This window comes from Brevibacillus fortis (assembly GCF_003013395.1).
Classification (GTDB): Bacteria; Bacillota; Bacilli; order Brevibacillales; family Brevibacillaceae; genus Brevibacillus; species Brevibacillus fortis.
The window spans coordinates 57,530-142,356 of the sequence record NZ_PXZM01000031.1; the positions used below are offsets into that span (position 1 = coordinate 57,530).

Sequence of the window (84,827 nt, forward strand, 5' to 3'; positions counted from 1 at the left end):
ACACGATAGAAAGAAAAACAGACATACGTAAAAGGATGGTGCAAAATGTTCAAGCGCGAGGAGACGAAACCGGTATTTGTAGGTGGAGTGCAAATCGGGGGCCAAAAAAGCGTTGTCATCCAGTCGATGACGACAGCAGACACGCGTGATGTAGAAAAAACTCTGGCCGAGATTCAGAGACTGCACGATGTCGGTTGCCAAATTGTTCGCTTGGCCGTCATCAATGAAGATGCAGCCCGTGCCATCAAAAAAATTAAAGAACGCTCCCCATTGCCGCTTGTTGCCGACATTCACTTCGACCACAAGCTCGCATTGATTGCGCTGGAGAGCGGGATTGATAAAATCCGGATTAATCCGGGAAACATCGGTTCGAAAGAAAAAACGCAACGCGTAGTGGAAGCGTGCCGTGAGCGTAATGTTCCAATCCGTATCGGAGTCAACTCAGGCTCAGTTGAGAGAAGACTTTTGGAAAAATACGGGTATCCTTCTCCGGAAGCGATCGTAGAAAGTGCGATGGACCACGTGCAAATTCTGGAAGACTTGAACTACGACAACATTGTCATTTCCTTGAAGTCTTCTGATGTACCGACGATGATCCAAACATATTCGTTGATGGCACAGAAGCGTAACTACCCGTTGCACGTTGGTGTGACAGAAGCAGGTACACAGTTTTCGGGCAGCATTAAGTCTTCAGTTGGAATCGGAACGGTATTGTCGATGGGAATCGGTGACACCATTCGAGTATCCCTGACGGCTGATCCTGTTGAAGAAATTAAAGTAGGGAAACAAATCCTTCGCAGCTTGGATATCGTGAACAACGATCCAGTTGTCATTGCATGCCCATCTTGCGGTCGATGCGCAATTGATCTGATCGGCCTGGCAACAAAAGTCGAGGAAGCCGTTTCCACGCTGAAAGTTCCGTTAAAAGTAGCGGTAATGGGTTGCGCAGTAAATGGCCCTGGTGAAGCTCGTGAAGCAGATGTAGGTGTTGCCGGCGGAAATGGCGAGGGCTTGATTTTCCGTAATGGTGAAATTGTTCGGAAAGTAAAAGAAACCGAGTTGTTTGAAGAGCTGATGAAAGAAATTAACGAAATAGTAAACGAGCAAAAACCTACAACTGTAGGGTAAAGCACGTTGATTGCTGATAAGGCATAAGGAGGACACGCACGTGTTGAAGCAAAGTCAAATGTTGATCCCTACCCTGCGGGAAGTGCCATCCGACGCGGAGATTGCCAGCCACAAGCTGCTGCTCCGCGCAGGTATGGCCCGCCAATTGGCTTCCGGTATTTATACGTACCTGCCCCTGGCGCTCCGTTCCTTGCACAAAATCCAAGCGATTGTGCGTGAAGAAATGAACAATGCTGGGGGACAAGAGCTGTTGATGCCAGCGATGCAACCAGCTGAGCTGTGGCATCAAACGGGTCGCTGGGATGTATATGGTCCCGAGCTCGTTCGCCTGCGTGATCGTCATGATCGTCCTTTTGCCTTGGGTCCAACCCACGAAGAAGTCATTACGAGTCTCGTGCGTGATGAAATTAACTCCTACAAGAAACTCCCGATCAACCTTTATCAAATTCAAACCAAGTTCCGTGATGAAGTTCGTCCACGCTTCGGTTTGATTCGTTGCCGCGAGTTTATTATGAAGGATGCTTACTCTTTTGATGCGTCACAGGAAGGTCTGGATCGCAACTTCCAGGCTATGTACGATGCGTATACAAACATCTTTACCCGAGTAGGCTTGAACTTCCGTGCAGTAGAAGCGGATGCAGGTGCAATCGGCGGAAAAGGCACATATGAATTCATGGCATTGTGCGACATTGGGGAAGACACGATTGCTTATTCTGAAGAAGGCGATTATGCGGCCAACTTGGAAAAGGCAGAAGTCGTGTACAAGCCATCTGCGAAGCCTGCAACCGAAGCGCCAGCTCGAGAAAAATTGCATACGCCTGGCACCAAAACGATCGACCAATTGGTACAAGCACTGCAAATAGAAGCGAAGCAAATCATCAAGAGCCTCATTTATCGCGTAGACGACAAGCTGGTTATGGTGCTGGTGCGCGGCGATCATGAGATCAATGAAGTGAAGCTGAAAAACTTGTATGATGCGACGATCGTAGGGTTGGCTTCTGAAGCGGATATCGTTTCGGTAACAGGGGCGCCTGCAGGTTTTGTTGGCCCAGTTGGTATTGATCCTGAAAAAGTGGAAATCATCGCGGACAATTTTGTTCAAGATGTTTATGATGGTGTCGTTGGTGCCAACGAAACAGACTATCATCTGACACACGTCGTTGCTGGCCGTGATTTCACGGTTTCCCAGTACGCTGACTTGCGCAACATTACTGAAGGCGACGAATGCCCTCGTACAGGCGGCGTGATCAAGTTTGCACGTGGTGTGGAAGTTGGTCACGTATTCAAGCTGGGTACAAAATACTCGACAGCGATGGGTGCTACGTACCTGGATGAGAACGGTCGCAGTCAACCGATGATCATGGGTTGCTACGGAATCGGTGTATCTCGTACAATTGCGGCAGTGATCGAGCAGAACAATGATGAGAATGGTATTATTTGGCCTGTATCTGTTGCACCTTTCCATGTGCATGTGATTCCGGTCAATGTTAAAGTAGAAGAGCAACGCCAAGTCAGTGAACAAATTACAGAAGCATTGCGTAAGGCGGGCGTAGAAGTTTTGTTTGACGATCGTCCAGAGCGTGCTGGTGTGAAGTTTAAAGATGCTGATTTGATTGGATTGCCTCTGCGTATTACGGTTTCCGATAAAGCGGCACAAGAAGGAACCATTGAAGTGCGTATCCGCAAAAACGGTGAAACACATGATGTGAAGCTGGATCAATTGGTCGATGAAGTGAAAGGTTTCTTATCTCGTGTTGACCAAACTGGAGCTGCGTTGTTCGGCAACTAGTTGCATGCAGGAATAAGAAGGATTTTGTCGAATTTTTACGGGGTACTCCCCTAGTTTAACGGGGAGTGCCTCTTTTTCTTGTTTGAACGCTCACTTATAGGGAAGGTGGGAAAACCGTGGACCGTTTACAAGAGCAAAAACATCGCTTCTCCCTATTGGTCAAGCAAATGGAGGTTCCTGACGAATGGGTGGAGCGATATTTTCTTGATGCTCAGATTGAAAAGCTAGAGCTGTATAAGCAAAACAAAGAATGGGTTTTTCACTTTGCCCTCCCGAGAATGATACCTGCAGATGTTTATGCAGCTTTTACCAAGCGATTGACGCATACATTTTCACATCTTGCCAAAGTAGATACCCGATTTCGCTATCACCAAAAGCCGTCTCTCGATCAAGTAGTCGAAGAGTATTGGGATGTCTTACTGGCGGGGCTGGAGCCAACGCTGAACTCCTTGGCAGTTACGATGCGTCAAGCACGGAAGCAAGTCGACCAACAAGAAGTCAAGGTGTACTTGCCAACGGAGATGTCTGTTGAAGTTGCTAAGCGTAAACGTGCGGATAATGAGCTTTTGGCTGCTTTCCAGAAAGCTACCGATTGCTCGATGCGCTTTACTTTCCATGGGGAAGAAAGCGACGACGCGTATAAGGCCTTTGAGGAGCAACGCAAAGAGGAAGAGCGTGCTCTCGTCGAAGTTGTGATGACGGCTGTTCAACAAGACAGCAAATCGTCTGATAAAGCTGAGGCTGTCACTACGCTCATGATGGGCTATGAAATCAAAGATGCGCCGGTTCCGATTTGCGAGATTCAAGATGAGGAACGCCGTATCGTCATCCAAGGAACAGTATTTAACGTAGAAGTCAAAGAGCTTCGCAGTGGACGCCATTTGCTCACGTTCAACGTGTCAGACTATACGGATTCTCTCACGGTGAAGATGTTTTCCCGCGATAAAGAAGACGTGAAAATGCTTGAATTGCTGAAAGATGGCATGTGGGTGAAAGTACGGGGAAGTGTACAGCATGACACATTTGTACGCGACCTTGTCATGAATGCCAATGATTTGAACCAGATTGAGCAGGTCATTCGTAAAGATCACGCGGAAGAAAAACGTGTCGAGCTTCACTGCCATACGCCGATGAGTGCGCTGGATGCCGTTGCATCCGTAAAATCACTGGTCTCGACAGCAGCAAAGTGGGGGCATAAAGCAATTGCCGTCACTGACCATGGTGTCGTGCAGGCTTTTCCAGAGGCGTATTCCATCGCGAAAAAGAACAACATCAAATGCATTCTCGGTATGGAAGCATACGTAGTCGAGGATGGTATCGATATCGTTTACAACTTGCAAGCAGACAATAATCTTTCCATTGATGAAAATACCGAATACGTCGTGTTTGATACGGAGACGACGGGGTTAAACGCCTCAGAGCATACAATCATCGAGATCGCTGCGGTCAAAATGAAGGGCGCAGAAATTGTTGATCAATGGACAGAGCTGATTGACCCACAATTGGAGATAGGACCGAAAACGACGGAGATCACGGGTATTACTAACGAGATGCTTCGTGGGCAAGAGACACTTGATGTAGTGCTGCGCAAATTCAAGGATTTTGCTGGCGATGCTATTCTTGTCGCGCACAACGCGGAGTTTGACAAAGCATTCATCAACGCATGTGCGAAACGAATTGGCATGGAGCCGTGGAACAATCCATTTTTAGATACGTTGCCATTAGCTCGGTTGATGTACAAAGGAATGCGCAATTATCGTTTGGGATCTTTAGCCAAAAAGTTTAACGTGGATCTAATTAATGCTCACCGTGCGTTGGACGATACCGTGGCACTTGCCCAGGTGTTCCAGCAGATGTTAAAGGATATAAAGGAAGCACAGATCCAATCGCTCGCGGAGCTAAATGAAAAAAGCAACGAAGAGGCGGACTACAAGAGCGGCCGTCCATTCCATGCGACGATTCTCGTGCAAAATAAAGAAGGCCTCAAAAATTTGTACAAGCTCGTAAGCCGCTCCCATGTGGAAACCTTCTTCCGTTGGCCTCGTATCCAGCGCAGCCAGTTGACCAAGTACCGGGAAGGCTTGGTAATCGGGACAGCATGCAAAGACGGCGAGCTGATGCAATCGATTTTGCGCGGTAAGTCACCTGAAGAGCTGAAAGAAGTTGCAGCTTTTTACGATTATATAGAATTACAACCCATTGCTCATTACTCACCTCTGTTGCGTAATGAAGAAATTCCATCGCTTGATACGATGAAGGGCTATCATCAAAAGATCGTAGAGATGGGAAAAGAACTCGGCAAGCTTGTCGTAGCGACAGGGGATGTGCATTTTCTGAATCCTCAGGACGAAATTTTCCGTGATGTTTTCTTATTGTCAAAAGGTGATCCGACTGCAGGCAACCAGCCACCGCTTTACCTCCATACAACGGAAGAGATGTTAGAGTCGTTCTCCTTTTTAGGGGAAGAGATCGCAAAAGAAATTGTCGTGACGAACACGAATGCAATCGCGGATATGATTGAGGATATTAGTCCAATTCCAGACAAGCTGTACACGCCGATCATTGAAGGAGCGGACGACGAGCTACGTCAAATGTGCTATGACAAAGCGCGGTTGTTGTACGGCGATCCTTTGCCTGAGCTGGTAGAGCATCGTCTGGAAAAAGAACTGAACAGTATCATCAAGCACGGTTTTGGTGTGATTTATTTAATTTCGCAACGCTTGGTAACAAAGTCGTTGAATGATGGTTATCTGGTAGGTTCACGTGGGTCCGTAGGTTCTTCTTTTGTCGCAACGATGTCTGAAATTACGGAGGTAAATCCATTACCGCCACACTATCGTTGCCCAAGCTGCAAGCACAGTGAATTCATCACAGACGGTTCTATCGCCTCCGGTTTTGACTTGGAGGACAAGGCATGCACCGAATGTGGTACCAGCTATGCCAAGGATGGACAAGATATTCCGTTCGAAACGTTCCTTGGGTTTAAAGGGGACAAGGTACCGGATATTGACTTGAACTTTTCCGGAGACTATCAGCCACGCGCTCACAAGTACACACAAGAGCTGTTCGGACCAGAATACGTTTATCGTGCCGGAACGATTGGTACTGTTGCGGAAAAAACAGCGTATGGATACGTGCGAAAATATGCCGATGAACGAGGCATGACCTTGCGTAATGCGGAGATCTCTCGGATCGTGAACGGGTGCACAGGTGTAAAAAGAACGACAGGACAGCATCCAGGCGGAATTATTGTAGTTCCAGATTACATGGAGATTGAGGATTTCTGTCCGATACAGTTCCCGGCGGACGACAATGAGTCAGAATGGCGTACGACACATTTCGACTTCCACTCCATTCACGATAACTTGCTGAAACTCGATATTCTGGGACACGATGATCCGACCGTCATTCGTATGCTGCAGGACTTGACGGGGATGGACCCTAAGACCATTCCACTCGACGATAAAAAGACCATGTCCATCTTCAGCACCACCGAAGCGTTGGGGGTCACACCGGAACAAATCGGTACAAACATGGGGACACTTGGCATTCCGGAGTTTGGTACCAAATTCGTTCGTCAGATGTTAGAAGACACGAAACCGACTACATTTGCCGAGCTCGTTCAGATTTCTGGACTATCACACGGTACGGACGTTTGGTTGAACAATGCGCAAGACTTAATCCGCAATGGAACTTGCAAGCTGCCAGACGTAATTGGTTGTCGTGACGATATCATGGTGTACTTGATTTACAAAGGGCTAGAACCTTCTCGTGCCTTTAAAATCATGGAGTCCGTGCGTAAGGGTAAAGGGGTTCCTGAGGACGATCAGGAAGAAATGCGCAATAACAATGTGCCAGAATGGTATATTCAGTCGTGCCAGCGAATCAAGTACATGTTCCCGAAGGCGCATGCGACCGCATACGTTATGATGGCTGTACGGATTGCATATTTCAAGGTTCATCGGCCACTTGAGTTTTACGCAACCTACTTCACTGTTCGCGCAGATGATTTTGACATCCCACTAATGGTCAAAGGCTCAGCAGCGATTAAACAAAAGATCGAAGAGATCGAGGGCAAGGGGCACGATGCACAGCCTAAGGAAAAAGCGTTGCTGACTGTATTGGAGATGGCGCTGGAGATGATAGAGCGTGGCTTCCGTTTTACCAACGTCGATTTGTATAAATCAGACGCCACTCGCTTCTTGATCGAGGGTGAATCCTTGATAGCTCCATTTAACGCCCTGCCTGGTTTAGGGACGAACGCAGCGATCAGTATCGTGCAAGCGAGAGAGCACGGAGAATTTTTGTCTAAGGAAGACCTCCTATCCCGTTCTCGCATCTCCAAGACCATATTGGAGTTCTTGGACGAGCAGGGTGCACTCAAAGGATTGCCGGAGTCTAATCAGCTATCCTTGTTCTAAGGCCTACAGTCAAGGCAGACAGTCATCCAAAGGTTGTCAGCGGAGGGCTGTTATGCTATAATTTTTTTGGAAATACTGGTTTTATACGCATGGCTGATCGAGAGTGGGGAAACCCACTCTTTCTTTCTGGCTACACCTCATGGTTCAAATGAGAAGGAGGTACTTGCTTGAGCAAGGTAACGAGCATCGTCACTGAACTCGTCACGCCCATTGTTGAAGAAGTGGGCCTGGAGCTGGTTGACATCGAGTACAAAAAGGAAGGCAGCAACTGGTTTCTGCGCGTGTTTATCGACAATGAAACTGGCAACATCGACATTGATGACTGCCGCCTTGTCAGCGAGAAGCTGAGCGAAAAACTAGACGAAGTAGATCCCATCCCTACTGCATACTTTTTAGAAGTATCTTCGCCGGGTGCTGAGCGCCCATTGCGCAAGGATAAGGATTTCACGAAAGCTGTCGGCAGAAATGTGCATATCACAACAAAAGAGCCAATAGAAGGTGCAACCACGTTCGAAGGCGAACTGATATCCTATGAGGATGGCAAGCTGACAGTAAAAGAAGCAAAGAAAACGTATGTAATTTCCCAAGAGCAAATTGACACGGCAAGAATGGCAATTATTTTTTAGTTGTCGCAGCCAGTGTTAGCCCGTGGTAAGTAAAGGAGGAGGCAACGAAAGTCATGAACGGCGATTTTATCGAGGCTTTAGAAGCCATTGAGAGAGAGAAAGGCATCACCAAAGACGTACTGATCGAGGCCATCGAAGCGGCTCTTATCTCTGGATACAAACGTAACTTCAACTCGGCCCAAAATGTGCGGGTGGATGTAAATCGTCATTCAGGTATGGTGCGTGTGTTTGCGCGGAAGAGCGTAGTCGAAGAGGTTTTGGACGTGCGGCTTGAGATCTCTCAAGAAGCAGCACAAGAAATCGATCCTAACTTCCGTCTGGAGGACATCGTAGAAATCGAGGTAACGCCTCGTGATTTCGGTCGTATTGCCGCTCAGACAGCGAAGCAAGTGGTTACACAGCGCATTCGTGAAGCGGAGCGCGGTTTGATCTACAGCGAGTTTATTGAGCGTGAAGACGATATCGTAACTGGCGTCGTTCAACGTATGGACGCTCGCAATTATTACATTGATCTGGGTAAGGCTGAAGCTGTTATGCCGATCACTGAAAAAATGCCATCCGAAGATTTTAAATCACAAGATCGGGTGAAGGCATACATCATCAAAGTAGAGAAAACCACTAAAGGACCGCAAATCGTCGTTTCCCGTACTCACCCGGGGCTCTTGAAGCGCCTCTTTGAATTAGAAGTGCCAGAAATATATGACGGTGTGGTTGAAATCAAGTCTGTAGCACGTGAAGCAGGTGATCGTTCGAAGATTGCTGTTCATTCGATCAATGCAGATGTAGATCCAGTTGGAGCATGTGTGGGTCCAAAGGGCATGCGTGTCCAAACGATCGTTACAGAGCTTAAAGGCGAGAAGATCGACATTGTTCGTTGGTCTGAAGATCCAGCCGAGTACGTAGCCAATGCACTTAGCCCTGCAAAGGTGCTGCATGTTGAGGTTAACGTTGCGGAGAAGGTTACACGTGTGATCGTTCCCGATTATCAATTGTCACTGGCGATTGGTAAGCGCGGCCAAAACGCACGTCTAGCAGCAAAGCTGACCGGCTGGAAGATCGATATCAAGAGCGAGTCCCAAGCCGACCAAGAAGGCATCGCTTATCCAAAAGAAGTAGAGAGCGATGAAGGGACGGACAACGAATAATCATGAAGCAAAAAAAGATCCCGTTGCGTAAGTGCATTGTTTGCCAAGGAATGTTTCCGAAAAAGGAATTAATCCGCGTCGTCCGGACGCCAGAAGAAGAGATCATTATCGATCTTACTGGAAGGGCGGCGGGACGCGGTACCTATGTGTGTCGGCAGGAAAGCTGTCTGAAGCCGGATGCGTTCGCATCGGGAAAATGGAAAAAAGTGCTGGAACGTGCCCTCAATATGTCCATCTCCCAAGAAAAGTATGATGCTTTCCGTGAGAAATGGCTGGAGATGATGGGAAAATGACCCCAAAAGCAGCACAATTACTCGGATTGGCGATGCGTGCGAGAAAGATCGTCACTGGGGAGGAACTGGTCATTACCGCTATTCGTAATGGGCAGGCCCGCCTGGTTTTGCTCGCATCAGATGCATCAGACAATACCGCCAAGAAAGTAAAGGATAAATGTTCCTATTACGGTGTCTCATGTGTAACCACTGGCGACCGACATTCATTGGGACACGCAATCGGAAAAGATGGGCGCGTTACCGTGGCGGTAACCGATGGGAAATTGGCCGAAAGCATTCAGCGTCTGCTCACCTAACTTAGAAAGGGTGAAGTATATTTGAAGACACGTGTGTATGAATATGCCAAACAGCACAACATGAGCAGCAAGGAAATCCTCAATTTGCTAAAGCGATTGAATATAGAAGTAGCAAATCATATGAGTATCATGGAAGAAGGGACGATTAAGCGGATCGAGGATCACATGGCCAAATTGCGTTCTGGTGCCAAACCGGAAACGCGTAGCACACCTAGTGATGCAAGACCCAAACAAACGGACGATCAACGACGCCCCAACGACTCCAGAGGACAACAGATCAAACCCCAGCAGCAAGCGGGGCAAGCTCAAACGGTTAGAAATGACAAACCAAATAACGATCGTGGAGGAAGTACCTCAAACACCAATCGTCCAGCTATCAACAGTGGAGGTAGCAATTCCGATCAAAATAGTCCTCAGCATGGAAAAAATCAGGGGAAGAATCAGGAGAGAAAACCAAACAATATGAGAAGTCAACCTGCAAAGCCGACTGACCGCAAGCCACAGAACAATCAGCAACGCTCTCAGAACCAACAAAGACCGCAAAACCAGCAACGCCCACAAAATCAACAAAGACCACAAAACCAACAGCGTCCTCAACAGCAATCCGCTGCGAATCAGACAGAGGGTCGCACTGGGGAAGAGTTTGAAGATAAAGTGAACCTTCCTTCAAACGTGGGTACGGAAAAACGTGAGAAAATCAAAAAGGCACCACAAACTCAAAAGACTTTTGAAGATAATAAAAAAAGTCAGCCGTTCCGTGGTGGTGGTAATAACCGCTACAACAACAACCGCCGTGGCAATAATTCGCGTGGTGGTCAAAAGGCACCGCGTCCTGTTTTTGACCCACCAACAAAGATCACATTTACAGAGTCTTTGACTGTAAACGAATTGGCTGTTAAGCTTCGCAAAGAACCTGCAGAAGTAATCAAAAAGTTGTTTAACTTGGGGATCATGGCAACGATTAACCAATACCTCGATCGCGATGCCATTGAACTCATTTGCACGGATTACGGTATTGAAGTCGAAGAAAAAATCATCATCGATGAGACTAACTTCGAGACGTTGGAAGAAGTTGATGCACCAGAAAGCCTTTTGGAACGCCCGGCTGTTGTTACGATCATGGGTCACGTTGACCACGGGAAGACAACTTTGCTCGATGCGATCCGCTCTACCAACGTGGTAGCAGGAGAAGCAGGCGGAATTACCCAGCACATTGGTGCCTACCAAGTCGAGATTAAAGGAAAGAAAATTACTTTCCTGGATACTCCAGGTCACGCGGCCTTCACAACCATGCGTGCTCGTGGTGCTCAAATTACAGACATTACCATTCTGGTAGTTGCAGCAGATGATGGTGTTATGCCGCAAACCGTAGAGGCAATCAGCCATGCAAAAGCGGCAAATGTTCCTATCATCGTAGCGGTAAACAAGATTGATAAACCAGAAGCCAATATGGATCGTATCAAGCAAGAGTTGACCGAGTATGAGCTGGTTGCCGAAGAGTGGGGCGGCGAGACGATTTTCTCCCCATTGTCCGCAAAGCAACGTACAGGTATTGAAGAACTGCTTGAGTACATCTTGCTCGTATCCGAAGTACAAGAACTGAAAGCAAACCCAGACAAGCGTGCTCGTGGTACTGTAGTGGAAGCAGAGCTTGACAAGGGACGCGGTCCAGTTGCAACCATCCTGGTTCAACAAGGTACTCTCCGCGTAGGTGATCCTATCGTTGTAGGTTCTGCCTTCGGTCGTGTACGTGCCATGGTTAACGATAAAGGACGCCGCCTGAAGGAAGCTGGTCCATCTACCCCAGTAGAAATTACTGGTCTGAATGATGTACCACAAGCAGGTGACCAATTCCGTGTCTTTGAAGACGAGAAAAAGGCTCGCGCAATCGGGGAAGCACGTGCATCCAAGCAGCGTGAATCCGAGCGTCGTGAGAGCTCCCGCGTATCTTTGGATGACTTGTTCCAACACATCCAAGAAGGCGACATCAAAGAGTTGAACCTGATTGTAAAAGGTGACGTACAAGGTTCTGTAGAAGCTCTGCGCGGTTCTTTGGAAAAAATCGATGTCAACGGCACGCGTGTGAAAATCATTCATACAGGTGCTGGGGCGATTACGGAATCCGATGTTACCTTGGCAAATGCTTCGAATGCCATCATCATTGGTTTCAACGTACGTCCTGAACCGAATGCACGCAGCATGGCTGAACAAGAGAAAATCGACATTCGCCTGCACCGTGTCATCTACACTGTAATCGAAGAGATCGAGTCTGCTCTCAAAGGTATGCTTGATCCAGTCTTCAAAGAAAATATTATCGGCCAAGCTGAGATTCGTGAAGTGTTCAAAGTATCCAAAGTCGGAAACATTGCAGGTTGCTATGTGACTGAAGGTAAATTGAGCCGCGATGCTGGTGCGCGTTTGATCCGTGAAGGCATTGTGATTTATGAAGGTAAGCTCGATACCCTCAAGCGCTTCAAAGATGATGCGAAAGACGTTGCAGCTGGCTATGAGTGCGGTCTGACTTTGGAACGCTTCAATGACCTCAAAATCGGCGACGTAATCGAAGCATTCGTCATGGTTGAAGTGAAACAATAATGATAGCAGGTGTGCAGATTGAACTGTTTCTGCCCGCTAGCCAAAACCTGAAAGAAAAACGGGCCATCGTCAAAAGTCTGATCGGCAAGCTGCGGAGCCGATTTCATGTCTCCGCGGCAGAGGTGGCTTATCTCGAGCAATGGCAGCGTACCGTGTTAGGTATCGCTGCCGTTGCTAATGAGATCTCTTTTTTACAACAAGAAATGCAGGCTGTCATTCGATTCGTGGAAAACCATCCAGAGGTAGAGTTGATTCGCGTGGATACGGAATACTACGATTAAAGAGCAGTCAGCGGAGGTGAAAATCGATGAACAAAACACGGATTAGCCGCGTAGGCGAAGAAATCAAAAAAGAATTGAGCCTCGTATTGCAGCGTGGACTCAAAGATCCTCGTGTCGGTTTCGTAACGGTAACAGATGTAGAGGTAAGCAGTGACCTGCAATTGGCAAAAGTATTTGTCAGCATTTTTGGCAGTGAGGAAGAGCGTAAAGCTTCTCTTGCCGGTTTGACAAAAGCAAAAGGTTACTTGCGTACGGAGATCGGGAAACGCGTAAAGCTACGTCACATTCCTGATTTTGTATTCAAGCTGGACGAGTCAATTGACTATGGCAGCAAAATTGAATCAATCCTGCGGGAAATCTCCACAGAGGGAGAGAAACAGGATGAATCCTAATCAAATGGTAGTACAGGAAGCGGCTCGGTTTATGCAGGAGCACGACCGCTTCCTGGTTCTCTCTCATGTAAGTCCTGACGGAGATGCGACAGGATCTGCTTTGGGAGTCGTGCTCATGCTAGAGCAATTGGGTAAAGAGTATGTGGTTGTAAACGAAGGAGAGACTCCGGTCAAGTTCAACTTCTTGCCGCGGTTTGACCGACTTTATAACCTGCGCAAACAACCGCTGAACGAGACGTTCGGGGCCGTTATCGCCGTAGACTGCGCGGATGAATCGCGGATGGGCGATGTACGGTCTTTATTTGCGTCTGGCGCTGCTTTGCTGAATATCGATCACCACCCGACCAACGATCATTTTGGAACGGTAAACCTGGTTCGTCCGGAGGCAGCCGCAACAGCAGAGATATTGTTTGATGTTGCAGAAGCAGCAGGGGTTTCTTTCAATGAAGAGCTTGCGCTGTGCATCTATACGGGCCTTCTGACGGATACAGGCGGTTTCCGCTATTCGAATACATCGCCGCGCGTCATGGAAATCGCAGCTCGATTGCTCGGATACGGTGTGAAGCCAGGAGACGTAGCAGAGCGTTGCCTGGAGGAAATCACTTTTGCCCATGTGAAGGTTTTGCGACGCGCTCTTCAAACCTTGCAACTGTCCCATCAAAATATGGTTGCCTCCATCACTGTTTCTACCGCAGATTTTGCCGAAGTGGGTGCGGAGCGAGAAGATGCTGGTGGATTGGTGAATTACTGTCGCAACATTGAAGGAGTCGAAGTCGGCGTTTCTTTTGTGGAAGCGGAATCGGGAGTGGTCAAGGTGAGCATGCGCGCTCGCGATCGGGTTGATGTAGCTGTCATTGCTAAACAGCTCGGTGGCGGTGGACATGCAAAAGCAGCGGGTTGCACGATCAAAGGACCACTTTCAGAAGTACAGCAAAAAGTATGGACTGTGCTGGACGATGCAGTAGGAGTGAAATTCGATGAATAACGTGAACGGCGTGCTGGTTATCGACAAACCAGCTGGTATGACTTCCCATGATTGTGTAGCACGTATTCGTCGATTATATGGCACGAAAAAAGTGGGGCATACAGGTACACTGGATCCAGATGTGACAGGTGTACTCCCCATTTGTGTGGGACACGCAACGAGGCTAGTTGAATATTTGCAAGAGCTGCCTAAGCGCTATGATGTAGTCATGCGCCTCGGTTCAACTACCACGACAGAAGACGCTTCTGGAGAAGTGGTGGAGCAAGGTACTGTAGATGTAGCATCGATTACGACGGAGCGTATTCAAGCGCTGTTGGAATCCTTTTTGGGTGAAATGGAGCAAGTGCCTCCCATGTTCTCTGCGGTAAAGGTAAACGGCAAGCGGCTGTATGACCTGGCTCGTGAAGGCACCGTGATCGAGCGGCAGGCACGAAAAGTGACGTTGTATGAGCTGACACTTCATAAGATTAGCGTGGATGGGGACACTGTCGATGTTGCATTCACGTGCACGTGCTCCAAAGGCACATACATGCGCACCTTATGTGTTGACCTCGGACGCGCTCTGGGTTATCCTGCCCATATGAAGCTGTTGCGGCGAATAAAAAGCGGCCCGTTCCTGGAGCAAGAGGCAATCCCTCTCCAGCAAATTGAGGAACAGGCAGCAAACGGGGAAGACATTTCCCGCTACTTGGTCTCCATCCCTCAGGCAATCTCATTCTTACCATCGTTTCAGGTCAAGCCAGACCGGACCAAAGCAGTGCGCAATGGACTTGCGACCGCGCTTCCAGGCGTCACTGCGGAGGAAGGAAGTTTGATTTGCTTGTTTGCAGGGGAAGAATTACTCGGCATCCATCGCGTATGCCGTGGAGACAAAGGACTTTTCGCCAAGCCAGAAAAAGTCTTTCCAGCCGAGGTGTAATCCGTGAAAACGATCTACCTGACATACCCGTTTCCGTCTGACCTGCAAGCGAATCCTTGTGCGATTGCACTGGGGTACTTTGATGGTGTACATATTGGGCATCGCCGTGTGATCCAAAAGGCGATTGATACAGCGAAAGCAAACGGATGGCAAAGTACGGTAGTGACCTTTGATCCGCATCCTCGAGAAGTATTGGGGCAAAGCGGTTATACCCGCTATTTGACACCACTTGAAGACAAGCTCGAGCAATTTGAAAAAATGGGCATAGACACCACTTATGTGATGAAGTTCGATATTGGCTTTGCGGCTATTTATCCAGAAGATTTCATCGCAGAGTGCATTCTCCCATTGGAATGCCGCCATATTGTCGTTGGCTTCGACTACACCTTTGGTTATCGCGGGATGGGGACTGCCCATACCTTGCAAGAAATGAGCAAAGGTCGTTATGGGCTCGACATAGTGGGGCCGGTAAATCGCTTGGGTGAAAAAGTTAGCAGTACCATCATCCGTGAGTATCTTCATCATGGAGATGTTGAGCAGGTACGCCATCTACTTGGCCGCTCCTACAAAGTGCGCGGGACAGTCGTGCATGGAGACAAACGCGGTCGTACCATTGGCTTTCCTACAGCTAACGTCCAAGTGAATCAGCCGTATTTGATCGGAAAGAATGGGGTCTACGGTGTTCGCTTTACCGTGGATGAACAAAGCTACTATGGTGTCATGAACGTAGGAATCAAGCCTACATTTGAACTGGAGAAAAAAGAAAAGTCACTAGAGGTGCACATTTTTGAGTTCTCCGGTGAAATCTATGACAAAGAAGTAGAAGTAGAGTTCCTCTTCTACATTCGGGAGGAACAGAAATTTGCTGGAGTCGATGCACTTATCGCGCAAATTGGACGAGATGTACAAACGGCGAAGCAAAAATTTGCAGAGGGAATCTCGTAAAGGATTCTCTTTGCTTTTCACAAAATGGTATGCTATAATTCAAAACGTTGTACAGATAACCGTAGCTTGGCTGTCCGATTCTCACCGACGGCAGACTCGGCGAACGGTATAAAAAATGAGGAGGTGAGTCATGATGGCATTGACTCAAGAACGTAAAACTCAACTGATTCAAGAGTTCCGTACTCATGAGAACGACACCGGTTCACCGGAAGTGCAAATCGCTATCTTGACCGAAAACATTAACAATCTGAACGGACACTTGCGTACGCACAAGAAAGATCACCACAGCCGTCGTGGTCTCTTGAAAATGGTTGGTCAACGTCGTAACCTGTTGACATACCTGCGTGAAGCAGATGTTCAACGCTATCGTTCGGTAGTAGACCGTCTGGGTCTGCGCCGCTAATCAGCGTTTTGTAAAAAGCGGGTTCTTCCCGCTTTTTCTATCGTGTAGGAGGGTTTGGCGTAGCAATGCGCTAAGCCCATCCGAAACGAGTAAAAAGCTAGAAACAATTTGCTTACTTGCATGAGCTTCACAAAAGAAGCTTTTTTTATTATCTAGAACGACTGCCAAAGGTACCCATTTAATTTTTATCACGGCAGGAAATAATACATATAGGTAGAAAACAAAGTGTGAAATGCACATTGTTGTGAAGGAGGACTGCTATCATCATGGAGCAACAATACCGTACATATGACTTCGAACTGGCAGGCCGAAAACTGACCCTGGAATTTGGCAAAATGGCTAAACAGGCGCATGGTTCGGTCTTGGTTCGTTACGGCGATACAGCAATCCTGTCTGCAGTTACAGTCTCGAAGGAACCAAAACCACTTGACTTCTTTCCACTGACTGTCAACTATGAGGAGCGTCTCTACGCGGTTGGGAAAATTCCTGGCGGCTTTATTAAAAGAGAAGGACGTCCAAGCGAAAAGGCGATTTTGGCTAGCCGCTTGATTGACCGCCCTGTTCGCCCTCTTTTTGCAGAAGGATTCCGTAACGATGTACAAATCGTAAATACTGTTCTGTCTGTGGATCAAGACTGCTCACCAGAAATCGCAGCGATGATCGGTACTTCCGCAGCGCTATGCGTTTCGGAGATTCCTTTTGAAGGTCCGATTGCAGGAGTGATCGTAGGACGAATTGACGGAGAGTTTGTCATTAACCCTACTGTAGCGCAAGCGGAGAAAAGCGATATTCACCTGACTGTCGCAGGTACGCACAAAGCGATTAACATGGTGGAAGCAGCTGCGAATCAAGTGCCGGAAGCAGTGATGCTCGAAGCGATCATGGCAGGCCATGACGTTATTAAGCAACTGGTAGAATTCCAGAACATGATCGTGTCCGAAATTGGCAAGCAAAAGATGGAAGTCATCTTGCATGAGGTTGATCCTGAAATCGATCAGGCTGTGCGTGCATTTGCGGAAGCTCGCTTGAAAGAAGCTGTTCGTATCGAAGAAAAACAAGCGCGCTACGATGCTATTGACGATATCAAGGCAGAAACCAAAGAGCATTTTGCAGCCAAGGACCCTGAGGCATATCCAGAGCAGGAAAAGATGATTAGCGAAGTACTTGGCAATATTGTCAAGGATGAGGTTCGCCGTCTGATTACTGACGATAAAGTTCGCCCTGATGGACGAGCTCTGAACGAAATCCGCCCGCTGTCCAGTGAGACAACCATTCTTTCCCGTACACATGGCTCTGCTATGTTTACCCGCGGTCAAACACAGGCGCTGAGCGTTTGCACATTGGGCGCGCTGGGAGATGTTCAAATTCTCGATGGACTCGGTCTGGAAGAATCGAAGCGTTTCATGCATCACTACAACTTCCCGCCGTATAGCGTGGGTGAAGCACGTCCGTTGCGTCCTCCAGGGCGTCGTGAAATCGGACACGGTGCGTTGGGTGAGCGTGCAATCGAGCCGATCATTCCATCTGAGGTAGAGTTCCCATACACGATTCGTCTCGTATCAGAAGTCATTGAATCCAATGGTTCCACATCGCAAGCGTCGATTTGCGCGAGCGTACTTGCTTTGATGGATGCAGGTGTACCGATCAAAGCACCAGTAGCAGGTATTGCGATGGGCTTGATCATGAGCAAAGATGAGAAATCTTTCTCGATCTTGTCTGATATTCAAGGTATGGAAGATCATTTGGGCGACATGGATTTCAAAGTAGCGGGTACTGAGACTGGCGTAACAGCTATCCAAATGGACATCAAAATTTCCGGCATCAACCGTGAGATTTTAGAGCTGTCCTTGGAGCAAGCGCGTGTAGGTCGTTTGCACATCCTGAACCATATGATGAGCACGATTTCCGAACCGCGTAAAGAACTGTCTCCTTATGCACCAAAAATCATGACCATGACGATCAATCCGGAGAAAATTCGCGATGTAATCGGTCCACAAGGTCGTGTCATCAATAAGATTATCGAAGAAACCGGCGTAAAAATCGACATCGAACAAGATGGACGAGTCTTCATCGCATCCATCAACCACGAAGCGAATCTGCGCGCGAAACAAATCATTGAAGATCTGGTTCGTGAAGTAGCTGTTGGTCAGGTGTATCTGGGAACAGTAAAACGCGTAGAGAAGTACGGTGCGTTCATCGAGTTGTTCGCAGGCAAGGAAGGCTTGTGCCACATCTCTCAACTGGCTGAAGAGCGTGTAGCCAAAACAGAAGATGTTGTCGCAGTTGGTGATAAAGTAGAAGTGAAAGTGACCGAGATCGACGACCAAGGTCGTGTAAATCTCTCTCGCAAAGCAGTTTTGAAAGAGCAAGCTGCAGAAACACCAACAAAAGCAGAATAAAGAAAAACAAAAGGCTTCGTCACTCGAAGAAATTCGTGTACGGAAGCTTTTTTTTTGTGCAAGATGCTCCCGTTTCGTATGTCTAAGTCGTTTCTTCCCCTCATACATTGGACAAGAGAGACTCGTACGAGCGATAGAGGAGGGCGACGCCCTAATGACGAATAGGACCAGGAGACTTTTGTTCATAGTTGTATATGGAGCAGTGCTGATCGTTCTCTTGAATTATCAGCCTATTCATCATTACATCAGTACGATTAAAAATGTCCAAGTAGTGAATGGCGACATCAACGAAAACGAAAAAGTGCGTTTACGGGCGCAGATTGAAAAGTGGAAAGAGGGCAGAGAAGAACAGCCGATAGATGCCGTCGTCGATCAGACGTGGAAGGCCATTCCCGGCTATAATGGCCGTATAGTCGATGTAGAAGCATCGCTCAATAAATTGCTGGCTGCGGGTGTGTCCAGTTCGGATTTGCTGGTATACAAGGAAGTACCTCCAGCTGTTTCGCTTGAGCAATTGGGAGCACATCCCATCTACCGAGGAAATCCAAATAAACCAGTAATTTCTTTCATGATCAACGTGGCTTGGGGTAATGAGTATCTCGATTCGATGCTCAATACACTCGATAAACACAAGGTAAAGACAACATTCTTTCTGGATGGCTCTTGGGTAAAACGTTACCCGGAAGAAGCAAAAAAGATTATGGCTCGTGGCCATGAGATTGGTAATCATGCGTATTCCCATCCCGATATGAACACACTGGGTACACAACGGATACATCAAGAGATAAGTCGTACGCAAGATGTTATTTTTAAAACACTGGAAGTGAAGTCTTCACTGTTTGCACCGCCATCGGGTGCTTTTAACCAACGCGTTGTACAAATCGCGCATTCGTCTTTTCAAATGAAGACGATTCTATGGACGGCAGATACGGTAGACTGGCAGAAACCTTCGCCTGCTTCTGTGATCAATAAAATAAGCCGCAAAATGGGGAATGGTGTCCTCATACTCATGCATCCTACTTCTACTTCAGAAGCCAGTTTAGATCAACTTCTGACGATCGCCAAAAAGAAGGGGCTACAGCCGACAACTGTTTCGGAGGTCATATCGAGTCGTAGACTCCCGTCACCGTAAATACATGTTCATTTATTGTGGAGACAAAGGAAGTTTGCTATAGTTAGACGTGTTTACAAGGAAATTCCCCGAGTTTGCGGATAGAGACAGATGAACAACCGAGGAGGATTTACGTGATACAACGTCATACGTGTGATAACGGTCTTCGAATCGTGACGGAACGGATTCCGTCCGTTCGTTCAGTTGCCTTAGGCATCTGGGTAGGGACTGGTTCGAAATATGAAAATGAGAAAAACAACGGGATCTCCCATTTTCTCGAGCATATGTTTTTTAAAGGGACGACAACTCGTTCTGCAAAGGAAATTGCGGAAACCTTTGATGAGATTGGCGGGAACGTGAACGCCTTTACCTCGAAGGAGTATACCTGCTATTACGCAAGGGTGCTCGACCAACACGCTCCGATCGCCCTCGATGTTCTTTCTGATATGTACTTCAACTCGGTATTTGATGAAAATGAGTTGGAAAAGGAAAAGAACGTCGTCATTGAAGAGATTAGCATGTATGAAGACACGCCAGATGATTTGGTGCATGATTTGATTGCACGCGCTTCGTACAGCACACACCCGCTGGGGTATTCGATTTTGGGTACGGAAGATGTCCTTCGCAGCTTGAAGCGTGACGATTTGCTCGCTTATATTGATCAGCATTACCTGCCAACGAATACAGTGATTACGGTAGCGGGTAATTTTGAAGAAAGTTTGATTGAAGACATTCAAAAGCGCTTTCAGGCTTTCTCGCGTCCGGGCAGTATGCCGACTTTGTCTACTCCAGACTTTGCTGGTAACGTTATCGCGCATCATAAGGCGACAGAGCAAGCGCATCTGTGCCTGTCTCTACCTGGGTTTAAGGTGGGGCATCCCGAAGTTTATTCCTTGATTTTGCTGAACAATGTGCTGGGTGGCAGCATGAGCTCGCGTCTATTCCAAGAAATTCGAGAAGAACGCGGTTTGGCATACTCCGTTTACTCCTATCATTCGTCCTATAAAGAAGCGGGTACGTTCCACGTGTATACAGGAACGGCACCAGAGCAAGTGGGACAGGTTTTTGACATCGTCTCGCACGTCCTACGCGATGTCGCTGATCACGGAATTACTGACAAAGAGCTGAACAAAGGTAAAGAGCAGCTGAAAGGCAGCCTGATGCTCAGCTTGGAGAGCACGAATAGCCGTATGAGTCGACTTGGAAAAAATGAGCTCTTGCTGGGCCGTCACCTTAGCCTAGATGAGATCATCGCCAAAATTGACCGTGTTTCACATGAATCTGTTCTGGCTGTGGCGCAGCAGCTGTTCCGTTCCAAGATGTCTATGGCGATGGTAAGTCCGCTCGACGGCTTCCCTGCAAACGTGAAAAACGATATTTTGTTGTAAGCAAAAATCCGGCATAGCCCGGATTTTTTTGCGTATATCAACAGTAAATGAAAGGACAAAGGGGGCTTCTCCATGCGCTTAAGCGAGTTGGGTGGGAAGGAGATTATCGGACTGGACAACGGAGAGAAAATGGGAGTCATCAGCGATTCCGATTTGGTAATCCATCCCGAAAACGGTACGATTCAATCCATCATCTTGCCAGGAGGCAGTTTCTTTGGATTCGGAAAGAAGCGAGAGGACCTCGTGATTCCATGGAGCTCCATCGTAAAAATTGGGCCAGATACGGTCATCATCCAGCTTCAAGCGCCTGAGGCACAAGCTTCTCAAAAGTAGGCGCTACTGTCACCGAAGTAGCAGGAGCGGAATAGGATGGGGGTAGACCGCATGGATTTCCGTCAACTTTTCCAAATGGAAAACCTTTGCGTTTCGATCATTTAATGCAGTAAAATGTGTGGAAAGGGGAACGCAGCATGCTAACGGGCATACATGTTGCCTTCATCGGCGGAGACGCTCGCCAGTTGGAAGTCATTAAGCGATGCATACAACTGGATGCTAGCGTCACGTTAGTTGGCTTCGACAACCTGGAAAGTAATTTTACAGGGGCAACGAAGAAACCATTAACATGCGATGTGTTGAAAGACGTGGACGCCCTCATCCTACCCATCGTAGGGACCGATGACCAAGGATACGTGGAAAGTATTTTCTGCTCCAAACAAATGCAGTTGCTAGACGAACATGTGGCAAGTCTGCCGAGTCATTGCGTGGTTTACACGGGAATGGCAAAGCCTTATCTGAAAAAGCTGTTGGCTTCTACACAGCTTCCCCTCGTGGAGCTCTTGGATCGTGATGATGTAGCTATCTACAACTCTATCCCTACTGTAGAGGGAGCGTTAATGATGGCGATTCAACATACGGATATTACGATTCATGGATCACAGTCAATTGTTTTAGGATTGGGCCGCACAGGTTTGTCCATGGCTCGCGCATTGCATGCGTTGGGAGCCCGCGTAAGAGTGGGGGCAAGGCGTCAGGAACACTTGGCACGCATTTATGAGATGGGATTGACTCCCTTCCATATAAGCGAAGTAAGGAAACAGGTTACGAATGCTGATTTCATTTTTAATACCATCCCGCAATTATTACTCACGGCAGAAGTGATTGCTCAAATGCCTCAATCGGCGTTTATTCTTGATCTTGCCTCCAAGCCAGGAGGAACAGATTTTCGTTACGCTGAAAGACGAGGTATCAAAGCTCTTCTTGCTCCCGGATTGCCTGGAATCGTTGCACCTAAAACCGCTGGACAAATTTTAGCCCAAACATTGTCTCGTCTTATTGCGGATCAAAGGAAAGCGCCAGGAGGGGATGCAACATGAGTAAGCTTCAGGGAAAGACCATTGGATTTGGTTTGTCTGGATCGCATTGCACGTTTGAGGAAACCATGCCGCAAATTAAACGATTTGTGGATGCTGGAGCAAGGGTGGTCCCTATCGTATCGAATACGATTATGACCACGGATACACGCTTCGGTACTTCTCAAAGCTGGCAGCAACAAATCAAGGAACTGACAGGGGAAGAGCTTATTTCGACGATTCCTCAGGCTGAGCCGTTGGGACCTTCCAAGTTGTTGGATGTCATGCTGATTGCGCCTTGCACTGGCAGTACAACGAGTCGACTGGCAAATGCCATTACGGATAGTGCCGTACTGATGGCGGCCAAAGCTACGATGCGTAATCTGCGACCTGTTGTGATTGCCATTTCCACCAATGATGGTCTGGGATTAAATGCAGCCAATATTGCCAAGCTGTTGGCTGCGAAAAATATGTATTTCGTACCGTTCGGGCAGGATGCCCCGGATAAAAAACCGAATTCGCTTGTAGCTCGGATGGATCTCCTATTGGAAACATGCGAAGCAGCTTTGGAAGGACGACAATTGCAACCCTTGCTCATCGAAAGATTTAACTACTAATAAGACTACAGAAAAAACAATAAACCTGCTTTTTCGCGATTAGGAGGAGAGTAAGAGATGGCAAACCAACTGACTTTCAATGTTGCTGTAGTCGGTGCGACTGGTGCAGTCGGACAGCAAATGATTCAACTATTAGAAAAGCGCAACTTCCCAATCAAACAGCTTAAGCTGCTTGCTTCTGGACGTTCTGCAGGAAAAACAGTCACGTTCAAGGGACAAGAAATTGTACTGGAAGAGGCGACTCCAGACAGTTTTGCAGGGGTTGATTTTGCCTTGTTTAGTGCTGGCGGATCGGTCAGCAAGGAACTGGCTCATCACGCGGTGCGTCATGGTGCCGTTGTCATTGACAATACCAGCGCATTCCGGATGGATCCAGATGTTCCTCTCGTTGTGCCAGAAGTAAACATGGATGCTGCGCTCGCCCATAATGGAATCATTGCGAATCCGAATTGCTCTACGATTCAGATGGTTGCCGCTCTAAAACCCCTGTATGATCGTTTTGGTATAGACCGCATTATCGTTTCTACTTACCAGGCAGTATCTGGTGCAGGTCAATCTGCGATCAATGAATTGCTCGACCAGAGTCGAGACATTTTGGATGGTAAAGAACCGCAGTGTAACGTCCTTCCCGTAGGCAAATTGCCTGTACATCATCAGATTGCTTACAACGCGATTCCGCAAATTGATGTGTTCACCGACAATGGTTTTACTTACGAAGAAATGAAAATGGTCAACGAGACCAAAAAAATCTTCGGTGATGACACTGTACTTGTTTCAGCTACTTGCGTACGTATTCCAGTGGTCTATGGCCATAGCGAATCGGTATATGTAGAGTTGAAACAGGATTACGATCTGGCAGAAGTAAAGGCACTGCTGGAAAACGCTCCTGGCATCGTGTTAGTAGATGTGCCGGGAGAACAGCAGTATCCACTCGCTACTGATGCAACAGGCAAACTGGAAGTATTCGTGGGCCGGGTGCGTCGTGATCTCCATCATCCTCGTGGACTGCATATGTGGATCGTTTCTGACAATCTTCTCAAAGGTGCCGCATGGAATACAGTACAAATCGCTGAAGAACTCATAAAAGCAAGAGTATAGGGGAGAGGTTAGTGAAGATTCTCGTCCAGAAGTTCGGTGGTTCTTCCTTGACGACGGAGGATTGCCGGATGCGGGCAATCTACCATATGGAAAAAGCAATTGATGAGGGCTATGCCCTCGTCGTTGTCGTATCGGCGATGGGTCGCAAGGGTGATCCATACGCAACCGATACACTATTGCAGTTGGTTCGTTCGAATGGGAACCAACTGCCAAGTCGAGAAATGGATATGCTGATGCATACCGGAGAAATCATCTCTGCTACAATCATGTGCAGCATGCTAAATGCACGAGGAATTAAAGCAACGATTTTGACAGGCGGTCAGGCAAATATTGTGACGAGCGAAGACTTTACGAACGCACAAATCATGTCGATCGATCCAAGTCGCATTTTGCAGGACTTGCAGGAAAGTCAAGTTGTAATCGTTCCAGGGTTTCAGGGACGTACAGCCGAGTGGGAAATTACGACACTGGGACGGGGCGGGAGCGATACCACTGCAACCGCTCTCGGTGTCGCCTTGAAGGCTGAAACGGTGGATATTTTCACCGACGTGGAAGGCATCATGACGGCGGACCCGCGTATCGTCGAAGAAGCACAGCGGCTCGGCATGGTGACCTACACGGAGATTTGCAACATGGCTCACCTGGGTGCAAAAGTCATTCATCCTAGAGCGGTGGAGATCGCGATGCACGCAAACGTGCCGATTCGTGTTCGCTCTACGTTTTCGGACGACCCCGGTACACTCGTTACGACCATGCTGGAGATCGGGAAAATGGGCTACACTGTAAACGACAGAGTCGTTATGGGAATTGCACATGTACCGAACATTACCCAGATCAAGGTAGCGAACAAAGAAGGGTCTTACGATACACAGCTGCAAGTCTTCAAAACGATGGCAACCAATAACATCAGCGTAGATTTCATCAATGTGAACCCAATGGGTGTTGCTTACACAGTGCATGATGAAATGGGAGAAAAAGCTGCTCGTCTGCTAACGGAAATGGGTTACGAGCCGCAGCTGTTGCCGCATTGCGCAAAAGTGTCCGTAATTGGTGCAGGGATGACGGGCGTGCCCGGCGTAATGGCGCGAATCGTGGAGGCACTTACGCAAGAAGACATTCAAATTCTTCAATCGGCAGACTCTCATACAACCATCTGGGTACTTGTGCATGAAATGGATATGGTGAAAGCGGTGCGCGCACTTCATCAGCAGTTCAACCTGCATGTTCAACATATGTAAGAGCATATCCTGACTTAAAATACCTACTGATCACGATAAGAGGAGTTGGAGAGGTAGTGGCACGTTTTGGCCGACTGGTTACCGCTATGGTAACGCCTTTTAATGAGCAGCTACAGGTCGATTACGATAAAACAGAGCGACTGATTGACCATTTAATTGCAAATGGCACAACTGGAATCGTACTGAGTGGTACCACGGGTGAATCACCGACTTTATCCCGCACGGAGAAGCTCGATCTTTTCCGTCATGTGGTTTCCTACGCAAAAGGAAGATGCCACATCATCGCAGGAACAGGCAGTAACGATACTGCATCAAGCATAGAGTTCACCCAAGCTGTACAATCCATTGGCGTAGACGCTGTAATGGTCGTTGCACCTTATTACAGCAAGCCATCACAGGAAGGACTTTACGCACACTTCAAGGCATTATCGGAAGCGACCGAGCTACCCGTGATGCTGTATAATGTGCCAGGAAGATCCGTTGTCAATATGACTGCCGAAACGACACTTCGATTGGCGGAACTGCCTAATGTGGTATGCATCAAGGAAGCCTCCGGTAATTTGTCGCAGATGGCGCAAATCATTGAGAATGCCCCGGAAGGCTTTGAGCTGTATAGTGGCGATGACGGCTTAACCTTGCCGATCCTGTCTATCGGTGGTGTGGGCATTGTCAGTGTGGCGAGTCACGTAGTTGGCCGTCCAATGACAGACATGATGGACGCCTATTTTGCCGGTAACAATACCGAGGCAGCAAGACTCCATCGCAAGCTGTTGCCGATTTTTGAAGGCCTGTTTGCCTACCCGAGTCCAGGACCAACAAAGGTCGCTTTAGAAAAGCTCGGGGTTCAAGTTGGGGGCGTTCGACTGCCTTTAGTCGAGCTGAACGAACAAGAAAAAGCATTCGTACATTCCCTGCTTGTTTAACTCCATAGAAGATCAAGAGCCATTCCTGCCCGGGATGGCTCTTTTTCCTTGTGTTCATGATTTCACTTCGGGTATAATAAGAACAAGTGATTTGGGGCGGTTTTTTTGAGTGGACATGACAACTAAATATAGGAGGTTACACGTTTTGGCAAAGTCGAATCACTCTGTTCTCGTTTTCGCCCTGGGCGGAGTCGGCGAAATTGGGAAGAATATGTACGTGGTACAAAGCGGTGATGACATCGTAGTGATTGATGCCGGATTGAAATTCCCGGAAGAGGAAATGCTGGGGATTGATATGGTTATTCCGGATATCACCTACTTGGAGGAACATCGCGACAAGGTTCGGGGTATTATTATTACGCATGGACACGAAGACCACATCGGCGGCCTCAGCTACGTGCTGAAGCATTTGAAAGTCCCGGTTTATGCGACAAAACTTACCCTTGGTTTAATTGATGCAAAGCTAAAAGAAGCGGGCATCCTAAACGAAACAAAACGCGTATTGATCAACAGCGACTCGGAAGTCGTTCTTGGAAAGATGAAGGCAACCTTTTTCCGCGTGAACCACAGCATCCCGGATTGTGTAGGGGTATGCTTGGATACGCCGGAAGGTTACATCGTTCATACAGGAGACTTCAAGTTCGATCAAACGCCTGTTAACAATCAGGTAGCTGATCTGGCAAAAATGGCGATGATCGGTGACAGAGGCGTTTTGTGCTTGCTCTCTGACAGTACGAATGCAGAACGGCCAGGATTTACCGGATCAGAACGCTCAGTGGGCAAAGCACTCATGGATGTGTTCAGCAAAGCATCTGGACGTATTGTTGTTTCTACGTTTGCATCAAATGTTCACCGCATTCAACAAGTAGTGGACGCTGCAGCACAGTTCAACCGCAAATTGACGGTTGTCGGCCGGAGCATGCAAAATGTCATTAATATCAGCAGAGACTTAGGGTACTTGTTGGTCCCTGAGGGCTTGATTGTTGAGATCGATGAAATCAACAAGCTAAATGCTGAACAGGTCGTTATTTTATCAACTGGAAGCCAAGGAGAGCCTATGTCCGCGCTCACTCGGATGGCCCGATCCGCCCATCGGAAAATTGACATCCTTCCAGGGGATACAGTTATTATTGCAGCCACTCCCATTCCAGGGAATGAAAAATACGTGGCGCGTACAATTGATCAATTATCACGCATTGGTGCAGATGTCATTTATGGTGGCCATGGACCTAACGGAACCGTCCACGTTTCCGGTCATGGTAGCCAAGAAGAATTGCGCTTGATGCTTAACTTGATGAAGCCTAAGTACTTTATTCCTGTGCACGGTGAATATCGCATGTTGAAAACGCATGCCTTACTTGCTGAGCAGGTGGGCATTCCTGAGGAAAACACGTTCTTGCTGGATAACGGCGATACAGTTGAATTCTCAGGAGGCAAGGCCCGTTACGGTGGAAAAGTCCATGCTGGCAATGTTTTGATTGACGGCTTGGGTGTTGGTGATGTAGGAAACATCGTACTTAGAGATCGTAAATTACTGTCACAAGATGGCATACTGGTAGTTGTCGTTACACTCAGCAAACAAAATGGCACGATTTTGTCAGGTCCAGACATCATTTCTCGTGGTTTCGTCTACGTGCGTGAATCCGAAGAGTTGCTGGATGAGGCAAATCGCATAGTGACCCAAACACTTGTCAAATGCATGGAAGAAAATGTGAATGAATGGTCTTCACTGAAAAATAACGTAAAAGAGTCATTAGGCCGTTATCTGTACGAGCAAACGCGCAGACGTCCGATGATCTTGCCGATTATTATGGAAGTGTAGGATCACATGATAAAGAGCTGGAAATCCTTTCAAAGAAGGGTTTCTGGCTTTTTTTGGCTTCGTGAGCGCATGATTTTTCCTCCCCTTATCCATACTACAGAGGAAAGTGAGGGAGGATCATCCATGTCGAATCAACAATTTAGCGATTTTTTAAATAGGGCGCCGTTTGCAAACACAGCGGTAAATAGTAAGGAATCCCAGCCACAATCACCTACCGATGATCAAGAGCCTGCTGCTTCGCCCCCAACAGAAGCACCTGCACAGGAAGATCCGAAGAAAAAACTGCTCGATTCCATCACGCAACTGGGTCAAACAAACGTCCCACAGCTCGAAAGCAATATTTATTGTATGACCATCATCGGACAAGTAGAAGGGCATATTCAGCTCCCTCCTCAAAATAAGACGACCAAATACGAGCATCTTATCCCTCAATTGGTTGCGGCAGAACAAAACAGCAAAATAGAGGGCGTACTCGTTATTTTGAATACGGTTGGTGGGGACGTGGAAGCGGGCTTGGCGATTGCGGAGATGGTAGCGTCCTTGTCTAAACCAGTAGTCACACTCGTACTCGGGGGCGGTCATAGTATCGGTGTACCGATTGCCGTAGCTGGTTCGTACTCGTTTATTGCAGAAACCGCTACGATGACGATTCACCCAATCCGTTTGACAGGTCTTGTGATAGGTGTACCTCAAACGTTTGAGTACTTGGATAAAATGCAAGATCGGGTAGTGAGCTTCATCGCACGTCATTCCAAGGTCTCAGAAGAAAAGTTCCGTGAGCTTATGACCAGAACGGGTGAGCTGACACGAGACATCGGAACCAATGTGATTGGCGTGGATGCGGTTAAATACGGACTGATTGATGAAGTCGGTGGCCTTGGAAGTGCGCTGAAAAAGCTAAACGAACTGATCAAAGCGCAAAAAGGTGAGGAGAGTGTACTCCAATGATTTTATACTCCATCATTCCGATGGAAACCGTTTTTGAGAATATGGAGCAAGTGGAAAAACAAGAGCTAAAAGAGATTTCGCTTGGTCATGCCACGATGCTGATTGAGCAGACTGGACCGTTTGAAGGAAAGATCGTCAGGCTGATTAGTCCAGATCCGCAAGACTACCTGAAGGAGCAGTTCGCCCCCGGACAAAAAATTCAGTTTCAACCCGAATGGCTAGCCTAAGAAGTCCTGTATTTCTATGAATTTCCTGTGTTATACTAGATATGTACGAACAGCAGCCGAACATGCGACGGCTGCCTTTTTTAACGAATAGGAATTTATAAAATAAATTCCGGAGCGCATGGAAACTTTCCGCTAAAACACGGTCGCTCTACGTTGAAAAGGCCTCGATAGAGGTTTTCTTACCATTATGGTACATAACGAGTGTAATAACGAGGAGGAGGCGTGCCATTGAGTAGGAGAAAAAAAGAGCGTTCACAAGCGGCATTGGCCTCAGTTGTCAAGATAGAGCTCCTAGGACTTCTCATCATCGTGCTATCGTTGATCGGGCTTTTGGAGAGTGGATGGCTGGGCAAAAATGTACTAGCACTTCTATTTCGGTTTATTGCGGGTTCTTGGGATTTCATCATTCCCGTACTGCTAATCGGTATGGCCATACATATGATGTTTACAAGAAAGTCACCGAAGCTAACTTACCGCGTGCTGGGAATCGCTTTAATAGGCGTGGCGATTTTAACATGGGATCACATGATTCTGTACAAACAAATTACCGCGGATGGCAAGTTTGCTGAGCAAAGCATCATTCGAGTCACTTGGGACAGGATCTGGCTGGATCATGGCCAAAGGGTTTCCACCACTGGAGTTGGCGGCGGGATGGTAGGAGCTCTATTTTTTGCACTGACAAATGGCCTTGTTGGTGCAATTGGAACAGGGCTCGTCATTGTATTCCTTTTCCTCGTTGGACTGATGTTTCTGTTCAATCTTTCTTATGTAAACATTTTGATGTTTGCCAAGGACAAGCTCGCTTTGTTTTACGGAAAGGCAAAGGATACAGTGAAGGACTCTGTACAGCTTTTGCAGGAAGAGAACGAGAAGAAAAAGAAAGAAGCAAAGGAAGCCCAAGAGGGACGCAAGCAAAAGCAATCGGAGTCAGAGAACGAGGCGATCGCGGTTACTGCGCTGAAAGAGCAAAAAACTCATCCACAATTGGCTATTCAGGAGGAAGAAGTCCAGCAATCGAACGCCCCGTTAATTCGTGATTTTACGGATCGCATTGCGCTGGATGAGGATGAGGAACCGATTGATCCCGTTCATCAAGCGAGAGCTTCCCAACCGAAAACGAATCAGGAAATTACGTTTGCGATTGAAGGAGAAGAAGAAATCTTCGGTACAATAGATGCCGGGGGAGAACAGAAAACGATACCGTATGAACTGCCAAATCTGCAAATGCTCGCAAGGCCCAAAGCGAGCTCAACAGGAAAAGACGTCGATCATACCTCAAATGCGGCGAAATTAGTGCAGACATTGAAGAGCTTTGGCGTCAATGCAACAGTCTCCGAAGTACATCGAGGACCGGCTGTTACACGGTATGAAGTTCAGCCTGCTACAGGGGTAAAAGTAAGCAGGATTGTCAGCTTGACGGATGACCTAGCTTTGGCGTTGGCGGCAAAAGATATCCGGATTGAGGCCCCGATCCCAGGAAAATCAGCCATTGGTATCGAGGTTCCGAACTCGGAGGTAGCGGTCGTATCACTACGAGAAGTGTTGGAAGCTCCCGAGTATCAAGATGCGCCAGGCAAGCTTACCGTTGCTCTTGGTCGTGATATTTCTGGAGAGCCGATCGTAGCGGATTTGACCAAAATGCCCCATTTGCTCGTAGCGGGTGCGACGGGAAGCGGAAAATCAGTATGCATTAACGGATTGATCATGAGTATTTTGTTCAAGGCCAAACCAGAAGAAGTCAAGCTGATGATGGTTGACCCAAAAATGGTGGAACTGAATGTGTACAACGGAATTCCACATTTGTTGGCTCCTGTTGTTACTGACCCGAGAAGGGCTTCTGTTGCATTGAAAAAGGTCGTGGTCGAGATGGAACGGCGATATAATTTATTTGCCAAAACAGGGAGTCGCAACATTGAAATGTACAATGCGCAAGTGGAAGGTACGCCACTTCCCTATATTGTCGTCATAGTCGATGAGCTTGCCGACCTGATGATGGTAGCTCCGGGAGAAGTGGAGGATGCGATTTGTCGACTCGCACAAATGGCTCGTGCTTCCGGGATTCATCTAATCATCGCGACACAACGTCCTTCCGTAGATGTCATTACGGGTGTGATTAAGGCAAATATCCCATCCCGTATTGCCTTTGGAGTGTCTTCGATGGCTGACTCCAGAACGATTCTCGATATGGGAGGAGCAGAAAAGCTTCTCGGAAGAGGGGATATGTTATCGCTGCCGATGGGCGCATCCAAGCCGACCCGAGTTCAAGGTGCCTTTGTATCCGACAAGGAAGTAGAAGAGGTCGTTCGTTTTGTAAAAGAACAGCAAGAGGTTCGCTACAATGAAGAGATGATCCCGGGTGACGTGCAGGAGGAGCAGCAGCCAGTCGTGGATGATGAACTGTACGATCAAGCCGTCCAAATCGTTTCAGAAGCCCAGACGGCATCGGCATCCTTGCTGCAGCGTCGCCTCCGTGTCGGTTATACACGAGCGGCACGATTGATTGATATGATGGAAGCTCAAGGAGTAGTTGGGCCCTATGAAGGAAGCAAGCCTCGTGAGGTTCGGCTTCCACGACCGTCCATAGAAAGTAATATCTCATAGAATGAGACCCCTGCCATGATTTGTATCGGCAGGGTCTTTTTTCCTAATCTAGGAGAAAAATCCCTGTCGAAATTAATCATTTTGCATTATTATTCATAAATATTTGGCTTGCATGATACTCGCCCCTCATGTAAACTTTTTAAGAGATTGACGGAAATTGTTGTTATTATGTCTCATACGAATCAGAGGTCTGACGTCCTACCTGTTGGGATGGCTTGCGGACAGCAGGAGTGAATGATGATGAGCATCAAAGGGAATGTTCGATCACTGTTTCTCTTGGTAATGGACAAGATCAAGAGTGATATCGAAACCGGACTTCTTCGGCCTGGTGAACGCCTTCCTTCTGAAGCTGAACTATCCAAACAGCTTGGTGTAAGCAGGGCGACGCTTCGCGAGGCACTCCGACTTCTTGAGGAAGAGAAGATTGTCATACGTAGACATGGAGTAGGTACCTTTATTAATTCAAAGCCTGTTTTTTCAGGCGGGATTGGGGAACTCTTTAGTGTGACGGATGCAATCGAGCGTCAAGGATATACGGCAGGAACCTTGATCCTGAAAACATCCTTTGGCGAATCTGCCGAAGAAGAGAGGAAGCGGCTGGCCTTAAATCCGGGTGAAGGCGTTCTCATAGTAGAACGAATTCGAACGGCTGACGGTGAGCCTGTGGTTTATTGTGTGGACCGCATTCCTGCACATCTGGTGCCTGAGGGCTATGCGGCAAGTGGAGAGTCTATCTTCAAATGGCTGGAGAGCGTAACAGGGGTAAGGATCGCATACGCAGTGGCCGATATTGAACCCATGGGCTACAATGAAAAGGTTTCCAACCTGCTGCACTGCGATAAATCTGCTCCCATGCTCTTGCTCAAACAGATTCATTACGACGAAAGTGAAAAGCCAGTGCTATACTCCCATAATTACTTCAGGGCTGACAAAATTCACTTTCATGTCGTACGGAGACGGTTGTAACTGTGGGGGCAACCTCACTCAACAATTTCATCAACTAAAAACAGGGGGTAATCTCAGATGAAGAAAGTTCTATCCGTGCTTTCTGTGGCAACACTCAGCCTGTCGCTCGTTCTCGCTGGGTGCGGAAGCAAACCAGAAGCACAGCCTCAAGGCCAAACTGGTAGCAATGGAGGCGCTCCAGCCGCTAAAGCTATCAAAGTAGGTATGGTTACAGACGTTGGCGGTGTAAACGACAACTCCTTTAACCAGAGTGCTTGGGAAGGGCTGCAAAAACTCCAAACCGATTTGAATCTCCCGAAAGAAAACGTAAACTATCTGCAATCAAAATCAGATGCTGACTATGTACCAAACCTGACTCAATTCGTAAAAGACGGTTGGGATCTGACTTGGGGTATCGGCTTCCTGATGGGTGACCACCTGAAAAAAGTAGCAGATGAAAACAAAAACGCAAAACTGGCGATCATCGACGCTGAAGTGGATGCTCCTAACGTAGCATCTGTACTCTTTAAAGAGCATGAAGGCTCCTTCCTCGCTGGGGTAGTTGCAGCGAAGATGACCAAAACGAAAAAAGTTGGCTTCGTGGGTGGCGTAGACATCCCGGTTATCAAACGCTTTGACCTCGGCTTCGAAGCGGGTGTAAAAGCTGTAGATCCAAGCATTCAAGTAATCAAAGTTTACACGGGTGCTTTTGACAAACCAGACATGGGTAAGTCTACGGCTTCCTCCATGTATGGTCAAGGTGTGGACATCATCTTCCACGCTTCCGGCGGTACAGGCGACGGTGTGTTCAACGAAGCAAAAGACCGTAAAGCTAAAGGCGAGAACGTATGGGTAATCGGTGTTGACAAAGACCAATCCCTGACTTTCGGCGATGAGATCACTTTGACTTCCATGGTAAAACGTGTTGACGAAGCGGTTATTCGCGTAGCGAAAGACTTGTCTGAAGGTAAATTCCAAGGTGGAGTACAATGGCTCGGACTGGCTGAAAACGGTGTAGGTCTGGCTGACACTTCCACGAAGAACGTTCCTGAAGACGTACTGAAGCTGGTTGAAGAATATAAGCAAAAAATCGTTAAAGGCGAAATCACAGTTCCTGACAAGTAAAAACTAAGGAAGCTGAAAATGGACAAGGCTGGTTCGAGCTACTGGCCTTGTCCTTTACCTTCACAATAGACCCGAAAAATGGGGTGAGCATGCATGAACTCGGTAAAAAAAGTGGTTGAAATGAGAGGGATCACGAAACGGTTCCCAGGCATAATTGCGAATGACAGTATTACACTGTCCGTAGGTAAAGGTGAAATTCATGCGCTGCTCGGCGAGAATGGCGCAGGCAAGTCCACACTCATGAATATCTTGTTCGGTCTATATCAGCCGGATGAAGGCGAAATTCTGATTAACGAGAAAGTTGTAGAGATCACCACTCCAAGGATTGCAAATGAACTTGGTATCGGAATGGTTCACCAACATTTTATGCTCGTAGAAACATTTACAGTTACGGAAAACATTGTGCTAGGAAATGAACCGAAAAACGGGTTGAAGATAGATATTCAAAGCGCTGAGAAAGCGGTAGAAAAACTGTCGAATCAATACGGGCTCAAAGTTGATCCGAGAGCAAAAATTCAGGATATCTCAGTAGGGATGCAGCAACGTGTAGAGATTTTGAAAACGCTTTATCGCGGTGCGGACATCTTGATTTTTGATGAGCCTACGGCTGTATTGACGCCGCAGGAAATCCATGAACTTATCGAGATCATGCATAACTTGGTAAAAGAAGGTAAGACGATTATCCTGATCACACACAAGCTGAAAGAAATTATGGCAGTATGTGACGCGGTTACGATCATTCGTCGCGGAAAAGTCATTGATTCCGTATTGGTAAAAGATACGAATCCAGACGACTTGGCTGCAAAAATGGTTGGTCGTGAAGTGAACTTCCGCGTGGATAAATCGGAAGCAAGACCAAAAGAGACGATTCTGGCCGTAGAGAAATTGACTGCGATGGGTAACCGCGGTGTGAATGCGCTGAACAACCTCAGCTTAGAGGTTCGCGCCGGTGAAATTCTTGGAATTGCTGGGGTCGACGGAAACGGTCAAAGTGAACTGATTGAAGTATTAACTGGCTTGCGTAAAGCAACAAATGGGCGTGTCCTTCTTAATGGCAAAGAAATTACAAACCAAAGCCCGCGAAACATTTCGGAATCGGGATTGTCTCACATTCCAGAAGACCGACATAAGCGTGGATTGGTTCTTGATTTCACCATGAGTGAAAATATGGTATTGGAAACGTATTTCCATCCAACGTTCTGCAAAAACGGTTTTCTTGATTATGGCGCCATTGACAAGCATGCGGCCAAGCTTATCGAAGAATTCGACGTGCGGACTCCGAGTATTTACACTCCAGCACGAGCGCTCTCGGGCGGAAACCAACAAAAGGCAATTATTGCCCGCGAAGTGGACAAGAACCCAGATTTGCTGATTGCGGCTCAACCTACTCGTGGATTGGACGTAGGGGCTATCGAATTCATTCATCGCAGACTGATTGATCAACGCGATCAAGGAAAAGCGGTTCTCTTGCTTTCCTTGGAGCTGGATGAGGTCATTAACGTCTCCGATCGGATTGCGGTTATTTATGAAGGAGTCATTGTGGGGATTGTCGATGCGAAATCAACAACGGAGCAAGAGCTCGGCTTGATGATGTCCGGTGGAAAAGTAATGCAAGGAGGGGGAAACGATGAATAGAGTTATTGCGGTCTTCACGAAAGAATCGTTTCTCGTTCCTGCTGTTGCGATCATTCTCGGTCTTTTGACCGGAGCAATCGCAATGCTGGCAGGTGGATTTAATCCAGTCGATGCCTATATGGCTTTGATTAAAAAAGTATTTGGAAGCGCGTATAACTTTGGTGAAACCATTCGCCAAATTACGCCTTTGATCTTTACAGGTTTAGCTGTGGCATTTGCATTCCGTACCGGTCTATTTAACATCGGGGCAGAAGGTCAATTTATCGTAGGGATGATTGCTTCTACTGTCGTGGGTGTTTCTTTTGACCTTCCAGCTATCATTCACGCTCCGCTTGCTATCCTTGCAGGTGCTGTAGCAGGTGGTTTGTGGGGTGCCATTGCCGGTTACTTGAAAGCAGCCCGTGGTGTCAACGAAGTTATTACCAGCATCATGTTGAACTGGGTAGCTCTTTACTTGGCTAACTGGGTTATGAATGCCTTCTTTATTCCAGCTGGCAAACAAACATCTGAAGAGGTTAAGGATTCTGCGATCATTACAATTGGATGGCTCGCTGAAATGTTTGACAATGCTCGTTTGCACTGGGGTACACTGATTGCCGTACTTGCAGCTATTTTCTTCTATATCCTCCTTTGGAAAACAAAATCTGGTTTTGAATTGCGTTCCGTTGGTTTGAACCCGCATGCTTCTGAGTATGCTGGTATGAACGTGAATCGTAATATCGTAAAGGCCATGTTCTTTGGTGGTATGTTTGCAGGGATTGGCGGAGCTACTGAGATATTAGGCGTATTCCACTATCAAGCGATTATGACGCAACATACTGGATATGGCTTTGATGGAATCGCGGTAGCGTTGATTGGCGGGAATACACCATTTGGGGTTATCCTTGCTGCCATTCTGTTTGGTGTCCTCACATTCGGTGCGAGCGGCATGCAGTTTAGTGCGGGTGTACCATTTGAGTTGATTCGTGTCGTGATTGCTTCTGTTATTTTCTTCGTTGCTGCACATGGCATCGTGAAAATTTTTGTTAAGCCGATCTTGAAGAAGAAAAAGGAAGGTGGAAACTGATGGATTGGGGATTAATTCTTAGCAACCTCGTTCATGATACCATCGTGTTTTCCACTGCCTTGATTTTTGCCTCATTGGGTGGATTGTACTCCGAGCGTTCTGGTGTCGTGAATATTGCGCTAGAAGGTATGATGATTATCGGTGCTTTTACCGGTGCCGTAATGACCTATGCTTTCCAAGATTCACTTGGTGCTTGGGCACCGTGGGTCGGATTTATTGCAGCAGGGATTGCCGGTTCTATTTTTGCACTTCCGCATGCCGTTGCTTCGGTAACGTTTAAAGCGGACCAGACTGTCAGCGGTGTGGCCCTGAACTTCTTGGCAGCTGGACTTTCCATCTACCTGACCAAAATTATTTTCGATGGAGCAGGTCAGACAACAACATTGTCCACTGTGTTTAACAAATTCAGTATTCCTGGATTGAGTGAAATTCCGTATATCGGACATGCCATTTTTGAGGCGTATCCTACGAGCTATCTAGCTTTCATTGCCGTTTTCGTTACATGGTATGTAGTATTTAAGACACCATTCGGATTGCGCTTGCGTTCAGTTGGTGAGCATCCACGTGCCGCTGATACAGTAGGGATCAATGTTAAGAGAATGCGCTACACGGCTGTTATGATCAGTGGTATGCTGGCTGCATTAGGCGGAGCAACCATCTCTTTGACGACAACTAGTAACTTTTCCCATAACACGGTTTCCGGACAAGGATTTATCGCGATTGCGGCCTTGATCTTTGGTAAATGGCATCCAGCGGGTGCGATGGGAGCAGCATTGTTCTTCGGTGTCGCTCAAGCGATCAAGTCTTTGGTGCAAATCTTTGGATTGACCAATTACATTCCAACTGAATTTATCTTCATGCTTCCGTACGTACTGACGATTCTCGTGATGGCTGGTCTGGTGGGACGATCCAGTGCTCCAGCGGCCCTCGGAAAACCTTACGATACGGGATCGCGTTAATCATTCGTTGACAAAATTTAGCGTCTAGAACCTGTCACTTCCCCTGTGCGATAATTTTTGTGACTGCTTGCGGTCAGCAAAAAACGGTCAAATCCGTTTTTGCAAATTGTCTGTGGGGAGGGAAAAAGATGAACCGCTGTCTACATAAGTACAGCAGTTATCGATGGAACAGGCTTCTAGGCGCTTTTGTTTTTTGCCTGATGATAGCATTATCCGGTGGAATGGCTTCTGCAAAAGAGCCGGGACCGGTCATTTCTGTCGTTGTGGATGGAAAGGGAGTCCAATCAGATGTATCGCCAATCCATCGAAATGGGCGTATGCTTGTTCCGATACGGGTAGTAGCGGAGGCAACAGGATCAGAAGTAAGCTACGATGCCGCCACTCAAAAAGTATTGCTCAACAAAAAAGGCAAGCACATAACCCTTACGATCGGCAGTCAAACAGCATACGTAGACGGAAAACGATTGAAGATGGATGTTTCTCCAATTATTGTGAATAAGCGGACGCTTGTTCCGATCAGATTTATCTCCGAGGCATTTGGCTATCAAGTTCAATGGGATGAGGAGTCGGCCGTTGCATACATACAATCCAAACCTGTGGAAGATAAGGCTGCGAGTGTGCAATACTCCCGGAATCCATATGTCGTTCAACAGGGAGATACCTTATCAAAAATTGCAGCTCGCCACGACACGAGCATGAGTGCCATTCAGAAAAATAATCATCTCTCTTCTAATGAATTACTGGTGGGCCAAATTTTATTTTTGCCAGAAGGTGCACAACGAGCCGAGCATCCCATTGCCACAAAAGTTGCAGATGACCGACTGATTGGCAGTCAATTTCGCTTTCCTTTCCACAATAATAGTTGGTATGAGCCGTATGGTGACAGCTTCGGGTCTGATCGAGAATGGACGGAGACGAATAGCGGCAGTGTACGCAGTCACGAGGGCATCGACATTATGGCACCGAAAGGAACACCGATTTACTCGGTATCCGATGGGACGATCAACAAAGTGGGCTGGAATACGTATGGCGGCTGGAGAGTGAACATTACGGATAAGAATGGTCAATATCGGATGTATTACGCACATTTGCAGGCGTATGCACCAGGATTGCATGTCGGGAAAACGATAAAAGCTGGACAGTTGATCGGTTTTGTTGGAGACACAGGCTATGGTGGAACGGGTACAGTGGGAATGTTTGAACCTCACCTGCATTTTGGCCTCTATCGTAACAGCACGGGTAAAGCGATCGATCCCTATGATTACTTGCGGATTTGGGAGCAAAATAAAGCGGAGAGTCCCCTCTAATATTGGGACAAACTACTACGGAGTACCTTCACGAATAAAAGGAGGCCCTTCGTATGTGGACTTGTCCGTACTGTGGGGGAAGCCACGGCTTACCCTTTCACGATGAGCAGTTGGATGGCATGCTCTGTCTCTCGTCTGATTGCGGTCGATTTGTTGAAGAGCATAGCACATCGGATGATCCTCGAGAGTGGGATGCAATGGATATGTAAGGAAAAGAGTGAAGGCCCTTGGTAAAAAGGTGCCGTTCACTCTTTTTTTAATTCAATGGAAGCGCTGTGATTTGCGTATTATGGGACTTGCGTGAGCGCATAGGATGAAAGCACTGGGATATATAATGGAAGATTCTGATGCTTGATGCCCTGACAATTGGTTACAATAGAGAAGAGTATGAGTAAGCTGATGGAGAAGGGAGATTGAACTATGACTGCTTCTACAACCGAAATTGCATTTCAAAGCTCCCAAATCAATGGGATGAACGTACATATCCTTCCAACAGAAAAGTTCAAGACAACGACGATCGTGACGATGATTGAACAGGCGCTATCGGAGGAGCATGTAACGAAAACAGCATTGCTTGCGATGGTCATGAAACGTGCCAGCGCTCGTTTTCCGGAAACGAAGCGATTGCGAGCACATTTGGACTTCCTGTATGGTGCCATTTTTGATGTCGATGTCATGAAAAAAGGCGAGCGGCAAATCCTGCAAATTTATATGGAAGTACCGAATGAAAAATATTTGTCAAATGAAGCTTCTCTTTTGGAGCAGGCAATCGAATTCGTTGGGGATATGCTCGTCAGACCGTATGTACAGGATAACGCTTTTTCCGAAAAGTACTTGGCACAGGAGAAAGAGACGCTCCGCAAACGGATGGAGAGTTTGATCGACGACAAAATGAAGTATGCGAACCAACGCGTGACAGAAGAAATGTGTAAAGGAGAACCATTCTCTCTCCTTGTCCAGGGGCGCGTGGCGGATTTGCCGAAGATCACGGGTCAGGAGCTGTATCAATATTTTAAAGAAGTAACGACGACGAATCCGATCAATATGTTCGTGGTGGGCGATGTTGAGCAGCAAGAAGTAAGCGAGGCCATTCGCAAGCATATTCCATTGGAGCGCTCCCAAGTAGGAGAACTGCAGATTGCATCGACAGCGAAGGAAGCATCTGCTGAGCGCGAAGTGATCGATCGGCTCGATGTCAACCAAGCAAAGCTCAACATTGGATGCCGCACGCAGATCACATATAAGGATGACGATTACCCGACGCTGTTGCTGTTCAACGGGATCTTAGGCGGTTTTCCTCATTCCAAGCTGTTTGTCAACGTCCGCGAAAAAGAGAGTCTTGCTTACTATGCCGTATCCAGACTAGAGAGCCACAAAGGGATTCTCATGATTATGTCCGGCATTGATGTTAGCAAATATCAGCGTGCGGTTGAGATTATTAAGCAGCAGCTTGATCTGATGAGGCAAGGAACCATATCGGATGAGGAAATGAGCCAGACGCGTGCGACTTTGTCTAACCAGTTCCGTGAGCTGTTGGACAGTGCTCGCGGCATGATTGAATTTACGTACAATGGCGTGGTTAGCGGACGACCCCGGAAAATCGAAGAGCTTTTGGCGGGGATCAACGAAGCGACAATTGAGGATATCAAGAAAGTAGCGAGCAAGGTGACGATCGACACGATTTATCTGCTGCGGGACAAGAAGGGAGAGGCATAAGATGCAGACCACTGTCTTTGATCAAGTAAATGAAACGGTATATCATGAAACTCTCCAAAATGGATTGCAAGTCTATCTGGTTCCCAAACAAGGCTTCAGCAAAACATACGCTGTGTTCACTACGCGTTATGGCTCCATTGATAGCCATTTCCGCACCCGAAGCGGAGAAGAAATCAATGTTCCCGACGGCATTGCGCATTTTCTTGAGCACAAAATGTTTGAGAAAAAAGATCGGGATGTCATGCACGAATTCAGCAAAAACGGAGCGAGCTGCAATGCGTTTACGAGCTTCAATCGTACGGCTTATTTGTTTTCGTGCACAGATAAGTTAGACGACAATTTGAATCTGCTGCTTGATTATGTGCAGGACCCGTATTTTACAGATGCCAGTGTAGAAAAGGAAAAAGGAATTATCGGCCAGGAAATCACCATGTACGATGACAATCCGGACTGGAAGGTGTACATGAACCTCCTGAAGGCCATGTACCAAAAGTATCCGATTAACATTGAGATTGCGGGTACGATTGAGACGATCTCTCATATTACAAAAGAATATTTGTATCAGTGCTATGAAACGTTTTATCATCCTGCAAATATGCTCCTATTGGTCGTAGGATCCTTCGAGCCAGAAGCGATGATGAAGCTCATTCGTGAAAACCAGGGAGCAAAGGAGTTTCCTCCTGCGCCACAAATCACGCGCGTTTTTCCAGAAGAGCCATCAGCTCCAGCGGAGGCGAAAGTAGAAGCTTTTCTCACAGTTGGGCTGCCTAAATGCATGATTGGAATTAAGGAAAAGGAAAACGGTCTAACCAAGGAAGCCTTGTTAAAACGCGAGTTGACTACTAAACTGGTATTGGACATCGCGTTCGGCACGAGCTCCGCTGTCTATGAGCGTTTGTATGATAGCGAGCTGATTACGGAAAGCTTTGATTTTGACTACAGCAGCGAGCAGGACTATGCGTATACGATCATCGGCGGAGATACACCTGATCCGGAGCGCTTGGTGGAAACGATCAAATCGGAAATGGAACAATTGAAGCAAAACGGTATAGCCCAGGATGATTTTGAGCGTGCGAAGCGTAAAAAAATCGGAAACTTCCTGCGTTCTCTAAACTCCGTGGAGTTTATCGCTAACCAGTTTACCAGCTTCAAATTTAACGGGAATGATCTGTTTTCCGTAGTGCCGACCTTGGAGTCGATCACACGCGAAGATGTGGAAAAACGTTTGAAGGAGCATTTTCTTACCGAGCAGATGGCTGTTTCCATCGTTCGTTCCGCTTCGCCACAGGAGTAATGTATTCATGTTCAAGCAAGAGACGCCATGGGCGTTAATTACGGGAGCTTCCGGTGAGATTGGGCAGGCGATCGGTGCCTACCTGATTGATGCGGGGGTTCCCCTTTATCTGCACTACAATCGAAACGTGGAAAAATTGGAGCCGTTGGTGCAAAAATGCCAGGAGCGGGGCGTTCCGTACGGCATCGTGCAGGCTGATCTACGGGATCCGCAGCAAATTGCTGCGATGTTTGCTCAAATGCAGGTTGCTCCACTTTTGATCGTAAATAATGCCTCTGTGGATGATGTTGGCTTATTTACGGATGTGACGGTCGAGAAATTCGATGAGCTAATCGCACTCAATGTTCGATCCGCTTTCTTGGTATGCCAAGCTGCTGTTCCTGCCATGCTACGCGAGAGGTATGGACGTATCGTCAACATTTCTTCTATTTGGGGACTTACGGGCGGTTCGTGTGAGGTGCTGTATTCTATGACCAAAGGCGCAATCAATACGTTCACCAAAGCACTAGCGAAGGAAATGGCACCAAACGGGATCACGGTAAATGCAGTCGCACCTGGAGCCATTGCTGGTGGGATGATGGAGCGCTTTGCTCCAGATGAAATGGAAATGATCGCGGAAGAAATACCAGCCAACCGTCTCGGACAACCCTATGAGGTGGCTGCAGTCGTGCGGTTTTTGCTGGCGGCGGATTCCAGTTATGTGACGGGACAAGTGATTAGTCCAAACGGTGGATGGTATACGTAGAAGGCCTTATGCATGAATAAAATCCGAGAAATGATGGAATTCTACCTTTTGTGTGGGCAGCAAATCTGTTCGCAACGTACAAAAGGAGGGAATTTCCCTATGTCGATTCTTGACAATTTTAGCGACTGGAAAGCGTTTCTCGGAGATCGTGTAGAACAAGCGAAACAAGCCGGGATGGAAAGTGATACGCTTCAAAATGTAGCTTATCAAATCGGTAGCTATCTGTCTGAGCAAGTAGATCCGAAAAACGATCAGGAGCGTCTGTTGAAACAGCTGTGGGACGCAGGTGATCAGCAGCAGCAACAATCTTTGGCATCACTCATGGTGAAGCTTGTTCAGAATCGCACTGACGCGAACGCTGGCAGTTAGCCATTCAAATCCCCTACTTTTGGGGATTTTTCTTTTCGCGATTGTCGAATGATGCGAACGTGATATACTACATAAGAAGAGAATTCTGGTTGGCGGAGAGGATTGCATATGGAAGCAAAGAAAGAATGGTACATGGAGTATGAGATTGCCCGTAACCGTCCCGGTCTCTTAGGGGACGTATCTTCTATTCTGGGGATGTTGAACATCAATATCGTGACGATCAATGGTGTGGATACCATGCGTCGAGGTATGCTGCTCTTGACCGATGATGATGAAAAAATGGAGGTTTTGCGCAACGTTGTGCAAAAAATGGACAACATAACCATAACGAGGTTACGTCCCCCGACAATGCTGGATCGCTTGGCTGTTCGCCATGGTCGCTATATTGAACGGGATAGCGAGGACAAAAAAACGTTTCGCTTTGTTCGTGAGGAGCTGGGCTTGCTGGTGGATTTCATGGCAGAAATCTTGAAGAAGGAAGGTCACCAGCTCATCGGAATTCGTGGAATGCCTCGTGTAGGGAAGACGGAATCCATGATTGCTGCCAGCGTATCCGCCAATAAACGTTGGACATTCATTTCCTCTACGTTGTTGCGCCAGACGGTGCGTAGCTCCTTAGCCATTGATGAAATGTCTACTGATCATGTATATTTGATAGATGGAATTGTCTCAACGCTGCGATCGACAGAAAAGCACTTTACCTTGCTTCGGGAGATTATGAACTTTCCTGCCGCAAAAATCATTGAGCATCCGGATATATTCGTAAGGGAATCAGAGTACCAACTTGATGATTTCCATTACATTATTGAGCTGCGTCATCATCCGGATGAAGAGATTACATATGAGCTTATCAACAATCGCGGCTTTGATAATTTCGAAATGAATTAAGGAGGGGCAGCTGTGTCTGAGCTAGGTCAAGTCCTGCAAAGGGCCCGCGAAGAAAAAGGAATCACGCTCGACGACATCCAACGTATCACCAAGATACAGCGGCGATATTTGGAAGCCATTGAAAGGGGCCATTTTCACGTGCTTCCTGGCCACTTTTACGCGCGTGCATTTATAAAGAGTTATGCGGAAGCTGTCGGTCTCGACCCAAACCACATCCTGAATCACTTTCAGTCCGATTTGCCGGCCCAGCCACCTACAGAGCAAGTAGAACGACTGCGTCGCAGACGAGTTGCTTCAGCGAACAATCCATTACAAGCAGGTCGATGGGTTACCAAGACCTTGCTGGTATTGTTTATTGCCCTGATTATCGGGGTGATTTATTTCGCTGTCGTCAACAACAACGGAGGTCAGTTGACTCAGCCCGTGCCGAGTGGAACAGTTAACCCTGGAGCGGAAATTGTCACACCTGGCAATGGTGGTGGGGCGTCAACATCTCCGATTGCACAACAACCGAAGCCTCCTTCTATTACCACACCGCCTCCTGAAACAGGAACGAGCACACCTGATTCCGCTACGGAAACTCCTCAGGCAACGATCACATTCGAATCCCAGCAAGGATCGATGTATAACTACTCCTTGCAAGGTGGAGAAAAAATCACAGTTCATCTGAAGGTGAAAGAAGGCACAAGCTGGTTTGGTATTTCGGAAGGAAAAGGCAAAAATTATGTTGACCAGGACACGCTCAAGAAGGATCAGGAAAAAACGATTGAGCTGGGGAAATCCGCTTATATTCGTTTGGGCAAACCGACTGCAGTGGAATTGAAGGTTAACGGGGTCTTGGTAGATACGTCCAAAATGAAGTCAATGCCGTCCAACATTACGATTAAAGTAAAAGAGGCGGTCACCCAGTAGGCAAGCATATGCTTGCCTTTCGTACTTTTGTCTTTTTTGACACTTCCTTTAGGCTTATATTATACTGGATAGGTGTAATATGGGTTGGTGTGACCAATTGGAGGAAAAAAGATGACAGAGAAGGTAGGCACGCGTGAAAAAGTAGCGATTGTTACGCTGGGCTGTGAAAAGAATCTCGTTGATTCGGACATGATGGCCCATCTGATAGATGAAAAAGGTTATGAACTGGTTGATAACCCAGAAGAAGCAACTGTGGTCATCGTCAATACCTGCGGTTTCATCGATGCAGCCAAGGAAGAATCTGTGAATAAGATTCTGGAAATGGGTGAATTGAAGGAATCCGGAAAACTGAAATCGCTTGTAGTGGCAGGCTGTCTCACACAACGTTACAAAGAGGATATCTTGAATGAGATTCCTGAGGTGGACGGCATTGTCGGAACAGGCGATTTTATGTCGATTACAGGTATTATCGAAGAATCTCTAGAGGGCAAGCGACCGATTTTTGTAGGAAATCCCATTTTTACGTACGAAGATGTAGTGAAGCGGAAAGTAAAACAAGGCACGTACACCGCATATATTAAAATTGCCGAGGGCTGCGACAACGCCTGTACGTTTTGCTCGATTCCATTGATGCGTGGGGGATTCCGCAGTCGTACAATCGAGTCCATCGTGGAAGAAGCGCGTCATTTGGCCGCACAAGGGATCGTAGAAGTAAGCTTGATCGCACAAGATTCTACGAACTACGGAACGGATATTTACGATGGAAAACTGATGCTTCCTGAACTATTAAATCGTCTGGCAGAAGTAGAGGGCATCGAGTGGATTCGTCTTCACTATGCATACCCTGGATTTTTCACGGATGAATTAATCCACACCTTTGCGACCAATCCAAAAGTTTGCAAATACGTAGATATGCCTTTGCAGCACTCGGAAGACCATATTCTGAAAAGAATGCGTCGCCCTGGAAGACAGACGGACATTCGTGCGCTGGTAGCAAAAATTCGCGCGCAGGTTCCAGATGTTGCACTGCGTACCTCTTTGATCGTAGGGTTCCCTGGGGAAACAGAGGAAGACTTCGAGCGCCTGAGCGAGTTTGTGAAGGATATTCGCTTTGATCGACTGGGTGTGTTTACGTACTCCAACGAGGATGACACACCAGCCTCCCGTTTGCCTGACCATGTAGACGAAGAGGTTAAGGAAAAGCGTGCGAACATGCTGATGGAAATTCAGCGTGAAGTAGCTGGAGATCGCAACGGACGCTTTGTTGGTCAAGTCTTGGATGTTTTGATTGAACGTTACGAGGGACGTAACGATATTTATGTAGGTCGAACACAGTATGACGCTCCGGAAATCGATGGTGAAGTATTCGTCACTGGTTTTAAAGGCGAACTCGGCACCATTGTTAAAGTAAAAATTACACACTCCTATGAATACGATTTAGCCGGGGAGGTAGTCTAGGTGAATCTCGCCAACCGCATCACCCTCGCCAGGATTTTTCTGGTGCCGGTAGTTATGTTTTTTCTGCTGGTGCGTTACAACATCGGGACATTTTCGATTGGCAGCCTGACGATGACGTATAACGAGCTGATTGCGGCTTTGGTGTTTATCCTAGCAGCCAGTACGGACGGACTCGACGGTTACATTGCACGGAAAAAGAAAATCGTGACGAACTTGGGGAAGTTTCTGGACCCGCTTGCTGATAAGCTGTTAATTTCTGCAGCTCTCATTTCACTCGTAGAGATGCAGCGTCTGGAAGCGTGGATTGCGATTGTCATTATCAGCCGAGAGTTCGCAGTAACGGGTCTACGGCTAGTTGCTGCGGCAGAAGGACAGGTAATTGCTGCGAGTGCATTGGGTAAACTGAAAACATGGGTGCAGATCGTAGCGATTACGGCTGTCATGATTCGCAACTTCCCATTTGAGTTCTTCGGCATTCCGTTCGACGAAGTAGCTACTTGGGCTATGGTGATCATCACGATTTACTCCGGGTACGACTACTTTGCGAAAAATCGTAACGTGATCCAATACTCGTAATGCGGGTATTGGTCTCTTTTTTCACAAGACTCTTCTCTTGAGCGTTTGCAAGTGATAAACTATTAGTTTAGAGGCTTTTCTACTCTCGAAGAGAATGGATGAGGAAGATGAGAGCGGAGATTATCGCGGTAGGTACCGAGCTGTTGCTAGGCCAGATCGCTAATACAAACGCACAGTTTCTTTCTCAGAAGCTGGCGGAAATTGGTGTTGGAGTATACTTTCATACGGTTGTGGGAGACAACACGGAGCGATTGCTACAAGTCATTCGATTGGCATCAGGGCGATCTGATCTCGTCATTTTCACGGGTGGGTTAGGGCCGACTCAAGATGATTTGACGAAAGAAACCTTGGCGGGGCATGTAGGCATTGGATTGGAAACGAATCCAGAGGCCATGGAGAGAATTGAAAAATTCTTTTCGCAACGTGGGATTGTCATGACGGAGAACAATCGTAAGCAGGCGCTGGTGCTTTCGGGCAGCCATGTATTCTCCAATGATTTCGGGATGGCACCGGGGATGGCTATCCGTCATGACAGTAGTGCGTTCGTGCTGTTGCCGGGACCACCAAGTGAGCTGTATCCAATGGTGGAAAATTACGTGATGCCTTACTTGACCGATTTGCTTCCTGAAAAACAAGTGTTTCATTCTCAGGTACTCCGGTTCTATGGAATAGGCGAATCCGCTTTGGAGGAAAAACTGCTCGATCTGATTGAAAAGCAGGACAATCCAACGATCGCGCCATACGCCAAAGAATTCGAGGTAACGCTGCGGATTACGGCAAGAGCTGCTACAGTCGAAGAAGGGGAAGACCTGATATTGCCTGTAGAAAAAGAAATTCTCAGCCGTGTTGGCCAGTATATGTACGGGATGGGCGAGAACTCGTCGTTGCATGATGTGCTGGTTTCTCGGCTGAAAAAGAGTAATGAGACGATTGCTTGTGCAGAAAGCTGCACAGGAGGAGCGATTGCCTCGTTGATTACCTCTGTACCAGGAAGCTCGCAAGTGTTTCGTGGCGGGGTAGTCTGCTACACCAATGAAGTGAAAAATCAGCTGCTTGAAGTACCTGATTCCATTTTGCAAACAGATGGGGCAGTCAGTGAGAAAACAGCTCAATTGCTGGCTGAACATGTGCGAGAAAAGCTGGGAGCTACCTACGGAATTTCTGTTACGGGAGTGGCTGGACCCGATCCTTCCGAGGGCAAGCCTGTTGGTCTTGTTTATGTAGGGATCGCGACAGAAGGAATGCCCACAGTTGTAAAAGAGTTGCGCCTTGCTGGAAGAAGGCAGGCAATCGTTGGGCGTGCCGCCAAATACGCGCTGTTTTATGCGCTGCAAATGCAAAAAGAAAGGTGATTTTTTTCATGACGATTTTTTCCGATTTTCCTTTACATAAATCTATTCTGCAAGCGATTCACGACATGGGCTTCGAGGAGCCATCACCGATTCAGGCAGCTTGCATTCCAAAAGTTCTGGATGGCGGAGACCTGATTGGTCAAGCACAGACAGGTACTGGTAAGACTGCTGCATTCGGGATTCCACTTGTAGAAAAGATCACACCTGCCAATCGAGTACAAGCGATCGTGCTGACCCCAACTCGTGAGCTGGCTATTCAGGTTGCGGGAGAGCTCTTGCGCATCTCGAAATACAACAAAGTTCGTACTTTGCCAATCTATGGCGGACAATCGATTGGCCATCAAATCCGTGCACTACGCCAAGGTGTACAAATCGTCGTAGGTACTCCTGGCCGTGTCATGGACCACTTGCGCCGCAAAACACTGAAGCTGGATCACGTACATACACTTGTTTTAGATGAAGCGGATGAAATGTTGGACATGGGCTTCATTGAAGATATCGAAACGATCATCACACATATGCCGGAAGAGCGTCAAACCTTGCTGTTCTCTGCGACGATGCCGCCGGAAATCAAGCGTTTGGCTACCCGTTACATGAAGCAGCCGCAAACGATCGCGGTTAGCCGTGAAGAAGTAACAGCGCCATTGATCGAACAGGTATACTACAAAGTATTTGATCGTAACAAAGTTGAGAGCCTCTGCCGGATTCTGGACAGTGAGGATGTCGAGCTGGGTATCATTTTCTGCCGCACCAAGCGCGGTGTAGATGAGCTGTCCGAAGTACTGCAATCCCGCGGATATCTTGCGGATGGCTTGCATGGCGACTTGTCGCAGGCACAACGTGACAAGGTCATGAATGCATTCCGTGAGGGCTCGATTGAATTCTTGATCGCGACGGATGTAGCAGCACGCGGTATCGACGTAGGAAACGTTTCTCACGTAATCAACTACGATATTCCGCAAGACTCTGAGAGCTACGTACACCGTATTGGCCGTACTGGTCGCGCAGGTCGCAAAGGAATTGCGATGACCTTGGTTACGCCACGTGAAGTAAGACAAATGATGTTTATCCAAAAGCAGACAAAAGCACAAGTGCTCTCTCGCAATGTACCTTCCCTGGAGGAAGTGGCTGAGCGCAAGCAAGAACAATTGCGCGAACAGTTGACGAGCCTTTTGGAAAGCGATGCAATCGCGGATATGTATCAAAAAGTAGCAGATTCTCTCGTAGGTCAATACCCGGCTGAAAAAGTAGCAGCTGCAGCATTGCACCTGGCGTTCCATACGGAAGCGGGACAAGGTCAAGAAGTAGAAGCGTATAACTTTGGCGAGACGGGTGCAGCAAAAGGCATGGTTCGCTTCTTCCTGAACGTAGGCCGCAATGCGAACATGAAGCCACAGGATTTGGTTCGTGAGATCTCTGAATCTGTTGGTATCCCTGGAAAATCAGTAGGTCGCATCGACATTTTCGAGAACTTCACGTTTGTTGAGGTTCCAGAAGAGGTTGCGGCATTCGTATATGAATCACTGCGTCAAACGCGTATCAATGGAAAACGAATCAATCTGGAGCCTGCAAAGCCTCGCGGAGCGAAGCGTTCCTAATTAGAGAGTATGACAAAGCAGTCATTTCACTGGAAATACCCAGGGAATGGCTGCTTTTTTGTGATGCGAATATTTGTTCGTAAAAAATACTTGGCAAACACTTCTGTCTCGATGTATGATGAAGACAAGCAAAACAGAAGCGAAAAGTTGAAAGGGTGTGTACCATTTGTCAGATCGTCGCGCAGCTTTAGAGAGTGCATTGCGTCAGATAGAAAAGCAGTTCGGAAAAGGTTCCATTATGAAGTTGGGGGAAGTATCCAACATCCAGATTTCTACGGCTTCTAGCGGTGCGCTCGCTCTTGATATCGCACTTGGTGTGGGAGGCTTCCCACGCGGACGGATTGTTGAAATTTACGGCCCAGAGTCTTCGGGTAAGACAACGGTAGCGCTTCATGCGATCGCAGAAGTGCAAAGACAGGGCGGTCAGGCCGCATTTATCGATGCAGAGCATGCCTTGGATCCGGTTTATGCTGCGAAGCTGGGTGTGAACATCGATGAATTGTTGCTGTCTCAGCCAGACACTGGTGAGCAAGCGTTGGAGATTGCAGAGGCGCTGGTGCGTTCTGGTGCGGTAGACATTATCGTAGTCGACTCTGTTGCGGCACTCGTGCCAAAAGCAGAGATCGAAGGCGAGATGGGAGATTCCCACGTAGGTTTGCAAGCACGCTTGATGTCCCAAGCACTCCGCAAGCTGTCCGGTGCCATCAACAAGTCCAAAACAATTGCAATCTTCATCAACCAGCTTCGTGAAAAAGTGGGAGTCATGTTCGGTAACCCAGAAACAACTCCAGGTGGACGCGCATTGAAGTTCTACGCGAGTGTTCGCTTGGACGTTCGTAAAGCGGAATCTATCAAAGTCGGCAACGACATTTTGGGAAGCAAGACGAAGATCAAAGTTGTCAAAAATAAAGTGGCTCCACCATTTAAGGTTGCAGAAGTGGACATCATGTACGGTGAAGGTATTTCCAGAGAAGGTAGCATTCTCGACATCGGTTCTGAGATCGATGTGGTTCAGAAGAGTGGTGCTTGGTATTCCTTCAATGAAGAGCGTCTCGGCCAAGGTAGAGAGAATTCGAAAGTGTTCCTGAAGGAGAATCCGCACATTGCGTTGCAGATCGAAACAAAGGTGCGCGAATACTTCAGCCTTAATCCTGGCTCTGTGCCAGAAGCTGAGGCAGTACATGACCCAGAGCAAGATGAAGAACCTACATTTGATCTGGAGTAATGAAGAGTAGAAGAGCAGCCTGTCGATGAGACAGGCTGTTATTTTAGCTTTGCAAAGGAGTGAATCATCATGAAGAGCGGCCTGATCACTGCCGTTCATCGAGATATCAAACAAAAGCAACGCTACCATATTGATGTAGAAGGCGAGTATGCGATTACCGTACACGAAGACATACTGGTAAAGTACAACCTATTTAAGGGAACAGAATTAGATGAAGCTTTTTGCCGAGAAGTCCTGGTAGCAGAAGAAAAGCATAAAGCGTATTTAGGTGCTTTGCGATACCTCGGCATACGCCCACGGACAAGCAACCAGCTGCATTCTTATTTGGTGGAGAAGGGATTTTCTACGCAGATTGCTGAAGAGATATGCCAGCGCTGCAGGGATCACGGCTACATCGATGATGAAGCATTTGCGAAGCAATGGGTAGACGAGCGATTGCGTTTGAAGCCGAGGAGCCCTTATATGCTGCGTATGGAGCTTACCCAGCGCGGAGTAGATAGAGCGATTGTAGAGGACGCTGTCCGTGGCGTGTCTAGGCAGGCTGAACTAGATGCTGCCCGCGCATTGATAGAGAAGAAGGCACGACGCATAGAGGGCGCACCGACCCCTGATGAAGAACGCAAGCTGCTGTCCATGCTGATGCGCAAGGGATTCTCTCATGCCATCATTCAACAAATGCGTGAAGAATTGCGTCATAGAAGCGATAGTTAGGGCTAACTCTATTTGCATGATCTTGACAATTCTTGTTCACAAATAATAAAATAGGTTTGTATTTACTTGGTGTATCATATCTTTTTGCGATTTGCTCACTCGTTGCCTATGGAACAACTGAAAAACCGTGCGAAAGCTGTACGGATTCAGCGGACCGAGTAAAATCGGTCTTGTTTTTTAGCCGAATGTTCAAATGTGAGAGCACTCCATGAAAAACAAATGCTTGGAAAGCGGGGAGATTTCTTACAATAAGGAGGTGAAACGAAAAAGCTTATGGATCCTATACTTACTGTTGTCATTGTGCTCGTTGCCCTGCTAATCGGCTTGGGTGCAGGCTACTTCACTCGTAAATCGATTGCGGAAGCGAAGATCTCCAGTGCAGAAGAAGCTGCACGACAGATCGTGGAGGAAGCCAAACGGGACGCCGAGGCCGTTAAGAAAGAGAAGGTGCTGGAGGCTAAGGATGAAGTGTTCAAGCTTCGATCCGAAGCGGAAACCGAATTGCGTGAGAGACGCAATGAGATCCAGCGTCAGGAACGACGAATTCTGCAAAAAGAAGAATCGTTGGACCGCAAGATGGAACAGTTAGAGCGCAAGGAAGAAGAATTGTCTGAGCGTGACCGTGCCATCGCAGAACTGCAAAGCAAGGTAGAGCACTTATATAAAGAACAAGTATCAGAGCTAGAACGTATCTCCGGCTTGACGCAGGATGAGGCGAAAACGATCATTCTCACGGATGTCGAGAATACCGTTCGTCATGAAATGGCTGTGATGATCAAGGAGATTGAGACTCAGGCCAAGGAAGAAGCGGACAAGCGTGCTCGTGAGATCATTACGACCTCCATTCAACGTTGCGCAGCAGACCACGTAGCAGAAACAACTGTTTCCGTGGTTACACTGCCAAATGATGAGATGAAGGGACGTATTATCGGACGCGAAGGACGTAACATTCGTGCCCTGGAGACGTTGACTGGTATCGATCTGATTATTGATGATACACCAGAAGCAGTCATCCTGTCTGGCTTCGACCCGGTTCGTCGGGAAATTGCCAAGACAGCGTTGGATAAACTGGTCGCAGACGGTCGCATTCACCCAGCTCGCATCGAGGAAATGGTGGAAAAAGCGCGTCGCGAAGTAGACGAGCGAATCCGTGAATACGGTGAGCAAGCGACGTTTGAAACAGGTGTTCACGGCTTGCATCCAGATCTGATCAAGATTCTTGGACGCTTGCGTTATCGTACAAGCTACGGTCAAAACGTACTGAAGCACTCTATGGAAGTGGCACATCTCGCCGGTTTAATGGCGGCAGAACTAAAAGAAGATGTGAAGCTGGCCAAACGTGCAGGTTTGCTGCATGATATCGGAAAAGCGATTGACCATGAAGTAGAAGGTTCACACGTTGAAATCGGTGTAGAACTGGCGAAGAAGTACAATGAGCATCACGTTGTAGTGAACAGTATTGCTTCTCATCACGGTGATACCGAACCAACTTCCGTCATTGCTATGCTCGTGGGAGCTGCCGACGCTCTGTCTGCTGCACGCCCAGGTGCACGCCGTGAGACATTGGAAACATATATCAGACGTTTGGAGAAACTGGAAGAAATCTCTGAGTCGTTCGATGGCGTAGAAAAGTCTTATGCGATTCAAGCAGGACGCGAAATTCGCGTGATGGTTCAACCTGATAAGATTGACGATGCGGAAGCTACCCGTCTGGCACGGGATATCACGAAACGAATTGAAAATGAACTTGACTACCCAGGTCATATCAAAGTAACGGTTATCCGTGAAACACGGGCAGTTGAGTATGCAAAGTAAAGTGGCTGCGTGCCACTTTACTTTTTTTATAGCGCAATGAAGGACTCACCAAATGCTTGACGAAGTCAAGTTTTCTAATGAGCAGAGGAATTGTGTATACTAGCAATGAGGTGATTTGGTAATGAAGTTGTTATTCATTGGAGATATTATGGGTTCGCCTGGCAGAGAAATCGTGAAAACATATTTGCCGTTGCTGAAACGAAAATACAGCCCTACCTTTATCGTAGCGAACGGAGAGAACGCTGCGCATGGTCGCGGGATTACGGAGAAAATCACCAAGGAACTTTTCGAGTGGGGCGTTCAAGCGATTACGCTCGGGAATCATACGTGGGATCAAAGAGAAATTTTCGATTTTATTGATGATGAGCCGCGGATGATTAGACCCGCGAACTTCCCAGCAGGGGCTCCTGGTAAAGGAATTACATATATCAAACAACCTGAAGGTGAACTAGCCGTCATTAATTTGATGGGGCGAACGTTCTTGCCACCGCTCGATTGTCCGTTCCAGATGGCTGACAAGCTAGTAGAGCAAGCACGGAAGCGCACGAAGCTCATTTTTGTAGACTTTCATGCGGAAGCCACATCGGAAAAGCAAGCAATGTCATGGTATCTCGATGGGAAGGTAACAGCGGTTGTGGGGACACATACCCATGTGCAAACCGCGGATGAACGTATTTTGCCTCAAGGTACTGGATTTTTGTGTGATGTAGGAATGTGTGGCCCGAGTAATGGCATTTTGGGGATGGAGCGCGAAGCTGTTATTAAGAAATTTTTGACGCAGCTCCCTGTTCGCTTTGAGGTAGCGCCAGATCCTGCGCAATTGAATGCGGTGCTGATTACCCTGGATAAAACGACTGGACATACGAAAAAAATGGAGCGAATCAGAATTGACTCTGACCATCCATTTATGGAATAATGGGATTAAGATTAGAATTTTTTGAATCTTTCAAGTGAGTTAGCAGGAATTTTTAGGGGTTATGCGAATATCATTCTAATGATGACAGGATTCCTATCAGACGGGAGGTTCAAAAAGGATGGAAGTATTAAAAGTTTCAGCAAAGTCTAACCCCAATTCCGTTGCTGGTGCCCTTGCCGGAGTTCTTCGTGAACGAGGCGCAGCTGAGATCCAAGCCATAGGCGCTGGGGCGCTTAATCAAGCTGTGAAGGCCGTAGCAATCGCACGAGGGTTCGTAGCGCCGAGTGGAGTTGACCTCATTTGTATTCCAGCCTTTACCGACATCGTGATTGATGGAGAAGAGCGAACTGCAATCAAATTAATCGTAGAACCCAGATGATACAACTGCAAATGCTTCACCTGCCTGTTTGTTCGAAGAATGAACAGGTTTTTTCGTTTGTCCAGAAGTATGATCGGCATGGTTATCGAAAAGAAGGAGCGTCTCCATCTGAAAATCCTTGATGCGCATAGCGATGTGTTATGCAAGTTATGGCAGAATCCCGAGTTGGACTTTTATTAAAGAAGACAAGCTCTTACAAACTGGTTTTGCCGCTCTTGAAAAAGGGAATGTAGACATACAAGTGCTAGCCTGTTTCGTCCCTTAACAGGTGCCGCTTGGACGTCGTTTTCATACTGTACTAGAAATGATCGATATATTTTATCAAAAGGTAGCGAGTGATCAATTCCGGCCCATTTACACAAAGGCAGATTTGGCTGAACGGGTATTAAAGGGAGAGAAAGGGGCTATTCTGTTTGTAGAAGGCGCGCACGCATTAGAAGAGAGTATGGTTCAGCTACGTACGTGGTTCCGGCTTGGTGTACGAGGCATGACTCTGACATGGAATCATGGCAATGCCCTAGCGAGTGGAAACGGAGAGCCGAATCCAGGTGGACTTACTTTATTTGGACGAGAAGTCATAGACGAAATGAATCGGCTGGGGATGATCATTGATGTTTCGCATTTGGCTCCGATTTTGATGGCATCATCAAGACATTTGGAGACATGACAGCCGCAGCAGGTTACGCCCAGTTACTAGAAGCTTTGCTAAAACGTTATAAAGAGGCGGAAGTATTGAAATTTGTGCAAGGAAATTGGTTGCGTGTTTTCGGAAACGTGCTACAATAAAGCATGAGGATATTAATGTACCAAGTTCAACATTAAAATTCAGGTCAAAAGTAAGTTGAGTAAAAGCACTTGCAATTTGACATGGACAGGACTACAATTGTTACTGTCTATGCACAGAAATGTCACATCTTATCAGTCTTTTCAAGGTGTGATAGGCAGCTTTTCTCACAGTCACTGAAAGGGTGGAATCTGAATGATTAGTCAACTTTCCTGGAAAGTTGGAGGACAGCAAGGGGAGGGCATCGAGAGTACTGGTGAGATTTTCTCGATGGCAATGAACCGGATGGGTTACCATCTGTATAGCTACCGTCACTTCTCTTCCCGTATTAAGGGTGGACACACGAACAATAAAATTCGCGTGAGCACAACGCCAATGCGTGCGATCTCTGACGATCTGGACATTCTCGTAGCGTTTGACCAAGAGACGATCGATTTCAATGCGCATGAGCTGCGTGAAGGCGGCATCATTATCGCGGATGCGAAATTTAATCCAAAGTTGCCGGACGGCTTGAAGCCAGTTCGCTTCTTCACTGTACCATTGACTGAGATCGCTGATGAGCTGGGAACTTCCCTGATGAAAAACATGGTGTCGATTGGTGCTTCCAGTGCCATCCTCGGCATTTCAGTGGAAAGCTTCCGTCCCATCGTTGAAGATATGTTCCTCCGCAAGGGCGAAAAAGTGGTTGAAAAGAACATGGATGCCATTCGCCGCGGATTTGACTTTGTAAATGAATTGACTGGTGGTCAACTGCCTGAGTTCCAAATGGATAAGGCTGATCCACAAAAACAACTGTTCCTCATCGGTAACGATGCGATCGCTCTGGGTGCTGTAGCAGCGGGCTGCCGTTTCATGCCAGCTTACCCGATCACACCTGCTTCCGAGGTAATGGAATACTTGATTAAAAAGCTGCCTAAATTGGGCGGTACTGTTATCCAAACAGAAGACGAGATCGCTGCTATCACGATGGCAATCGGTGCTAACTTCGCGGGTGCTCGTTCCTTGACTGCTTCTGCAGGTCCTGGTCTGTCCCTGATGATGGAAGCGATTGGTCTGGCTGGTATCACGGAAACACCAGTTGTAATCGTGAACACTCAGCGTGGTGGCCCATCTACCGGTATGCCTACCAAAATCGAGCAATCCGATGTGAATGCTATGATCTATGGTACGCATGGTGACATTCCAAAAGTAGTTATCGCGCCAAGCACAGTAGAAGAGTGCTTCTACGATGCAGTTGAAGCGTTTAACATTGCGGAAGAATACCAATTGCCTGTTATCCTGATGACAGACTTGACTCTGTCCTTGGGTAAACAAACCGTTGTTCCATTTGACTATAGCAAAGTAGAAATCCGCCGCGGAAAACTGCTTGCTGGACAAGAATTGCCAGAAAAAGAGCAAAACGACCTGTTCAAACGTTATGAAGTAACAGAAGACGGCGTTTCTCCTCGTGTTATTCCTGGTCAAAAATACGGTTTGCACCACGTAACTGGTGTTGAGCATGATCAAACTGGTCGTCCATCTGAGAATGCTGCAAACCGTATTCAACAAATGGATAAACGTATGCGCAAAATGGAAGGCGTACTGAAAAACTTCAAAGGCGCTGTAACAGCAGATGCTCCTCACGCTGATGCGGATGTTCTGGTTGTGGGTATCAACTCCACAATTGGTACCATTCAAGAAGCAAAAAGCCGTTTGGAACAAGAGGGAATGAAAGTAAACCATGCACAAATCCGTTTGCTGCATCCGTTCCCAACTGAAGAAATTAAAGCACTCGTAGATAAAGCGAAGAAAGTTGTTGTTGTTGAGCACAACGCTCAAGCGCAAGTAACAAGCTTGCTCAAACAACACGTTGGAAACGCTGAAAAAATCGAATCCGTGCTCAAATATGACGGTAACCCATTCCTGCCGAAGGAAATCTATGCTGAAGTGAAGGAGCTGGTAAAACATGGCGACTATGAAAGAGTTTCGAAATAACGTAAAGCCAAACTGGTGCCCAGGCTGTGGAGACTTCTCCATCCAAGCTGCTATTCAACGCGCTGCAGCGAGCGTTGGTCTGGAACCTGAAAATCTGGCGGTTATTTCCGGTATCGGTTGTTCTGGTCGTATTTCCGGTTACATCAACTGCTATGGTTTCCACACGATTCACGGGCGTTCCCTGCCAATCGCACAAGGTGTGAAAATGGCGAACCGCGAGCTGACAGTTATTGCAGCTGGTGGTGACGGGGATGGATTTGCGATCGGTATGGGTCATACTGTACATGCTATCCGTCGTAACATGAACGTAACTTACATCGTAATGGATAACCAAATTTACGGTCTGACAAAAGGTCAAACCTCCCCGCGTTCCGCGACAGGTTTCGTGACCAAGTCTACACCGGCAGGTTCCATCGAGTCCTCCATTTCTCCAGTTGAACTGGCGCTGTCTGTTGGTGCGACATTCGTTGCTCAATCCTTCTCCAGCGATCTGAAGGGCTTGACTGAACTGATCGAAAAAGGTATCCAACACGAAGGCTTCTCCTTGATCAACGTATTCAGCCCTTGTGTAACCTACAACAAGGTAAACACGTACGACTGGTTCAAAGAGAACATCGTACCAGTAGACACGATCGAAGGATACGATCCACATGACCGTATCAAAGCAATGTCTACTTCCATGCAACACAAAGGCCTGATTACGGGTCTGATCTACCAAAACACTGAGCAAAAACCTTATGAAGCACTCGTTAACGGCTTCAAAGAACAAGGTTTGGTTAACCAAGACATTCGCTTGTCTGAAGAAGACTTCGAAAAATTGGTTAAAGAATTTGCTTAAGTTTGATAGAGTGAAAAACCTCTCCTTTACGGGAGAGGTTTTTTTGTTATATTCGATCGCGCCACTGCCTGTACACGAGCATGACAAGGAAAAAGACGACCAATTGACCAAAGAGTGGATAGAGGAAGCGGAGGAGCGAGCTAAATCCGATAAAACTGATCATATAGCATATTAGTAAAATCCCGAGTAAAATAGTCGGACCTCGAAGGGGGGTAACTTGTCTAATTTGTTGGGCGAGACCAAAAACATTGGCCACAAGAGTCGAGAAAATTTCGGCATACACCAATAGAGAGAACAAAAAGGGAATGGTCGGCCCCAAGCCTTGCAGAACAGCAATCATAGGCATTTCCGCGTGATGGATTCCCGGCATTTTTACAGAAAGAGAAGCATAAGCGAGCAAGAGCAGAAGGCCTATTCCTACTCCTCCTATGACTCCCCCTAGGATAAGAGGTTTCTCACTCGTACTCTGTCTCCCCATCGGAATCAAAACCGCTTGTGTAAGCGTGACATTTAAGGCAACATAATAAAAGGGAGAACTAAGCCACGCCCAAGGTCGTAACGATTCAACGACGACATTCGTATCTAACCATGGCTTGGTATAAAGGAAGACAAGTATAGTAAAGCCAATGAGCATCGGAACAAAAATGCTGTTCACGTGATGGATGGCAAACAGCCCTTTTTTCGTTACGAAAAAAATCAAAATCATGCTAAGCCAAATGCCGATTTGGGGGGACAATTGAAAAGACTCCCAAAATATTGCACCGGTAGCAGCGAGCATGACGGAGGTAGTGCCTAACAATACGGTTAAAAGCAAGGTATTAAATACGGTTCCAAACGGATGTCCAAATAAATAGGTGCTGACTTCTTGATAGGAATCGGCCTGAATCCGATAGGCTATCAGCATGACGCGGATGCCGGCCCAAATAAACAGCATCGTCGCGAGAATAATTCCTACTAAGCCTTGTGTTCCATATTGAACAAAGAACTCTACAATTTCTTTGCCAGAGGCAAAACCAGCTCCTACGACTGTCCCAATATACGTAAAAGCGATCTGCCATGCGGCTCTCCATGTTCCTTGCATCTCAGACCTCCTGTCCCACCTTATTCCATCCTATGAAAGGGAGTGAACCGAATATGCGCGTTACCGTGTTAGGCTATCAATCTCCTTATCCTGGTCCAGGTGGTGCTACTCCGGGTTACCTGATTGAGACAGACCGTGTCAAAATTCTTCTCGACTGCGGCAGCGGTGTTCTTTCGCAGTTAGGCAAGTATTCGCCCATTTATGAGCTGGACGCTATGCTTTTGTCTCACTACCATCATGATCATGTTGCGGATGTAGGAGTGATGCAGTACGGTTTGATGGTTCATCAATTATTTGGCCAAAGACCTGCTGACAAGCCGCTTCCGATCTACGCTCCAGCGCTGCCAGTGGTCAATGCCCAGACATTGGTGTATCGAGATGCGACCACATTTACCCCCATCACCGAAGAAATGTCTGTTACCATTGGGGATGTAGCGATCACTTTTTTACGGACAGACCATGGTGACGGAGATCCATGCTACGCCATGCGCTTGGAAGCAAACGGACGTGTCCTCGTATACGGAGCTGATAGCGGACCAGGTACAGCCTGGGAGGGGTTTGCAAGTCACGTGGATTTGTTTATTTGCGAGGGGACCTATTTGGATTACAATTTACCAGCGAAGCCAAATGGTCACCTGTCTGTTCGCCAAGCGGCAGAACTGGCCCAATCCCTATCCTGCCGCTCTTTATTAGTCACGCATTTGTTTTACGGCTATGATGAGTTTCAAGTAATCGCGGAGGCCAATGCCTTTGGTGCAGGTCCAGTTTATGCGGCGCGCATCGGCCTGCAAATCGATTTATAACGTTGTTTGTGTACATAGAGAGGAGAGCTGACTGTGTTTCCAAATGTATTAGAAGTCGCACGCAAATTAATCCGTGAACGGGTACAAGTGGGAGAAACGGTTGTAGACGCCACGATGGGGAATGGAAATGACACCTTATTTCTTGCGCAATTGGTGCAAGAAGAAGGGAGAGTAATCGCCTTCGATATTCAGCCGCAGGCGATCGAGAAAACGCGAGAGAGACTCGAGAGAGAAGGTCTGGCGAAAAGGGTAGAAATGAAGCTCGCCAGTCATGAGGACATTGACCAACTGGAGATTAGTGCCGCGGCGATCATGTTTAATTTGGGCTATTTGCCGGGTGGAGACAAAGAAATCACAACACAAGCGAGCAGTACCATTCAGGCGATTCAATCAGGGCTGAGGGTCCTCAGACCTGGCGGAATCATGACGGTCATGATTTACTGGGGGCATCCGGCGGGAGAGACGGAAAAAGAGACAGTGGAAGCATTTTGCCATGAGCTGAGTCAATTGGATTATCTGGTTTTGAAATACCAATATATCAATCAGCAAAATCAAGCACCGTTTTTACTGGCCATCGAACGCAGGGGACAATAAAAAGAAGCCAAGGCGATACTTTCCCGGGCAAGCGCAGCATCCGACATCATTCCTTTGGAAAAGCAAACATTTTGTCAGGTAGCGGAAAGGTGTACAAAAATAGGCACGCTCTTGCCCTTTCTGGCACATACCCTATGTAGAGCAATGTGGTAAGGGGGATCTATGTGGACAGAATCGGGATAATGTTGGATTGGGCCCTTATGGAGAAAGGAATTCATGGCATCAAGTCATATGAGCGTCTGCCTTATTATGTCGAAATCGGTAAAGAGCTTGGATTGGAGCCTGTTTTTTTCCATCCGCGGCATGTGAAACCAGGAGATGAGAGGGTCAAAGGATATTTTTGGAACGGAAACCGACTCGTCTCACAACTGGTTTCAGTCCCGCGGGTCATCCACAATCGTGTTCTGACAGGTGACGCAATAGCACGCAATGTGATTCGAAGACTGAGCCAAAAGAAGACGGTGTTCAATGGCTTGGTTGTACGGGATAAGAGAAAAGTACACCAGATGCTCTGGAAAAACGAACAGATTCGCAGCTATCTGCCGCATACAGTGCCTTATTCCATGGAGCAGTTGCGTCTGTTCTTGGATAAATACCAGGTGGTGTACGTGAAGCCGTCGATTGGATCAGTCGGAATTGGGGTTGCAAGAATTGAACGACACGGAGGCAACTATCACTTCATTGCATCGAAAAAACGGCAGATTCTATCTCATTCGCAGATACTTTCCACTGTGCGACGTTGGGTCGGTAACAAAAGATTTTTGATCCAGCGAGGAATTCCTCTGGCGTACTATGGAGGCAAAACGTTTGATATTCGTGTTTCGGTGCAGAAAAACAAAGAGAAACAATGGACTGTGAGCGGGATGGTTGCCAAGGTCGCCAATAAGAAAAACAAGCTGAGCAATCTCTCTCGAGGTGGGACAGCGGTGCCGTTTTCGGAAGCTTTGGTACCAATCTTTCCTGAGATGAAACAACAACAAGCAGTTATCGAAAGAGTTGGCATAGCGGCGGTGGAAATTGCGAAGCAGTACGGTCGGCATTTTTCATCATTGGCAGACTTAGGCATGGATATGGGAATTGACGAGCGAGGCAATCCGTATTTAATTGAAGTCAATGTACGTGATCAGCGCTATTCTTTTTTCAAAGCTGGAGAGAAGGCGATGTTTAAACAAACGTACCGTCATCCACTGGAATATGCGCAGACATTACTCACTGAAAAAAAGAAACGGAAACATCAGCTTCTATCGCCAAGCCCTTTGCTCTAAAGCAGTAACGCAGAAGAATGCAAAAAAGACGGTGGCATTTATTGCCCCGTCTTTTCGTATGGTTGTGACCTTATGATTCTGCCGGCTGTTGTTGATCAGCCAAAGGAAAGGGTAGATTGCGAAAGTGACGATATACCAAAGCCAATATGGATTTTCGAGTCAAAATTCCTTGGAAATATTGCTCGTCGTCTTCAATGCAGACGAAAGGGTGATTAATGGACACTTCCAATGCTTTCAAATATTCATCGGTGTCACGTAATCGAGGGACCTTCGTATCCATCACATCATCTACAATATGTTCGGACATACGCTCGGTCTCAAAACGTTCCAAACCTAGAGTCTTATTCATGATCATATTCGTGCTGATTAACCCATGCAAACGATACTGATGATCCAATACTGGAACGGCTGAATAGCCGGACTTGATAAGGACTAGCAAGGCGTGCTCAAGCGAATTACCTAACTGCACATGTGCGACCTTTGTGGACGCGATTATGAGGTCTTTGATCGGAATATGTAACAATGGGATCTCCTGATTCATCCAGATCCACCACCTTTTCTTTCTATCGTCTATAGCAGTAAGAACTGCCTGTGGTCCTCTTCTATGATACCGTAAGCGAGGTACAAACGGTAGGTCTACATGAAGAAAACTTGGCGTCGCCAAGCCTTTTGCGGGGAATTGGACGAAAAAAGCCCGGCAGTTACGCCAGGCAAGTAATCGAGGTGTGGAACAATTGTCCCTAGTCCTAGTATGCAAGATCAAGCTGTTTATTACATTAGGAGTTTAGAGGAAACCAGTTTCCACTTTAGGCTTTATACATTTGATTTTTGAAAATGGGTTTTGCTCCCACACTCTTTTTACGATTGAGCCAAAAGGACAAGGTCGTCAGCTCGTAGAGGAAAATGCACAGTGGCGGTGTAATGACGAACATCCCGAATACCAATAACGGTGTCGACCAGCCTAGTCGATGAATGACGTAGCTTTGCAGTAAGAACAAGATCAACGGATGAACCAAATAGATAGCCATATTTTGTTTGGCCAACCGGGCAAGCCACGGACCGAGTTTAGGTAGTTTGCCGAGATAACTGGATGCAGGGTAAAAGCTGATAATCACACAGAGAGTGTAAACCAAGTAAAGCGGTTCGAAAATATTCATGCTCTCGTAATAGCTTTTAGAGCCGGAAAGATAGCTGTACGCCATCCAAACGGCTGCACTTGCCATCACAACGATAGAAGGTATCTGAAGGCGTCTCATCCACGTCCGCCATTTATCCACATTCATCCCAGCATAAGCACCGAGTGCAAAAGTAAATACGTACATGAAAACATAGTGCTGTCCGTAAACATAGCTGTGTTTCATGAGGGACAGGAATGGGTTTGCAGCCCAATCAATGGCCCATAACGGTCTAATGAACAAATAGTGGTAGAGAACGTACAGACCAGCCTGTCCAATAAACAGGGCGATTATCCAGCGGAAGTTCAAGTAGCGTTCCATCCACGGTTTGATCAGGCAAAACAACAAGCACAATTGCAAGTAAAGCGGAATGTAGTACAGGTGGTAGAATGAGCTACCTGTAAACAGACTATCGAAAAACGGTCCTACCAGCACGGCCGGATCAAAGGTTTGGTGCTTAAAATACGTGAAGATGGCTGTCCAGATTACGTAAGGCAAAACAACTGCGCGCCAGCGTTTTTTCCAGAAGGCACTCCAATCCAGTTGTCGGTTCTGATACCAGTAAAACAGCAGCATTCCGGTTGCAAATATAAACAAAGAGCGACCGAATTTTAACAAGATGATTAGAACGGCTTGCAAATCACTATTCCACGGATAAACCTTCTCGTTAGAGAGAAAAAAACTGAGGGTGTGGATCATCAAGACAGTAAGAGCCCCAAAAACAAAAAGGGCATTCAGATCCTGAAACGTCCCCTTTCGATTGCTATTCATAATTCCTCCAGAATTTTACCGGCAGCACCTGGAGAATCAAAAGCAGGTAAAATGCCCGTTATTCGGGTAAGTGCCAGTCAGGTGCGGCCAGTTCTTTTGCGGTATAAGAAAATAAGTGTAATCGTTGCGACAAATGGTGCCTCGAATCTGTCACTAACTCATTTTGCACATAAAAGGGGGTAGGTGATACAGCCCACTCCGAACGGATTGCCTCCAATAGACGTGTTTTTACATCATCCATGGTTGCCAATTTTCCAGTCAAACTCGCAATGCTGCCAACTGTTGAAGCATCGATGGAAGGAATTGGCTTATGGCTTTGCATTTCATCCAAACCGGCGAGATGGTAAAAGCGCTCCATCCATTCCCCTCTTGGCCGATCGTCGACGTTGATGCACAACTGCAAAATAGAGCCGTGTCGCGTGCGTCTTTGTGCCATACCTCCGATTTTTTTACCGTGAATGGAAAAATCGTATTCCCCTGCACAGTAGGAGCCTGTCACTTCTCCAAATTCCAGCTTCCCGTAATCACGCAGGCCCACATCAAGAAGCTGGGCTACAAACGAGAAGAAGGAGTCAATCGAAATCGAAGTGTCAGGCAATAAACAAGCCATATTGAGTACGCCAGCATCAAGCGGAACACAAGCTCCACCAGAAGAGCGAAGAACACAACCAAAGCCATCTTGACCGAACTTACGCAAGGCTTTCTGTAGATGAGGAAGCTTGGCGTCTCTGCGTCCGAGATACAGCGCCTGATCGTACACCCAGAGATGAATGACAGGGCTAGCTGATTCTGAATTCATACTGGCTGCCAACGCTTCATCCCGGATTAAAGGCTCAAGTGGACTATCCTGGTAAGTACCGGAGTCCATCCAGCGAAATGGCTGATTAACAGAAAATGACATAGAAAGACCCCTTCAACAGGACAAGAATAGCTACCATTATACATCTGAAATGCGTTTATTTCTACGTTTTCGCTATCTTTTTTCCATTTGGTAGAACATACATAACATGCAGAGTGAAAAAATACCCGACAGGCCATGATAGCTTGTCGGGTCAAAATATGGTTCTTTATTTGGTCTCCTTGAAGGAGAAATTGTCCAGATAGGTTGTTTTGCGAGGCGCGTTTTCAGTTGCCTCTTCTTGCAGATACAGACCAAGCTTTGTTCCTTCTTGTTTCACATACTGTTGACCGAACAAGTATTGATCGTTCAAGTAAATGGAAACAGTGTTCTCGTTAACTTCTACTTTTAAGCGATTGCTGGATTTCAGCTTGTAGGAGCTAGAAGTAATGATGTCAATATCGTCTTCTTCGACATCATTCACTTTTCCTAAAACAACGCGATCTTTTTGGACAAATACAACATTGGCTTTTCCGTCTTTACCGTTGAAGTAAAGGCCTCCTAAACCTTCGCTGCCTACGACATTGACATCGACGCTCAATTCGTATTTCTTAACTTTGTCAGACTCATTCCAATTCAATGGCAGGAAGTAGTGATCCAGATCATCGTCATCGGATTCAGCTGTCACTTGTTTGCTAGCGACCTCCCAGTTTCCTGTCGCTTTGTCTGTATTCCAGTTTTTCAATTTGGAATCAGAGAAGGAGTCGCTGATATTGATTCGCTCTGGTTCTGGCTGAGGTTGCGGTTTACCAGGGGTAGGGAAAACGATTTTGATCTCATCATCATCGTCACGATCCAAAATAGCGCGATAGAGCAAAGAAGCAGCTTCCGCACGGGTAATCGGATCTTGTGGACGGAAATTGCCATTGTACCCTTTCATCAGATCGGTTTGGATCGCAATCGCAAGATACGGACGCAGAGCTGACGAAATATCGTCGTAATCACGGAACTTTTTCAATTGATCCAAGTCGGCTTTGTACTTTTGATCGTAGCCCAACAGGCGTACCAATGCGACAGCAATGTCTTCACGTACTGCCGCTTGATCTGGCTTATACGTGTAGGTTGACCCGGATTTGTATCCAGTCAAATAAGGCTTGGCGTATTCTACATACAGAAATGCCCAGTGATGACGCGGTACATCTTTAAAGGTTTGGTCGACGTAGCGTTTGTTTATATCTACATCTGCTGCTGCGATCATAATTTTGGCAAATTCAGCGCGGGTAACCTCATTGTTCGGTCTAAATGTCCGATTGTCGTACCCTTTGATGATCCCTTTTGCCGCCATCTCCGTAATTTCCTTGTATGCCCAATGGCTACGTGGAACGTCTGAGAACGAAGGAGTGGAAGCGGCACCGACGACCGGGATAACCGTCAAGAACATTAACACCGACAAAAATAAGGCTAGTGCTCTTTTCATGTTGACCTCCTCAAAATAGCAATGTAGTTTTTGTTGACTGCTATTCAGACGGCGAGTGGGCTTGTATTGTTGCAGGAGAAAAAGAAAATAGGAAAAAAGACGGAGGAAGCTCATGCTTGTTTGATTGGAAGGGGTGTCCAAGCCAGAGTCGATCATATTTGAAAGAGCGTTGAAGCGGCTGCGAATGCTGCCATTCATCGGCAATATTTCCAGACTGGCTTTTGCAGTGCCCAATTAGCGGGGGAGATGACACTCTCCTACATTCAGCAGATAGTTGCTATTACACGTCGTACATATTTTGCCTCATTATGGTTATTAAGCATTAGCTTTTGTATCACCCAAAATGCTATAATTCTTTATTGGTTACTTATGTAGATGATTTTAGCTGAGGTGATACATGATGAAGGAAACAAAAGAGGCGACTGTGGACTTAAAATCCGTTAAGTCTCCAAAGAAAACGGAAGACTATGCGAAATACTTCCAGGCCCCCTCTCTGAAAGATGCGAAAAAGCGCGGTAAGGAAGAGATTTTAGTCCATTACGATTTTAATATCCCAGAAGACATGCAGAGCATCGGAAAAGGAAAGCGTTATCACGTTCGTACGTATGGCTGCCAAATGAACGAGCATGATTCGGAAACGATTTCTGGTATCTTGCAGGCAATGGGCTATACCTCCTCTGATTCTGTTGAAGATGCAGATGTCATCCTATTTAACACCTGTGCGATCCGCGAAAACGCAGAGGATAAAGTATTCGGAGAGCTCGGTCACATGAAGCGGCTTAAGAATAACAACCCGAATTTGATCCTCGGTGTTTGCGGCTGTATGTCCCAAGAAGAGAAAGTCGTCAAGAAAATCTTGAAAAGCTACCAGCAGGTCGACTTGATTTTTGGAACGCACAATATTCACCGTCTGCCAGAACTGTTGCGCGATGCGATGTTCAGCAAAGAAATGGTGATTGAGGTTTGGTCCAAAGAAGGCGATATCGTCGAAAATATGCCGAAGCTGCGCGAAGGAAACACCAAGGGCTGGGTTAATATCATGTACGGCTGTGACAAGTTCTGTACGTACTGTATCGTGCCGTATACGCGCGGAAAAGAGCGCAGCCGACGTCCAGAAGATGTTATCGCGGAAGTGCGTGATCTCGCTCGCCAAGGCTTTAAAGAAATCATGCTTCTTGGACAAAACGTCAATGCATACGGGAAAGATTTTGAGGACATCGAGTACGGTTTTGGTGACCTGATGGACGAGGTCCGCAAGATCGATATCCCGCGTGTGCGCTTCACGACAAGTCATCCGCGCGATTTTGACGACCACTTGATCGAGGTGCTGGCAAAAGGCGGCAACCTGGTGGAACAAATCCATTTGCCTGTCCAATCCGGTTCGACAGAAGTACTCAAGCGGATGGCGCGCAAATACACGCGTGAGCATTATCTGGAGCTCGTTCGCAAAATCAAGGACGCAATCCCGAATGTCTCGCTTTCTACCGATATTATTGTTGGCTTCCCAGGCGAAACTGATGAGCAGTTCGAAGATACCATTTCGATGGTGGAAGAGGTAAAGTACGATTTTGCGTACAGCTTCATTTACTCTCCGCGAGAAGGTACACCGGCTGCTGTCATGGAAGACAACGTTCCGATGGAAGTGAAAAAAGCCCGCTTGTATCGACTCAATGAAATCTTGGGTCGCATTAGTCTGGAGCAGAACAAAAAACTCCAGGATCAGGTTGTCGAGGTACTTGTGGAAGGCGAATCGAGGACGAATGCGGAAGTGCTTGCGGGTCGTACGCGTACGAACAAGTTGGTCCATTTCACCGGAGACAAATCCTTGATCGGACAGTATGTGCACATAAAAATTACAGATGCGAAAACGTGGACACTCCACGGAGAGCTCGTATCCAAAGTTGAGGTGTAAGTCATTATGGAACAAACAAACGCATATACACAGAAAGAAATTCTCGATAAAGCTCGCGAATTGGCAGCTATGATCGCGCGTACGAATGAAGTTGATTTCTTCAAACGTGCTGAACTGCAAATCAAGCACAATGAACGGGTGCAAGATTTGATTGATACATTGAAGCAGAAGCAAAAGCAAATGGTGATGTTTGAATCCATCAACAAGCCGGAACTGGTGAAAAAAGTGGAAGACGAGTACAACCAATTGCATGAGGAATTGGATGCCATTCCAATCGTGACGGAATTCAAGCAATCGCAGGTCGATGTGAACGATCTTTTGCAAATGGTTACGAATGTGATCACGAACACCGTTTCGGAGCGTATTATTTTGGATACAGGCGGAAACCCATTGACTGGAGAGACGGGTGGCGGTCCTGAGAAGAAAAAATCTGGCGGCTGCTGCTCCTAATTCTTGATAGAAAGTCTTCCTGGCGCTGTTTTGATGAATACCCAACAACTTTCCCAAATATAAGGTGGTTGTTTGCACGCTAGTCGAATGCCCTGCATACAAATGTACAGAAACGTTGTATGGAGGAGGTAACGAAATGTCGGGTATAGACAAAGATCTACAGTGCCGGGAACTTATCGCGAAAGCAGTCTGCGGCAAAGGCCATAAATTTTCTACTACAACCCACACCATCATACCGTCGCAAACTCCTTCGACGATCCTCGGATGCTGGATTATAAACACGAACTTCCAAGCAGAGAAAGTCGGAGATGCCGTTGAAGTATCTGGTACGTATGACGTCAACCTGTGGTTTTCGTTTGCTAATAACACGCAAACCGAAGTCAAGCGGGAAACTGTTAAGTTCTCCGTACTCGTACCGCTTACGTTCTTCGACAAGAACTGCAGAGGCGATCTGGAAATCGTTGCACGCGCCGTGGAGCAACCGAAGTGCATAAAAGCGGAGTTAAGTGGTGGTGGCACAATCACAGTCAGAGTTGAAAGCGAATATGCAGTAGAGGTCATTGGAGAAACAAAGGTGTGCGTTGTTGTCTGCAATAGTTGTGATGACAAAGAGTTCCATCTGGTTGACGACTTTGAAGATAACAGTGACGAGTTTGATGACTTTGATTCCGCTACGCTACTCGACGAGCTCGACTAAAGAGGAGAAATTATCTCCTCTTTTTTCTTTTTTTCGGATGCGTACACTTCACACTTTTTTCTGGGCGTAGTCATAAAATAACAAAAGAATAGCGGGGGAGTGTGGAAGGCATGATTCTACGCACAAAGGCGAGTCAGCGAGCGAACAAGCAGGAAACGCCAGCAACACAACCGATGACGGCCAACGCTAAAGAAGTCGTAGCGTATTTGCATCGTCCTGAAATCGGGCGCTGGTTGCTCCGGCAGGGGAGAATACCTGTAACGACAGGAAAAGCAGCGCGACCGGGCTGGCGAACATATAGGATCTGCCTTTACCAAGACCATGTACTTGATATCGCCCGGAGCGAGGAGCAATCGCAATGGCTGCTGCACCGCCTACAGGAGCCCGAGTGGCACTCCGTTTCCTTGCCTTCCACTGAAACAGAAATTCTGGTGGTGACAGGGCTGGCAGCGCGTAGTTTGTATGCCGCAGGAGCTGATGCGGGTCAAGTGACGGTCATGGCAGCTTCTCCCCATCGACTTAAGGTCGTCGAGGTGGAACCAAATTGGCCAGCCAAGCATGCTGACGAATATATGCAGCGGGCACGATATTGGTGGGAAGGTCGGATGGGCAAACAACCGCAAAAGCTGCAAAGCATGGGGGCTGATCCTGAGTTTGCTTTGCGCAAGCCCACTGGAGAGATGGCACTTGCTTCTGACTTCCTGAGCATCAATGGTACGGTTGGTTGTGATACGACACGCTATCGGGAAGAATTAGGTCTCCATCAGCACCCGGTTGCAGAGTTGAGACCTGCGCCATCGGAGGACCCCGATCAATTATTTATGCATATCTACGAGAATCTGACACTCGCCTACAAAAAAATAGGGAACTCGTCAATCGAATGGCTCGCTGGCGGAATGCCGTTTAAAGGTTACCCAATCGGCGGGCATATTCATTTTGGTGGGCTCACACCTACTTTTTCTCTTCGGCGAAAGTTGGATGCGTACTTGGCTCTTCCCCTTGTTCTGATCGAGGATGCAGGGTGTATGAGTCGCAGAGAGCGATATGGATTTTTAGGGGATGTAAGAGAGAAGGAATATGGATTCGAATATCGTACACTCCCCAGTTGGCTCGTTCATCCCCTTGTCGCTCGCGGTATTCTTCATTTGGCCCATTTGGTTGCAACCAATCACGAGAAGCTACAAGCGATGCCTCATCTAAAACTCCCGTTCATCAAAGCGTACTACCAGGGTGAGAAAAAAAAGCTCCTGCCGTACGTTGCTCAAGTCTGGCAAGAATTAAAAGAGTTGCCAGGCTATTCGCTGTCACGAATACATTTGGATCGGTACTTTTCTTTTTTAATCGAGAGCCAATCGTGGATAACGGATGAAGACCTGCGTAAGACATGGAAGCTACTATAAACGGATCTACCATTGGATGCAGGGTCAACATTACCGTACAATCATGATATAATAGCGACGACAATGAGTAGGCTAGGAGAAGAAAACAATGGCTGAATATACCCCGATGATTCAACAGTATCTGGCTATCAAAAAAGATTATCCGGATACTTTCTTATTTTTTCGCTTAGGCGATTTTTACGAACTGTTTTTTGATGACGCCATCCTTGCGTCCCGTGAGTTGGAAATTACACTGACGGGACGTGAGGGTGGTGGTTCTGAGCGCATACCAATGTGTGGTGTTCCACACCATGCGGCAGATGGCTATATTGCAGAGCTCTTGAAAAAAGGACATAAAGTAGCCGTTTGCGAGCAAGTCGAAGATCCAAAGGAAGCCAAAGGGGTCGTTCGCCGGGAAGTGACTCGCGTCATTACTCCGGGTACGATGATGGAAGGCAAATGGCTGACTGATAAGGAAAACAATTACATGGCAGCGTTGGCCCAGGTAGAAGGTCGGACGGGAATTGCTGCGTGTGATATGAGTACAGGCGAGCTTTACGTTACCTCTTTGGTGGGACAGGCAGATGCTGTTCTGGATGAAGCCTTGCAATATCGCCCGAAGGAGCTCGTCTTTTTTGGCCTGGCTGTTTTGCCAAAGACAGCACTGCCATCTACTATCGTGGACGCACACCAACTAGATGCATTTGCGGTGGATAGTCAATATGCGGAGCAGGCAAAAGGTTTGGATATGTCCATGCGAGCGGCGGTCAACGCTCTCTTGTTCTACATAGGGACGACGCAAAAACGCAGTCTTGCCCATATGCGCCTGTTGAAGCAGTACGATGCCAAGCAGTATTTGCAAATGGACGGCTTTTCCAGACGCAATTTGGAATTGACAGAGACCATTCGCGATAAGACGAAAAAAGGCTCTCTCTTGTGGCTGTTGGATCGGACACAAACGGCAATGGGTGGTCGCCTTTTGCGCAGATGGATTGAGCGGCCCTTGCTCAGTCGCGATCAGTTGGAGGCACGTCTGAGCGCTGTGGAGGCCTTGAAGGATGACATGCTGCTTCGCTCCGATTTGCGGACTTGCTTGGATCGTGTCTATGATTTGGAGCGTCTAGCGGGTCGTATTTCCTACGGGAATGCAAACGCTCGAGATCTCATTCAGCTGCGGATGTCTTTGGAAGCTGTTCCAGAGCTGAAGCAGTATATGATCCAAACAAATACCCCGGTATTGATGGAACTGGCGCATGGGATGGATGAGTGTACGGATATCGTCAACTATTTGGCTCATGCACTCGTGGATGATCCCCCGATATCGGTTCGTGAAGGCGGAATGATTCGGACGGGATACGATGAGTACCTGGACAAGCTCCATACAGCAAGCCGTGAAGGGAAGACGTGGATTGCCCAACTGGAGCAAGGAGAACGGGAAGCGACAGGGATTCGTTCACTCAAAGTTGGCTTCAATAAAGTGTTCGGCTATTACATCGAAATATCGAAGTCCAATATCGCAAACGTTCCGGCGGGTCGGTATGAGCGCAAGCAAACATTGGCCAATGCAGAGCGGTACATCACGCCAGAGTTGAAGGAACGCGAAGCCCTCATTCTGGAAGCGGAAGAAAAGATGATGGAGTTGGAATACCAACTGTTCGTAGCTGTAAGAAGTGAAGTCGCGAAGCATATACCAAGACTCCAGAACCTCGCTGAGCGAATTGCATCTGTCGATGTTCTCCAGGCGTTTGCTACGGTAAGTGACGAGCGCGGATTTATACGCCCTGAGCTTGTGGAAAGCGGCGAGTATGTCATTTCAGAAGGGCGTCATCCAGTAGTAGAAGCGGTTCTGGAGCGCGAAAAGTATGTGGCAAATGACGTGGTGATGGATCAGACCAATCGCCAAGTTTTGCTCATTACGGGTCCGAATATGGCGGGTAAAAGTACGTACATGAGACAAATCGCCTTGATCACGGTGATGGCACAGATCGGTTGCTTTGTCCCTGCTAAACAGGCCAAGCTGGCGATTGTCGATCAGATTTTTACTCGGATCGGGGCAGCCGACGACCTAGTAGGTGGGCACAGTACGTTTATGGTGGAAATGCTGGAGACCAGACACGCCCTGCAAAAAGCGACAGCGAAGAGCTTGATCCTGCTCGATGAAATTGGTCGCGGAACTTCGACGTACGATGGAATGGCGCTTGCACAAGCGGTCATTGAGTACATTTGCCAAAAAATTGGTGCCAAAACACTCTTCTCGACGCACTACCATGAGTTGACCGGGTTAGCAGAGACGTTGAGTGGTGTCGTGAATGTCAACGCTCGATGCGAAGAACGGGAAGGAAAGCTCTTGTTCCTCCACAAAATTGAAGAAGGTCGAGCAGATAAAAGTTATGGAATCCATGTGGCAGAGCTGGCTGAAATGCCGACCTGGGTTATTGAGCGGGCGCGCAGCATTTTAACCGGGCTTGAGGCGAATGGAAATGCAGGGAATGGAAATGCAGCGAGTGACTTGCAAATGTCGCTCGAATCGCTATGGACGGCACCAGTTGCGGCGGTGCGTGAAGAACCAATGCAGTTTGCGTCGGCGGAGGAAGAAGCGATTATGGCCGAACTGCGCGAGCTGGATTTGAATTCAACGACGCCAATGGACGCCATGATGAAGCTGTATGCATGGAAACAGCAATTGAAAAAGCGATAGGTTTCGTCCGGAGGGGAGGCACTCATGGGAAGCATTCAATTGTTAGATGAGCATCTCGCCAATATGATTGCTGCAGGGGAAGTAGTGGAAAGGCCAGCTTCGGTTGTCAAGGAGCTGGTCGAAAATGCCATTGATGCCAGTGCTACGACAATCGAGATCCATGTAGAAGAAGGCGGTCTGGAGATGATTCGGATCGTTGACAATGGCAAAGGGATGGATCGGGAAGATTGTCAGTTGGCTTTTGAACGTCATGCCACGAGTAAAATCAGCAACGCTCGTGATTTGTTCCGCATTCGTACACTGGGCTTTCGTGGCGAGGCACTGCCGAGTATTGCTGCAGTCTCGCGTATGGAGCTGACGAGCAGTACGTCCAGTAGTGAGGTAGGCACTCATCTCTTGATTGAAGGTGGGCAGCTCGGTACCATTTCCGATAAAGCCGCTGTAAAAGGGACGGAAGTATGTGTACGCAGCTTGTTTTTCAACACACCTGCGCGCTTGAAGTACATGAAGTCGATCGCCACGGAAGTCGGACATATTTCCGATTATGTGAACCGGCTGGCACTCACGCATCCGTCGATCTCCTTCCTGCTGACTCATAACGGCAAAACACTCTTGCAAACATCTGGTGACGGAAAGCTACTGCACGTCATGGCGGCTATCTACGGTGTGCAAGTAGCAAAGCTATTGCTTCCAATTGCAGGGGAGACCCTCGACTATAAGTGGTCTGGTTTTCTTTCGAAGACGGAAGTGACAAGGGCGAATCGCTCGTATCTTTCGACGCTGGTAAACGGTCGGTACGTGCGCAGCTATTCGATCAATAATGCGATTATGCGGGGTTATCATACATTGTTACCCATCGGCCGTTATCCGATTGTGGCTCTACAGATCGAGATGGATCCGTCACTGGTCGATGTGAATGTGCATCCTGCCAAGCTAGAGGCAAGATTCAGTAAAGAAGATGAATTGTGCAGTGCAATAGAACAGTCGGTAAAAGAGACTTTGCGACAAGGCTTAGGAATTGTCAGACCCATGGCTACACAACCAAAAGCTAAGGTCGTGACGCAGGTCGTACAACCGCAGTTCGACCTGCAAATCACCAAGCCTGACACGCCACAATCGCCTTTATTAGCAGCGAGTCCCCGGCTTCAGGAATGGATGGCCAAGCAGGAGACGACAAATAAGCAAGTGGATACTGTGACGCCTATCGCACCATCCATTGAGAACGGTACGGTGAGGGAGTCTTCTGCCAACTATGAAAAGCTGGAGTCTGCAAAAGTAGAGGTATTCCCGAATGAAATGGTGCAGGCGACTCTGTTGGATCAAAAGGACACGAGGGAATCTCTCCAACCTTACGAGACGAAGCTTCCGTCACAGTTGGACATTGCCCTGGCTCCATCTCCTGCTCAACATTCCATTATTGAAATCAGTAGCGAGGACAACCCAGTCGCAGCAAGTACCGATCCATCACCGCCACTCTTGGAAGCTACCACTGAAAATGAGACGGATTCGCCTGTTCCCGTTATGTACCCAGTTGGTCAAGTACATGGCACCTACATCGTCGCGCAAAATGACGAAGGGATGTATTTGATCGATCAACATGCCGCGCAGGAGCGGATCTTTTACGAGTATTTCATGGACAAGCTTGCAGAAGAGGTCATTTCCAGCCAGATCATGCTGTTTCCTCATACGGTGGAGTATACGGCTGCAGAGGCAAGCAAACTGGAGAAGCGACTATCGCTTTTGCAGTCGTTTGGTTTGGAGATCGAGGCGTTTGGTGGACGGACCTTTATCGTTCGCGCTCATCCGCATTGGTTTCCAGAAGGAGCGGAGCTGGAGGTCATTGAGGAGCTCATTCAGTTTGTACTGGAAACGGGAGAAAACGCCCAAGCCAATGTCGTGCTGATGCGCGAGAAAGCTGCCATCATGATGTCCTGCAAAGCATCGATTAAAGCGAACCGCTTCCTGACGCATGCAGAGATGGAAAGCTTGCTGAACCAACTGCGCAATACGAGCAGTCCATATACGTGCCCGCATGGCAGGCCGATTGTGATTCATTTTTCTGGTTATGACTTAGAAAAAATGTTTAAGCGTGTGATGTAATAGACACTCCCAGGGACACTTCCTTGGGGGTGTTTCTTCGTTGTGGTTTATTCAGAAAATTCGAAAATCAAGATTGATTTTAGACAAACACTGACTTATGATTACTTGCAAAAACGAGGTGAAACAAGATGAATTCATTACGCCAAACGGGGATGTTTATTTATCCGTGGGATATAGCTGAGGGTGGTATCGAAGCTGTGATGCAAACATTGCAAGCAGCCAAATGCAATACAGCAGTGGTCAATAGCAGCTACCATCAGGGGAGATTTTTTCACCCGCGAAGCAAAACGTTTCGCAGGCTGCCGTTTTCTGGAGTATCGTTTACGCCGGAATGGTCGAAGTACAACCGTTTGCGCCCAACCGTACATGAACAAATAGCGCAAGCAGGCATTCTTGCCAAAACGAAAGAAGGTTGTGAGCAGGCAGGAATCGGATTTCATACATGGTGGGTTGGCCTTCATAATTCTACGCTTGGTTTGGCTCATCCAGATCTCTGTGTGCAAAACATTTGGGGGGATACATACACATACGCGCTATGTCCATCGCAGCCTGAGGTTCAGCATTACGCCAAGGCACTTTTTACAGATACGCTGGAGCAGGTCAAGCCAGAGCGGATCTTGATCGAAGCGACCGCCTTTTTACCGATGAAGCATGGCGAGCATCATGAAGTATGCCTCCTACCGTTAGGAGAATCACTGCAATGGTTACTCTCGCTCTGTTTTTGTGGGGCATGTACGGAGCGTGCTGAATCGAAGCAAATCGATGTAGGAGCAGTCCGACTGCTTGTATCGAGGCTAGTCAGTCAGATGGTGGAAGCCGATTCTATCTCGCAAGTATCCGCAGAAGCGAGAGAGATTGCCTTTTTGCTGGTGGAATACCCGGAATTGTATCACTATCAGCAATCCTGTCTGGAAGTGGTAGACATGTTATGGAGGAGCTTGAAGGAAATCGCACAGAGTAAGGGGATTGCGCTGGATGGCTTTCCGTCCTCAACCCCGTTTTTTGTGAATCAGTCTTATTTGGAAGGGGTTTCGTTGCGAAAAGCTGCGGCTACACTCGATCGCCTTGTTCCGCTCGCCTATGGAGGAAGTGTCGATGAGGTGGCGTATACGTTTCATGCGATCAAGCTGGTAGCCCCAGAAGCAACGTTGGGGGCAGCCTTCTCCCTGCATCATAGCCAAATCCAGTCAGCAGTCGAGCTGGCAGCGAGGGTGAAAACTGCCGTGGACGCAGGTGCTCAATCGATTACCTATTACAATCTCGGTTTGTTAAATAACCGCAGGCTGGACTGGATCAGACAGGCGAACCTTACCATAGAGGAGTAAATCTGCTCTCAATAAACAAGACCCACGGAACTTCGCGGGTCTTGTTCACATGGATGGAATGGATGGACTGGAAAATCATACTACAGCCCGACGCGCTTTCATAAAAAATGGTATGATTGTCATAGCGAAGAGGAAAGCAGTTTGGTTCAGATTCTATTTGACCGGCAAATTAATCCTGCTTACAATAATATGATCATTACCGTTTATGTAAAAACCGTCGAGTCGTTTTTCTAGAACAGCAGTTCTTGTCAAAAGGGGCGAAGACGTAAGGAAGGGAACAAAGGCGTGATTGTTACAACAGGACTTGAGCCTGGTGAAGAAACCTTGCGTCATGCAGCTGAATTGGCTAGTACATTGGGGCTACAGGTTGTGAATCGGCGAGATTTTTCATTGGGTCAAATGCGCAAGCGATATGGGGTAGAAGAAGTATTGGTGGTGTCCGCTCTCGGAGCGCGTCTAGAAGTGCCGGGGAAAAAACCTTTCTTTTTTCATCCGAACACAGCCGCTTTTCGTATAAAGCGGCTCATGCGCGGCGATACTGATACTATGCTTGTTTCTTGCCAAATTCATCCAGGTGATGAAGTGCTGGACGCAACCTTGGGTTTGGGTGCTGACGCTATAGTCTTTTCTCATGCGACTGGCGCAAATGGGAAAGTCGTTGGCATCGAATCTGAGCGATTGCTAGCCATCTTGGTAGAAGATGGACTGCGGCACTGGTCATCCGATGCGGTAGAACTGGAGCAAGCCATGCGTCGTATTGAGGTGCGATGTGGCAACCATCTAGAAGTACTGAGAGGACTGCCTGCACGTTCCTTCGACGTGGTTTATTTCGATCCGATGTTCGAAGTAACGGTACAAAGCTCGTCGGGGATCGCCGGAGTCCGAGAGCTCGCCAATCCAGATGCTCTTTGCGAGGAGGCTGTCTTGGAAGCGCAGCGAGTTGCGAGAAAACGTGTGGTAATGAAAGAAGGAAAAGAAGGTAGGATGTACGAGCGCTTTGGTTTTACGCCGTTTCGCTCCCGCGGCCAGCAGGTCGTGTACAGCTACAAAGAGATAGGTGGAGGGGAGTGACCTTGCAACAGAGAGAAAGGCTAGTCGTGATTATTGGCCCAACAGCGGTCGGCAAGACCCAGCTTAGTCTGGAGCTGGCCGAACAGTTCGACGGTGAGATCATTTCCGGAGATTCCATGCAAGTATACCGTGGAATGGATATTGGCACCGCAAAAGCAGAATCTGAGGAGCTTGCGAGCATACCGCATCACCTCATTGATATTAAAAATCCAGACGAAGAATATTCTGTCGCGATGTTTCAGGAAAGTGCCGCATCGTTGATTACAGACATCAACCAACGTGGCAAACTTCCGTTTATCGCCGGCGGGACAGGTCTGTACATAGAATCGGTTACCCATCGATTTCAGTTTTCCACCACCTCTCAAGACCCTGAGCTGCGTGATCGACTGCAAAGATTGGCTGACAGCGAAGGCGTGGAAGCACTGCACGCCCGATTGGCCGATGTCGATCCGATTACAGCCGAACGCTTGCATCCCAATGATGTAAAGCGGGTGATTCGCGCACTGGAGATTTATGAAAGCAGCGGATACAAAATGTCCGACTTTCAGTTACGGGCGCAGCATTCACCCTATGACTTGGTGATGATCGGTCTCACGATGGACCGCGCAAAGCTGTATGAACGAATCAACCACCGGGTCGAACTCATGATCGAAGCGGGACTGGTTGAGGAAGTGAGGGGGCTCTTGGATGCTGGCTACGACGCGTCACTGGTTTCCATGCAAGGTTTGGGATACAAGGAACTCATCCCGTATCTGTATGGAGAAATCACGCTAGAAAAAGCAGTGAACGACATTCAGCAACGAACGCGTCATTTTGCCAAACGCCAGCTATCTTGGTTCCGTCGCATGGCAGAAATTCAATGGTTTGACATGACCGATCCGGCCGAGCAGAGGAATAACGTGGAAACTATCAAGCGAATATTGGCAGGAAAGTTTCAACAATTGCCGAATATATAACATACAAGTCCTTTTAGGGGGTAGTGTACATGAAACAGACGATCAACATTCAAGATACGTTCTTGAATCATTTGCGGAAAGAAAACATCGCGGTTACCATTTACCTTGTGAACGGATTTCAATTGCGCGGGTATATTAAAGCATTCGATAATTTCACGATTGTGATTGATAGCGAAGGCAAGCAACAATTAGTATACAAGCATGCGATCTCCACTTTCACTCCGCAACGCCCTGTATCACTCATGTCTCAGGAGAACAACCAACAGTAAGCGAAGCAACACCAACAGCCAGGATACATGTGATCCTGGTTCTTTTTATTTTTTGGTGCGAGCGAGGAAATACCATCAACGCAAAAAGAATCAATGAAAAAGCCCTGTCGCCGTTAAAGCGAACAGGGCTTTCCTATTACTCCATGCAATGGTTATCTGTGTAAATTTGGAATGTGATTCCGAACTTGTCCTTCACATTGCCATATGCTGGGCTGAAGAACGTTTCTTGTAGAGGCATAAGCACTTGACCGCCTTCTTGCAGGGCATCAAAAATCTTATGAGATTGCTCTTTATCATCGGTCGAGATGCAGATGGTCACTTGATCACCAAGCTGATGCGGTTGTCCTGGAAAGGTATCGGAAAACATCAGTTCCGTTTCACCGACGCGAATAGTAGCATGTCCGATACGATTTTTGGCTTCTTCAGGTAATGGAAACTCCGGATTTTCAGGCATTTCACCGAAGGTTTGCTTATACAGCACTTCAGCACCTAGAGCTTGCTCGTAAAAGCTAATTGCTTCACTTGCAGTACCATTCAAAACGATGTAAGGAATCAAACGCAATGCCATCAGTCAACATCTCCCTTGGTTTTTATATGACCAACTTGCCAAGTCCACTTACTATTATTACCCATAATGTGATTGTAATGCACAGAACGTATGTTTGCAAGAGGCAAAATGATCAGGATGTTGATGAACTCCGGCGAACCATGACCACGTAGCAGACAATGGCGCCGATCGTAGAAAGAGCAATGATGATCCCCATTGGTATTGCGGTATGTTCGCCGCTGATTCCCACAAGTGGGGCGACAATTCCACCGCTGATAAAGGAGAGTAGCCCCTGGAGAGCAGATGCGCTTCCTGCCGCCTTGCTTTGATTTTGCATGGCAAGGGAAAATCCTGTGGCGCCGACAATCCCTACACTGGATACGACAAAGAAGAGGGGAACGAGCACCGCAATAAGACCAGCTTGTAGGAGAATCATCGCCAGAAGAAGGATACCACCGACTCCTGCAATCGAAATACCAGCAATAAACATGGAAGTTTCTTTCACTTTGCCTGCAAGCTTTCCTGTGATTTGACTCGCAATAATAATGCCTACACCATTAATCGCGAAAATGAGACTAAACGTTTGTGGAGACACTTCAAATATTTTTTGAAACACAAAAGGTGAACCGGCGATGTACGCAAACATGGCAGCAATCACCAGTCCCTGCGCCATGGCGTAGCCCATGAAGACGCGATCCTTCAGCAAGGTACCAAAGGTCGTCAGTGTATTGCCGATTCCCGCCTTGGAGCGGCGTTCTTGTGGTAATGTTTCTGGAAGGGCTGTCAGCACGACGAGGAACATAATAGCGCCAATCAGACCCAGTACGACGAACACGCCATGCCAGGTAGTAAATTGAAGAATTTGTCCCCCTACGATAGGTGCCGCGATCGGAGCGATCCCGTTAATAAGCATCAAGAGGGCGAAAAACTTCGTCAGCTCTGTCCCCGAGTACAAATCGCGAACCGTAGCGCGGGCGATAACGATTCCAGCAGAACCGGCAAGACCTTGTACGAAGCGAAGCAAGACGAACGTAGTAATAGAGGGAGCTACCGCACACAAAAAGGAAGAGACCGCATACAAAATGAGTCCGATAATCAAAGGAATTCTTCGACCGCGTACGTCGCTGATCGGTCCCGCGAACAATTGGCCAATGGATAGGCCGAGCATGCACGCTGTCAAACTGAGTTGTGTCATGGAGGTGCTCGTCTGCAAATCATCGGCAAGCATAGGAAGCGCAGGTAAATACATATCTAAGGACAATGGGCCAAACGCAGAAAGCGATCCGAGAATCGCAGCCATCCACAGCCTGCGCGATTTATTGCCAGTCAGGGATGAGGGATCAAGTTCTTTTGCAACATTATTCACGGCAAGTTGTCAAACCTTTCTCATTATTTTTCTAGGAAAGAAGCTTTTTACAAGTCAGAAGTGGGTTGCGTATTTTGCAAGTAAAAGGCTTGGAGGTTGCTGTGCATGCGATCGAGCAAGCCCCGCAACACATCCTTTTCTTCATCTGAGAAGCCACTGAAGCAATTTTCCTCAATAACGCGTAATACTTCTTTGACATGCTTGGTAGCCTGCCGACCTTTGTCGGTAAGATATACGCGGGAGATACGTTGGTCCCGTTCATCTGCTCTGCGCTCGACAAGTCCCGATTTGGCCATGCGATTAATCATGACGGTTAGCGTAGCGGGCTTTACTCCGATTCTTCGGGCCAATTCTTTTTGAATCATTCCATCGTTTTCAGTCAGGCGCATCAAGAGAATGGGCTGACCGGGATAGACGTCGTATTTTTGAATCAGAAATTCTACATTTTGCCGATGCATTTTCATCACATGCGACGCAGAATGCGTTAATGCGGTTGAATAACTGAACTCCACCAAAGTACCCCCAATTAGTTAGTTTGCTAATGAATAATCTGTTTGAAGACGTCCGTAAGTTGATGCCTTGTCCTATTATACAAAAACGATTGGTCTTCGTCATGAAAATGATTTGCATTCACGAGCATTGGAAGGATACACTACATCCTTTGTAGAAGTAATGATGTCCTTCCAAAATTGAATGAACAGGTTAGGTGAGACTCAAGATGATCCTGAATGAAAAAATAAAAGCAGCAGTCGTACAATTAATGGGAGTAAACGGGGAAGATCTCGGAATTGTCTCCACAAAAGAAGCGCTTCAAATGGCAAAAGAACAGGGAGTGGATTTGGTATGTATGTCATTGGCTTCCAGTCCGCCACCTTGTCAGTTAGTGAATCGAACGAATTATAAGGAACAGGTCATCAAGGAAAACGCCAAAAACCGGAAAGCAGAAAAAGGCGTAAAAGTAAAAGAAATTCGTCTAAGTGCCTACATTGAAGACCATGATTACGATACGAAAAAAAGACAGGCAGAACGAATTCTTTCATCCGGGGACGCCGTGCAGCTGATTGTAAAACTGGAGAAAAAGGAAAGTCAGGAAGCCAAGCGATTAATTGAGCAGCTCATCAAAGAACTGACTCATTGTGGAAAACAAGACAAAGGGATTCAAGTAAGTGGCAAGCAGGTAGTTGCAAATCTATTGCCACTCTAATCATGATAAGGGAGTAAGCGTATGCCTTTTACTTTTGCTCATCCGGCTATTGTATTGCCATTACGCAAATGCAAGTGGTTTTCGTTCTCTGCCCTCGTTTTTGGCAGTATGGCACCCGATTTTGAGTATTTCTTCCGGATGCAGCCATTCAGCGTGTACAGTCACACTATGCTCGGATTGTGGCTGGTTGATTTGCCTATCGCGATCCTATTAGCGTTTTTGTACCAGTACGTGGTCAAAAAGCCGATGCTTGCGCGTTTGCCAGTGTGGATTGGACGAGGGCTGGACTACGTAGACAATGGTAGCAGAATGCCAGCGTGGCGAGCGGCAATTGTGTTTGTGTACTCAGCGTTACTAGGCAGTTTCAGTCATATCGCATGGGATGCCTTTACCCATGACGGTGGACGCATGGTTGACCACTTCTTGCTCCTACAACAATCCATCTCGGTCGCCCATTATAAGGTACCTGTTTACAAGCTGCTACAGCACGGAAGTACCCTTTTCGGCTTCTTGGCCATTATGTATGTCATTGCGCGAAATGCGCACAAAAATAGACAGATCGCTATGAGACAAGTACCTGTCTTGGAAAAATGGTTGTTCTGGTTCGGAGTGGGGGTGTTTGGTATCGTGACGGTCATATTTCACGCATTCCTGGTAAAAGGAATTTCACCCTTCGTCCATCCTTTGCAGCAGGTGGTTCCGTTTCTCTCGGGATCACTGCTTGGAATCGTAGTGCTCTGCTTCGCTTTGGACAGGCTCAGAATGGAAAAGCCCGGACAGCTTTAGACCAGCTTAAATATGAGATTGCATCGGAATTCGCTGTTACTCTTGGCGCAGATACTTCATCTCGCCAGAAAGGTTCTGTGGGTGGTGAGAAGACGAAGCGTCTAGTTCAATATGCAGAATCTCAATTGTTTCGGTAATATAATACAAAATCCCTCAATATGAGGGATTTTATTGTTTCTAAATTGAAAAATCCTCAGACTTCAAATTCATTAAATCATCACGGGTTGGGTCAGGAATTTTGAGCAATCTAACGGCTTGCACACGTATTGCCTTTTCAATATTGTTTCGTACATATCTTGCATTACTGAAATTTACATGAAATGGATCGCTCGTTACTGTTAGCAGTCTTCTTCTCAGTTTTTCACTTGCTTCGGCAGAGATTCTATACTCCTTGTTCTTTGCCATTACATTTGCAATATCCATCAACTCATCCACCTCATAATCAGCAAAGTTGATGTGGACGGGAAAGCGTGAAGGCAGTCCCGGATTTAACTCAAGGAATGTATCGATTTCATCATTGTACCCTGCAATTATACAGACGAAATCATTGCCAAAGTCCTCAAGGCATTTTGTAAGACAGTCTACAGCCTCTTTTCCAAAATCTTTTTCACCGCCACGAGCTAATGAGTAGGCCTCATCGATAAACAGGATTCCTCCCATAGCTTTCTTAACAAGCTCGCGGGTCTTTTGTGCCGTGTGCCCAATAAATTCACCAACGAGATCTGCACGTTCAACTTCGGTTAGATGGCCCTTAGTTAAAACACCCATTTCCTTAAAGATCTTTCCGAAAAGGCGTGCAATTGTTGTTTTCCCAGTACCGGGATTTCCTTTAAAAACCATATGGAAAACTTGCTTCTCAACTTTAAGCCCGTGTCGTTCCCTTGCTTTATTCATTTTGATGAGCGCATAAATTTCATAAATCGTCTTCTTGGCTTCATGTAAACCAATCAGGCTTTCTAATTCTTCAAAAACAGTTGTTAAATTCGAACTCGATGTGGTACGAACTATTTCAGGTAAAGTATTTAGCTGCTTAACACTTACTGGTCGATTGAATACAACTTGAATTCGATTATTACTACTTGAAGATTCGAGCACCTCCGTTTGAGGAATGGCTCCTGCTTGCTTCACATGTTTCACCTGCCTTGACCATCATACAAAAAGTATACTCAGGGACATCGGAAAACCTGCCAATTTTTACGCAAGAGATCGGATTGGACAAGTAATTACGTGGATTTTTGTGAAATTGATGTTATTCAAGCAGGCGAAATTGGCAAATAAAGAAAAAGTGGGTTTCAATTCGTCCTGGTGACGCTGATTCAGGCACCATTGGTAAAAATCAGGAAAGTCACTCAATGAACATAAAGAAGTGCTGAAAAGAAGAATTGTTGATCGAATTATTTTAAAATGATGTATTTATTAGAATAAGAAAGGCACCTGATAAACAAGTGCCTCGGGAAACTACTTGATTGCATCAAGAAGATCGTCTTCATTAATTGAAGGAAGTGCTTCTGATTCAGAAATGGAGTCTGTAAAATAT

The 84,827-nt window shown here is 47.2% G+C and carries 78 protein-coding genes; 69 read left to right on the forward strand and 9 right to left on the reverse strand.

Translation table 11 applies throughout. The features are described from left to right. The first annotated feature begins 45 nt into the window (after positions 1 to 45). The 53 genes from ispG to C7R93_RS19420 all read left to right on the forward strand — a co-directional run bounded on the left by ispG (position 46) and on the right by C7R93_RS19420 (position 58,526). Positions 46 to 1,128 (forward strand): flavodoxin-dependent (E)-4-hydroxy-3-methylbut-2-enyl-diphosphate synthase, encoded by a 1,083-nt coding sequence (ispG, locus tag C7R93_RS19170; protein WP_106840317.1) that lies wholly within the window; start codon positions 46 to 48, stop codon positions 1,126 to 1,128. 43 nt (positions 1,129 to 1,171) lie between these two features. Further along, complete coding sequence (locus C7R93_RS19175) at positions 1,172 to 2,917, forward strand: proline--tRNA ligase (protein ID WP_146142436.1); 1,746 nt, start codon at positions 1,172 to 1,174, stop codon at positions 2,915 to 2,917. A 116-nt stretch (positions 2,918 to 3,033) separates the two neighbouring features. Continuing rightward, the gene (locus C7R93_RS19180; RefSeq protein ID WP_106840319.1) at positions 3,034 to 7,338 is read left to right on the forward strand and encodes a PolC-type DNA polymerase III; all 4,305 of its coding nucleotides are present in this window, start codon (positions 3,034 to 3,036) and stop codon (positions 7,336 to 7,338) included. A gap of 167 nt (positions 7,339 to 7,505) precedes the next feature. Next, positions 7,506 to 7,964: a ribosome maturation factor RimP gene (rimP, locus tag C7R93_RS19185; protein ID WP_106653487.1), complete on the forward strand. Its 459-nt coding sequence runs from the start codon at positions 7,506 to 7,508 to the stop codon at positions 7,962 to 7,964. A 53-nt stretch (positions 7,965 to 8,017) separates the two neighbouring features. After that, complete coding sequence (nusA, locus tag C7R93_RS19190; protein WP_007719234.1) at positions 8,018 to 9,109, forward strand: transcription termination factor NusA; 1,092 nt, start codon at positions 8,018 to 8,020, stop codon at positions 9,107 to 9,109. A 2-nt stretch (positions 9,110 to 9,111) separates the two neighbouring features. After that, a complete protein-coding gene (gene rnpM, locus C7R93_RS19195) occupies positions 9,112 to 9,402 on the forward strand; it encodes an RNase P modulator RnpM (protein WP_106840320.1) in 291 nt (96 codons plus the stop codon). After that, positions 9,399 to 9,698 carry a YlxQ family RNA-binding protein gene (locus C7R93_RS19200; RefSeq protein ID WP_106840321.1) on the forward strand — a complete coding sequence of 100 codons (300 nt, stop codon included), beginning with the start codon at positions 9,399 to 9,401 and terminating at the stop codon, positions 9,696 to 9,698. Before rnpM ends, C7R93_RS19200 begins: the two co-directional genes overlap by 4 nt. 21 nt (positions 9,699 to 9,719) lie before the next feature. Beyond that, positions 9,720 to 12,293, forward strand: a complete 2,574-nt coding sequence (gene infB / locus C7R93_RS19205) for a translation initiation factor IF-2 (protein WP_106840322.1) — start codon at positions 9,720 to 9,722, stop codon at positions 12,291 to 12,293. After that, positions 12,293 to 12,574: a DUF503 domain-containing protein gene (locus C7R93_RS19210; protein ID WP_016743352.1), complete on the forward strand. Its 282-nt coding sequence runs from the start codon at positions 12,293 to 12,295 to the stop codon at positions 12,572 to 12,574. Before infB ends, C7R93_RS19210 begins: the two co-directional genes overlap by 1 nt. A 26-nt stretch (positions 12,575 to 12,600) precedes the next feature. Next, on the forward strand, positions 12,601 to 12,966 hold the full coding sequence (gene rbfA / locus C7R93_RS19215) for a 30S ribosome-binding factor RbfA (RefSeq protein WP_007719226.1): 366 nt from the start codon (positions 12,601 to 12,603) through the stop codon (positions 12,964 to 12,966). Then, positions 12,956 to 13,951 carry a DHH family phosphoesterase gene (locus tag C7R93_RS19220; RefSeq protein WP_106840323.1) on the forward strand — a complete coding sequence of 332 codons (996 nt, stop codon included), beginning with the start codon at positions 12,956 to 12,958 and terminating at the stop codon, positions 13,949 to 13,951. The genes rbfA and C7R93_RS19220 overlap by 11 nt, the downstream gene beginning before the upstream one ends. After that, positions 13,944 to 14,870, forward strand: coding sequence for a tRNA pseudouridine(55) synthase TruB (truB, locus tag C7R93_RS19225; protein WP_106840324.1), 927 nt, complete (start codon positions 13,944 to 13,946; stop codon positions 14,868 to 14,870). The genes C7R93_RS19220 and truB overlap by 8 nt, the downstream gene beginning before the upstream one ends. A gap of 3 nt (positions 14,871 to 14,873) precedes the next feature. Then, the gene (locus tag C7R93_RS19230; protein WP_106840325.1) at positions 14,874 to 15,815 is read left to right on the forward strand and encodes a bifunctional riboflavin kinase/FAD synthetase; all 942 of its coding nucleotides are present in this window, start codon (positions 14,874 to 14,876) and stop codon (positions 15,813 to 15,815) included. 133 nt (positions 15,816 to 15,948) lie between these two features. After that, a complete protein-coding gene (gene rpsO / locus C7R93_RS19235) occupies positions 15,949 to 16,218 on the forward strand; it encodes a 30S ribosomal protein S15 (protein ID WP_015891708.1) in 270 nt (89 codons plus the stop codon). 266 nt (positions 16,219 to 16,484) lie between these two features. After that, positions 16,485 to 18,617, forward strand: a complete 2,133-nt coding sequence (pnp, locus tag C7R93_RS19240) for a polyribonucleotide nucleotidyltransferase (protein ID WP_106840326.1) — start codon at positions 16,485 to 16,487, stop codon at positions 18,615 to 18,617. A 154-nt stretch (positions 18,618 to 18,771) separates the two neighbouring features. Further along, positions 18,772 to 19,749: a polysaccharide deacetylase family protein gene (locus tag C7R93_RS19245; RefSeq protein ID WP_106840327.1), complete on the forward strand. Its 978-nt coding sequence runs from the start codon at positions 18,772 to 18,774 to the stop codon at positions 19,747 to 19,749. A gap of 113 nt (positions 19,750 to 19,862) precedes the next feature. Continuing rightward, entirely contained in the window at positions 19,863 to 21,116 is a 1,254-nt protein-coding gene (locus C7R93_RS19250; protein WP_106840328.1) for a M16 family metallopeptidase, read from the forward strand. A 72-nt stretch (positions 21,117 to 21,188) separates the two neighbouring features. Beyond that, positions 21,189 to 21,449, forward strand: coding sequence for a YlmC/YmxH family sporulation protein (locus C7R93_RS19255; RefSeq protein WP_007719215.1), 261 nt, complete (start codon positions 21,189 to 21,191; stop codon positions 21,447 to 21,449). Positions 21,450 to 21,586: 137 nt separating this feature from the next. Next, positions 21,587 to 22,489 (forward strand): dipicolinate synthase subunit DpsA, encoded by a 903-nt coding sequence (gene dpsA, locus C7R93_RS19260; protein WP_106840329.1) that lies wholly within the window; start codon positions 21,587 to 21,589, stop codon positions 22,487 to 22,489. Beyond that, positions 22,486 to 23,082 carry a dipicolinate synthase subunit B gene (locus tag C7R93_RS19265; protein ID WP_106840330.1) on the forward strand — a complete coding sequence of 199 codons (597 nt, stop codon included), beginning with the start codon at positions 22,486 to 22,488 and terminating at the stop codon, positions 23,080 to 23,082. The genes dpsA and C7R93_RS19265 overlap by 4 nt, the downstream gene beginning before the upstream one ends. Positions 23,083 to 23,139: 57 nt before the next feature. Continuing rightward, positions 23,140 to 24,180: an aspartate-semialdehyde dehydrogenase gene (locus tag C7R93_RS19270; RefSeq protein ID WP_106840331.1), complete on the forward strand. Its 1,041-nt coding sequence runs from the start codon at positions 23,140 to 23,142 to the stop codon at positions 24,178 to 24,180. Between the two features lie 11 nt (positions 24,181 to 24,191). Continuing rightward, positions 24,192 to 25,418, forward strand: coding sequence for an aspartate kinase (gene dapG / locus C7R93_RS19275; RefSeq protein ID WP_106840332.1), 1,227 nt, complete (start codon positions 24,192 to 24,194; stop codon positions 25,416 to 25,418). A gap of 56 nt (positions 25,419 to 25,474) precedes the next feature. Continuing rightward, positions 25,475 to 26,341 (forward strand): 4-hydroxy-tetrahydrodipicolinate synthase, encoded by an 867-nt coding sequence (gene dapA, locus C7R93_RS19280; RefSeq protein ID WP_106840333.1) that lies wholly within the window; start codon positions 25,475 to 25,477, stop codon positions 26,339 to 26,341. Between the two features lie 115 nt (positions 26,342 to 26,456). After that, on the forward strand, positions 26,457 to 28,163 hold the full coding sequence (locus tag C7R93_RS19285) for a ribonuclease J (RefSeq protein ID WP_208636221.1): 1,707 nt from the start codon (positions 26,457 to 26,459) through the stop codon (positions 28,161 to 28,163). 123 nt (positions 28,164 to 28,286) lie between these two features. Beyond that, positions 28,287 to 29,111: a ClpP family protease gene (locus tag C7R93_RS19290; RefSeq protein ID WP_106840334.1), complete on the forward strand. Its 825-nt coding sequence runs from the start codon at positions 28,287 to 28,289 to the stop codon at positions 29,109 to 29,111. Next, positions 29,108 to 29,338, forward strand: coding sequence for a YlzJ-like family protein (locus tag C7R93_RS19295; protein WP_106840335.1), 231 nt, complete (start codon positions 29,108 to 29,110; stop codon positions 29,336 to 29,338). The genes C7R93_RS19290 and C7R93_RS19295 overlap by 4 nt, the downstream gene beginning before the upstream one ends. A gap of 222 nt (positions 29,339 to 29,560) precedes the next feature. Beyond that, complete coding sequence (locus C7R93_RS19300) at positions 29,561 to 31,939, forward strand: FtsK/SpoIIIE family DNA translocase (protein ID WP_106840336.1); 2,379 nt, start codon at positions 29,561 to 29,563, stop codon at positions 31,937 to 31,939. Between the two features lie 240 nt (positions 31,940 to 32,179). Continuing rightward, positions 32,180 to 32,905 (forward strand): GntR family transcriptional regulator, encoded by a 726-nt coding sequence (locus tag C7R93_RS19305; RefSeq protein ID WP_088908065.1) that lies wholly within the window; start codon positions 32,180 to 32,182, stop codon positions 32,903 to 32,905. Between the two features lie 57 nt (positions 32,906 to 32,962). Continuing rightward, positions 32,963 to 34,009, forward strand: a complete 1,047-nt coding sequence (locus C7R93_RS19310) for a BMP family lipoprotein (RefSeq protein WP_106840337.1) — start codon at positions 32,963 to 32,965, stop codon at positions 34,007 to 34,009. 93 nt (positions 34,010 to 34,102) lie between these two features. Then, positions 34,103 to 35,644: an ABC transporter ATP-binding protein gene (locus C7R93_RS19315; protein ID WP_106840338.1), complete on the forward strand. Its 1,542-nt coding sequence runs from the start codon at positions 34,103 to 34,105 to the stop codon at positions 35,642 to 35,644. Next, positions 35,637 to 36,710: an ABC transporter permease gene (locus C7R93_RS19320; protein WP_106840339.1), complete on the forward strand. Its 1,074-nt coding sequence runs from the start codon at positions 35,637 to 35,639 to the stop codon at positions 36,708 to 36,710. The genes C7R93_RS19315 and C7R93_RS19320 overlap by 8 nt, the downstream gene beginning before the upstream one ends. Then, entirely contained in the window at positions 36,710 to 37,669 is a 960-nt protein-coding gene (locus C7R93_RS19325; RefSeq protein WP_106840340.1) for an ABC transporter permease, read from the forward strand. The genes C7R93_RS19320 and C7R93_RS19325 overlap by 1 nt, the downstream gene beginning before the upstream one ends. 128 nt (positions 37,670 to 37,797) lie before the next feature. Next, positions 37,798 to 38,976, forward strand: a complete 1,179-nt coding sequence (locus C7R93_RS19330) for a stalk domain-containing protein (protein ID WP_106840341.1) — start codon at positions 37,798 to 37,800, stop codon at positions 38,974 to 38,976. Positions 38,977 to 39,029: 53 nt separating this feature from the next. After that, positions 39,030 to 39,185, forward strand: a complete 156-nt coding sequence (locus C7R93_RS30370) for a hypothetical protein (protein WP_164724468.1) — start codon at positions 39,030 to 39,032, stop codon at positions 39,183 to 39,185. Positions 39,186 to 39,396: 211 nt separating this feature from the next. Continuing rightward, complete coding sequence (yfmF, locus tag C7R93_RS19335) at positions 39,397 to 40,692, forward strand: EF-P 5-aminopentanol modification-associated protein YfmF (RefSeq protein WP_106840342.1); 1,296 nt, start codon at positions 39,397 to 39,399, stop codon at positions 40,690 to 40,692. A 1-nt stretch (position 40,693) separates the two neighbouring features. Continuing rightward, positions 40,694 to 41,986, forward strand: coding sequence for an EF-P 5-aminopentanol modification-associated protein YfmH (gene yfmH / locus C7R93_RS19340; RefSeq protein WP_106840343.1), 1,293 nt, complete (start codon positions 40,694 to 40,696; stop codon positions 41,984 to 41,986). Positions 41,987 to 41,993: 7 nt separating this feature from the next. Further along, on the forward strand, positions 41,994 to 42,731 hold the full coding sequence (gene ymfI, locus C7R93_RS19345) for an elongation factor P 5-aminopentanone reductase (protein WP_106840344.1): 738 nt from the start codon (positions 41,994 to 41,996) through the stop codon (positions 42,729 to 42,731). Between the two features lie 99 nt (positions 42,732 to 42,830). Then, positions 42,831 to 43,100 (forward strand): DUF3243 domain-containing protein, encoded by a 270-nt coding sequence (locus C7R93_RS19350; protein ID WP_106840345.1) that lies wholly within the window; start codon positions 42,831 to 42,833, stop codon positions 43,098 to 43,100. 108 nt (positions 43,101 to 43,208) lie between these two features. After that, positions 43,209 to 43,988 (forward strand): YmfK family protein, encoded by a 780-nt coding sequence (locus C7R93_RS19355; protein ID WP_016743377.1) that lies wholly within the window; start codon positions 43,209 to 43,211, stop codon positions 43,986 to 43,988. Between the two features lie 12 nt (positions 43,989 to 44,000). After that, entirely contained in the window at positions 44,001 to 44,900 is a 900-nt protein-coding gene (locus C7R93_RS19360) for a helix-turn-helix domain-containing protein (protein WP_106840346.1), read from the forward strand. A gap of 111 nt (positions 44,901 to 45,011) precedes the next feature. Further along, positions 45,012 to 46,358, forward strand: a complete 1,347-nt coding sequence (gene rimO, locus C7R93_RS19365; protein WP_106840347.1) for a 30S ribosomal protein S12 methylthiotransferase RimO — start codon at positions 45,012 to 45,014, stop codon at positions 46,356 to 46,358. After that, positions 46,359 to 46,934: a CDP-diacylglycerol--glycerol-3-phosphate 3-phosphatidyltransferase gene (pgsA, locus tag C7R93_RS19370; RefSeq protein WP_048033396.1), complete on the forward strand. Its 576-nt coding sequence runs from the start codon at positions 46,359 to 46,361 to the stop codon at positions 46,932 to 46,934. A gap of 107 nt (positions 46,935 to 47,041) precedes the next feature. Then, positions 47,042 to 48,286, forward strand: a complete 1,245-nt coding sequence (locus C7R93_RS19375; protein WP_146142435.1) for a competence/damage-inducible protein A — start codon at positions 47,042 to 47,044, stop codon at positions 48,284 to 48,286. A gap of 8 nt (positions 48,287 to 48,294) precedes the next feature. Then, the gene (locus tag C7R93_RS19380) at positions 48,295 to 49,884 is read left to right on the forward strand and encodes a DEAD/DEAH box helicase (RefSeq protein ID WP_088908052.1); all 1,590 of its coding nucleotides are present in this window, start codon (positions 48,295 to 48,297) and stop codon (positions 49,882 to 49,884) included. A 166-nt stretch (positions 49,885 to 50,050) separates the two neighbouring features. Then, positions 50,051 to 51,109, forward strand: coding sequence for a recombinase RecA (gene recA, locus C7R93_RS19385; RefSeq protein WP_106840349.1), 1,059 nt, complete (start codon positions 50,051 to 50,053; stop codon positions 51,107 to 51,109). A 69-nt stretch (positions 51,110 to 51,178) separates the two neighbouring features. Then, the gene (locus tag C7R93_RS19390; protein ID WP_106840350.1) at positions 51,179 to 51,820 is read left to right on the forward strand and encodes a RecX family transcriptional regulator; all 642 of its coding nucleotides are present in this window, start codon (positions 51,179 to 51,181) and stop codon (positions 51,818 to 51,820) included. 273 nt (positions 51,821 to 52,093) lie between these two features. Then, entirely contained in the window at positions 52,094 to 53,635 is a 1,542-nt protein-coding gene (gene rny, locus C7R93_RS19395; protein ID WP_106840351.1) for a ribonuclease Y, read from the forward strand. A 121-nt stretch (positions 53,636 to 53,756) separates the two neighbouring features. Next, a complete protein-coding gene (locus C7R93_RS19400) occupies positions 53,757 to 54,551 on the forward strand; it encodes a TIGR00282 family metallophosphoesterase (protein WP_106840352.1) in 795 nt (264 codons plus the stop codon). 118 nt (positions 54,552 to 54,669) lie between these two features. Continuing rightward, positions 54,670 to 54,930 (forward strand): stage V sporulation protein SpoVS, encoded by a 261-nt coding sequence (gene spoVS / locus C7R93_RS19405; RefSeq protein WP_003385776.1) that lies wholly within the window; start codon positions 54,670 to 54,672, stop codon positions 54,928 to 54,930. A gap of 304 nt (positions 54,931 to 55,234) precedes the next feature. Continuing rightward, positions 55,235 to 55,597, forward strand: coding sequence for a membrane dipeptidase (locus C7R93_RS30725; RefSeq protein ID WP_244191583.1), 363 nt, complete (start codon positions 55,235 to 55,237; stop codon positions 55,595 to 55,597). Beyond that, positions 55,594 to 55,716: a membrane dipeptidase gene (locus C7R93_RS30730; protein WP_244191584.1), complete on the forward strand. Its 123-nt coding sequence runs from the start codon at positions 55,594 to 55,596 to the stop codon at positions 55,714 to 55,716. The genes C7R93_RS30725 and C7R93_RS30730 overlap by 4 nt, the downstream gene beginning before the upstream one ends. A 193-nt stretch (positions 55,717 to 55,909) precedes the next feature. Then, positions 55,910 to 57,688, forward strand: a complete 1,779-nt coding sequence (locus tag C7R93_RS19415) for a 2-oxoacid:acceptor oxidoreductase subunit alpha (protein WP_106840353.1) — start codon at positions 55,910 to 55,912, stop codon at positions 57,686 to 57,688. Further along, positions 57,660 to 58,526, forward strand: a complete 867-nt coding sequence (locus C7R93_RS19420) for a 2-oxoacid:ferredoxin oxidoreductase subunit beta (protein WP_106840354.1) — start codon at positions 57,660 to 57,662, stop codon at positions 58,524 to 58,526. Before C7R93_RS19415 ends, C7R93_RS19420 begins: the two co-directional genes overlap by 29 nt. Before the next feature lie 46 nt (positions 58,527 to 58,572). Here the strand turns inward: C7R93_RS19420 and C7R93_RS19425 are convergent, their stop codons facing one another. Next, positions 58,573 to 59,607 (reverse strand): YkvI family membrane protein, encoded by a 1,035-nt coding sequence (locus C7R93_RS19425; RefSeq protein WP_106840355.1) that lies wholly within the window; start codon positions 59,605 to 59,607, stop codon positions 58,573 to 58,575. A gap of 53 nt (positions 59,608 to 59,660) precedes the next feature. Between C7R93_RS19425 and C7R93_RS19430 the strand changes: the two genes are divergently transcribed. From C7R93_RS19430 to C7R93_RS19440, 3 genes are all read left to right on the forward strand, one after another. Beyond that, the gene (locus C7R93_RS19430; protein WP_106840356.1) at positions 59,661 to 60,410 is read left to right on the forward strand and encodes an MBL fold metallo-hydrolase; all 750 of its coding nucleotides are present in this window, start codon (positions 59,661 to 59,663) and stop codon (positions 60,408 to 60,410) included. A gap of 33 nt (positions 60,411 to 60,443) precedes the next feature. Then, the gene (gene mnmM / locus C7R93_RS19435) at positions 60,444 to 61,004 is read left to right on the forward strand and encodes a tRNA 5-(aminomethyl)-2-thiouridylate-methyltransferase MnmM (protein ID WP_106840357.1); all 561 of its coding nucleotides are present in this window, start codon (positions 60,444 to 60,446) and stop codon (positions 61,002 to 61,004) included. 164 nt (positions 61,005 to 61,168) lie between these two features. Beyond that, positions 61,169 to 62,269: a YheC/YheD family endospore coat-associated protein gene (locus tag C7R93_RS19440; RefSeq protein WP_106840358.1), complete on the forward strand. Its 1,101-nt coding sequence runs from the start codon at positions 61,169 to 61,171 to the stop codon at positions 62,267 to 62,269. 70 nt (positions 62,270 to 62,339) lie between these two features. On the opposite strand, the gene cbpB is transcribed toward C7R93_RS19440, so the two are convergent. From cbpB to C7R93_RS19460, 4 genes are all read right to left on the reverse strand, one after another. Continuing rightward, on the reverse strand, positions 62,340 to 62,810 hold the full coding sequence (gene cbpB, locus C7R93_RS19445; protein WP_106840359.1) for a cyclic-di-AMP-binding protein CbpB: 471 nt from the start codon (positions 62,808 to 62,810) through the stop codon (positions 62,340 to 62,342). Positions 62,811 to 63,075: 265 nt separating this feature from the next. Beyond that, positions 63,076 to 64,215, reverse strand: coding sequence for an acyltransferase (locus C7R93_RS19450; protein WP_106840360.1), 1,140 nt, complete (start codon positions 64,213 to 64,215; stop codon positions 63,076 to 63,078). 58 nt (positions 64,216 to 64,273) lie between these two features. After that, positions 64,274 to 65,116 (reverse strand): lipoate--protein ligase family protein, encoded by an 843-nt coding sequence (locus C7R93_RS19455; protein WP_106840361.1) that lies wholly within the window; start codon positions 65,114 to 65,116, stop codon positions 64,274 to 64,276. Between the two features lie 166 nt (positions 65,117 to 65,282). Next, positions 65,283 to 66,530 (reverse strand): S-layer homology domain-containing protein, encoded by a 1,248-nt coding sequence (locus C7R93_RS19460; RefSeq protein ID WP_106840378.1) that lies wholly within the window; start codon positions 66,528 to 66,530, stop codon positions 65,283 to 65,285. Between the two features lie 400 nt (positions 66,531 to 66,930). Here C7R93_RS19460 and miaB point away from each other — a divergent pair, with 400 nt between their 5' ends. The 10 genes from miaB to hfq all read left to right on the forward strand — a co-directional run bounded on the left by miaB (position 66,931) and on the right by hfq (position 79,387). Beyond that, positions 66,931 to 68,442, forward strand: coding sequence for a tRNA (N6-isopentenyl adenosine(37)-C2)-methylthiotransferase MiaB (gene miaB, locus C7R93_RS19465; RefSeq protein WP_106840362.1), 1,512 nt, complete (start codon positions 66,931 to 66,933; stop codon positions 68,440 to 68,442). A gap of 6 nt (positions 68,443 to 68,448) precedes the next feature. Then, complete coding sequence (locus tag C7R93_RS19470) at positions 68,449 to 68,892, forward strand: YlbF/YmcA family competence regulator (RefSeq protein ID WP_106840363.1); 444 nt, start codon at positions 68,449 to 68,451, stop codon at positions 68,890 to 68,892. A 136-nt stretch (positions 68,893 to 69,028) separates the two neighbouring features. After that, positions 69,029 to 69,589 (forward strand): outer spore coat protein CotE, encoded by a 561-nt coding sequence (locus tag C7R93_RS19475; protein WP_106840364.1) that lies wholly within the window; start codon positions 69,029 to 69,031, stop codon positions 69,587 to 69,589. 110 nt (positions 69,590 to 69,699) lie between these two features. Next, positions 69,700 to 70,989 carry a putative amidoligase domain-containing protein gene (locus C7R93_RS19480; protein WP_106840365.1) on the forward strand — a complete coding sequence of 430 codons (1,290 nt, stop codon included), beginning with the start codon at positions 69,700 to 69,702 and terminating at the stop codon, positions 70,987 to 70,989. An 88-nt stretch (positions 70,990 to 71,077) separates the two neighbouring features. Beyond that, a complete protein-coding gene (gene mutS / locus C7R93_RS19485) occupies positions 71,078 to 73,666 on the forward strand; it encodes a DNA mismatch repair protein MutS (RefSeq protein ID WP_106840366.1) in 2,589 nt (862 codons plus the stop codon). Between the two features lie 24 nt (positions 73,667 to 73,690). Beyond that, positions 73,691 to 75,766, forward strand: a complete 2,076-nt coding sequence (gene mutL / locus C7R93_RS19490; RefSeq protein ID WP_106840367.1) for a DNA mismatch repair endonuclease MutL — start codon at positions 73,691 to 73,693, stop codon at positions 75,764 to 75,766. Positions 75,767 to 75,894: 128 nt separating this feature from the next. After that, positions 75,895 to 77,091 (forward strand): hypothetical protein, encoded by a 1,197-nt coding sequence (locus C7R93_RS19495; RefSeq protein WP_106840368.1) that lies wholly within the window; start codon positions 75,895 to 75,897, stop codon positions 77,089 to 77,091. A 285-nt stretch (positions 77,092 to 77,376) separates the two neighbouring features. Then, the gene (locus C7R93_RS19500; protein ID WP_106840369.1) at positions 77,377 to 78,162 is read left to right on the forward strand and encodes a class I SAM-dependent methyltransferase; all 786 of its coding nucleotides are present in this window, start codon (positions 77,377 to 77,379) and stop codon (positions 78,160 to 78,162) included. Beyond that, positions 78,159 to 79,118 carry a tRNA (adenosine(37)-N6)-dimethylallyltransferase MiaA gene (gene miaA, locus C7R93_RS19505; RefSeq protein WP_106840370.1) on the forward strand — a complete coding sequence of 320 codons (960 nt, stop codon included), beginning with the start codon at positions 78,159 to 78,161 and terminating at the stop codon, positions 79,116 to 79,118. Before C7R93_RS19500 ends, miaA begins: the two co-directional genes overlap by 4 nt. 29 nt (positions 79,119 to 79,147) lie before the next feature. Next, complete coding sequence (gene hfq / locus C7R93_RS19510) at positions 79,148 to 79,387, forward strand: RNA chaperone Hfq (protein ID WP_007719110.1); 240 nt, start codon at positions 79,148 to 79,150, stop codon at positions 79,385 to 79,387. 136 nt (positions 79,388 to 79,523) lie between these two features. On the opposite strand, the gene C7R93_RS19515 is transcribed toward hfq, so the two are convergent. From C7R93_RS19515 to C7R93_RS19525, 3 genes are all read right to left on the reverse strand, one after another. After that, positions 79,524 to 79,955: a VOC family protein gene (locus tag C7R93_RS19515; protein ID WP_088908030.1), complete on the reverse strand. Its 432-nt coding sequence runs from the start codon at positions 79,953 to 79,955 to the stop codon at positions 79,524 to 79,526. Positions 79,956 to 80,067: 112 nt separating this feature from the next. Next, positions 80,068 to 81,300, reverse strand: coding sequence for a multidrug effflux MFS transporter (locus tag C7R93_RS19520; RefSeq protein ID WP_106840371.1), 1,233 nt, complete (start codon positions 81,298 to 81,300; stop codon positions 80,068 to 80,070). 47 nt (positions 81,301 to 81,347) lie between these two features. After that, a complete protein-coding gene (locus tag C7R93_RS19525) occupies positions 81,348 to 81,815 on the reverse strand; it encodes a MarR family winged helix-turn-helix transcriptional regulator (RefSeq protein ID WP_244191585.1) in 468 nt (155 codons plus the stop codon). Between the two features lie 203 nt (positions 81,816 to 82,018). On the opposite strand from C7R93_RS19525, the gene infC reads away from it, so the two are divergent. Genes infC through C7R93_RS19540 form a run of 3 tightly spaced genes read left to right on the forward strand, consistent with a single transcriptional unit; the run spans position 82,019 to position 83,427 of the window. Further along, positions 82,019 to 82,504 carry a translation initiation factor IF-3 gene (infC, locus tag C7R93_RS19530; protein WP_106840373.1) on the forward strand — a complete coding sequence of 162 codons (486 nt, stop codon included), beginning with the start codon at positions 82,019 to 82,021 and terminating at the stop codon, positions 82,502 to 82,504. A gap of 21 nt (positions 82,505 to 82,525) precedes the next feature. Next, entirely contained in the window at positions 82,526 to 83,290 is a 765-nt protein-coding gene (locus C7R93_RS19535) for a DUF4184 family protein (RefSeq protein ID WP_106840374.1), read from the forward strand. Further along, complete coding sequence (locus tag C7R93_RS19540) at positions 83,242 to 83,427, forward strand: alpha/beta-type small acid-soluble spore protein (RefSeq protein WP_106840379.1); 186 nt, start codon at positions 83,242 to 83,244, stop codon at positions 83,425 to 83,427. Before C7R93_RS19535 ends, C7R93_RS19540 begins: the two co-directional genes overlap by 49 nt. A 40-nt stretch (positions 83,428 to 83,467) precedes the next feature. Here C7R93_RS19540 and C7R93_RS19545 read toward each other — a convergent pair whose 3' ends face one another. Beyond that, positions 83,468 to 84,418 carry an AAA family ATPase gene (locus C7R93_RS19545; protein WP_106840375.1) on the reverse strand — a complete coding sequence of 317 codons (951 nt, stop codon included), beginning with the start codon at positions 84,416 to 84,418 and terminating at the stop codon, positions 83,468 to 83,470. Positions 84,419 to 84,827: the final 409 nt, after the last annotated feature.

Excerpts from the sequence above, each read along its gene's own strand:
- ispG (WP_106840317.1), top strand. The coding sequence starts at position 46 with ATGTTCAAGCGCGAGGAGACGAAACCGGTATTTGTAGGTGGAGTGCAA.
- nusA (WP_007719234.1), top strand. The coding sequence starts at position 8,018 with ATGAACGGCGATTTTATCGAGGCTTTAGAAGCCATTGAGAGAGAGAAA.
- rnpM (WP_106840320.1), top strand. The coding sequence starts at position 9,112 with ATGAAGCAAAAAAAGATCCCGTTGCGTAAGTGCATTGTTTGCCAAGGA.
- C7R93_RS19200 (WP_106840321.1), top strand. The coding sequence starts at position 9,399 with ATGACCCCAAAAGCAGCACAATTACTCGGATTGGCGATGCGTGCGAGA.
- C7R93_RS19210 (WP_016743352.1), top strand. The coding sequence starts at position 12,293 with ATGATAGCAGGTGTGCAGATTGAACTGTTTCTGCCCGCTAGCCAAAAC.
- rbfA (WP_007719226.1), top strand. The coding sequence starts at position 12,601 with ATGAACAAAACACGGATTAGCCGCGTAGGCGAAGAAATCAAAAAAGAA.
- C7R93_RS19220 (WP_106840323.1), top strand. The coding sequence starts at position 12,956 with ATGAATCCTAATCAAATGGTAGTACAGGAAGCGGCTCGGTTTATGCAG.
- truB (WP_106840324.1), top strand. The coding sequence starts at position 13,944 with ATGAATAACGTGAACGGCGTGCTGGTTATCGACAAACCAGCTGGTATG.
- rpsO (WP_015891708.1), top strand. The coding sequence starts at position 15,949 with ATGGCATTGACTCAAGAACGTAAAACTCAACTGATTCAAGAGTTCCGT.
- pnp (WP_106840326.1), top strand. The coding sequence starts at position 16,485 with ATGGAGCAACAATACCGTACATATGACTTCGAACTGGCAGGCCGAAAA.
- C7R93_RS19245 (WP_106840327.1), top strand. The coding sequence starts at position 18,772 with ATGACGAATAGGACCAGGAGACTTTTGTTCATAGTTGTATATGGAGCA.
- C7R93_RS19255 (WP_007719215.1), top strand. The coding sequence starts at position 21,189 with ATGCGCTTAAGCGAGTTGGGTGGGAAGGAGATTATCGGACTGGACAAC.
- dpsA (WP_106840329.1), top strand. The coding sequence starts at position 21,587 with ATGCTAACGGGCATACATGTTGCCTTCATCGGCGGAGACGCTCGCCAG.
- C7R93_RS19265 (WP_106840330.1), top strand. The coding sequence starts at position 22,486 with ATGAGTAAGCTTCAGGGAAAGACCATTGGATTTGGTTTGTCTGGATCG.
- C7R93_RS19270 (WP_106840331.1), top strand. The coding sequence starts at position 23,140 with ATGGCAAACCAACTGACTTTCAATGTTGCTGTAGTCGGTGCGACTGGT.
- C7R93_RS19285 (WP_208636221.1), top strand. The coding sequence starts at position 26,457 with ATGACAACTAAATATAGGAGGTTACACGTTTTGGCAAAGTCGAATCAC.
- C7R93_RS19290 (WP_106840334.1), top strand. The coding sequence starts at position 28,287 with ATGTCGAATCAACAATTTAGCGATTTTTTAAATAGGGCGCCGTTTGCA.
- C7R93_RS19295 (WP_106840335.1), top strand. The coding sequence starts at position 29,108 with ATGATTTTATACTCCATCATTCCGATGGAAACCGTTTTTGAGAATATG.
- C7R93_RS19305 (WP_088908065.1), top strand. The coding sequence starts at position 32,180 with ATGAGCATCAAAGGGAATGTTCGATCACTGTTTCTCTTGGTAATGGAC.
- C7R93_RS19310 (WP_106840337.1), top strand. The coding sequence starts at position 32,963 with ATGAAGAAAGTTCTATCCGTGCTTTCTGTGGCAACACTCAGCCTGTCG.
- C7R93_RS19315 (WP_106840338.1), top strand. The coding sequence starts at position 34,103 with ATGAACTCGGTAAAAAAAGTGGTTGAAATGAGAGGGATCACGAAACGG.
- C7R93_RS19320 (WP_106840339.1), top strand. The coding sequence starts at position 35,637 with ATGAATAGAGTTATTGCGGTCTTCACGAAAGAATCGTTTCTCGTTCCT.
- C7R93_RS19325 (WP_106840340.1), top strand. The coding sequence starts at position 36,710 with ATGGATTGGGGATTAATTCTTAGCAACCTCGTTCATGATACCATCGTG.
- C7R93_RS19330 (WP_106840341.1), top strand. The coding sequence starts at position 37,798 with ATGAACCGCTGTCTACATAAGTACAGCAGTTATCGATGGAACAGGCTT.
- C7R93_RS30370 (WP_164724468.1), top strand. The coding sequence starts at position 39,030 with ATGTGGACTTGTCCGTACTGTGGGGGAAGCCACGGCTTACCCTTTCAC.
- yfmF (WP_106840342.1), top strand. The coding sequence starts at position 39,397 with ATGACTGCTTCTACAACCGAAATTGCATTTCAAAGCTCCCAAATCAAT.
- yfmH (WP_106840343.1), top strand. The coding sequence starts at position 40,694 with ATGCAGACCACTGTCTTTGATCAAGTAAATGAAACGGTATATCATGAA.
- ymfI (WP_106840344.1), top strand. The coding sequence starts at position 41,994 with ATGTTCAAGCAAGAGACGCCATGGGCGTTAATTACGGGAGCTTCCGGT.
- C7R93_RS19350 (WP_106840345.1), top strand. The coding sequence starts at position 42,831 with ATGTCGATTCTTGACAATTTTAGCGACTGGAAAGCGTTTCTCGGAGAT.
- C7R93_RS19355 (WP_016743377.1), top strand. The coding sequence starts at position 43,209 with ATGGAAGCAAAGAAAGAATGGTACATGGAGTATGAGATTGCCCGTAAC.
- rimO (WP_106840347.1), top strand. The coding sequence starts at position 45,012 with ATGACAGAGAAGGTAGGCACGCGTGAAAAAGTAGCGATTGTTACGCTG.
- C7R93_RS19375 (WP_146142435.1), top strand. The coding sequence starts at position 47,042 with ATGAGAGCGGAGATTATCGCGGTAGGTACCGAGCTGTTGCTAGGCCAG.
- C7R93_RS19380 (WP_088908052.1), top strand. The coding sequence starts at position 48,295 with ATGACGATTTTTTCCGATTTTCCTTTACATAAATCTATTCTGCAAGCG.
- C7R93_RS19390 (WP_106840350.1), top strand. The coding sequence starts at position 51,179 with ATGAAGAGCGGCCTGATCACTGCCGTTCATCGAGATATCAAACAAAAG.
- rny (WP_106840351.1), top strand. The coding sequence starts at position 52,094 with ATGGATCCTATACTTACTGTTGTCATTGTGCTCGTTGCCCTGCTAATC.
- C7R93_RS19400 (WP_106840352.1), top strand. The coding sequence starts at position 53,757 with ATGAAGTTGTTATTCATTGGAGATATTATGGGTTCGCCTGGCAGAGAA.
- spoVS (WP_003385776.1), top strand. The coding sequence starts at position 54,670 with ATGGAAGTATTAAAAGTTTCAGCAAAGTCTAACCCCAATTCCGTTGCT.
- C7R93_RS30725 (WP_244191583.1), top strand. The coding sequence starts at position 55,235 with ATGATCGATATATTTTATCAAAAGGTAGCGAGTGATCAATTCCGGCCC.
- C7R93_RS30730 (WP_244191584.1), top strand. The coding sequence starts at position 55,594 with ATGACAGCCGCAGCAGGTTACGCCCAGTTACTAGAAGCTTTGCTAAAA.
- C7R93_RS19415 (WP_106840353.1), top strand. The coding sequence starts at position 55,910 with ATGATTAGTCAACTTTCCTGGAAAGTTGGAGGACAGCAAGGGGAGGGC.
- C7R93_RS19420 (WP_106840354.1), top strand. The coding sequence starts at position 57,660 with ATGGCGACTATGAAAGAGTTTCGAAATAACGTAAAGCCAAACTGGTGC.
- C7R93_RS19425 (WP_106840355.1), bottom strand. The coding sequence starts at position 59,607 with ATGCAAGGAACATGGAGAGCCGCATGGCAGATCGCTTTTACGTATATT.
- C7R93_RS19430 (WP_106840356.1), top strand. The coding sequence starts at position 59,661 with ATGCGCGTTACCGTGTTAGGCTATCAATCTCCTTATCCTGGTCCAGGT.
- cbpB (WP_106840359.1), bottom strand. The coding sequence starts at position 62,810 with ATGAATCAGGAGATCCCATTGTTACATATTCCGATCAAAGACCTCATA.
- C7R93_RS19450 (WP_106840360.1), bottom strand. The coding sequence starts at position 64,215 with ATGAATAGCAATCGAAAGGGGACGTTTCAGGATCTGAATGCCCTTTTT.
- C7R93_RS19455 (WP_106840361.1), bottom strand. The coding sequence starts at position 65,116 with ATGTCATTTTCTGTTAATCAGCCATTTCGCTGGATGGACTCCGGTACT.
- C7R93_RS19460 (WP_106840378.1), bottom strand. The coding sequence starts at position 66,530 with ATGAAAAGAGCACTAGCCTTATTTTTGTCGGTGTTAATGTTCTTGACG.
- miaB (WP_106840362.1), top strand. The coding sequence starts at position 66,931 with ATGAAGGAAACAAAAGAGGCGACTGTGGACTTAAAATCCGTTAAGTCT.
- C7R93_RS19470 (WP_106840363.1), top strand. The coding sequence starts at position 68,449 with ATGGAACAAACAAACGCATATACACAGAAAGAAATTCTCGATAAAGCT.
- C7R93_RS19475 (WP_106840364.1), top strand. The coding sequence starts at position 69,029 with ATGTCGGGTATAGACAAAGATCTACAGTGCCGGGAACTTATCGCGAAA.
- C7R93_RS19480 (WP_106840365.1), top strand. The coding sequence starts at position 69,700 with ATGATTCTACGCACAAAGGCGAGTCAGCGAGCGAACAAGCAGGAAACG.
- mutS (WP_106840366.1), top strand. The coding sequence starts at position 71,078 with ATGGCTGAATATACCCCGATGATTCAACAGTATCTGGCTATCAAAAAA.
- mutL (WP_106840367.1), top strand. The coding sequence starts at position 73,691 with ATGGGAAGCATTCAATTGTTAGATGAGCATCTCGCCAATATGATTGCT.
- C7R93_RS19495 (WP_106840368.1), top strand. The coding sequence starts at position 75,895 with ATGAATTCATTACGCCAAACGGGGATGTTTATTTATCCGTGGGATATA.
- hfq (WP_007719110.1), top strand. The coding sequence starts at position 79,148 with ATGAAACAGACGATCAACATTCAAGATACGTTCTTGAATCATTTGCGG.
- C7R93_RS19515 (WP_088908030.1), bottom strand. The coding sequence starts at position 79,955 with ATGGCATTGCGTTTGATTCCTTACATCGTTTTGAATGGTACTGCAAGT.
- infC (WP_106840373.1), top strand. The coding sequence starts at position 82,019 with ATGATCCTGAATGAAAAAATAAAAGCAGCAGTCGTACAATTAATGGGA.
- C7R93_RS19535 (WP_106840374.1), top strand. The coding sequence starts at position 82,526 with ATGCCTTTTACTTTTGCTCATCCGGCTATTGTATTGCCATTACGCAAA.